Below are 97,195 nucleotides of genomic sequence, written 5' to 3'. Positions count from 1 at the left end.
TGATGTCATGGCGGGTTTACCTCCTATATCCTTTATTTTGGTTGTTTGAGCAACACCAGTATAAAGGAGAGGTGCCCGCCTTTTTCATTATCTCTTTCACTTTACCTAAGTAAACGGAACGAAACTCTGGCCCATCTACATGAAACTTCAACTTCGCACTAGACATCATGCTTTATATGTGGTAGAAATATTGGCGTTGCCGGAGTGGCGGAATGGTAGACGCAGCGGATTCAAAATCCGCCGGGGGCGACCCTGTGGGAGTTCGAGTCTCCCCTCCGGCACCATAATAAGAAAGAGTAAAGGACTTCAACGCTTTTATGTGTTTGAAGTCCTTTTTTAATTATAGCTGGCTACAGAAAAATGGCAGACGCAAAGACACTGATAAAAAGCTTGGACAGATGGATTAGAAGTTGCATACGAATTGTGGCTAAAACAGTAGAAGTTTTTTAAAGGGATAAATGATATACTATGTATATCATTTGCGAGCAAAGGAGGCAAGAACATGTTGTCAGCTTCTACTTATAAGACAAAATTATCAGATCCAGTTGTACGATTGGCGAAATGGGGCAATAGTATCGGCGTAAGGATTCCTAAACATGTCGTGAAGGCACTAGGACTTGCGGCAGGTCATTCTCTAAAAATTAGGATAGAAGGTAATTGTATTGTTTTTTGCCCAATTCGTAAATATTCTTTAGAAGAACTTGTGTCAAAGATAACAGACGAGAATAAGCATGAAGAAATAGATTGGGGAAGTGACGAAGGAGCAGAACGATGGTAGAAGAGAAGCGGCGTTTTCCTGATCGTGGGCATGTTATACTTGTCGATCTCAAACCGGTTAAAGGGCATGAACAAGGGGGACAAAAACGGCCAGTTCTTGTCTTATCGCCATTTGAATACAACATCCGTTCAGGCTTATGTCTTATTGTTCCTTTTACAAAGCAAGAAAAGGGGTATCCTTTTGAAGTAAAGATAGACGAGCTCAAAATGAAAACAGATGGCGTGGTACTTGCAGACGCATTACGTAGTATTGACTGGAGAGCTCGCAATGCCTCATACTGTGAGTGTGCAGATTCGATTTTCGTTGATGAGGTTTTGGCGAAAATTGTTACGTTGCTTGATATGTAGATTATCTTTCCTTTTCTTATATCATCCATATGAAAAAACTAAGGAGAGTTAAAATGACAGATATTAAGTATGAAATCAAAGAAAGTTACGGTGTCCTTGCTGAGTCGTCGAAAGGATGGCAAAAAGAATTAAATCTTGTTAGTTGGAATGATAGAGAACCTAAATACGACCTTAGAGACTGGGATCCAACGCATACAAAAATGAGCAAAGGCATAACACTGACATGCGAAGAAATAAAGAAACTACGTGATATATTGAATACTCTTGAACTTTAGCTGTTTAGCGGGGAATAAATTTCAAAGCAGCTGAGTTTATGCAATATCGCATTCCAGTTGGTTCAGGCCCATCTGGAAAGAGATGCCCTAAGTGAGCGTCACAACGGGCGCAAAGCACTTCTGTTCGTTCCATTCCAAAAAAGAGATATTGCCTTGCTGTTATAGGAGCATCTTTTACGGTTGCCCAGAAGCTTGCACCACAGCAAACGCAAACATAAATACCCTTTTTATAGATGCGGCATACGTACGTGTTGCCATGAAAAATATAATTGATTCAGTGAACAACAAAAGTAACGTGCATTTCATAGTAACACCCTCCTTCTTCATCAACATGCTATATCCTCTTAATTATAGATACCTTATTGACGCAAAATAGCTTAAGTGCTATGGTTTTTTTGACCGTTATAACGCACAAAATAAGCGTTTTAGCGTAGGGGATGATGTCTATGGAAGATATGAAATTAGTTTTAGCTGCTAATCTTCGATGTATTCGAGAAGAAAGAAAGCTTAGTCTCGATAAGGTTTCAGAAATGACAGGTGTCAGTAAAAGCATGTTGGGGCAGATAGAGAGGGACGAATCAAATCCTACCCTCCAGACTGTGTGGAAAATAGCGAATGGGCTTAGGGTTTCTCTCGTCGATCTCACTGAATCTCACCGTTCTGATACGGTAATAATTTCAAAAAAACATATCTCGCCTATTGTCGGAGATAACGGACTTTTTCGCGTCTATCCTGTCTTCCCTTTTGATGGAGAAACCCGATCTGAAATTCTATCTATTGAGTTAGATAAGGGAGCTTATTCTTCTTCTGAGCCTCACAATCCAAGGACTGTTGAATACGTTTTAGTTTTTGAAGGTGAGTTGACTGTAACTTCTGGGACGGAAGAGCACTCGCTGAAAGCAGGTGAATCGATTAAATTTCGTTCTGATCGCCCCCATTCCTACCATAATTCCGGAAATGGCATAACGCGACTTTGCGTTATTATGTTTTACCCAGAATAGTGTGGTTGTAAGGAGTGATAATAATGAGTATTAGCCAAAGGACTGAGAAAATTCGAAAGGAATATATTAATAGCAAACCATCTATTAGTTGTTTACGAGCTGAGATATGGACAAACTCCCATAAGAAAACAGCGGGAGAACCAATAGCAGTGCGAAGGGCAAAAGCTTTTGCTGAAGCGTGTGAAAAACTCCCAGCTCTTATTTTTTCTGAAGAACTCCTTGTAGGAACCCCAGGTGAGTTCCGACGAACAGCTATTTTGACTCCAGAGTTTTCGTGGATGTGGGTTGATAGGGAGATGGATTCCTTTGATAAGCGGCCTCAGGATCCTTATATCATTACAGAAGAGCAGAAAAACTTTTTACGAAAAAATGTATGGCCATATTGGAAGGGAAACTCTCTGGAAGAAACTTTTCTTACGCGGGTTCCAAAAGATACGGCCAAAATTCTTGTTGATACAGGTATTCTCGACAACGACTCAAAATGGCGTCAAGCTGTGGGAGAAGTCACTCCTGATTATCAGGATGTACTTTTCCCTCGGGGATATAGAAAAATACGTGATGATGCAGAAAGAAAGCTGTCGTTGCTTAAAGCCGATTCTTTTTCGAATATAGAAAAAATTGATTTTTATAACTCTGTGATTATTGCCTGTAATGGCATTATGCGCCTGGCGGAACGATATAGTGAGATGGCTAGAACAATGGCTCTTTCAGAAGAAGATGAAATAAGAAAGGTCGAACTTCTTGCCATTTCTGATGTGTGCAAGCGTGTTCCAGCAGAACCACCTCGAACATTTCGCGAGGCTTGTCAGTTCGTATGGTTTGTGCAACTCGGCGGTATTATTTCTGAAAATCCTCTGGCCCTAAATCTAGGGCGTTTTGATCAATACATGTACCCTTTTTATAAATCTGATGTAGAAAAAGGCCAGTTGAATAGAGAAAAAGCACAAGAATTAATTGAATGTCTCTGGCTCAAGCTTTCTGAATGGGTGTGGACAATTTCTTCTAATACGGCTAATTATTTTGCAGGGTACAATCAGTTTCAAAATTTGACAGTAGGAGGACGTAAAAGAGACGGAAGTGACGGAACAAATGATCTCTCTTATATTTGTCTAGAAGCTACAGCCAGTGTAAAAACGCACCAACCAGGTTTGAGTGTAAGAATACATCCAGATTCTCCACATAAGTTTGTAATGGCAGTAGCAAAGCTTGTAAGTAAAGGATTAGGTTTCCCCGCTATTCATAACGACAGAGCAGGAGCCGACATGCTTTTGCAAGCTGGATACGATCCTGAAGATGCACGAGATTGGAGCAATTGTGGCTGTGTCGTTCCTCATTTTAGAAAAACTGGAGAATGGACCTCTGCTGTTAATGTAAATTTCGGAGCGGCTTTAGAATATGCGCTAAATGAGGGAAAGAGTCGTCTCACAGGAGAACCTTTAGGTCTTTCTGAAAAACCTGCCAGAGAGTTTAAAGATTTTCGTGAGGTTAAAGAGGCTTTTATGCGACAACTTTCCTATTTGGTCGACCATTCCGTAATTGGAACAGTTACAGCCCAGAAAATTCATATGGAGATGGTTCCTCGTCCCTTCCTCTCAATTTGTGTAGATGGGTGTCTCGACAAGGGGACAGATCTTAGCAAAGGAGGAGCTAAATATAATATAGGTCCTGTTCTTACGGGAATTGGCCTAGGTGTTGTTGCGAACTCTCTTGCTGCAATAAAAAAGCTGGTTTTTGATGACAAGAAAACTACTATGGAAGAGATCTTTTCTGCTTTAAATAGTAATTGGGAAGGGTACGAAAACTTGCGAGAGAAAGCACTTCACGTTCCTAAATATGGAAACGATGACGACTATGTAGATTCGCTTGTGACAGAGATTTCTGATTTCTATTATCGTGAAACCCGTAGACATAAAGATATATTGGGGTCCCCCTTTAATTCGGCTTTTATGGGTATTTCCAACTATGTCCCCACAGGGAAAATTGTGGGAGCTCTTCCATGTGGCAGAAGAGCGAAAGAACCTCTTACAGAAGGTGTTTCTCCCTTTGCCGGAAGCGATGTAACGACTCCTCTTGCAGTGATGCGTTCAGCAGCGAAGGTGAATCATGATGTTCATGCTGGAGGTACTCTTCTTAACTTGAGATTGAATAAAGAATTGGTTAGTTCCGATAGAGGGCTTCGTAATTTGGGTGCCATGATCCAGGCGTATTTTTCCTTAGGGGCTTTTCATGTTCAATTTAACACAATTTCTACAGAGGAATTAAGAAAGGCTCAGGCAAAACCAGAGCAATATCGCGATCTGCTAGTAAGAGTGGCTGGATATAGCACCCAGTTTGTCAATCTTTCTCGGGAGATGCAAGATGCTATTATAGCTCGAACGGAACATGGATCTTTCTAAGTTAGATATGGCAGATAGAAAAATTTGTGTCTCTCAAATTCAGCATTTTTCTGTCAATGATGGAGAGGGAATCCGTTCAACAGTTTTTTTGAGCGGGTGTCCTCTCCGCTGTCATTGGTGCTGTAATCCTGAAACATGGACGCCATTCCCCAAAGAAGTTATCTTGTCTTCTGGTAAAGGTGAAGTTATGGGCCGTTTTATGTCTGTAGATGAAATTGTTAGGGAACTTGAACGATATTCTCTTTTTTACCGTCACTCTGAAGGGGGAGTCACATGGTCGGGAGGGGAACCCTTTTTTTACCCCAGAAATTTACGGCAACTTGTAAGAGAGTGTTCTTCCTCCGGATTTTCTCAGGCGGTAGAAACGTCGTGTTTTTTCAATTGGCAGGATGTATCAGATATTATTGAAAAACTCGATTTTGTCTTTGCCGATATTAAGCATATGGAGAGTATTCATCATAAGAGGCTGACAGGTGTGGAGAATAAAATAATTCTTGATAATCTTAAGTGTATAGGTGCAACTGGAATAAAGACAGTGATTCGTGTTCCGCTCATAATGCATGTTAATGATAGCGAAGAAAATATTAGAAATACTGCTCGATTTGTTTCGCGCCATATGAGATGGAAGATAATGGAGCTGTTGCCCTATCATAATTTCGGCGCATTCAAATACGGACTTCTTGGCCTTGAAAAGTATTGGCATGACTTTGAAACCCCGTCGAAAGAACATGTAAAAAAGCTTGAAGAGATTATCACTGATGAAGGAGTGGCTGTTGTTCACTATAGATAGGCTAAGAATATAGTATTTTTCATGGTATGCTGTTATGCCGTAACCAAGGAGAAGGGAGAGTGTCTCATGAACAATATCATTTATTTTGTTATGCCAATTATTAAAAATATCATATTAGCTCTTTTGACAGTATTAGTAGGATTAAAAGTTATTCAATGGATTACCAAAGGTGCAGAAAAGTTTGTTGAAAAGTCATCCTTTGACAAAACGTTGAAGCCATTTGTTGTTTCTCTCATCAACGCTTTATTAAAAGTTCTTTTGGTTATATCGGTAATTAGTATTCTGGGAATAGATACAACATCTTTTGTGGCAGTCATAGCGGCAGCAGGTTTTGCCGTTGGATTGGCCTTCAAGGGGTCTCTATCTAATTTTGCAGGTGGAGTTTTACTCCTAGCTTTGAGGCCCTTTAAGGTAGGGGACTACATAGAAGCAAGCGGATTTAGTGGAACTGTTCAGGCTATACAAATTCTCTATACAGAACTTGTTTCCGTTGATAATAAAGTAATATTTATTCCTAACGGGAGTCTTTCAAATTCCAGTATTGTAAATTATTCCATTAAGGATACTCGCCGTGTAGATTTCAAGTTTGGTGTTGGGTATGAATCGGATACCAGTATGGTTAAAGAGGTTTTAAAGGCAGTGGTAGGAAGCCACCCATTAGTATTAAATGACCCAGAGCCCTTTGTCAGAATGTCTGAGCACGGGGATAGTGCCATTGTTTTTGCCGTTCGAGTTTGGGTGAAGGCACAAGATTATTGGACAGTATATTTTGATGTAGTTGAAACAGTGAAAAAGCGTTTTGATGAAGAAGGCATATCGATACCGTATCCTCAGATGGACGTGCATTTGAAGCAACAGTAACTTTTTCTATAAATATGTAATTTATAAGAGCGGGCCGTCTCTCTCACTTGTTATTAGGGGAGGCCCGCCCTTTAATTTTCTTAATTTGCAAAAATAGTATCCTTATGTTATAATTGTATATACAATAAAGTGCATTGTTGTAAATAATCCTCGAAAACTAGATCACGACCAACCCAGTAATCTTGTGAATATGGCCATAGATTTGTTTTCCCTAGAATCAATTACTTCTTATTTGTCATGTTTTTTAAGGCGTTTTCTGACGCCGCTTTTCTTTTTTTGTAAAGGAGGTTTATCGTGCGTATTAGTAGTATTCAAATGAAGACGAAGCTGGCTGATGTTGATCATAACTTTTCTCGTGTGCAAAAGTTGATAAGAAAAACAGTTGAAAATGAAAAGCCAGATGTAATAGTTTTGCCTGAGATGTGGAACATCGGTTTTTTCCCTAAGGAAAATCTAGACGTTCTCTGCGATAATGAAGGTGAACGTACTAAGCGTGAATTAGGCTCATTAGCTAGAGAGTTAAATATCAACATTGTTGCTGGTTCAGTTGGCAACAGACGTGAAAATCAAATTTTCAATACATCGCTTGTCTTTAATAGAGCGGGTATATGCATTGCTGAATATGATAAAGCTCATCTGTTTTCTTCCATAGGCGAAAATGACTATTTTTCTCAAGGAAATCACTCAACTATTTTTAAACTTGATGATGTGACGTGTGGAGTTGTTATTGGATATGATGTGTATTTCCCAGAGCTGACAAGAACTTTGGCACTCCAAGGAGCAGATGTATTATTTGCCGTTGCTCAATGGCCAATGACTGATATTACGCATATAAATGTGCTTGTAGAGGCAAGGGCTATTGAAAATCAGTCTTTCTTCGTTTTTACGAATTCATGTGGCACTGCGGCTAAAGTGAAATATGGAGGGAATTCATCACTAACAGGTCCTCGGGGTGAGATTCTCGGGCGTACTGGATTGGTAGAGAATACACTTACAACTGATATAGATCTTGCCATGATTAGCGATATTAATAACTCAACTAACATGTTTTGTGATCGCCAACCGATGATATATAGAGTGAACTAACAGGTGAGGAGGGGGGAAGATGCGCCATTTAATGCTCTTGGAAACAATGAATTGGATTGCATCTGGCATCTATTTTGATGAACATGGGAAAGAGTATAAAGTTAATGGCCAGAGCAAAGTAAAACGCGACAAAGAACGTTGGTCAATATCTGGTTTTATGGAAGTTTTGCTCGATACCCCCATTAAGTTCTATAACGATTATGAAGTGGAACCAACCGATGATAACTGTATTTTGAAATGGACGTCTTTTAACCCCGGTCTCGGCAAGTTATGTGGCAAATTCTCTTTTATTGATGATGCAATAATTTCTGATTTTGTATCAGAAGACGAAAAATATTCAGGCTTCGAAGTCCTTACACTTCTTAATGAAAAAACCTATAAAGCTATTGGAATTTGCTTTGATGGCGAGAAAAGAATATCCTCATGGTCTGTAATTCTAAAAGCCGATAATGTTTCCTGCAAAGAGTAATCACTTTTATAATGAATAGGGGACAAAACATATGACAAGAGAATATCGTTGTTATCAAATTGATTCCTTTACGAAAGAGAAATTCTCTGGAAATCCGGCAGGAGTGATTACAAACGCTGACAGACTCACAGAAATGGAAATGCAGAAAATTGCCAGAGAACTTAATAATTCGGAGACAGCTTTTATTTTTCCATCTTCGGAAGATGTGTATGACGTAGAAGTCCGTTTTTTTACACCAACAAAAGAAGTTCCAATCTGTGGCCACGCAACAATTGCAGCGCATTACGCACGTGCTGTTGAAAACTCTATGGGAACAGTGAGGATTTACCAAAAAACCGGTGCGGGAATTTTGCCTGTTGATATTATTAAAGAAAAAGATGACTACCGAATAGTAATGACTCAAGGCCAAATTGAGTTTGGGGATACTTTAACTGGCGAAATTTTGGACAAAATACTATCTGCTTTGAATATAAGCTATGGAGATTTGCTTGAAAATTATCCAGTCCAAATTGTTTCTACTGGCCACTCAAAAGTTATGATTGGCATAAAAGATAAAGAAACACTAGACTGTCTTCAGCCTGATCTTTCCTTTTTGGCAGAAATTAGCGGAAAAATTCAATGCAATGGATTTTATGTCTTTACGATAGATCATGAGAGCGATATTTTAGTTCACGGAAGGATGTTTGCACCTGCAATAGGTATTTCCGAAGATCCTGTTACTGGTAATGCCAACGGGCCTTTAGGGGCTTATCTGGTTCATTACAAAAAAGTTGACTGCACAAGCTCACGATTCTTTTTTAGAGCAATGCAAGGAGAAGCAATTCATCGACCTGGAGTTATAGACGTTCAAGTAGATATAAATAATGGAGAACCTGACGAAGTTAAAATTTCGGGGAATGCAGTTATTGTGTTCCAATCAGAAATTTTATTGTGAGGAAATCTGTATAACAAACAGGGGGTGTGCTATAACCATGTCACGATTTGCCGAACGAATGAAGACTATGGAAAAGTCCGCCAAGATTATTCGAAACCTCTTCGGTGCAATGAACGATCCAGATCTTATCTCCTTCGGAGGTGGCGCTCCAGCAAAAGAGGCTCTTCCAATTGATATCGTTCGAGAAATTACCAACGAAGTTATGCGAACTGATAAAAGAGGGGTAGAAGCCCTCCAATACGGCAATGTTATGGGATTGCTCGACCTTAGGGAAGTTGTTGTGAGTGAGCTGTTGGCTCCTAAAGGGGTAAAAGCGAAGGCTGACAATATATTAATCACAAGTGGTGGCTTAGAAGGTATGAACCTTCTCTGTCAGCTTTTTATCGATCCGGGAGACGTGATATTGGTAGAATCCCCCACCTTTGTGCATTGTGTGGAAATATTTGAGATGTTCCAGGCTAAATGTATTGGCGTAGATATGGATAATGATGGAATGATCCCTGAAGATCTTGAAGCCAAAATTATGAAATACAAACCCAAGATGGTTTACGTGATTCCGACTTTTCAGAACCCTTCAGGAAGAACCCTTTCCCTTGAGAGACGAAAGAGAGTGGCGGAGTTGGGAAGCAAATATGACGTTATTATTCTCGAAGACGATCCTTATCGAGATATACGTTATAGTGGCGTTGATTTGAAGCCTATTAAGGCATTCGACGAGACGGGGCATACCGTTCTTGCAAATAGTTTTTCGAAAATATTTTCACCAGGCAGCAGACTTGGATATGTGTTTGCTAGCGACGAAGTGACAACAAAATTATTCGATGCCAAGACGGCTACAAACTCTCATACCTCTATGTTGCCTCAGGTTATTTGTGCGGAGTTTTTTAAACGAGGCTATTATCCAGCTCACCATAAAATGATTTGTGACCTGTATAGAGAGAGAAGAGACACAATGATTGAGTGTATCGATGCATTTTTCCCGAAAGGAACCAAGAGAACTTTCCCTGATGGCGGTCTCTTTACATGGGCGGAGCTGCCGGGAGGAATCAATACAACAGATCTTCTAGTGGAAGCGACATCAAATCCCAATGTAAAAGTGGCTTATGTGGCGGGAGAAGGCTTCTTCGTCGAAGGTGGCGGTAAGGGAAATAATTGCATGAGACTGAGTTTTGGCGCAGTTGCTCCAGAGAAAATTAAAATAGGCGCTAAGAAATTGGGCGACTTGATCTCTTCAAAGTTGAAAGAATAGCGTTGAATTATTGCCCCCTTGCCGGAGGAGCCTATTTCCTAAAAATGCCAGTTATTCCTCCGGCAATGAGGGATGATACATCTGCTAATACTTTAGGTAAAGATAATTTCCCAGGAAAAGCAAGATATCGTGCTTCCCACTGAGGTGTAAATTTATCTTTATACATTCTTAAACCCTGAAAATTATAAAAGTATTCTCCATGGCGGTAGAGAAAATTACCGAATTTATGCCATAAAGGTGCCATTTTGTGCCCTTCTAATCCGGAAAGTGGGGCCATCCCAAGGTTGAAATATGCAAATCCCTGTTCTTTCCCCCATATCATAGTCTTTAAAAAGAGGTAATCCATAACTTCCATTGGAACATCCGATGTATAACGCATAAGGTCTGGAGAAAGTTCTTCCCTCCCATAACTGGTCCAGAGATTGCAAAAGGCTACTATTGAAGAATCAATCTCAACTATACCAATTGGGAATTTGCTCATGTAATCCCTGTCAAAAAATCCCAATGAAAAGCCTTTCTCTCTTGTGTTTTTATCAGCCAGCCAAAGGGTTGAAATTTCTTCGATACGATTCATTACAAGTGCGCTTTCTGATGGCATGAGAACTCTAAAACGCAGGCCTTCCTTTTCTGCCTTTCTCAGAACCCATCTGAATTTTTTCTTTGAGCTTCCTTCTAGATCGAATTCACCAAGAGAGACTCTTCCAACTTCCCCAAGCTTAACAAGCGTTAAGCCCATATCTACATAGTTTGCAATTTGAGACGGTGATACCTGATAAAACACAGTGTTTCCTTCGTATTTATCGGCAAGCTCTCGAAACCCCCAAAGTAAGTCTGAAAATTCTTCTTCAGTGCCAATAGGGTCTCCCATGGAAATCCAACTTTTTCCGTGAATGCCGTACATTATCATAGAGTTTTCAGAAGCGCTGAAGTAAAACTTTTTATCGCCTAACATGGCAAGATAAGACTCGCTTTTGGTGGATAGTGACACAATCTTTTCTACAGCGGGCCAATTGGTTTCTTCTTTAGGTCCTTTTATGTTTGCGTGTTTGAACAGCTGTTTCATGGCGGCGATGCAGAGAAAAATGAGTATTCCTACCTGAGCTCGAAGGAATCTCGGAGCATTACTTTCAAGGGTAAATTGCCACCATAGTTGGGAAGAATAGTTTACATGGCGATAAGAAAAAAAGCCGACCCAAGTTGTTGCAATTAAGACAAGAAGCACACTTATCAACCATTGGGTGCTCATGACATTTCCGAGTAACATCCCTTTTCGGGTAAAGTGTTTTTTTGCAGGAATAAGAGAAATAATCATGGTAACGAGTATTCCCACCTCAATGTACCGAGCACCTCTAAACAGAGAGAAGACAATTCCCGATGCAAGCAATACACATGTAAGGAACCATGCTGTATCTATCTTTCTCAACAATCCTTGAGAGAGAAAAATAAGAGCCATACCAGTGATAGCGCTCAAAAAGTGAGATGCTTCAATAAGGGCAAGAGGAATGTATTTATCCATAAAATGCAAATATCCCATGGGGATGGGAAGAGATCCCGATACAAGAAGAATGGCACCGGCAATAAATGTTCCTAACGAAAAAAGGTAGGGAATTAATATAAGAAGTGTTGACGTTAGTTTTTTCCCTTTGGTGACTAAACGTTTTCCATTTGATACGGTTTCTCGTAAACCAAGGCATACGATTGCCGTGAAAAAGGGAACGATGTAATAAATACCTCTATAAACGAGAAGATTTCCCATAAGAGTATGTTTATCAATAGTTGGTGGCATAAGTAAAATTATGACTGTTTCAAAAACTCCAAGTCCTCCTGGTACTTGGCTGATCACTCCCGATAATTGTGCGAGGAGAAATATTCCGAGAAAGTAAAAGAATGATATGCCCGAAGTATTTCGTATCAGTATAAATAATACTGAAGAGGCAAGAAGCCAGTCAGAAATGGCAATGATGGCTTGAGGCAAAACTATGCGAATATCAAAGGGAGTACGATGCAAAAGGGAAAATCCGAGATAAAGAATACCTGGAATGAGAATAAGCACTCCCAAAAAATGAAGAGAACCGAAAGGAATGTGGAATTGCCCCGGTAAAACAAGAGGATCAAGTAAAAAAGCAGCTCCACCAATAATGCTATAACCTAACCAGAAGGTGCCACTAGTGAACCCGATTATGCGTGCTATTTCAATAGGAGAAAGCCCTAACGATGTGTATATCCTATAACGTATAGACCCACCAGAGACTAAGCTGAATCCGATATTATGGCTGAATGCGAAAGAAATAAACGAAGCTAAACAAGCGCTGCCATAATTTAACGGATGACCTATACTTTTAAGGGCAAGGAAATCATATAATGTAAGAACGAAGTAGTCGCATATCATGAATAAAAAAGCGAAAATAATATATTTAAAGGGAATTTGTGTTAGCTGAAATAGAATATCGTGAATATGGTAATCTTTGAGTTCTTTGTGAAGAACCCACAAGGCAGTGATAAAAAGAGAAAGTCCAATAACGGGTAGTAAATTTTTTATTATCGTTTCGAATGCGTTTAATTTGCTCAACAAACGTTTCATAATATTTCACCTCTTAACGAGGAATTATGTTCGTTTCTGAAATATTATCACACTCACTCTTCTCGCATATAGATGCAGTAAATTCCAGAATTTTCTATAACCATAGTATATTTTCGTTGTTTCATAAACGAGGAAGATATAGGAGGAATGTGAGAATGGAAGAAGTTAAAGAAAGTTGTTCCAGTAGTGATAAACGTTTGCGCTTATTCGAAAGTCCTCATGTTAGCTTAACTGTGTTGAGTGCCCAGGGAAACCGTATCCAGACAGCAGAATACGGAACTTTAGTCGATATGGAATCGGGTTGTTGGGCTGCTGTTTTGGGACATGCTCATCCAGAGATATTGGCGACAATGTCGAGTCAGTCTGTGAAGTCTATGCATTTACATCAGTTTTTTACAACGGAACATTCTGCTTGTCTAACGCAGGAAGTTACAGATGCCGCTGGTCTTCCATGTGATTACGATGGTACCTATCTTTCTTCCGGTAGTGAAGCTGTCTCCATGGCTGTATGGATGGCTGAAAAATTGACGCAGCGAAGAAAAAAATTATGCACAACGTTGTCGTATCTTGGAACCTCTTCAGAATTGCGGATGCCGCGTGATCCTAAAACGTGGGTAGATCTTAATGTAACAGAATGTATAGAGTGTGATAAAAAGCAGGATTGCGAAAGTTGCGGCAAATTCAAGAATGTAGATTTTATGTCTTGTGCTTGTTTTGTATTTGAGGCAGGTAATGCTGGCGGACGTGTGCTTTGCCCTCCAGAAAAGCTAATCTCTTATTTGACAAAACGAATTCGCTCTACTGGAGGCGTTGTTGTTTCAAACGAGGTCACTACTGGATTCGGTCGCACTGGTCGCTGGTTTGGTTTTCAATACTACGATTGTTTGCAAGGAGAGAGTCACTCTCCAGAAATCATTGCGATGGGGAAGGGACTTGGTAATGGCTATCCCATAAGTGGAGTCTTGATTCGTTCGCAACTTGGTAAAAAGATGACGGATCTCAAATTGCGTTATGTTCAATCTCACATTGATGACCCACTTGGATGTGCAGTAGCGAGAAAAGTTATAGAGGTCATGAAGCGGGGTAAACTTGTTGAGCGTGGCAGTAGAATTGGGGAATATCTGCGTCAAAAGCTTCAAAAACTGAAGACATGCGTTGTTGGTGTGAAGGAAATTCGCGGCCGAGGCATGATGAATGTAATTGACTTGGAAGCCGATTATATGGCGGAACAAGTTTTTGAGGCGCTTCTGAATAAGGGATATTTTACAGGGTATTCACCCCTGTTTAATTTTATACATTGTTATGCGCCGCTTACGTTGGGAGAGGAAGAAGTGGATGGCTTCGTTCTCTCATTGAAACAGATTTTAGAAGAGAAAAAATAGAAAAGGTAAAATATGTGGAGCAAAACGACTATCAAGACACAAAAAGGGCCTCAAGAAGCTATTTGCCCTATTTTACTTTCTGCCAGTCGAGCGACTGATATTCCAGCTTTTTATATGCCGTGGTTTATGAGGCGGCTAGAGGAAGGATATGCCCCGCCGAGGAGTTGTTTTTTGGTCAAAAAATCCAGCCCCTCTTTTGTTACATATACGTTTTCGGGGCTATTCAGCCGCAAGATCTTTTAGAGAAAATATACGTAAAGTTCGATCAAACCTCAAGAAAACGGGAATTCATTATCGAAATTTTAGTGAAGACGACATGATTTTCATTGCTCAAAAAATTTCCAAGAACATGATGAGAAAAACGACGCAATTTTGAGCTAATCCACATTAGAGATTATATTCCCCATAGTTTATGTCACTCTGTATAAAAGAATCTATTTTATATAAAAGGATAAATACGCTATGATATTGCAAGAATTCTCCAATAAGTTTTATAAAAATTGGTTAGCTTTTTAATGTGATCTAGTTTTCCCGATGCGCTGTTCTACTTCTGAATTTACTTTTCGATGATCTGGCGTTGCTCATAAGACTGCTTTTTACATGTACTCCGATTTCACCAAATTTGAAAGGAGTTGATGTAGTAATGCCTCTCGCCATTGAAATCAGGTGGCATGGACGAGGAGGCCAGGGAGCCAAATCGGGTTCAGCAATACTTTCTGAGGTATTGTTTGGAGCCGGGAAATTCGTCCAGTCTTTCCCCGAGTACGGTGCAGAACGTCAGGGAGCGCCTATGAAGGCCTACAACAGGGTTTCTGATCAACCAATCCGCAAACGCTGTGGAGTTCAGAATCCCAATGTAGTTGCAGTCATAGACCCCACTTTGCTCGATGCTGCTCGTCCAACCGAGGGATGCGATGACAATACGGTTTATCTTATCAATACTCCCATGTCACCTGCCGATATTAAGGAAAAACTCGGCCTTCCAGATGCAGTCAAGGTTATAACAATTGATGCGACAAAAATCACACTGGAGGAATTTGGCCAGAATCGCCCCAACGCTCCTATGCTCGGAACTTTTGCTCATATTTTTACAGAGGTTCCCATTCAGGCATTTGTTGACCACTTCTCTCATAAGATGGCAAAGCTACCTGAAAAGGTGCTGGCCGCCAATCTCAGGGCCATTAAGAGGGGCTATGAGGAGGTACAAATCGGATGAGTACGTGCAAAAATTGGAAAGAAATGAAAGACATGGGCAAGCCTAAAAGATGGCAGGATGTTCCTATGGGAGGAATTACTTACGGGGCTTCGGCTGAGAATGTTGAAACAGGCCAATGGCGAAGCATTCGTCCGGTATGGAATGGAGAAGAGTGTATTTCTTGCATGCTTTGTTGGGTTCAGTGCCCGGATCGTTCAATTACAACCGATGAGAACGGAAAGGTAACGGGTATCGACTACTTCTATTGTAAAGGCTGTGGAATATGCGCCCAAGTATGCCCCAAAAAGGCGATAGAGATGCGGCCTGAATCAGATTTCGCGTAGAAGGGGGCGGAAAAAGATGCCACGTAAAGAGATTACATCAGGAAATTGGGCTTTTGCTGAAGCGATGCGTCAGATAAATCCAGACGTAGTCGCAGCTTACCCCATAACTCCATCGACAGACATAATTATGAAGTTTGCAGAATTTGTTGCAAACGGTGAGGTCGATACAAATTTCGTTACGGTGGAAAGTGAGCATTCTGCCATAACAGCCTGCGTAACAGCCTCAGCTGCTGGAGCCCGTGTTATGACTGCTTCAAGTGCAAATGGAGTAGCACTTATGCATGAGGTTTTTCCTATCGCAGGCTGTTTCAGAACACCCATTGTTTTTGGTCTAGTAAACAGAAGTGTAGGGGCACCCATAAATATTCACTGTGATCACAGTGATAGTATGGCCCAGCGAGATTATGGCTGGATACATCTATATTGTGAAGATGCCCAGGAAGTCTATGATTCTGCCATTATGGCGATACGGCTCAGCGAGAACAAGGATATTCTCACCCCCGTATTTGTTTGTCAGGACGGCTTTATTACAAGCCATGGTTTTGAACCTGTAGAGTTCCTTGACGATGATGTTGTGAAAAATTTCGTGGGAGAAAAAAATCCTATCAATCCTCTGCTTGATGTCGAAAATCCCGTAACATATGGATCCTTCGCTATGTCTGAGTATTACTTTGAAATTAAACGTCAGCAGATCGAAGCACATAAAAAGGCCCTCGCTCTTTATGACAAGATAGCGAAAGAATTCGAGTCTATATCAGGTCGATATTATCCCATGATCGATTGTTACAAAACTAAAGATGCTGATTTTGTTATTGTTGTTATGTCTTCAGCGTCAGGAGCTGTCAAAGATGTGGTTGATGAGATGAGAAATAAGGGGCATAAGGTCGGTTGTCTTCGCGTTCGTATGTTCCGTCCCTTCCCTGCTGAAGCGATAGCTGCTGTTCTTAAAGGGAAAAAGGCTATTGCTGTTTTAGATAGATGTTTAAGCATTGGCGGAACCGCGCCTCTCGTTGCAGAAGTAAGAAGTGCCCTCTATGCTGCCGGGGACTTGGTTCCTGTCAATAGCTGCATTTATGGTCTTGGGGGAAGAGATTTCTTCCCGCAGTATGCAGAAGGAATCTTCATGGACCTCATCAATGGCAAGATTTCGCATGAAGAGCACTATATCGGCCTTCTAGAATAGGGGGATGGCGAAGATGAGTATAAAAATCAGCGATGTTGTTCATAAAAAAAGCCCTATGACGCAAGGACACCGCATGTGCCCTGGATGTGGCGCCCCGACGGCCGTACATCAGGGACTCATGGGCGTAGATTCCCCTCTTGTCATAATCAATGCAACAGGTTGCCTTGAGGTTTCTACAACTGTATATCCCTTCAGTGCTTGGCGTGTGCCATGGATTCATACGGCCTTTGAAAATGCTGGAGCGGGAGCTTCCGGTGTTGAGGCAGCCTATCAGGCTTTAAGAAAAAGAGGGAAGATAGATAAAAAGATTAAAATTGTTGCCTTCGGAGGCGATGGTGGAACGTACGATATAGGTTTGCAGTCTCTTTCCGGGGCTTTGGAAAGAGGACATGATTTTACCTATATTTGTTATAACAACCAGGGATATATGAATACGGGGGCGCAACGAAGTAGTGCTACTCCTCGTGGAGCTAATGCAACTACTTCTCCTGCTGGCAGCGTTATTCCCGGAAAACTACAGAAACCTAAAGATCTTACAAGTATTGCTGCTGCCCATCATATTCCCTATGTGGCTCAGACAACTCTCTTTAATCACATAGACGTTGCCACTAAGGTCAAAAGAGCCATAGAAACGCCCGGCCCAGCTTTCGTTAATATTCTTGTTCCCTGTGTTCTTTTCTGGAGAATTGATCCGGCGTTGCAGGGAGATATTTGTAAGAAGGCTGCTGAAACCCGTTTTTGGCCTATATATGAAGTTATAGACGGGGAATGGAAACTTTCGTATAAGCCTAAAAAACGTGTGCCTATTGAAGAGTTTTTGAAACCCCAGGGACGTTATTCTCACCTTTTCAAAGGGGAGAAATCCAAGGCTCTTTTAGAGCAAGCTCAGGCAGATATAGAGATAGATTGGAGCTACATACTAGATCGTTGTAAAGAGACTTGGATACCGCAAGAGTAACGAAAAGGCCGACTTTTTAAAGTCGGCTTTTCCTTTTGGCTGGAGGTGATATTTTGAGAGGAAAATTTAAATTCCGAGAAGACTTTGTTTATAAAATGCCGGTACATTTTTGGGGATACCCCTTTTACCCGGTACGGACAGAGTATGGAGATATGAGGTGTATTAGCATTCAGTTTGAAACAGAACAAGAGCCCTTGTTGGAACTCATTCCTGAAGATTTTAATCTTCTTCAGCCCTTAGTAAACGTTCAATATGCAAACTGTCGAGATGTTGATTGGATGTCCGGTGGCGAGTATCGACTCATACAGCTTAGCGCTCCAGTTGAATATGTTGGAAATTCTGATGGATTAGCTGGTGAATATGTATTTGTCATATGGGAGAACAAGGCGTGTCCTATTATTGGGGGACGAGAAGAGGATGGCATGCCCAAACTTTTTGCAGACATTGCGTTTGAAAGACATATTAAAGATCATTGGTACACTGCAGCGAGCTATGAAAGTTGTAATTTCATAAAACTTAATTTTGTAAGAGGAGAAGAAGTTTCCGAAAAGGATGTTGGTAAGGTCAACGAACATTCTAAGGTTAACCTCTTTGGATGGCGTTATTTGCCCAATTTGGGTAAAGGAGGTGCTACGTTAAGCCACGCAACACTTTATCCACAAGAAATGATAGCAAAACAGGTCTGGAAAGGTGAGGGTAAGATTGAATGGACTCGGCTTACCCAAGAGCAACATCCGCTACAGAGCAGAATCATTGATACCCTTTCAGCGTTACCAATAGTGAAATACACAAATTCCTTGATGATAAAAGGGGTATCCAGACTCAATGTAGGCGACTCTAAAATGTTGCCATAAAAAGGGGGGGTTGCTATGAGTGAATATTTTGAAGGTAAGGTTGCAGTTGTAACTGGAGCAGCCGCGGGTATAGGCTTGGGATTAACGGAGCATCTACTTATGCGAGGAGCGACAGCAGTATTTATGGGCGATGTGAACGAAGAAAATCTTGAAAGGGAATCTGAACGTCTAAACACAAATTATGATGGGCAAGTTTTCCCGATGAAGACAGATGTGACTATGCTAGCGGATGTTGAAAAACTTATCAATGCAGCAAGAGCTTTCGATGGGCATCTTGATTTTGTGTTTAATAACGCAGGGAAGGGGATGACTCTTCCTACAGAGAAAATAACTTTTGACATTTGGAAATCAATAATTGAGTTGAATCTAATGGGGATTGTTCATGGAACATATACAGCAATTCCTATAATGCGAGAGCAAGGGTTTGGACATATTATAAACACGGGTTCTATTACAGGACGTATTCCTGTGCCTTATCAAGCTGTATATGCAGCAAGTAAAAGTGCAGTTATTTCAATGACTGAGAGTTTGAAATACGAGCTAGAAGCGGAAGGGCTACAGTTCAGCGTTTTTTGTCCCGGCAATGTCGCTACATCGGCATTTGGAGGTATGGCTCCTCCTCCAGACGCAATAAGTGTTGACGAGGCTGTTGATTATATTCTTGAAGAAATTGAAAAAAAGTCTCTTGTTATTATCTTTCCTCAAGTTATGCGAGATATGGATGCTCTTTATAGGGAAAACAGAGAAGAATTCGACAAAATTGCTAGTGAAATAGCGAATGTACGTCGTAAAAATTATCAAACAAAGGGCGTCTATTATTAGGCAAAGAGAGCAATGTTAGTTAGTAATATTCATTTCTCTTTGCATTTTGTCTATAAGTTTCAGTATATGTAATAGGTACAGAAGAACGAATCCGTTTGCTGCGAGAATTACACCAATTACCCATCCTGAAATCAGATGGGCAATAAGCATTGATGTACCAAAAAGAATAGAGACCAGATTTAGTGTGAGTTGGGCTAATGTAAGTCTAACTAATATTGGAGGGACAGGAGATTGTGATTTTCCTAGTTTTTTAAAAATAGGAGCGCATATTTTCCAGAGCATAATGGCTCCTCCAAGAATGTTGAGTACTCCGACAAGCATAGTAAGAGGAGAAACAAGTATTTCAGGAATGATACAAGAAGTAATTCCAAGTGCTGCGAATAGGAGGCCAAGAAAAATCATGAGCCACGAGCGTGGAAATGGCCCTAGTGGTGTGTTTCCGAAGGCGAGCATCTGAATCGCAAAGATAATCATCAATAATCCCAGTTGCGCGCTTCCAGAAAATGGAAGTAGACCGAAATTGACAGGGAGTAATAAAAACCCGAGTAATACCATGAAGATTCCTGTCAGTAAAATCATTGTCTTATCAGTAGAAAGGTCAATGCTAGTTTCGTTATTTAAATTCCCAGCCTCTGGATAGTTGAGATATATTTTCCGAAGAATTTTTGCAAGGTAGATAATGGCGATTCCGTAAATTAGTATTACTACTGCTGTTTTAGACGTTGTTAGTAAATCCTTTTTTAAGATGAGTATCCCGATTAGCATTGATAGTAAGTAAATAGTTGCGCAGGCGAAGGAGAGTGAACGGAATATCTTTCCATATTTTAACCATGATCGAAGTTTGTCTTTAGAAAATATCATTTGAAGAAGCAGCAAGAAACCGCCAAGGCCGAAGCAGAAAAAAAGTAGCATTCGGGGAATATTGTTGAACATGTCTGGTATAAAACATGTCATAATGCCTATAGCTGCAATGATCAAGCCAACAACAAGTAATGATTTTGTTCTGCGCATATCTCCGAATGGAGTTTTACCGAGAGTGATCATCTGCAAAGCGAAAATGAACAAAAGCAAACCGTATAGGCCGTTTTCATAATAAGGAAGTCTTCCTGTTGATACTGGAAAAAGCAAAATTCCAGTAAGCAACATAACCATCCCGATAATTATCAGAATGACGACATCGAAGGAGATATCTGCCATTGCCAATAGATTATTTTTTTTCATTTTACAAATTCTCCTTATAATTTAAGGTTACGTTACTCGACTCATTCTATGTATAACTTGTTCTTTAGCTTTAAATGGGAGTATTTTTATTTGCATAAGATAATTATTAATATAATATTTACGCTCTACCGATTAATTGTCAAACTATTTTAGTAAAGAGGTATATAACAATGGAGAAAGATTTAAAATCAATGTCGAACGAAGAGTTGTGGGCTTTGTTTCCAATTATTTTAAAAGAACACAACCCCGAGTATGCTCGATGGTATTTGGAAGAGAAATTGAATATCATGCGTATTGTTAAAGAAGAGAACATAGAGAGAATAAACCATATAGGCAGTACGTCAGTTCAAGGTTTAGTGGCAAAACCTACGATTGATATATTGCTTGAAATACGAAAACGATGCGATTCTAACTTTTTAATTCATTTATTAGAGAATAATGAGTATATCTTTGTTCCTCAGCCAGATAATCCACCTCCACATATGATGTTTATGAAGGGATACACATTAAAAGGATTTGCTGAAAGAGTATTTCATCTTCACGTCAGATATTTGGGAGATTGGAACGAATTATATTTTCGTGATTATCTTTTGACACACGCAAATGTAGCAGAAAAGTATGGGAGATTGAAAGAAAGATTAAAGAAGGAATACGAACACGATAGAGATAAATATACTGAAGCTAAAACCGAATTTATTATGCACTACACTAATATTGCTAGTAAATTATATGCAGGTCGGTATGACTTAGAAGGCAAATAGAAAACTATTCCCTCTCAAAACTAACATATTGTATTGACATGTTAAATGAAATGACCTAATATAATGTTTCGTTAATTTATCGTATGGTGAATTAAAAAACATAAAGTTGCTTTGGAGGTGAATTGCCGTAACTAGTGAGCGATTTGCGATAAAAGGTAATTTTATTTTTGAAGGCCAAAAAAAGCCCATGGTTGCAGTTATTGATAGAAATAGAGGTGTATTTGAAAATTTTATTTCTACCAATGAATGGAAAAATCTGAAAATCCCTTCTAGTGCAAAAAAAGACTACGGCTCTTATACTATCTCTTTAGGAGACTTTAACGCCCATTCCCACCCTGAGCAGTCAATTTATGTAGAACTAGTAGATCCTACGTGGGATCTAGCTACGTGGTGTAAAAACACTATATATAAATATAGTTGTCGAATGACTCCTAAATTAGTTTATTTAGCCAGTGCACGGGCCTTTTCCCGAATGGCATCTTATGGCGTTACATCCGTAATGGTTTCTTTTTATTGCCACAACCAGCGTGGAAATGACCTCGATAGAGAGGTCATACGAGCTGCCAGAGATGTTGGGCTCCGCCTTTATTTTGGAAGAATGCACTATGATATCGTGTTAGAAAACGCTTATCCTGAAAAACATCAATCACAACATTCTTACTACGAAACTATTGAACAAGCTACTAAGAATTACCATGCTCTGCAGAAGGAAGTAGAGAAGTTAGAAGACCCTCGAATTGTTATTGCCCCTGCCTTACATAGTTTTCATGCTAACACATTAGAAGCCATTATTCATGGTATCAATCTTGGCTTTGAAAAGGATAGAGTTGTTCAACTACATCTTTCGGAAGATGAGGGAGATGTGCTTTTGAGTCAAAATTTATATGGGAAGCGCCCTGTAGAGGTTCTTGATCAGCTTTATCACAATGGAAAAATTCAATCATTGCGTCATGTTATGCTTTCGGATTGCATTTGGACGAATGATAATGAAAAAGATCTGATAGCTCGACATGGAATGAAAGTTGTCTTGAATTCTAGAATGAATAACAGAGTGAATGCCGGTCAAGCAGATTTAAAAGCCTTTTTAGCACGAGGAATTTTTGTCTACGTAGGAACAGATGGAGAGGCAAGCAATGATGATCTCTCAATACGTAATGAAGTTGCCTATCTTAAAAAGATTAACATAAATATCTCTGTTGAAGAATCTCAAAAATTAGGATCTCTTCCCTTTGATTTTCATACGTACAAAATTGGTGTTATGGAGCCTGGGGCAGCAGCTGATTTTAAAGTTCTAGATGGAGAAAAGCTTGTAGATCTCTACGTCGGAGGAAAGAAAATAATAGAAGAAGGTGTGGTGAAAAATCTCGACGTGCAAGAAGATATAGAAGTTCCTTTGGAATTAGAACGAACCAGAGTATTTGGTTTGTAATTTTCTTCCCAGACGAAAGCTCCCGTAACCCTTTTAGAGAAAAATGTAACTGGAGTAATTATCTTAAGAGGAGGTATTCTCATGACGTGGGAATTTGTTGATAAGATCCTTACTCTTCACCTTGATGGCGTATGGACTACTGCTCTTGCAGCCATTTTGCTTATGTTGGGTTATGGTTTGCGTCATAAAGTTCGTTTTTTTGAAGTTTTTTGTATTCCTGCACCAGTTATAGGTGGCGTTCTTATGTCTTTAATTGCATTAGTTTTGCATCATCAAGGTGGTGGCGCTATTAAGTTTAATACAGCACTTCAGTCACCAATGATGATAGCGTTTTTTACCACAGTAGGAATTGGGGGTAGTTTTGCGCTCCTTAAAAAAGGAGGAAAAGCTCTCATTGTTTATTTAATTTTCTGTTGGTGTCTTGCAGTTTTCCAGAATGGTTTTGGTGCAGGTTTGGCAAAATTGCTTGGAATTCACCCAGCTCTTGGAATTATGGCAGGTGCTGCTTCTCTTGAAGGGGGACACGGAGCTGCTGCGGCTTTTGGGCCAATGGCAGAAGAGTTGGGCGTTGCTGGAGCAAAAGTGGTAGCTATTGCAGCGGCGACTTATGGTCTCATTGCTGGAGGCCTTCTTGGCGGACCTCTGGCGAAATGGCTTATTGATCGACATCATGTTTCTATTGAGGCAAGCCAGGAGGCTCTCTATATTCAAAAAACTGAAAAAGAAAAATTTGACCAATTTTTTTCTAGTTTCGACTTTTTGAAAATGCTTACACTTGTTCTTGTAATCATGGTTTTAGGGAGCTTCTTATCTGGCAAAATTAAGGAATGGTACAATTTCAGTCTCCCTGGTTATGTAGGAGCTATGTTTGTTGCAGTTGTATTCCGTAATTTTAATGACCATTTTTCTTGGGTCAAAATTCATGATAAAGCTATTGAACTTATCTCTGATATCTCTCTTGGATTGTTTCTTACCATGGCTATGATGAGCCTTCGCATCTGGGAACTTTACGATCTTGCCATTCCTTTAATCGTAATTTTGGCTTTACAGACAATAGCCCTTTTGTTAATCGGAGCATTTCTTCTCTTCCCCTTGTTGGGCAAAGATTATGATGCTGCTGTCATGTGTGCCGGATTTATTGGTCATGGATTAGGAGCTACCCCCAATGCAGTGGCCAATATGGGGGCTGTATCTGAACGATATCAAATGATGTCTCATAAAGCTTTTCTTATTGTTCCTCTTTGTGGAGCGGTATTGATTGATCTCGTTGGATTGCCCAATATAGTTTGGTTCATTAACTTTTTGACAAAATAACCAGATAGGACGATGAGAGGGGAGAGTGTGTTTATGACGAAAAAACTCGTAGAATGTGTTCCAAATTTTAGTGAAGGCAGACGAAAAGACGTTATTGAAGCCATAGTCGATGCTGCCAGAAAAGTGTCTGGAATTAAAGTTCTCAATTATTCTTCCGATGCTGATCATAATAGAACGGTACTAACGTTTGTGGGAAATCCAGAATCTGCCAAAGAGGCAGCCTTTTCCTGCTGTGCTAAGGCGGCAGAATTGATTGATATGGAAAAACATCATGGAGAACATCCTCGTATCGGTGCGACCGATGTAATTCCATTTATACCTGTTGCGGATGTAACAATGGAAGAGTGTGTTGATCTCGCACATTCTTTGGGAAAAGAAATAGCGGATAAATTGAATATCCCCGTCTACTTTTATGAAGAGGCTTCAAAACGTTCTGATCTCAGGTCTTTGCCTCAGATTAGAAAAGGACAATATGAGGGGTTGAAAGAGCTTATAAAAACGCCTGAACGTACTCCCGATGCGGGACCACATACTATGCACCCGACTGCAGGAGCGACAGCTGTCGGTGCCCGTCCTTTCCTCATCGCATTCAATATCAATCTCTCTACAGGTGATTTGTCCATTGCTAAGAAGATTGCCCAGACGATTAGAGAGGCTAAGGGCGGATACAAATATTGTCGTGCTATGGGGGTAATGTTAGAGGAGCGAGGAATAGCTCAAGTTTCTATAAATATGACAAATTTTGAAGGAACCCCGCTACATCGAGTTTTTGAGACGGTGAAATCTGAAGCCACTCGATATGGAGTAAATATTGTAGGAAGCGAAATAATCGGTTTAACTCCCATGCAGGCATTGCTTGATGTTGCTGAATTTTATCTCAGACTGGAAGACTTTAGTCGGAAACAAGTTCTTGAAGCAAATCTCGATTAAAAAATAAACAAAGAAATCCCCTCAAATTTACAATAAATTTGAGGGGATTTCTTAATCTATAGGGATAAGTTATTTGCTATTATGGAAAAAGTAGATGTTTACATGTCTAGAGAAATCCAATATCGTTGTGTAATTCTTGTCTCTTCATTTATTTCATTTTCAAGTATTCCGCCATTTTTTATGATCGTTTTAGCTGAAGCGATGTTTTGCTTGTCACATGTAAGTAGTGCTTTTGTAATCCCCAAATTTCGAGTTATAGGAAGTGCCAAGGCTAGCATATGAGTTGCAAAACCATTACCACGAAAAAAAGGACGTATACCGTAACCGATATGCCCTCCTGTACGTAATAATGCTTCGTTCAGATAATGTCTAATGTTGATTGCACCGATTATTACCCCATCAGTATTTATAAGAAAAAAGGTACTGGAAGGAACCAGATGAGGGGGAGGAGTTTTTTCATTTTTTTGAGTTTCCTCTACCCATGATTTATAATCTTTTCCCATCAGCCGAGCTGCCCAGGGAATAATCTCTTCATCATTCTTTTGCCATTCCCTTGCGAAATCTAAATATTCTTTTTTTATATGCAAAGAGGGTTTAATCAGTTGTAGCTGCATTCCCATTCAGTATTCCTCTCTTATAGATACACCAAGCCTTAATTCCTCTGGTCAGTACGGCGTATAAAGATAGTTGATTTTACCACATGATTAAAGATCTGTTTGTTCTCTTTTATATGCCAATAGGGAAGGAGAGTAACAAAATAGAAAAAAGGACCTCAATTTAAATTTTGAGGCCCTTTGATATTTAGTGAAAGAAAGTTTATACAGATGGCATGAAAGGGCGTACGAAAGGTGATGTTTCTCCTCTTCTCATAAAGTGACCTGAAGGACCTTCACCTAGAAATTCAGAGAACCATGATTCATGCTCAATTTCTTCTTGTAAAATGGCTTGAGCTAAAGCATAGGTGCGGTGGTCTTTTCCTGCTGTCATATTACAAATGTGAGTATATCCCCGAACGGCGCAACGTTCGGCTTCCACTAATACTTTTAAAATTGCTTTTACATCTGTTGGGTCTTCCGGTAATCTGGCTGGGGGACATGCCGAAATGTCATGGAATGCTTTCATATCGTCGGGAAGTTTACCTCCAAGTTCATAAATACGAGGAACGAGAGCTTCAAAATGATTTCTGTCTTCAATACGAGCAGTCTCAGCAATCTCTTTTATCCCTTCGCCTTCCAGACCAATAAGGTTCGCCCTCAAAATTGTGTAATAGTAGAATGTAGTGAGTTCCGCAGCTGCATTTGATATTAAAAGCTGAAGAAGTTGGTCGACATTGATCCCTGCTTTTTCTACCATTTCTCTTGCAACTTTTGCCACGTGACTCGCCTCCTTTTACTATTTCTTGATAGAGCTTTTATACTCTTTGGAAGTCGGCACGTTTAAGTTTAAACTTTTTGTTTTATTCTGACAACTATTCGAGGTGAATGATCCTTGAACATATAGCCCTTAAAAGAGCTTTGTCGTGAGAAATGAAAAGAATAGTCACGTTTCTTTTGTATGCATCTTCTGCAATCATGTGTGCGACTTTGGCTTGGACTGAAGGATCAAGACGAGATGTAGGTTCATCAGCTACAAGAAAAAGGGGGGAGAAAAGCATTGCTCTAAGAAGGGCAAATCTTTGAAGTTCTCCACCAGAAAGCTGACATGGATATCTATCGAGAAGTTTTTCTGAAAGTGATGCCTTTTTCATTCCTTCATGTAGAGAATCCCACCAATGTTGTTCCGAAGAAAAGACTGCGTGTTTTCCCCATTTATAAAAGTCTCTAAAAACAGTTTGCATCTTTAGATGAGAGGGAAAAGATGAACCTGGATCTTGGTGAATTTTTTGAAAGAGGGGACGAAGTCTTTTTTTCTCTTTATGAGATAGAGTAGATATGTTTTCACCTTTCCATAATACATTTCCTTCATCGGGGGAGATAATGTCGAGTAACAAATTCCCGAGAGTCGTTTTTCCTTTTCCTGATAACCCCCATAAACCTACAATCTCTCCTCTGTATAAAGAGAGAGATAAATTAGAAAAAAGAGTAACACGAGTGTTGTTTTTCCTTGTAAAAATCTTAGAGAGATGTTGCCCTTCTACTACGGGAATATTCCCCATATTAAAGCCACGTCCTTTCAAGCTTTTCCAGTAATTCTTCTGGAATAGGATGTAGCCCACGTTCGGGAAGGGCATCTAGCAGACCTTGCGTGTATGGATGGGTAGGAGACCCCAAGATATCTTTTGATTTTCCCTCTTCCACAAGTATTCCTCTAAAAAGGATGCCTATATTCCCTTCTATCGCAAGAGGGAGAGAAAGGTCGTGGGTAATGCAAAGAAGCGTTTTCCCGTTATTTAAAATTTCTTTTATGAGAAGGATGGCATCTTTTTTTCGTGACGAATCTAGACCTTTGGTGGGTTCATCCAATAGAATAAATTTTGCTGGAGATGCGAGTGCCATTGCCAAGAGCACTCTTTGGGCCATTCCTCCCGAAAGCTTATGAGGTTTTTCTTTAGAAACTTGATAAGGAATGCCTAATATTGAAAGAATGTCTTTTGTTGATTCATTTGCTTGATTCCTTTTCATTCCTTTCGTATATTCAAATATCTCTCGTACTTGGTGGAAAACAGAGAGTAAGGGGTTAAGAGCAGAAAAAGGTTCTTGTGGCATAAGAAAGAGAGATTTTCCCCAGAGCTTTTGCCTTTCACTGTCTTTTAGCAGGAGAAGATTCTGCTTTTCAAAAAAAATTTTGCCCTTGGCGGTGAGCCTTTTAGGAAGTGTTCCTGCAATAGTTTGGGCGATGAGACTTTTTCCGCTCCCTGTTTCGCCTATCAGAAAAAAGACACTTTTTGAGGAAATGGAAAAAGAGACATTTTGTACGAGAGGTTTCTTTTTCTCATCAAGAATAAAAAGATGCTGTACAGAAAGAGAAGAGATCATATGTGATATCCTCCTGTACAATTACGATTTTTCCCGTCCCCAAGAAGAAGAAAGGCAAAGACAAAAAGAAAAATGACTGTTCCTGGTAAAAAAACAACTTGTGGAGCTGTTCTCATGTACGACATTCCTTCAGATATCATGGCTCCTAATTCTGGTTCTGGTGGTGCCATCCCAATTCCTAAAAAACCTAAAGAAGATATTTCTAGAATAGTCTTTCCCCATGCAAGAGCAGCCATTACACCAATGGTAGGAACAAGTTTTGGAAATACGTATTTCCCTAAAAGAATAGGGGTTGGAAACCCTGCTATTTGAGCGGCTTCAACGTAAGGGCTTCCTAAAATTCCCTTAAGTAGGTTGCGTACCATTCGAAAATATTGAGGCCATCCTGTAAAGATAAGAGCAATGACAACTGCGCAAGGTCCTCCTTGAGTAAGAGCGCTTAATACAATTGCCAAGACAATTCCAGGGAAAGCCATAACAATGTCTGTAAATATTAAAAGCCCCTTTTCAATATTTGATTTTTTGTATGCTGCGAGAGAACCGAGAGATAGCCCTATAAATAAAGACCCCAAGACACATATAGCAGACAAAAGAATAGAATTGAAAGCCCCTTTTGCGATGCGAGCACCAAGGTCTCTTCCCAAATGATCCGTTCCTAAAATATGAGATTTAGACGAAGATTCCAACGTATGTAAAAGATTTTGAGCAAAAGGATTCGAATTTCTTAAAAAGAGAAACACTAAACCCAAAATTAGGACAATGAGAATCAGGATCGCTCCTTTTTGTTTTCTTGTCATAGAATGAACCCCTCTGATAACCAATCTGTTAATGTGTTTACCGTAACATAAATCCAGCCTAACAATAATCCAGCACCTTGAATAACAAGAATATCTCCAGAACGGAGAGCGTCTAAAAGTAAACTTCCTAAACCAGGCCAGGCAAAAAGCGTTTCAATAACCACAACGCCGTCAAGAAGACCTGCCGCTTGTAATCCTACGTAAGTTACGATGGGAACAGAAGCATTGAGAAGACCATGAGGGAAGAAGAGGTTCTTTCCACAAAGTCCTTTGTGTTGTGCGAATTTATAATGCTCAGTTTGGCAGGCTTGCTGAATGGATGACGCTATGACTCGTGATGAAGTTGCTGCAAGGCCGATGGCAAGTGTAATAGCAGGCAATACCATGTGGGAAAAAGAAGAAAAACCGGCGACAGGAAAAAAGTGAAAATTGACAGCCAACAAGAGTATAAGAAAGGCTCCTCTGACAAAAGAAGGGAAGGAAACAAGAACACTCGATGCCAAAGAAGAGAGGATATCAACGTAATGGCCAGGGTGACGTCCACAATAGATTCCGAGAGGAAAGGCAAATAAGAAAGACAAGAGTAACGAAAATCCTGCTAAAAGGGTTGTACGTTTGAAAGAGCGTAACAGCATAGGGAAAATTTCTTCGCCTCCTACAAGAGAATGCCCCCATCTCCCCTGAATGACTGAAAAAAGCCAGGCCTTGTAGCGAATAAAGGGATGTTTCTCTAGTCCTTCGCTAGTACGAACATATTCAACAGCAGAAGCTGTTGCACCGTCTAGACCATAACGAGCCATAGCGACATCAAGAGCTCGGTCTCCGGGAGCGAATTCCACTGCAAGAAAGCACAGAGTACTCACTCCCAGAGCAACTATTACCATACGAAAAAAGTATGTCCGAGCGAAAAATATTATTTTGCCCATTCTACCCCTTCTGGATAAGGCCTTACTTCTGAAGGATCAAGAGAGACTCCTTGAATCCTATGATTAACCGTAACATGGTTGTCATACCACGCTATTGGAATAGCGGGGAGCTCTTCTTGTAGAATGCTTGTCATAGTTTTCCGTAACGAAACTTGTCTTTCAGTTTCGAATGTTTCTATGTACGTTTTAACTGCTTCATCAAATGTTGTTGAATTCCAGTTGATAGCTCCCCATCCACCTCGCCCTTTCTCAGGGCCGAAGTCTGAGGTTAATGTACCTATAGGATCGGCAACAAAACCAAAATTTCTAGCAATGAAAGCAGATTCAAGTGTTCCGTTTTTGTTTCCTTCGGGAACCATTCCCGATTTTTCAACTCTGATTTTTACAATAATTCCCTCATTCCGAAGTGCTTGCTGAATGACCTCTGCAATAACAGGAAGGTCTGGACGGCTTGAATACGTTAATATTTCAAAAACAAACGGTTGTCCATTTTTAGTTAGAATTTTTTGTTTTCCTTCAGGAAGCCAGCCTTCTTCTTTAAGTATCTTACGTCCTTTTTCAGGATCGTAATTTAAGGGCGTCAGTTTGGGATTATGCCAAGCAGAAACAGTTGGAAAAAGTTGAGTTGCACCTGATTTGTTGTTTTTTAATAGTGCTTTTGCGATGCCTTCCCTATCGATGAGATACGAAAGGGCATGGCGCAAACGGCTACTTGAGAAAAAGGGGAGTTTAGCATTCACTGTGAGAAGACGAACGCGAGGTAAGGGGTCACTTATAACTGTAAGATTTTTATTTTCTCGAAGCCGCAAAGCTGCATCAGCAGGAATGTCTACAACAATATCTCCTTCTCCTGATTCCGCAAGGAGAACTCGAGTTTCAGGATTAGGAACGGCGAAATATCGGGCATGAGAGATTGATGCGTTGTCTCCCCAATAATCATTAAAGCTTTCGAAGTCAATAACTTTCCCTTCCTGAAAAGATGTCAAGCGATAAAATCCTGTTCCTACCACTTTTACAACTTTACCTTCTTTGTCGAAAGAGGAAGGAGCGCAAATAGCTGAAGCATAATGAACAAGGTACGCAGGTAGAGCAGAAAAAGGACGTTCTGTTGTTACTATAACGTTCATTCCTTCTCCTGAAAAACTTTGAATAGGCGTTCCTTTAAAGAGGCTGCCTTTGGCGAGAGTCCGATTTAATGAAGCGGCAGCAACTTCTCCTGTAAGCGGAGTTCCATCATGAAAAATAACTCCTTTACGAAGTTCGAAAACCCATATAAGCCCATCTTCAGAAACTTTCCATGTTGTAGCAAGACGAGGTTCAATCCCACCTTTTTTATCAGATGTTACAAGAGTTTCAAGACATCCCATACGGGTAAAAACAAATCCTGAAACAACAGGATCTATTGTAGAAGCTTCCCATGCAGAAACAATAGTAAGTGGTTGCCCTTGAGCGCTTGAAGCCGGAGATCCAGAAAAAAATAACAACATAAAGATAAAACAAAAAATTAAGCAAATATTTCTTCTCATATATATTACCCTCCCTATATTTTGGCTGATAAAACAAAAAATTTGTTTTTATACTCATAAGGATTTTCAGAGAAAAGATGATCATATCTTTTGATTTGGGAAAAACCAGCTTGCTTTAATAGGGAAATGCCATTTTCTACAGAGAGACCAAGAAAAAATGGAAGCTGCTCTCTTATTTCAGAATAAGCTTCTTTGAATTTCATAGTGACGGGCTCTTCCTTTGCAAGATAAAGTCGGGGCTCCCACAAACCATCTGCTATAACAAGTTGTCCATGTGGCTTCAAGAGCTTTTTCCAGGAGGTAAGAGCTTGCAACGGATTTGGAAGGGTCCATAAGAGATTTCGACAAGTTATTCCATCGAATAGATTGGGAAAATAAGGCGGTTCCTCTGCATTCCCAAGAAAGAATTCAACGGAGAGATTCTGTTTTTTAGCTTCATTTTTTGCGAAGCTTACCATCTCTGGAGAGAGATCCATGCCTATAACTTTATGACCTTTTTGGGCAAATCCGATAGCAAGAAATCCTGTTCCAGAACCCATATCAAGAAGATCAAGAGGTTGCTTCCCTTTGAAAGGAGTAAGAAAAATATCATGCCATTGATGATGTTTTGAGCATGCGTTGTCGTATACCTTAGATCGCCAACTCCAGTATGATGCTATTTTTTCAGAAGTTTTTTCTTGAGATTTAAATATATTCATGAGGTCCTCCAAAGATGAGGTAGTTATTGTCTTGTAATGGTAGCACATTTTTTGTTTTTTGTGTTACTATTGTTCTTGTATATACCCAAGCGGGTATTTGTGGTATAGTCGTTTAAAGTAAGGAGGGATTATATGAAACGTCAAAATATACGTAAGACTTTGCTAGTTATTTTTATTCTCTCTCTTCCTATAACAATGTTCTACCTTTCACCTCTACTCACTTTGCAGGGGGCATTGAGGGGTATTGTGACCTCAAGTCTTCTTTTTGTGGTTATTTCAGCTATTATTGCTTTTTTTGCAGGGCGGATTTTTTGTGGATGGATTTGTCCCGGTGGGGCAGTACAAGAAGTTCTTTTTCCTGCAAACGATCGTAGAGTAGTTGGTGGCAAATATGATTTCATTAAATATGGCATAGCTATGATCTGGCTTGCTATTCTTATGTTCTTATTTGTAAAAGCCGGGGGAATAATGGCTATTAAACCATTATATGGTATAGAAGGAGGGTTTTCTCTCAGAACATCTACATCATATCTAATGTTTTATATTGCCATGGGGGCTATCGTTATATTGTCTCTTCTTATAGGGAGAAGACCTTTTTGTCATTATGGCTGTTTACTTGCCCCTTTTATGATTGCTGGAAAGTGGGCAGCCACAAAAACAAAAATGCCTCACTTACATCTTGAGGCAGATTCGTCTAAATGTATTGATTGCAAATTATGCACAAAAAGTTGTCCCATGAGCTTGGATGTCAATGCCATGGTTCGCTCAGAAAACATGTATTCCCATGAGTGTATTTCTTGCGGCGCATGCGTAGACATTTGCCCTAGAAAAGTTATTTCATATTCTTTTTCTAAGGCAGGAAAACAAGCATAAATGCTAATTGCTTTTATGTTTTTTTTCTAGATCTAAAAGAAACGATTTTATTTCCAGACCGCCTCCGTATCCAACTAACTTGCCGTTTGCACCGATAACTCGATGGCAAGGAATAAAGATGGGAATAGGATTCCGATTATTAGCGAGTCCTACAGCTCGTGAAGCTTTTTTATTTCCGATGCTTTCGGCAATTTGTTGATAACTACGTGTTTCTCCATAAGGTATGTGGCAAAGGCTCTCCCATACATTTTTCATAAAGTCTGTACCAGTCGGAGCAAGAGGAATATCAAATTCTTTGAGTTTTCCTAAGAAATAGTTGTGTAATTGTTCTCCTGCTTTTTTAAGTAACTTTGTTTCGTGAAAAGGTGCCCCTTCAGGAATTTCTTTTTCGAAATAGAGGTTTGTAATTGCGCCTTCGTTTTCAGCGATTGCGATTTTTCCAAGTGGGGTATGATAAAAGAATATATTTTTCATATTTCACGTCCTTTCTTTAGCCACATAGCAACTTCTACTGTTCTTTTTGCCTGATGAAAGATGGCATCTTTAACATCTTCAACCATTCCTAATTTTGAGCTTTGAGTAACGGATGTTCCATATGGGTTTCCTCCAGCCTTGAAAATAGAGCTGTCTGTATAGCCAGGTGGAACGATTATAGCTCCCCAGTGCATCATTGATATATACAGATTTTTTATGGTTGCTTCTTGTCCTCCGTGTGGGTTTTGAGCAGAAGACATGGCACTCACAACTTTGTTTGCAAGTTTTCCCTGAGCCCATAATTCTCCCTGGAGATCTATAAATTGTTTCATCTGTGCAGCAACGTTACCAAAGCGAGTAGGAGTGCTGAAAATTATTACATCAGCCCAGTCTACATCTTCTGAAGAGGCTACTTTAACGTCTTTTGTTACCTCTACATGTGCTTTCCATGCGTGATTTTCGGAGATTACCGATTCAGGAGCAAGCTCTTGTACCTTGCGTATGCGAACATCGGCGCCTGCCATTTCTGCAGCTTCGGCTGCCCAGGTAGCCATTTGATAGTTTGTTCCCGTCATACTGTAATAAATGATGGCACATTTTACCTTCTCCATACGTTATACCTCCTTTTTTATAAAACAATTTTCTTTATTTTACCCTAATACTTTCTATAGTGTACTATGATAAAGAGCTCAATGTGAAACAGTATTGGGAGGCGAAAGAATGCGGCTTCAGAAAGAACGAGAAATGATCGTGGAATATTGTCAAAAAATGGTTACGGCTAGGTTAACTACAGGAACTGGCGGGAATATGAGTTTTTATAATAGAGAAACGGGAGAGGTTGCAATTACACCTACTGGTGTTGATTATTTTGAAATGAAAACAGAAGACGTCCTCATTATGGATATAGACGAAAATATTATAGAAGGAACTCGAAAACCATCTAGTGAGACGGCAATGCATATGACTCTTTACAAAAAAAGAAAGGATATTAATGCTATAGTCCATACTCATTCTGTTTTTGCGACAACTATAGCGTGTCTACGTTGGGAGTTGCCAGCAGTACATTATCTAGTAGGATTTTCAGGGAACAAAGTTCCCTTGGCACCGTATGCTACCTATGGAACTTCAGAATTGGCTCGTAATGTAGCTGAAAGTATTGGTCATTATAATGCCGTTCTTATGGAAAATCATGGATTATTAGCTGTTGGTTCTTCCATACCACAGGCTTTTGGAACGGCAGAAGAAATAGAGTTGGTAGCTGAAATCTATTACAGAACTAAATGTATTGGTAATCCTGTGATTCTATCAGATGAAGAAATGGAGAAGATTGTTCTTAAATTCAAAGGCTATGGTCGACAATAGGATAAAGAGAGGGCCCGATGAAAAGGGCCCTCTCTTGTCGTCTTAGAGAATGCGTAAATTAAATTCGTTTACGATATCTTCTAAGACACGTATGCCAGTGACAGAGTTCCCTTTTGAGTCAAGGGGGGGACCTACTACTGCGATTCCTCCGCGATGAGGTACAGTAGCAAGAATGACTCCGCTTACACCGCTTTTAGCAGGTACTCCTACGCGAACGGCAAACTCTCCAGAAGCATTGTACATACCGCATGTAGCCATAAGAGATCTCAAAATTTTACACGTTTTATCAGAAAGAACGTGTTTCTTAGTTTTGGGGTTAATTCCTCCAGAGGCAATTGTAGTTCCCATTATCGCGAGATCTTCAGTGGTAGCTTCTATGCTGCATTCTCTAAAATACACATCTAGAATGTCTTCTATATTGCCTTTTAATGTTCCTACACTTTTCATAAAGAAGGCAAGTGATCTGTTACGATCCCCTGTCGCTTTTTCAGACAGAAATGTCTTCTCATTAATTTTTAAATTGTAGTTTCCTGTCATTTCCCGAGAGAGATTAAGGATAGCTTCAAAACACTCCTTAGCACTTTCATAGGGCAATATTGATACGATTACTATTGCTCCAGCATTGATTAAAGGGTTATGAGGAATATGTGGATAGTCTATTTCAAGACGTACTATAGAGTTAAAAGAATCGGCGATGGGATTCATCCCTACATGAGAAAAAACAGTTTCTTCTCCAAGAAGCTCTAATGCTAAGGCTAAAGAAAGAAGTTTAGAGACAGATTGCATGGAAAAACGAAAGTCTCTATCTCCTGCACTAAATATATCCCCTTCGAGATTTGAAACAGATACGCCGAGTATCTTTGGATCTGCCTTTGCCAGATCTGGAATATATCGAGCGACTTTTCCTTGTGTGTATAATGGTCTGCATTTGTCTATAATTTCGGTTAATCTTTCTCTCATTTCTTATTTCCCCTCCTATCAAACCAAGCGCTATCGCTAAGGGTAGCGGGCAAAAAGCAGAGGAAGATTACTTCGATTCGGGGTTCCTATATACTGGTTCTACATTAGGGTGCAGCTTTAACTGATTTTCGTAATCTTTGAGAACTTTAACAACAATACCGGACAAAAAAAGTATACCGATGAGGTTTAACAAGGCCATCAGCCCATTAAAGAAGTCGGCAAGCTCCCATACGAAAGGAACGGAACTAACAGCTCCAAATATAATCATACCTAATACAGCGATTCTATACACTAAAAGTATGGAGCTTTTTTGCGCATTAGGGAAAAGATACATGAGGTTGCTTTCTCCATAGTAGTAGTTTCCGAGGATGGTTGTCCATGCGAAAAAAGTTAACGCTATAGCTATAAATGTCGGTCCCCACGTACCCAATGTTGTTTTTAAAGAGAGTTGAGTTAATTCAACTCCTGTTTTCCCACTGCCAAGTTGTCCAGAAATGAGAATTAAAGAGGCTGTAACCGTACAAATGATAATAGTATCAGTGAAGACGCCGAACATGGCTATAAATCCCTGTCGGGCTGGATGTTTAACGTCTGCTGTTGCATGAGCGTTAGGAGTGGATCCCATACCAGCTTCGTTAGAAAATAGCCCTCGAGCCATTCCATATCGGAATGCTTTCGCGACGGTATGTCCTAAAACACCTCCTGCTACTTGTTTGGCACCAAAAGCACTCTTGAAAATATTTGCTATGATTGCGGGAAGTTCATGTATATTTAATACAACAACGACAATGGCAATAATAATGTAAATAGCGGCCATGAAGGGAACAGTAATTTCCGCTACGTGAGCTATCCTTTTTAGACCACCGAAAATAACGGAAGCAGTAACAGCTGCAACAATAATCCCAAGGTAAAGTTCTGTATTGCCTCCGCTGGTGTTTGGGAAAAATGCACCTCGTATTCCTGCGACAATAGAGTTGCATTGTACAGCATTAAAGACAAAGGGCATGGCGACAATAATACTTATGGCAAACAATATTCCCATCCATCGTTGTCCAAGGCCTTTTTCGAGATAGTAAGCAGGGCCGCCACGATATGTTCCATCGTCGTTTTTTACCCTGAAAAGCTGGGCAAGAACGGCTTCTCCGAATATTGTTGCCATTCCTAAAAGAGCAGTAACCCACATCCAGAATACGGCACCAGGTCCACCAGATGCGAGAGCTGTTGCTACTCCAGCGATATTTCCTGTTCCTACTTGTGCGGCTAAACCCGTACATAAAGCCTGAAAGGAAGTAATGCCCCCTGTTTCAGACTTACGACTTCCAAAAAGGACTTTGAATGTATGTCCAAAGCGGCGAAATTGAGGTAAGCCAAGTCTGATGCTGTAAAAAATACCTGTACCCAAGAGGAGCCATGTCATGAGTTTCCCCCATAGGATTCCATTAGCAAACTTCACAATATCCATGAGCAATACTAAACACCTCCAAATATATTTGTTGATTAGATTTAAATTACCCTCCTTTGTTTGAAATAAAGCTGCTTAATATAAATAAAATAAAAAATAATGTTTAAATTGCTTTTATTTCTGCATAGTATCATTTTAAAAGTTGTAATACAATAAAAATACTATTTAATAAATAAATTTTAAGAAAAAAGAATGATAAAAATAATGGCGCCTTTTTAGATAATGCAAAAGAGTTTTCATTGACAGTAAGATAAGAATGAAATACTCTTGCTACGCATAACAGAATATTGAGACAATATGGTTGAAGTTGAATAGGAAGGGACGGTTTGTAAAACATAGAAAGGATGTGTTTACTTATGAGAAGAAAGTTATGTGTCATTCTTTCAGTGGCGATCGTTCTTGTTTTAACAGCATCTGTTGCTTTTGCAGCATATCCGACACGTAGTGTCACTGTTGTATGCCCTTGGGGAGCAGGTGGCGGTACTGATCGATTAACGCGATTTATGGCTTCTCAACTGGAGTTGGCATATGGTAAACCTTTTACTGTTGTTAACAAAACAGGGGGGAATGGCGCTGTAGGACACTCTGCTGGAGCCTATGCTAAGCCCGATGGGTACACTATTACTATGGTGACCCTTGAATTGGCGACGATGCATTGGATGGGGCTAACAGAGTTGAACTATGCAGATTTTGATTACGTTATTCAGCTTAATCAAGATCCAGCGGGTGTTACTGTAAAGGCAGATGCCCCTTGGGCTAATCTACAAGATCTTCTTAACGATATAAAGAGTAAGCCCGGTACCTTTAAATTCTCAGGAACTGCAGCTGGCGGAGTTTGGGATCTTGCTCGTATAGGCATGCTTGATAAGGCAGGTCTTGATGTTAAATCCGTAGATTGGATTCCTACAAAAGGAGCGGCGCCTTCCATTATCGAACTCTTAGGGGGCCATGTTGATGTGGTGACGTGCAGCCTTCCAGAGGCAGCTTCTCAAATAGCAGCCAAGGAAGTACGTCCTCTGGCTATTATGGATGATGAAAGAGCAGCTAACTATCCTGATGTTCCTACACTAAAAGAGCAGGGTGTGGATTGGTCTTTAGGCACGTGGAGGGGATTTGCCGTTCCGAAGGGAACTCCCAAGGAAATTATTGATGATCTATATATGGCGCTTAAGAAAATTGTTGAATCAGAAGAATATAAGAGCTTTATGGAGAAAAATGGCTTTGGAGTAAAAGTAAGAGATTCTGCGGCTTTTGCAGAATTTGTTAAACAGCAAGACGCAGACCTCAAACGAGTAATGGAACTCGGAGGCTATCTCAAGTAGCACCTAAATATTTGAGGAGGGGGAGGTTTTTTTATGCAGCGAAAAGTAAAAATATGCTTTGGCATTTTGTTAATTATAGTGGCTATTTTAGTTATTTCTATAAGTTACACCTTCCCCTCTTCTGTTTCAGGCGGAAAAAGGATTCCTGGACCAGGATTTTTCCCTACTCTTTTAGGTGTTATTCTCTTCTTGGGAGGTTTGTATCAATTTGGGGAAGCCAAGAGAATAACAGATTCAAACAAGACTCCCTTCAAATGGAGCTGGGGCAGTCTTAACATTGTTATTATAGTTGCAGCCTTGATCGTTTATGGCTTGTTAATGGGAGTGCTGGGATACGTTATTTCTACATTGCTTTTTTCTATTTTGCTCATGGTGAGAATGAAGGCGAGCTGGATTTCAGGAATTACGGTTTCTGTAGTTGTGACTATTTTTATAGTTTTGATTTTCGGTCAGGTTTTTAGAATTCAATTGCCCATGGGAGTTTTAGGGTTGCCTTGGTAGGAGGCGGGAATAATGAGTACGTTACTATCAGTTTTTAAACCTGGCATTTTGGTTCCGTGGCTTCTTTCTATGGCTTTTGGCGTTTTGGTTGGAGGAACTCCGGGTCTTACTGCAACCATGGCTGTGGCTCTTATTGTTCCTGTAAGTTACTACCTTCCTCCCTTGGCTGGATTAGCTATGATTATTGGAGTTTCCTTCACAGCTATTTTTACCGGCGATATTCCTGCGACTCTTTTGAGAATACCAGGGACTCCTGCATCAGGTGCCGCTGTTTTGGATGGATATGAACTTTCCAAGCAGGGAAGGGGAATGGAAGCTCTTTCTTTAGATCTTGTCTGTTCTTCTTTGGGGGGCACTATTGGTGTTTTGGTTCTTATTCTAGTGGCACCTCCATTGGCTCGTTTTGCTCTTAAATTTACTCATTTTCAATATTTCTGGCTTGGAGTTTTCGGTCTTAGCATGAGTGCTGCTTTAAGTACTGGTAATTCTGTAAATGGTGTTATTTCTGCAGCATTGGGATTGCTTGTTTCTACCGTAGGTATCGATATTACAACAGGGTTTCCCCGCTTTACGTTTGGCAGTATGGAACTCATGGGAGGTATTAGTTTTATTCCGGCTATGGTCGGCCTTTTTGGACTTTCGGAAGTGCTGAAAAATGTTACTAATATTGAACTTCTCAAAAAAAGCAGCATAGGTCGTCCAGAAAAAATATCACTTTTACAGACGATGAAAACAGTGATGAAATATAAAATGGTTCTTTTTAAATCGGCTTTAATTGGGACATTTGTAGGAGCTCTTCCTGGTGCTGGTGCTGATATAGCAGCGTGGGTTGCATATGGAATGGAGAAAAAAACATCAAAGGAACCGGAAAAGTTTGGAAAAGGGGCGATTGGTGGAATTATTGCTCCTACGAGTGCTAATAATGCGGCTCTTGGTGGAACGTGGATTCCCGCGTTAGTCTTTGGTGTTCCAGGAGATTCTATTACTGCGATTGTTCTAGGAGCTATGTTGATGTATGGACTGAGGCCTGGTCCTCTTATTTTTCAGGAGAATTTAGACCTTGTGCATGGAATTTTTTCTATCGCTTTTATTTCGCAATTATTGCTCATTCCTGTAGGTCTTATTGGAATAAAGGTGTATGGTGCTATATTGAGGCTCCCGAGAAATATTGTTATGGTCATAGTTTTAATTTTCTCTGTCATAGGATCTTATGCTATACGAAATAGTTTTTTTGATATTTACATTATGGTTATTTTTGGTGTTACTGGCTTTTTCTTTGAATACATGGATATTCCTCTTGCACCTATGATTTTAGGTATAATTTTAGGACCAATGATTGAAGACAATCTTCGTGTCGGTTTGCTTAAAAGCCATGGAAGCTTACTTCCATTTATAGCTGATCCCATCTGTTTTTCCCTTATAATATTAATTCTTTTCGTCTTTTTTGGACATCGTTTTATAGCACTTCTTAAATCCTTTAAAAAAAGTTAATAGCTCCAGAGGAGACTTCAGCAACGTAAAAACGACAAATTTTTACAATAAGTATCCTGTTTAAAATTGCATTTTGTAAATGAATGTGATTAATTTATTATTGTGAAGTTACTTGTTTAAATAATTAGAAATAAAGTGAACATGTTTTATGTCTTTAGATCGGGAGGTAAAAATGGTTGAGCCTGTTCAGAAACTGAAGTTATTCGAGAGTGTTTTGAAACAACTTATAGAAACAATTAAGCGGGGGGACTATTTACCTGGAGAAAAGTTGCCGCGTGAAGTTGATTTGGCAAAACAGTTAAACGTCAGCCGAAATTGTGTTCGTGAAGCCCTTAAAACTTTAACGTGGTTTGGGGTTATTGAAGCAGTGTCAGGACAAGGAACGTTTGTGTGTGCTAATGCAATTCGTCGTATAGAAAATACGGAACTTTTACGCCAGTTTAATGATGATTCTTCTTTGATGGACTTGTTAGAAGTACGATTGTTATTAGAAGCCCAGACGGCTTTCTTGGCAGCACAAAAGGCAACGCCTGACGATATTGAAGAGCTTAAACAGATTGTAGACAAGGAAAATGCTCTCTTGAAAGATGAAAAAGATTTGTTGGTGCGAGATCTCGATACCCCAACAAAATTTCACTCGACAGTATTGAGGATAGCTCGTAATGAACTTTTAGTTCGCTTGTTAAATTCCATTAGTGGAGAAATTGATACTCAACGGCAAAAGTATTTAAGAATTCCTATTGAACAATGGGCGCAAATGATGAAAAATCACGAGCTAATCTTGAAATATATTATCGAGAAAAATCCGCGTAAAGCTAGTGATGCTATGTTCAGAGATGTTTTAAATGGAATTGTTATCTTAGGAATGGACGAAGAAAATAAACTGGGATTGCGTGAAAGTTACGAAGAACTACTATCTAGTATGGAGGATGCCTAGAAAGCTATTAAAGTATAGTTTGAGTAGAAGAATTTAATATAAATATAAAGAGCTGGACTTCTGAACAGGAGCCCAGCTCTTTATATTTTATACATTATACGTTTATTGAATTAACTTTTTTTATTGACAAATAACCTCTTTAAGTCTATAAGTAGGACATATAGACTTAGGTGGAGGTGGTACTTTTGAAGATAAATAGTATTTTTTCTTTCATGGATTTTTACATTGAAAAAATATTGAAAATGTCTTTGTATCTTCTTTTTTTGGCAACAGCTGTTCTCATCGTTGTCCAAGTTTTACTTCGTTATGTTTTTTGTGCCCCTTTAATGGGAACTGAAGAAATTCTCGTTTTTCCAACCATTTGGCTTTACTTTTTGGGGGCTGTTAACGCTTCAAGAGACGAAAGTCACATTACGGCCAAAGTGTTAGAAGTCTTTATTAAGAAAAAGAGTTCGTTGTATCTGGAAAGAACAATAATGTCGATTTTGTCTTTAGCCGTTGTTTTATGGCTGACATATTGGGCGTGGGATTATTTTCTGTATTCTTTCAAAGCATGGAAGTTAAGTGCCTCTTTATATATCCCCATGTTTTTTGCTGAAAGTGCCTTTTTGGTAGGACTTGTTCTCATGTCTGTTTATACGTTTGTCGAATTACTTAAAAACATAAAGCTATTTCGTTTCAATAGAGAAGAGGAGGCTGTTTCATCATGCTAGATGTTGTTCTTTTAGCAATGATTGTTCTCGTTGTTTTGCTTGTTTTAGGTGTTCCTCTTCCTTACTGTTTTGGTGGAAGCCTGCTGACCATGACTGCTTTAGGCGGAGTTACCATGAAAGGTATGATGATGTGGGGGTTCAATCAGTTGGCAAACCCCGTTTTACTTTGTATTCCTCTGTTTATTCTTGCAGGTAACTTAATGAGTGAAAGTGGAATAGCAAGAAGCCTTTTAGACTTTGTGAATGTTTTTGTAGGAAGAGTTAAAGGTGCTTTGGGAGTAGTTGCTGTCATAACATGTGCGATTATAGGCGCCATATCTGGAAGTGGTTTTACTGGTGTAGCCGCAACTGGTCCCATTCTTATCCCTCGGATGGTCGAAGAAGGATATCCTAGAGGATATGCAACTGCATTAATTACAGTTTCATCTATTCTGGGGCTTCTTATTCCTCCCAGTGTCATAATGATAATTTATGGCTGGGTTACAGAAACGTCCATTTTAGCCTGTTTTTTAGCTACGATAGGTCCAGGACTATTGATAATGTGTCTGTTTTCTATTCTTAACTTGGTTTATGCACATCGCTTGCCCAACCTAACATTAGTTAAGAAGCTCCCTAAAGGTCAGAGACGAAAAGTTGCACTTAGAAAGACTTGGAAAGCTCTTCCTGCATTAATGATGCCTGTCATTATACTCGGTGGAATTTATGGTGGTGTCTTTACTCCAACAGAAGCTGCTGCTGTCTCAGTAATCTACTCTCTTCCCGTGGGGTTTGGTGTCTATAAGGGATTGACTAAAAACAAATTGAAAGAGTCTATTGTTGATTCTGCTACTTCCGTAGGGGCCATTATGTCTATGATTGTTTTTTGTCTGATGTTAAGTCAAACGTTCATCTTCTTGCGGGTTCCACAAGCGATTATAAAAATAATGTTTGGTTTAACTGAAAATAGAGTTGTGCTTCTTATTCTCATTAATTTGTTACTTTTTCTCATTGGCATGATTGTAAACGACGTAACAGGAATGGTGCTTGCTGCTCCTATGCTTTTACCTCTCGTTATAGAGTTAGGAATTTCCCCGATACAGTTTGCTGCCATTATGGGAGTTAATTTGGCTATGGGGGGTGTAACTCCTCCGTATGCAAGTCTTTTATATCTGGGAATGCGCATTGGTAAAGTTGAGTTTCTTGACATCCTGAAACCTGCAATGACTTTCCTTTGCTTGGGATATCTTCCTGTTGTCTTTCTTACGACATTTTGGCCAGATCTTTCTCTTTTCTTGCCTAAGTTAGCTGGGTATATACATTGATTCCCCTGGCTACATACATAGAGATATACAAAAAATGAAGAGGAGGTTTTTTTATGAAAAAAGGATTTTGTACTACTTTAGGAATTTTAGTCGTAATTGCTTTGACAGTAGTTGCTTTTTCTAATCCAGCGTTAGCAAGAGAAAAAAAATACCATTGGAAAATTTCTCATATGCGCCCAGAAGGTGCAACTATTGACGAGGATCTTCATTGGTTTGCAGATCAGATTTACGAAGCTTCTGATGGCAGAATAACAATTGATGTTTACCCTGCAAACCAACTTGGAGATTATACAGTAGTTCAGGAAAGAGTCAGTGTTGGTGCTATAGAGATGGCGTGTCAAAGTCTAAGCACATCAAGAAATCCTAAGCTCCAGATTCAATACATGCCGTATTTGGCGAAAGACTGGGAAGAGGCGAAGGTCGTTTTTGGAGCAGATAGCCCTGTCATAAAATCTATTCAGGATATGCTCCTCAAAGAGGATGTTGTCGGTCTTGTTAATTGGCCTGTCTATTTTGGGGGTATAGCTACTGTAAAAGCTGCTCAAGATCCTGCAACAATTGGGGCAAATAAAATGACAAAGATCAGAGTTCCTTCTATTCGTGTATTTACACTCCTGACGCGCGAATGGGGATACCAAGGAACTCCTATTCCCTGGGCTGATTTATTCACTTCCATGCAGACTGGGATTGTAGATGGGGCTATAGGCGCTGGTGCAGAAGGCTATTATTCTAATTTTAGAGATATTATTAAATACTATTATGCTGTTAATGATCACTTTGAAAACTGGTTCCTCATTATGAACAAAGATCTGTGGGAATCGCTTTCAGAAGATGACAAAAACTTGATTATGAAGTATGCAAAAGAACTGCACAATAAGAGATTTATGGAAGCGGAAAAAGAAGAGGGAAACTATATGAACATGCTTGCTGAAAGGGGCGTAGAAATAGTAAAGTTTTCTTCCGAAGAACTGGGGGCTTTTGCTGAAAATAGCAGAAGTAAAATTTGGCCACAACTCAAAGAAGATATTGGAGCAGAGCTTATAGATGGGTGTTTAAAGTACATAGAGGAGAAATAGCATCAGTTTAAGTAAGAAGGCGTGGGGAGATATGTTTTTCTCTCCACGTTCCGATGAAACGAGTTATAAGAATTAAGATCCTAGTAGAAATGAGAGGGCAAAGCACATGGATAAAGAACTTCTATCTATCTTACATCAAGAAATATCACCAGCTTTGGGATGCACTGGACCCACTTCGGTTTCCTTCGCGGCTGCAGCAGCAAAAGATGTTGTTGGAGGAACACCGCGTCGTGTTCGAATCATTATGGATAAGGACGGTTATAAAAATTCTATCGCAGTTGGCATTCCAGGGACGTCTCTTTTTGGTCTTGAAATAGCTGCTGCTTTAGGGGCTTTGGCAGGAAAATCTTCGTATGGACTTGAAGTTTTGAAAGATATTACACCAAGTGATGAGAAAAAAGCGCGAGATTTTCTTCCCTTTGTTCAAGTTGATATAAAGTGGGATCTTAAAGGCGTTGGTCTTTATAATGAAGCTTTTGTTGAAACAGAGAATGGCGTAGGTCATGTTATAGTTCGAAAAACGCACACAAATATTGTCTTTAAAGAAGTTAATAACAAAGTATTACTTGATTCCGAAAAAGATATTTCTAACCAGATAGATTACAAGAAAGATACGATAAGACAGTATACGGTTAAAGATTTTTTCAATTTTGCTAAAGATGTTTCCGCAGACGAGCTTGTTTTTCTTAAAGAAGCTATTTCGCTTAATAGTGCTTTAGCTAAAGCGGGATTTGATGGAAATATTGGCTCAAATTTTGGGCAGACTTTCAAGTCATTTGGAGAAGATAATATCCTTTTTGAAATCAAAGCTGTAACAGCTGCTGCTTCAGATGCGCGAATGGCAGGATTGAATCTTCCTGCTATGAGTTGTGCTACCAGTGGAAATGTAGGAATTTCTTCTTCGCTTCCTCTTATTGTTTTTGCAAGGAGAAAGAATATTCCAGAGGAAAAATTGCTGCGAGCTCTGGCATTGAGTTTCTTAATGGTTATTTATGTTAAAAGTCATATCGGTCGTTTATCTGCTATATGTGCTTGTTCCATAGCATCAAGTTTAGGAACGACATCAGGGATGACTCTTCTCCTTGACGGGGACTATGAAGAGGCAGAAAGGGCGATTAATAGTGTTGTAGGAAGTATCGGTGGCATCCTTTGTGATGGTGCAAAATATGGATGTGCTTTGAAATTGGCTCATGCTGCAGGAGTTGCTATCGAATCAGCGTTTATGGCAAAAGAAGGCGTTTCAATTCGCCCAGGTGATGGCCTTGTTGGTGATTCTGCAGATGAAACCATACAAGCAGTTGGGAGAATAGCTCAAGAGGGAATGATTGATACAGATGAGGTAATGGCCCGTATCATAATTGAAAGAGAAAAAGAAAGATCTCGATACTCTTAAGTTTTTTACATATATCAACAAAACATAAAAAGACTCCGGTGCTGTTCTGTTCAGCACCGGAGTCTTTTTATAATGCTCGTATTTCTTCTACAGATGCCTTTTCAAGGCCAAGTTCTTTTAAACCTATTCCTGTTTCAAAATAATTTTGCCCATTAACAATGCTTGCCAAATGAATAATACTATTAATTGTAGGCGTAGAGATTCCCAACTTTTGAGCCAGAGATGCAACAGGAACGAGAAGATATGGCACGTCTTCAGAGAGATACCGATATGTCATAGACGTAGGGGCATCTGTTCCATGTCCGCAGTAAACTACATTATTCAAAATAGTCTCTCTTAATGTCTTTCCTTCTAGATTATATAACTTTTTCATATCATCCATAGTGGATAGAAGTTTGATTCCCAGTACGTTCCCAATAAGTATCCGCTCTTTATCCATAGCTTCCATGACGCTGCATACAGCTTCTGTCATTCCATCACCATAGAATCTGAAATTTCCATTTTCAGATTCTATTCTTCCTGCATTCATAATCATAGTAGGGCAGTGGAGAATCATGTTTGTGTTATACAAGCCGATAGCTATAACGTTAGGAGCAGCTTTTAATCGAATAGGGAAAGCATGTTGTATTTGGGATATAAAAGTTTCAGTGTAGTGACCAGGTAACGCAGCTAAAGAAAGATGTTGTTTAATTCCCCATATATTGACTCTTCCAGCTGCCTCTAATCGACATGCGTAAGGCATAGTATCAGCTTCTGCCATCTCTATGGTAGCGATGTTTCCGATTTTTTTAAGGTAATTTTTAAAAACAAGTGAACCGAAATTTCCTGGCATGAGCACGAGTTTTTGGTTGTCTTCTATATAAGGGGCTATTGACTCCAAAATAGGTTTTTGAGCGAAACTCGGAGCTAAAAAATATATAATCTGAGCTCCTCGTATTGCTTCTTCAGCACATGTGGTTACTTTCGCCAGATGGCCTTTTTTATCCATTATTCCTGTTAACGTAATTGTTTTTTCTTTTTTTAAATCGGTTATTTTATCTTCTAGTTGAGGATGTTCAAAAAGCGTTACTTCAAAATTTTGAGAGGCGAGATCTCCTGCGAGAGCTTGTCCTCCATTTCCGGCTCCAAGTACAGTTATTTTAGTCACGGTTACGACCTCCATTCTAAAACTGTAGAATAAACTAAATTACAATTATAGACTATAAAATAAAACCAAGTTATAATAAACTCCTCTTTAGTTTTTTACAAAAAATATACTACCATATATGGAGGTGCTACAAATGTTGAAAATATCTAAAATTTTTATTTTAAGTGTCGCCATATCTTTGATGGTTGCGGCTCCTTCCATAGCAGCGCAATCTGTTATGGATAGCGATGTAATTCGTGTGGGAACAGAAGCAACATATCCTCCCTTTGAGTACAGAAATGAAAAAAATGAAATTACAGGCTATGACATTGACGTTGTTAAGGCTCTTGGAGCTCATTTAGGGAAAAAAGTTGAACTTGTAGATATGGCTTTTGACGGTCTTATTCCTGCCTTACTTACAGGTAAAATAGATATGATAGCTGCTGGAATGACAAACACGGAAGAACGCAGAAAAAAAGTTGATTTTTCAGATGTTTATTATGAAATAGAAAATGCTTTCGTTACAAAGGCCGATGATGCATCTATATCAAAGATAGAAGATTTTGCCGGTAAAGTAGCTACAGTTCAGATAGGAACTGCCCAAGATACATTTATTACAAATACGAAACTTCCCAAAGAAATAAAACGTTTTCAAAAAAATGATGATGCCTTGAGAGAAGTCTTATTAGAGCGTGCTGATTTTTGCGTTGTAAATCTTACCGTTGCCAATGCATATCTTCGAAATAATGAAGTGTTTGGTGGAAAGTTGAAAATTGCCTTCCGTAACTTTATCCATAAACAGGGAGAAGGCATAGCTTTGGCTATTCCCAAAGGAGATGTACATCTTAAGGAAGCTATTAATGAAGCTATGGATGAAATGAAAAAAAGTGGAAAGCTTTTGGAGCTTAAGAAAAAATACCAAATGGACTAAGGAGAAGTGGATAAAATGGCTCGGTTGTTGTGTCAGTCCCAGATTGAAAAAATGATTACAATGCACGATGTGGTAGAAATAATTGACAAAACATACAAAGGAATGGGAGAGGGAACAGTTATCAATCCAACAAAAGGAACATTGGATTTAGGAGAAAGTTCCCCATATCCCCCTTATCATGCAGATATTAACTCTATGCCTGCATATGTGGGATGGGTGGATACGGCTGGCATTAAATGGGCAGGTGGTTGGATGGATAACCCCAAGCAGGGGTTACCTTATGTAAGTGCCATTATAGTTTTAGTTAACCCCAGAAATGGTGTCTTTACTGGAGTTCTTGATGGTACATTAATTACGAACATGAGAACTGGAGCCCAGACAGCTGTTGCTTTGAAATATCTTTATCCTGGACAACGCTCTTTGACAGTAGGGCTTTTTGGAGCAGGTGTCCAAGGGCGTACTCAAATAGCTGCTATTTCAGAAGTTTTTAATATAGACGAATTGAAGATATATGATGTTATGCCTGAAGCGGCTAAATTATTTGCAAAAGAGATGGCTAATAAGGTGGCTGGGAAAATTACAATTTGTACTCAGCCCCAAGAAGCTGCGCAGGGTAATGCTGTCATAACGGTGACTCATGCAAAAGATGGTTTCTTTAAAAAATCATGGTTTGAACCCGGAACGGTGCTTTTCCCCATGGGATCCTATAAAGAGTGTGATGATGAAGCTCTTCTGGCTGCTGATTTTATCGTTGTAGATCATGTGGCGCAATGTTTTCACCGTGGCGCATTAAAAGATTTAGCTGAAGCAGGTAAAGTCTCTCAAGAAAATATTACTGCAACGTTAGGTGAATTGGCGGTAGGAGCGAGACATATTTCTACCTCATCATCTTCGCGTATTCTTTGTGTTCCTATAGGAACGGGGGCTATGGATGTTGCTGTAGCTTCTGTTGTCTTGCAGAAGGCGGAAAAAGAAGGAGTAGGAGAGACATTTGATTTCGCTATATAATTTATTCGATTAGGTTTTTATTATTTTGCTCAGGTGATATAATCCTCTCTATGTTTTCTTGAAAGGAGGTTAGTCACGATGAGCAAAGCACAAGAGATTGTAGATAAAATTGAAGAGACAGGAAAAGATCCCAACGTTTCAAACGCTGTGATTGATGGACTCCTTAATGAAATGGTTACTCTTTTGAACAAAGAGCCGGAAGCATGGGATCTTTGTACTGATAGAGTCCGATTTTTGCTTAATGAACGTTTTTGTTATACGGGCCCTTCTTCTTTTGGGTCATATCGTTAAATTTGATAGCTTTTGACAGCCCTCGAAAGAGGGCTGCTTTTTATACTGAGAAATGAAACTTGGAATATGTTCTGGTCTTAAAGGCTTACTAAACAAGAAACCTTGAATAATGGTTTTCCCTTCGTCTATATGAAGAGCTTCTAGTTGGGCGTTGGATTCGACCCCCTCTATTACAATATAGTTTGCTATACTTCCGGCAAGTTGGATAAGGGAATTTGCGAATTTTTTGTTTCTTGAAGAGTCAGCGATATCCGTAATAATTGAGCGATCAATTTTGATTCCGTCAAAATGAAATTTTCTTAAAAAATCAATAGAAGATCTGCCTTTACCAAAATCATCCAAATAGACCCTCATTCCCATAAATTGAGCTTGCTTTATAAATTTCTCTAAAAAGCCACAATGATCTTGTAAGATTTTTTCAGTAACTTCAAGGTCTACTATGGATGTTGGTATTGATGCGTTTGAAAGTTCACGTTGCAACTTAGTAAAAAAGTAGTAATCGCTGTATATTTGAACAGGAGAAATATTTATAGAGAGTCGAAGATTTATTCCTTTGTTTCTCCACTTTGTAGCTTGTAGACAAACTTCTTTTATAACCCAGTCTCCTAAATTTGTAATATTGCCAGAGCTTTCAGCTAAGGGAATAAACAACATAGGAGCAATAATTTTCCCATCTTCTCTTTTCCACCTGAGAAGAGCTTCAACTCCCACAATATTGTTGTTTTTCATATCAACTTGTGGCTGATATTCCAAAAAAAGTTCTCCTCTATCTGCTGCATAATGAAGGTCTCGTTTTAGTTTAGTGTAATTTTTCTGGTGATCTCTTACAGTGCCCGTGTAAAAAGCAGCATTAACGTGACTCTCAGAAATTCGGGCCCACTGTAGAGCTATATTTGCACTTTCAATTATATCTGACGCTTTAATCCCATCTTTAGGATACGAGCTAATGCCAATGCTAGCGGTTACTTCAAATATTTCGTGATCAATAGTAATGGGATGGGTAAAGAAGTTTTTCATATCCTTAAGAAGTTTATGATATTGTCTTGTTTTTAAAGACGTTGGAGTAATAATTGCAAATTTATTATGGTCAATCGTAAAAAAAGTGTCTTTTTCCGTAAGAAAGCTTTGTATTGCCCAAGAAGCTTCTTTATAAACTTTACCACCAGTAAAGTATCCCCATCCTTCGTTTAAGGTTCGAAACATGTCAAGACTTAATAGGGTGAAGACGACAGATTCATTTTGCGACATTATTCTTTCCAGTGTTTCTTGGAGGATTGATTCATTCGGCATGTATCTTCCCTCTTTGCTAATTTTACATTTTTTACTTTTAGTATTGAATTCCCTGAATAAAAATGTAAAAGTGATGTGCTTTTATGTGTCTTAAGACCTAATATCCTATCTTAAAGACCTTGATAATAAGCAGGTTTTTGACTTTTCCCCTAATCATTATTGATTATTTATAGAGATCAACTTGTATCTTTTAGAGTAAAATGCCCCTTTATATGTGTGTTTTTATTTAATTATCCGATTTTATTAATATTAAACAACAATACGGATAAATACAAGAGGTTAAATTTATATGCTTAAAAAAATATCATAAGAGATAACTCATAGTAACAAAAGAGAGTATTGAGTTATCTATCTCGATGGATACAGTAGATTATGAACAGAGTATGAAAGCTTTGGTCGAAGAGGAGAATGAAATGATTGGTTTTAGACTAAAAGAGCTTCGTCAAAGAGAAAGAATGACACAACAAGAATTAGCAGAACAAATAGGTGTTACAAAACTGACCATTTCACGTTGGGAGAGAGAAGAGCGTTGTCCAAATGCTGAAATGCTTCTTGCCTTGGCAAGAGCTTTAGGAACGACAGCATCCTACCTTTTAGGAAGCGAAGAAAGTTCGAATTTTTCACCAAGATCTTGCGAAGTTTTACGTTCTCTCAGACAGCATTTAGGGCTTAGATTAGACGAAGTAGCGCATTATTTAGGTCTTTCTAAAGAAAAAATGGAATATATAGAGCATAACGAAGCACAGGTTTCTTTAAGTGAAAAAATATCGTTATATAAATATTACGGTCTCTATATGGCCCACATAGAAGGAGATATTGATTTTTTAAAAAGGCAAAAACAGAGTGCCATTGATTTAGAGAATCTTATAAAAATGCTTGCAGCACAAGATCCAGATGTAGTTTTAGTCCTCAGGGAGTTTTTGGAAAATTCGGATAAAATCCTTGATGCAGATAAGGAGTTTTTAGCGCAATTATTGAAGATATCATTACAATCCATTCTAAATCGTATAAATTAGAAGTAGCCATCTAGTAGAAGATGTAAATTATTGCTTTCTACTTAATAATGCTAATAAAGATCCAAAGAGAATAAATGTGCCTCCTATATATTGAGGAATAGCAAGGTATTCTTTGAAAAATAAAAGAGAGAGAATTACCGTTACCAATGGTTCAGCCATACTTAGTACGGCAGCTTTCGCTGGATTTGTCAATTTTACACCTAAGAAAAATGAGAGGAATCCCAAGAGAGAAACAAAAGAAATGATGCAAAATAGAAACCATGTCGATGTTGATCGAGGGAAGAGTAAATTACGAGTTATCGTCCCAATTGTGAAAAAGGATAATGCAGAAAAGAAACAGACGTAGGCAACCACAATTTGATATGGCGTTTTTTTCATGATGGAATTTCCATAGAGTATATACGAAGTATAAGAAATAGCAGCGAGACCCGCTAAGAAAACACCTTTCATATTTATAGTAGCGACAGCTTTCCCTGAAAGAAAGATCAATCCCAAAAAAGATAAAGCGATAGAGAGCAAAAGCATTATTGTAAGAGGTTCTTTATTAACATATGAAGAAGTTATTGCTACTATGGCTGGATATGTATAAAAGATAAGCGGCGCCATTGATGCGGGAATATACTGAAAACTTGAGAAGTAACTGAAACTGGTAAGTGTGAAAAATACTCCTCCAAGTATAAATAGTTGTAAAAGATTTTTCTTTCCTATTCGTATTACTTCGTATCCCATTCGAAAAATAATAAGGCTGAAAAGAGCTATAGAAGCAATTGTGAATCTCATAAAATGGAATGTCATTACGCTGATACCATTTTTGTAGGCAAAAACTGCCAGAATAGGAATAAAACCGAATAAAAATGCAGATAAAAGAGCTGCAAATGCCCCTTTATAGTAGGTATGTGTATTTGCTTGTTTTATTTTTACGGCATTATTCATAGAAACCCCCTCAAATATTTATCGTTATCTAAATATATACAATTTAGATAAAACAAACAAGTTAATTTATGTTGGTTCTTAAAGTGTTAAAATTTTTGCAAGGTGGTGAACAATATGCATATGTTTCTTGAAAGAGAATTGGAGGCTGCTCGTTATTTGTGCCAATTATTGCTAATACTTATGCTAGGTGTCATTTGCAGCTTTTTTGAGATGCGGGAAGCTTTTGCTTCTCATGTGGAGCCTTCCCCTCAGATAGTTATTGAAAAAAGTAAGTTTTTACTTTCTTTTTATGAGGGGAGAACAGCTGTTTTTTCTTTCCCCATCGCCGTCGGGTTATATTCAGGTAATAAAAAAAAAGGCGGAGACATGCGTACTCCTACAGGACATTTTGTAGTAGAGAGCATTCATGACTCTCGCCATTGGGTTCATGATTTCAAAGATGGCAAAGGCCCGATTAAAGGTGCGTACGGCCCATGGTTTATTCGCCTAAAAACAGGATGGTCTGGAATTGGCATACATGGCACTCACGCTCCAGATTCTATAGGTAAAAAAACAACAGAAGGATGTGTTCGATTGCTTAATGAGCACATTGAACTTCTAGTAAAACGCATTCAGCCAGGAGTACTTGTTACTATTAAAGAATAAGTAGCTACTTTACAGTAATAACACTCTTAGCAACAAAGATTTTCTCATTTATGTTGCGTCCAGCCAGCCAAAAATCGGCACGACAGATATGTGCTTTTTCTGCTAATTCTCTAACTCTAAATTTCAGAGACCATCCTTGATCTGTTTTCATAAGGCTACCTTTTATGGGTCTTGCCCAAACTTCAGTACTAAGTCCTCCTTGTCCCATGCGAATAGAGTTCTCAAGAGGTTCCTCCCGAAGAGGTATTTCTATTTCAAGTTCAGAAGAATAGTCATCTTTTCTTATCTCTTTCATATGAGGTTCAGCTACATAAATAGGAAATGAAGAAAGAACCTCTTTCATTTTAGTTTCTGATTCTAGGGCTATTTGGCGAGCCCAAGAGGTAAGGATATTGGAAGCTTCCCCTTTTTTCTCTTCTTTGATGAGTTTTTGGGCCTTATTACGAATTTGTTCTTCTTTTTCTTTAAGTTCTTTTTCCCAAAGGTTAAGTTTTTCTTGTAGTAACGAGTGGATTTCCTCATGATATAGATCGATACATGTCTGGCGCTGCGTAATATTCCACCAATTTTTATCATCAATGTTAAGTAAATCGCTATCTCTTTGGCAATGTTTTTCTAAGGCTGTTTCTGGATTTTCTATAGGGGTGAATTCTTCGGGAAGTGTATTAACCCCTCCATGAATAGGAATAAACAGTTGTGAACAGGGTCGCCCCATGGCAATCCAAAGGCATGTAAGTTCAGCTATTGGATTTAAATCTGCGATGATACCTTCGATAGTTGTTCCAGCACAGATTTTTCGTAAAGAACTGTGATGAGGGGAATTCCCCGCGAAATTCGTTGTTGAGTAATCGGGAGTATTTTCATAATGAGAACGCAAAATAGCTTTTACTTGAGATATGGTTATTTTCTCTTCGGGCTTTATTGCGAAAGGAAGCTCTTCGTCGCAAAGCCATTCTCGTTGCGTAAGAATTTCTAATGCATGACGATGGCGGAAAGTGTTAAATGGATGGCGCCATCGATCAGGATGTTGAAAGGCCTTTGCAAAGTCCAATTCTTTTTCTTGGCATATTTCCGCAGAAACCCAGCCTTTCCTTTTTACATAGTTAAGTAGGTCTTTGGAACAATAGAAGGGTCTGTTCTCTAAAACTCCAGCTCGTATAGTGAAATGGTTAGGAATAAAGGCCGCTTCATTGTCATCTATTCGAACAGCGCAATAGTGTTGTCCATGAGGTATTTGAACCATCCATGCATCATTGGCATCGGCGATAATGTAGCAACGGCCAGAATCTCGATATCCATATTTCTCGATAAGTTCTATGGCAATTTCTACTCCATGATTGGCACTTGTAGCTCGTTCTGCAATGATGCGGCGAAGTGAGTAGCCAATTCCACCATATGCGATATCAGGTTCGTGATCAGCTCTAATTTGTCTACAACTGTCACTAAAGATTCCTACACCATGGTCGTTATAAAAAAAGTCAGCATTTGAAAGTCCTCTTTCATTTCGTACCTCTGTCCAAAATAGTCCGAAGGTGGAAGGGGTTTGTGGAATGCGGGCAGATTCTTCTTCGGCAATAATAATACTGTCAGAAGTATGCTGTCGTGATGGGATAAGCCCATGCCGAACAAGAAGTCTATTACTGTCATCTTCATTATGAGCCGCAAGAACTCTACCTGTTGGAGAAATATTTTTCCCTAAAACTAGACCGCTGCACCCATAAGCTTTTTCTGAAGAAAAAAAAGAAATCAATAGAATAGAGGCGCATAGTACTATCAGAAATACCATAGATAAAAACTCCTTTCGATGTAGGAACTTTTTCTTCAATATATAATCTATTTAATCGTTATGTTACACTATTTATGAGGATTAAATCAGGGGGGGATGTGTATGATTACATTAACAGACTCATTCCGGAGAAGGTTTCCTCAATCTTATGTTGGCTTTTTGATTCTTAAGGGAGTAACAAATGCCTCATGCCATGATTGTCTTGACAAGATACGAGTGGACCTCGAAGAAAACTTACGAAAAAAATACGGTAATATGTCTCGGTTAGAACTGCGAAACCAGCCTATTCTCGATGTTTACGACGCATATTTTAAGTCATTCGGTCAAAATTATCCGGTGCTCTATCAAATTGAGTCGATTGCTTCAAAAGGAAAAAACATTCCTATTGTTAATTGTCTTGTTACAGCTATGTTTATGGCAGAACTAAAAAATATGTTGCTCACTGCAGGTCATGATCTTGATAAAATTGACTTCCCAATAAACGTTGATATTGGAAATGGAGACATTTGCTATACATTGATGAATGAAAAAGAGAAAGTTGCCTGTGATAATGATATGCTCATGTGTGACGATACAGGCGTTATTTCTAGCGTTATTTATGGACCAGATAAGCGCACTTCTATTTCTACAGAAACGAAAAATGTTCTCTTTACAGTTTATGCACCCAAAGGTATAGATAAGGAAAACACCTTAGTCCATCTCAACGACATAAAAAATAATGTTCTTCTCTTTTCTCCTCGCTCTATTGTCGAATTGTTAACTATATATCCTTAAAAAGGGATGGCAGGTATTTGCGTACCATCCCCAACAAGAACCCTTTATACTATGCTAAATCTTTTAGAAGTTGAATCAAGAGTGTAAATCTGTCATTAAGACTTTTTACGTCCATGTATTCATCTACGCTATGAGTTCTGCCTCCGACGGGGCCCATTCCATCTATAGTTGGAATCCCCATAGCTGCTGTGAAGTTACCGTCTGAGCCCCCGCCTGTGGATTGCCACTGGAATGAGATGTCAAGAGTAGCTGCTATTTCTTCTACTTTCTGACATAGCTCAAGAGTCAAAAGACTTGGGTTCATAGGAGGTCTTGTCATGCCTCCCGTAACTTCGATCTTTATTCCGTCGGAGAAGGGGTTTCTTTGAAGGTACTCAAATTTTTCTGCGACTTTAGTTGCTTCTTCAGCGGATTTTACTCGCATATCGAATACGACCTGTGCCTTTTCCGGTACAACATTAGCAGCGGTACCTCCAGTGACGCAACCAGCGTTAAGATTTGTTCCTTTTTTAGGATCTGAAAGTTTATGTATTTCTAAAATCCAGTGGGCTAATTCCTGAGTGGCGCTAATACCTTTTTCCGGTTCAACTCCTGCATGGGCGGCTTTACCAAGGATATCAACAGTATAACGACCAATTCCCTTTCGCTGATTAACTAAATTACCATTAGCCCTCGCCGGTTCAAGAACGATAACATTTTTGCTTTTTGCGGCGGTGTCCTCAATCCACTTGCGGGCAAATTTAGAACCAACTTCTTCGTGACTATTGAAAGCGACACAAATAGAAGGGACCTTATCACATTTTTGAAATACTTTTGCTGCATACAGGGCAAAAAGACACCCAGATTTCATGTCAACGACTCCAGGTCCAAAAGCTTTGCCGTCTTCTATTTTGAAAGGACGTTCACTTGCAGTTCCTTCTGGAAATACCGTATCCATATGTCCTAAAAGCATAACATCGTAGTTAGAAGATGTTGTATTGCTTATTTCAAGGCATGGACCGACTGACGGATCAAAGTTATGGGCGCGTACATTCCATCCCAACTTTTCAAACTCGTTTTTAAAAAAGGTTGCGACGCGCTCGACACCAGAAACATAAGCGGTTCCGCTATCTATATTGACCAGATTTTCCAGATCTTTAAGGAACTGTTGTTCATCAAAAAGTTGCATTATATTGAACACCCCTTTGAACTGATTTTTGATTTCATCAATATAGCATGAGTATAAATGGGAATCAAACACTACAAAAATAGTAGGATTTATGCTAGCATAATTTAAACGTACTGGTTTTAGCCTATTTAGTGAAGGAGTGACAAGATGAGTCAGAGAACGTTTGAAAAGGGAAAAAAGTTTGAAGCAGAAAAAATGGTTGAAGTTCAAGATGGAGCTATTGTGAGCCGAACTCTTGTAGATCACCCTACTGGTACGGTAACACTCTTTGCCTTTGATAAAGGTCAGGCTCTCAGTGAACATACAGCTCCTTACGATGCTTTAGTAGAAATTATTTCGGGGAAAGTAGAGATAAGCCTTAATGGAGTATCACAAATTCTTGAACAAGGTGAATGGCTTATTATGCCGGCAGAGATCCCTCATGGTTTAAGGGCTGTTGAGAGCTTTAAAATGGCTCTTGTAATGATTCGTTCATAAATATCTCTTCTATAACTTTGGAGCCTGAGAGGTTGTGCTGATTATTTTGGCCAACCTCTTTTTTGATTAATCGGCAAATTCACTTATTGTATTTCAGATATCTTATTGTATAAAAGGGGTGTGGCTTCCAGTCTGGTACACTAATAATTTTTCTTGGAGGAATCTCGTGTGAAAAGGTATTTTTGCTTGATCTTAACGGCGTTTTTATGTGTATATAATCCTTCCGTTTTGCTTGGAGGGAGTATCTCTTCTTTTCCCTCATCTCTAGACCTTGAACAATGTCTTTCTATAGCTAAAACTCACCATCCTGATATTAAAAAAGCCCTTGCAGAGATTAACGTTGCTGATAGTCAGGTTGAACAGGTTCTTTCACAAGAAAGGCCAGGTCTTGATTTCTCCAGTAGCTATAGTCGGCAAGATGCTTCAGGAACTCAGAGAGATCATGCTTATTCCTCAAATTTAAATCTTTCACAATTAATATCTGATTCTGGAAAGACCGCGTTGAAGAAAAAGGTTGCACAAATAGGTCGGGAGGGCAGTGAGCAGAAAGCTAGAACGACGGAAGAACAAGTTGTATATGACGTGAAAAATGCATACTTTGATGCTTTGGAAGCTCAGAAAAAGTTGGATGTAGCAGAAGAGACTTTGAGGCTATATACCTTGCTGCGTGAACAAGCGCAAGCTTTTTATGATGTAGGATCTGTATCAAAATATGATGTAACGACTGCTGAGGTTGAGGAAAGTAAAGCTGAACTTGAAGTTGCTAAAGCTCAGACGGTAATTAAAACTGCAATAACAACTCTTAACAATGCTATGGGACTTTCAAATGCTCCTACTTATACTCTTGAGGATATAGAAGAAGAGGCTTCACTTGCTCTCTCTCTTAATGATGTTCAGACTATGGCTTTGAAAAGACGGCCAGACCTTTTGGCGAGTGACAGTAGTCTTCTCGCTGCGCAGAAAAATCTGAAGTTAACGGCAAAAGAAAATTCCCCAGAGATAAAAGCGTCAGGTAAATATTCGTTTGGTGGTGAACGTTTTAGTGGGGAAGAGGATTGGTCTGTTGGAGTTTCTCTTCAGTTTCCAATTTTGGATGGTGGTCTTGAAGCGGCTAAAATAGAGCAAGCAAAATCGGAAATAGTTATAAGTGAAGCAGAAAATGAGGCTATTCGCTTAGAAATTTATAAGGAAGTAGAACAAGCTTACTTGGAATTTACAGATTCGCACCATGTTTTGGCAGTAGCTCTACAAACTGTAAAACAGGCTGAGGAAAATCTAGACATAGCACAAAATAGGTATAAAGTCGGAGTAGGTTCACCTATTGAGGTAGCAGATGCTACTGAAAAATATAAAGAAGCGAAGTTAGGGTATTGGTCTGCTCTCTATTCTCATCGTAGAGCGTTGGCGGCTCTTGAAAAAGCTGTAGGAGGAAGTTGGGAATGAAAAAATGGTTATCTCTTTTTGTATTAATTGTATTGATTTCAGGGGCTTTTTTCTTCTTTAGAAAAGATTCTTCTAAAGCAACTACAGTAGAAACTGTTCCCATAATTCGCGGCAATCTTTTAAAGACGGTATCTGCTACAGGAAGCCTTCAGGCAGTAAATACTGTCAATGTAGGAAGCCAAGTTTCTGGAACCATCAAAGCGATTTATGTAGATTTCAATACTATCGTTAAAAAAGGAGAACTCATAGCTGAAATAGATCCGGCTCTCCTTGAAGCTGCTGTGGAAACTGCGAAGGCTGATGTCCTTGCAGCTCGGGCAAATATTGCAAAGGCTGAAGCTACTGTAAAAAATGCACGAAAGACAAGAGATAGAAACAAAGAATTATTTACGCGAAATCTTATAGCAGAAAGTGAACTTGATACGGCACAAACAGAGTTAGATACTGCTCTTGCCTCGTTAAATGCCGCATACGCAAGTTTAGCTCAATCTCGAGCAAATTTAAAAAATAAAGAGATTAACTTAGGGCATACAAAAATAAATTCACCTATTAATGGCGTTATCATCGACAAGGCTGTAGAAGTTGGTCAAACTGTCAATGCAAGCCAATCTGCTCCTACACTCTTTACGATTGCGGAAGACTTGACACAAATGAAGGTAGAGGCAGACATAGATGAAGCAGACATTGGCTATATAAAAGCTGGCCAAAACGTTGAATTTACAGTTGATGCGTATTCAGATCTTTCTTTTGAAGGAAAAATAAAGGAAATCAGGCTTGCTCCAAATACTGATGGAAACATCGTGACATATACTGTTATCGTAATGGTAGAAAATCCTCTACTGAAGCTTATGCCAGGAATGACAGCTAATGTTTCTGTTATTGTTGAAAAGAAAATGGGTGTTTTGAAGGTTTCAAATGCGGCGCTCCGATTTAAACCAAGTTCTGATGTTCTTGTCTCAAATGGAAAAAATGGAAATGGAACGTCTCAAAGGACACTCTGGGTTTATGAGAGAGATATTTTTAAACCACTTAATGTAACAATTGGTATCTCTGACGGGTTATACACTGAAATTTCAGGAGAGGTTCAAGAAGGGATGAATGTTGTTACGAGTGTAATGGCTGGAAAGAGTAACGGAGGAGGGTCTCCCTTTGTGCCTGGTCCGCGTCGATAATATTAGTAAGAAGTATGTTTTAGGAGAAGTAGAAGTAACAGCACTTAAAGAGGTATCTTTTTCTGTAGAGAAAGGGGAATTCCTTTCCATTATGGGAGCCTCTGGGTCTGGAAAGTCAACACTCATGAACATTCTCGGGTGTCTCGATGTTCCTTCTCAAGGTCATTATTATCTTAATGGAGAGGACGTAGCAACACTTGATGAGAACCAATTGGCAGATATACGCAAGTACACTATAGGTTTTGTTTTTCAAGGATTTAATTTACTTGCTCGAATGTCTGCTCTTGAAAATGTGGAGCTTCCTATGCTCTATAACGGGATTCCTACAAAAGAACGTCATGAACGTGCTCATCATGCTCTCAGCATAGTTGGTCTGGAAGACAGGGCAGATCATCAACCACAGCAGCTTTCTGGTGGACAACAACAAAGAGTAGCTATAGCAAGAGCCTTGGCAAATGATGCTCCTCTTATACTTGCAGACGAGCCAACAGGAAATCTCGATAGTAAAACGGGAATAGATGTTATGAATCTTTTTGTTCGTCTCAATAGAGAGTCAGGAAAAACTATTATCCAAGTAACCCACGAGCGCGATATGGCCCAATTTGGTTCAAGAATAATTACTCTCAAAGATGGAATCCTTATAAAAGACGAAAGAGTGGAATCGTTATGTTAAGCGTATTTGAAACAGCAAAAATTTCCTTTCGTTCTCTTCGAGCTAATAAGACCAGATCTGCATTAACAATGCTGGGTATTGTTATTGGCGTTATGGCCGTGATAATTATGTTTGCTGTAGGGAGTGGGGCCAACAAGGAGATAGCGGCTCGTTTTTCAAGTTTGGGAAGCAATATGATAATTGTTCGTCCTGAAACAAGTGCAGTAGGAGGGTCTCGAAGTTACACTGCATATACTTTAACGATAGGTGATGCAGATGCAATTCGAACTGAATGTAGTGCTGTTTCATATGTTGCTCCATACTACGGCGGAAGTTTTCAGTCGGTTTATGGCAATGAAAATTATCCAGCGAGGATTATAGGTACAACGTCGGATTACCTCTTCGTTAGGGATTGGACTCTCGCTTCTGGAAGAACTTTTACAGAGCAAGATGTACGGAGTGCAACGAAAGTATGTATTATCGGGCAGACAATTGTCGATAATCTTTTTATTACAGAAGATCCCATCGGGAAAATCATTCGTTTGAAAGGGGTTCCCATGGTTGTTATTGGTGTTATAGATAAAATAGGTGAAAGTGCAATGGGACGAGACGAAGATGATGTTGTTCTTGTTCCCATAACAACGGTACAAAGAAGATTGGTGAGTCCACCTAAAATGGGGATGACATCATCTATTTCTGTGAAAGCTCTATCTAGTCAACACTTAGAGGTTGCACAAGAGCAGATAGAAGCTCTTTTAGCTCAGCGACATCGTATAAGACCAGGAGAGGAAAATGATTTCACAGTTCGAAATTTGGCGCAAATGGTTGAAAATGCAAAGAGTGCAACACGAGTAATGAGCTTACTTCTGACTGCGGTGGCAGGTGTTTCTCTTTTAGTTGGTGGTATTGGAATAATGAACATAATGCTGGTATCTGTAACCGAACGAACTCGCGAAATAGGAATCCGTATGGCGATAGGTGCAAAAAGAACAGATATCAGATTGCAATTTCTCGTTGAAGCACTGACTCTTTCCCTTTTAGGAGGTGTTTCAGGAATTATTCTTGGCATTGCTGGCGCACAAGCTCTTTCAAAAATATTAGGGTGGACTGTCGATATTTCGATTCTTTCTATAGTCCTTTCTTTTGGGTTTTCCGGATGCGTAGGTATATTTTTTGGCTTTTATCCGGCATATAAAGCTTCCTTACTTAACCCTATAGAAGCGCTGAGATATGAATAAATAGTAAAAGTAAGGCGTGTGATGAAATGTCTGGTTCTTCCAATTACGTATATCGAATAGAGGAAACAGTTGCATATATTGAGCAACATCTTTCCGAAGAACTGAAGTTGCAGGATATTTCTCAAATAGCGTGTTTTTCTCCATATCATTTTCACAGAATTTTTACGTCTATTGTGGGAGAAACTCCCTATGAATATATAACTCGTTTACGACTAGAAAAAGCTGCAAATATGCTTACAAAAATGAATAATTTATCTATAACTCAAATTGCTTTCTCATGTGGTTTTTCGTCGCCTGCAACTTTTGCAAGAGCATTTAAAAAATATTATGGTGTTTCCGGATCAAAATATAGAGATTCTGGTGGAGAAGTACAAGGGAAACAGCATGTTTTTGCCTTTGATGCGGAAGCTATAGAGAAAAAGATACACCTTCAAGTTAGTATAGAGAATCTTCCCGGATACACTGTTGCCTATGTTGCTAATTTGAAAGGATATTCCCTCTCTTCCATTTGTAAGGCATGGAATAAATTGATGTCTTGGGGAAGGGAACGTTGTTTGCTAGACAGTACAACTATGATCGGTGTATCTTTTGATGATCCTACAATTACGCAAGAAGAAAAATGTCGCTACCATGCATGTGTTGTTGTTCCTGATAATGTAGCTATTACTGAGAGCGATAGGGGAGTAGGAAAAGAGTATATTCCTTCTGGCGAATATGCTGTTGGTCGTGCAGTTTGCCATGCAGAAGAGATACGTCTTGCTTATAGATATCTTTACGGAAAGTGGTTTCCAGAAAATGGGTATCAGCCAGCAGATACTTTTTCGTATGAACTTTATCGGGCTCTTCCGAGTGAAGAAAATGGTTATACTTATACCATAGAGGTATGTATTCCACTTAAACCTATTTAAAGGAAAAAGTTTAGCAAGAAAGGCAAAATTAATAGCAAAAATCGTAAAGCAATAGAAACGTCTTTCTTCTACCATGTGTATTGTTAAAAATGATTGAAGGAGGCGTTATATGTGCAACCAAGAGTAAGGCGCACAGAATTTAGGCATGTTATTTTAGAAGGATCCCATTATGAAATAGGCCGGCAAAAAGCAGATTTAATACGACATAACAAGGAATTAGTACGTTGCATGTCTTCAGGTCGTCTTAAGATGACGGAAGAAGAATTTAAAGAATCACACAAACTAATAGAATGTAGTTGTCCAGGGTTGAATGAGGAAATTATGGGAATGGCAGATGAACTTCATATATCTCCTCGTGATGTAACATTCTATAATGCCTCATATTTAAAAAGATGTCATTGTAGTCAGCTATATGTTTCCCCCTCTCAGACTTTAAATAATCACGTTCTTGTCGGTCGCAACTATGATTTTACAGATAAATGTGATGATTTGATGCTTTGCACCGTAAAATCAGCTGGTTGCTACGCTTTTATAGGTTTCTCTGTAATGTTATTCGGTTATCAAGAAGGCATAAATGAGCATGGTCTTACTATTACTATGACAGCTGGAGGTATTCCTGTTGGAGCAGGTGTTCCTCCTCGCCCGCCACTTCAAACAGGAGTTCAATTTTGGGTTCTTATACGAACATTACTTGAGCGATGTGCAACAGTGGAAGAGGCAATTGAGCTTTCTCAGGATATTTCTCTTTGTGGAAATACTATTTTTTTAATTGCCGACGAAGAAGGAAATGCTGCAATAATTGAATATTATGGAGCTCAAAAGCATGTTACACACGTTGTTAAAGGTGGTGCATCTCCATTTCTCGGGTTGTTCTCGACAAATCACTATATTTCGTCTGAAATGGCAAAGTGCGATGATAAAATTATGGAGAATTCTTTGGTACGATTTAATATCATAAAGAATTTCTTCGAGAGAAGAAAAGAAGGAATAGGGTACTCGGATATCGAGAACTTATTATCCACACCTTATCCAGAGGGACTTTGCCTTCATTTCTATGACGAGTACCTAGGAACATTGAGATCTGTGATTTATGATGCAACGGAAAAGGGATTATTCGTTTCTTTTGGTTCCCCTGTAAAAAACCCAAGATATCATATTAATTTTAATTCTTTGCCGCGATTATATGAGGTCTCCATCCCTCTTGAAAAAGCAGATTCAGACTTTTGGAAGTTTATATAAAAGTTCTATGGGAGGCCGTTTAGGAACGGCCTCCTTTATTTATATAGTAAATTGCTAGAGACGATGTACTCCTGCTGCAATAAATGAGAAACCAGCCTTGGTCAATGCTTCTGCAGTGCTGTTTACTGCTTTATGTTTTAAAAGATAGTTTAAAGAAAGGGCATTCCAATCTCCAGAAGCTTCAATTTCCTTTTTATCTCTGAAATAATCCAGAATGTCTGATGGATGAGTAAGCTGTTCTTCGTCTTCTGGGTTTCCACCCTCATGTTTGGCAGAGATATTAGGTATAGTTTCCACGAGTTTAAGTAAATCCTCTCTTCTGTTATAAGGTTGTAGGACGATACTTTTCCACGTTTCAGTAATGTGGTGTTCTATCCGAACTTGCTCTTCAAGTTTAAGCTCTTTGCGGATAGCAGCTGCTTTAGCAAGATGTTCAACATCGATAGAGTTAGAAAGATTAAAGCCAGCGAGTGGCGTTGATCCATCTTCTCTCGCGAAAAGTCGAGCTGCTAATAATGTCCACAAAACTGCATAGGGATTATCATTTCCCATAAAAACGGAAATTTTAAATCGAATGTTTACTCCCAATTTATAGAGGAGATATCCGAGAAAAACCGTTCCGGGATTGATGTTCAGAACTTCATCTACTCCGTAATTTACGTAATAATAAAGAACTTCATCTATCCATTTAAGAGGATGCCCATTAGGCTGTCCGATACCACCAAAATATCCCGTAATAGTAGCTGGTCCTCCTAAGTGAATGTTAGAACCGTCTGTTCCTTTTGTATCTAATGTTTCTACGCAACTTGCCCCCAATATTTTTATGGCTGCTCTGACAGCTGGCAAATCTCCATTATCTGCTTCTTGTTCTTTCATTTTTCGAACGCGAATAAATCGACCTGGAAGAATCTCTCCTTTTTCTATCGCTTGTTTTGCTTCTGCTATGAGCCATGGAAAATATTGAAGGGCACTAATCTCTAATGTCGGGGCTTTTGTTTCGTCATAACTCCAAACTGGACGATCAGGAGCTATACGAGAACGATACTCCGAAAGAGAAATAAAGCGCCCTTCCTCTTTGATGCCTGCAAGCCACTCCAAATCTTTGACATAAGAACATTGAATTCGTTCCAGTTTTTTAACAAGGGTATCGATTTTTCCAGCTTCGCATGCTTTTTCGTTGATCTCAGCTACTGTTCCATATTTGGAAACGACTCTGCGTAGATCAGATAAAGAAGCATTGTGTGGATCAGTGAGAAAGTTATTAATATCCTCAAGAATAGCAGGGGTGATACTGAATTCTTGGTGGGTCATATCTAAACTCCTCCTCACATATGAAATGACATTCCCTATGAAGCCAGACTATTCAGAAAAATTATTAATAGCTTAATTTTAACAAGTAATAGTAGATATTACAAAAATCCTTAGTGAGTAACAATCGAAATAATGTCAGAAAGAAGAGCTTGTCCTGTCTCTTCTCTCCCCGCCCCAGGCCCTATTATTGTTACATCCTTAAGATTATCAGTTGTCAGTGTTATTGCGTTTGTTGCACCATTAACTCCCGATAGCGGATGGGAAAAGGGAAGGGAGACAGGAGCGACGGAGGCAAAAATCTGCCCCGAATTTTGTACTATTTTCGCTACAAGCTTTATACGTTCGTTTTGGGAAAGAGCTTTTTCTATATCTTTTCGTTTCAAGCCAGAAATCCCCACTCGGGATATATCTTTTAGGGAGATATATTTTCCCATGAAGACACTCGCAATAATTTGAACTTTTACGGCAGCATCCCAGCCATCAACATCGCCCTCAGGATTTGCTTCTGCATATCCGAGAGCTTGAGCTTCTTTAAGAGCATCGTCATATTCCAGCCCTTCTTCCATGCGTGTGAGAATGTAGTTTGTTGTTCCGTTAACGATACCTTGCACCTCAGTAATATGACATCCAGCCATGGATTCTCTCGCTAAATTGATTGCGGGTGTGCCACTTAAAACTGTTCCTTCAAAGCGATACTTGCTTTTATGTTCAGAAGCAATTTTTAAAAGGTCTTTCAAAGCTAAAGATGCCGGACCTTTATTACTTGTAACGACGTGACTTCCTCTTTGTAACGCTTTTTTTGTAATAGACAGTCCTGGTTCACCGTTTTTTAAATTAGTCGGAGTTACGTCTATTACAATATCTACTTCTGGTAGGCAAATAGCTTCTTCAGGGGTAATAGTACAAGGTCCGAGAGTTTGATCATGGTTTATTTCATCAAGAAGTTTGGATAGTGACAACCCATTAGGATCAACACGGCTTCCCTTACTTTTTGTAACTACTGCTATTGTCTTGAAACGGAATCCAAAGTGGCTAAAAAGGTTTTCTTCTTCTCGTACTAAAATACGTGCAAGTCCTTGACCTACATTGCCAAAACCAATAAAACATAGTCCCCAAACCTTCATAATTTCATTCCTCTTTTCATCGTAAAATAAAAAAGCCGGGGATCTCCATATAAAGCGGAGACCCCCGGCTGAAGTTTCGAAGCAGAGCGAACTAATCGCCCGCCACTCCAGGAGGGTCTCCGCATGTCGTCATAGTAGTTATTGTTACGTTGTTATTGTTATGTAACTGAAACACGAATACTCCTCCTTTCAGACGTTAAAAATTTTAAAGAAGGTAACATAATGTTTGGTTCATGTCAATTGGAATGCCGTTGATTTATTGATGGCAAGGGGAGGTAATGTGACCAGGTGATATATGTATTTGTAAAAGATGAAATTGGGATATTTTATTGATTGAAAAAAAATTTCTTGACAAATATACAGAAAACCTGTATGCTTACCAAGCTGCGGGAAAGTTGCAGTAAAAACATTTTAGGAGGCAACATTTTGACACAAGGAACAGTAAAATGGTTTAACGGCACAAAGGGTTATGGTTTTGTAACAGGTGAGGACGGAAAAGATTATTTCGTTCATTTTAGCGCGATCCAGGTTGATGGTTTTAAGACTCTTGACGAGGGACAGCAGGTTTCTTTTGATATTGAGACCGGCAAGAAAGGTCCTCAGGCTGCCAACGTTAAACCTCTGTAAGATTTTACATTGTTTTTAGGCAGAAGATAGTTAAAGGCGCCCTTTAAGGGCGCCTTTTTTTATATTTTTTGAGATTTTCTCTGGTGTTTGATGTCATTTTCAGTGATAATAATTAAAAAATAGAGTTTGTAAAAAAAGGAGGCATTCATGTCCCTTTATGTCACCGGCGATAAGCACGGAGTCATAGAAATGGATGAGTTGTTGCCTTTTTATCATGCAATAGGTAAAAATCTAAATGCGCAAGATTATTTGCTCATTGCAGGTGATTTTGGCCTTCTTTTTGCTCCAGAACCGACAGAAAAAGAAATACAATGGATGGATTGGCTTTCGTCCGCGCCATGGACGACTCTTTTTATAGATGGAAACCACGAGAATTTTACAAGACTTGACGCCCTTCCCACGGAGATCCGTTTTGGAAACCCTGTTGGAGTAGTAAAAGACAAAAAAATATTTCATCTGAGGCGAGGTTATATATATACCATCGCTGGTTGCTCGTGTTTTGCGTTTGGAGGAGCACTGAGTTTAGACAGATGTTTTCGAAGGCCTGGCCTTTCATGGTGGGAGAGAGAAATACCTTCTGAGGAGGAAATTGTACGAGGATGGCAGTCTTTAGAAGCCGTACACTGGAATGTCGATTATGTATTTACTCATATGGCACCTTTATCTGTTTTAATAGAGTTGTTACGAACAAAGTATATTGGGGTTCAGATCAATCCGTGTCACGTTCCTCGAGATCCAGTAGCCATTTATTTTGATACGTTAATTCCTCGTCTTCATTTTCAAAAATGGTATTTTGGTCATCTTCATGTTCAAACTCCTCCTTTCGTTCTTCAAACAAAAAAACAAGGAGCTTTTCAGGGGGTATACCGCCATGTTTTACCTATTGAAGTAGAAAATAAAGAGCAATCTACGGAACTAGCAGTTAAAGAAACATGCACGTATAGCCTTTCTCAAATTCTTCTCAAAAGTAAATCTCTCATAAAATTAATAGAGCAGCATGGAGAAGTGCTCAATATGTGGTTAAAATTTAGGAAACCTCCTCAGGCTCACGATATTATGGCTTTTCAATCTATTGTCCGCCGATCTACATGTAACGAAATTGAAGAGTCTATACATATATCTCAAAATAAAGGCTATTATCATCTTTTACTTATACTTAAGGTTGAATATAAAGAAAAGCAACATTGAAGTTCTTCGGTTTTTCCTTTCAAATCTATCTATTTTTTATTTAAAAACTACTTATTTATATATAAAAAGTTTTTATCATAAATTTCCCTTAAAATTCTATAAAAATAAAATAAAAAAATCTAGCCTGACTTTTCTTTATGATACTATTAAATTAAATTGACTTGGAGGTGGTGCTTATGAACGGTACAACGAAAGAGATGGGAGAAAAAAAAGCTCTGGACAAGAAAGGAACATTAAGTGTTTTGTTGGGAGCTGCTTTTCTCATGGCTACTTCAGCAATAGGACCAGGGTTTCTAACACAATCTGCGGTTTTTACGCAGAATTTAAAAGCCGCCTTTTCGTTTGGAATAATTCTTTCTCTTATCTTAAGTTTTATTGTGCAGATCAACATTTGGAGAATCCTTGCCGTATCAGGCATGCGTGCGCAAGATGTTGCTAATAAGGTGCTACCTGGACTCGGTTACTTTTTGGCCTTTGCTGTAGCATTGGGGGGACTTGTTTTCAATATAGGGAATATTGCAGGTGCTGCCATGGGTCTGAATGTAGTAGCAGGCGTTCCGTTAAAAATAGGAGCTGTCGTTAGTGCTGCTATCGCTGTTCTCCTTTTCTTGCGTAAAGAGCTTGGCAAAGCTATGGATACTTTTACCAAGATCCTTGGCTTTATGATGATTGCGTTAGTGTTGTATATGGTTTTCAACACAAAACCACCAGTTGCCCTTGCTGTAAAAGAAGCAATCCTTCCTTCTAAAATTGATTGGATGATTATTTTAACTCTAATAGGTGGAACGGTAGGAGGATACATTACTTTTGCCGGGGCACATCGTATTATAGACGCAGGTATTGTAGGGCAAGAAAATTTGGGAGCGATTACACGAGGGGCTTCTAATGCTATAGGTATTACAGGTATTATGCGTATTTTGCTTTTCCTTGCTGTATTAGGTGTTGTCGCTACTGGGCAAACACTTGACCCTGCTAATCCACCTGCATCAGCTTTTCGTCTTGGAGCGGGCGAGTTAGGTTATAAAGTTTTTGGTGTAGTTATATGGGCAGCTGGAATTACTTCGGTAATTGGCGCTTCATACACGTCAATATCTTTTCTTAAAACGCTCTTTAGTACAGTAGAAACACATCTTAGATGGTGGATGATTGGGTTTATAGTAGTTTCAACAACTATTTTTTCTACAATTGGACAGCCAGTCACCCTTCTTATTTTTGCAGGTTCAATTAACGGGCTTATTCTTCCTCTGTCTCTTGTATCAGTACTTCTTGCTGCTTATAAGAAAGAGGTAGTGGGTTCTTATCATCATCCAATATGGATGACAGTTTTAGGATATGTAGTGGCAGCTTTTACTCTTTGGATGGGTATAAAATCATTTACAAAAATCTTTACTCTTTTCTCTTAAAACTATTCTGATCTGTTGGAGGTGAATGTAATTTGGAAGACCAACAGTGGCCGAAAGTTCTTCTTGCTGGTGATAGTTGCATAATTGTGGAATACGGCAATTCCATTGGATTGGAAATCAATGCTAGAGTTCAGGCTTTGCGGCGTATTTTGGAAAAAAGAAAAATTTCCGGAGTGCATGAGTTCGTTCCTACATATCGCTCTCTTGCAATTTACTTTGATCCTGTAAAGGTAGAACAACCAATGCATTTTCTTTCTCTTTTAAAGCGTTTGGCAATTGCTGCAGAGTCAGAGTCAGGTGTTGAAAAAGGGGTTGGTATCATTATCCCTGTCTGTTACGGTCGTGATTTTGGACCGGACCTTGATAATGTTGTTCATCATACAGGACTAACGGAAGAAGAAATTATAAATCGGCATTCTTCTCCAGATTATTACTGTTATATGCTTGGTTTTACTCCTGGTTTCTCATATCTTGGTGGAATGGATGAAACAATTGCGACACCTCGTTTGAAGGAACCTCGAGAAAAAATTCCTGCTGGAAGTGTGGGAATAGCCGGTAAGCAGACAGGAATTTATCCGATTGATAGCCCTGGTGGATGGCAGCTTATAGGACGAACACCTTTGCGTATGTTTGATGCAGGCCATGAGCCTCCCACATTAGTTGATGCCGGGTTGTGGATACGTTTTCAGCCCATTTCGGAGGAAGAGTATAAAAATATCGAAATACAGGTTGCTCATGGAACATATACTCCCGAAATGTTCAATAAAGGAGAGGTTCCGGCATGAAGATAAAAATTATACAGCCGGGAATGCTTACGACTGTTCAAGATGTGGGAAGATGGGGATTTCAAGGCAAAGGAATGCCAGTTGCTGGTGCTATGGATCTTTTTGCTTTGAAAATTGGCAATGTTATGGTGGGAAACAATAAAGATGCTGCATGTCTTGAAGTGACGGTATTAGGCCCTACCTTATCGGTGTTAGAAGGGGAGGGGGCTGTAGTTGTTACAGGTGCTGATCTTGGTTTCTCTATCAATGGAATAGCTTCGTGTTGTAACACGGTTTATAAAGTTAAAGAAGGCGATATCCTTTCTTTTAGCGGCATGAAAGGTAATGGATGTCGTGCATATGTCGTTTTTTCAGGCGGAATAAATGTTCCTATTATTATGGGGAGCCGCTCAACGTACCTTAGAGCTCATATAGGTGGCTTTGATGGACGCGCACTTGTAAAGGGTGACGTTCTTAATACTGGTGAACCTCATATTTTGTGGCAGCGGTTTATAGATTTCAAATGTCCTTTCGATGTTTTGCCTGAGCGGAGAGAAGGTCAACCCCTTCGTGTAGTTCTAGGTCCTCAGGATGAAGCATTTTCCCCTAAGGGAGTAGAAACATTTCTGTCTGAATCATATAAAATTACTGATTCTGCAGATAGAATGGGATACCGTTTGGAAGGACCTGTTGTTGAGCACCTAGAGGGAGCAGACATTATTTCTGATGCTATTCCACTTGGCTCTATTCAAGTTCCTGGACATGGACAGCCAATTGTGATGCTTGCTGATCGTCAGACGACAGGGGGATATACGAAAATAGCTGTTCTATGTTCTCCCGATATTTCGGCGATTGCACAACGTTTGCCAGGAGAAAAGGTTTCTTTTAAACAAGTATCCTTTGAAGAGGCTGTTTTGATTACCCAAAAAGAGGCTGGTCAAGTTTCCAAACTAAAGCAAAATGTAGCAACCTGGATTACAAGAATCCCAACTTCCACAATTGGGCATAAATCGGAAATGCCAGTTTCGTCTGGTACGTGGAAGCTTACTGTGGACGGACATTCTTATATGGTTGACTGGGAACGCATTGAAAATTGATTTTTACGAGAAGAAGGGATGATTCCATGTTCTCTGTAGATTTAAATAGCGACTTGGGTGAAAGTTTTGGAACATATGTTTTAGGGCACGATAGAGATGTTATGAAAAGCATCAGTTCTGCTAATATCGCCTGCGGGTTCCATGCTGGAGACCCTCAAGTTATGTTAAAAACAGTAGAAGAAGCCGTTAATAGTAACGTTGCGGTAGGAGCTCATCCGGGATATCCAGATCTTATGGGATTTGGGCGAAGAAATATGGCGTGTTCTGCAGATGAGGTGTATGCCTATTGCCTATATCAGGTAGGAGCTATTCAGGCTGCCTGCAAAGCACGCAGGGCTTCCTTGCAACACGTAAAACCTCATGGAGCTATGTATAATCAGGCTGCTAAGGATTTGTCTTTAGCTGAAGCGATTGCTCAGGCAGTAAAAGATGCAGGCGATGATCTTATTCTGCTGGGGTTGGCAAACTCATCCTTTGAAAAGGCTGCTAACAAACTAGATGTACCCTTTGCAATTGAAGCTTTTGCTGACAGAGCATATCAGGCGGATGGTTCACTAGTTCCTCGCAAACAACCGGGAGCTGTTATTCATGATATAGAGATAGCTGCGAAACGTGTTATTAAGATGGTAACAGAAGGTGCTATAGAAGCTATAGATGGAACAACTATTCACCTGAGGCCTCATTCTATATGCCTTCATGGTGATACACCAAGTGCTGTTGCAATGGCCGCATCTATAAGGGAAACTCTTCTTAAAGAGGGGATTGCTATTCGAAGTATTAGGGAGGTGTTGAGAGCATGAAAGGATCGGCGTTTTCAGAATACTCTCCGCAGCAAGTTCGAGAAATAATACGAAAAGGCGATTATGACCTTCCTACCCCTGGAATGGCAAAAGGTCATGTACAAGCTAATCTTGTAGTATTGCCTAAAGATTGGGCATACGATTTTTTGGTTTTTGCCCAGCGAAATCCCAAACCTTGTCCTGTGTTAGACGTGACGGAGCCTGGAGATCCAGAACCTAAAATAGTTGCTCCAGGTGCAGATATAAGAACAGATATTCCCAAATATCGAGTCTGGATAGATGGTCAATGTGTTGATGAACCTAAAGATATTCTTAAATATTGGCGAGATGATTTTGTCGCCTTTCTTCTAGGTTGTTCTTTTACCTTTGAAAGCGCTTTGCTTGACGCCAAAATTCCAGTGCGACATATAGAAAAAGGTTCTAATGTCCCCATGTATATTACAAATATTCAGTGCAAGCCTGCTGGACGTTTATCTGGACCTATGGTAGTCAGTATGCGTCCCATTCCTTACAATCAGGTGTCCACCGCTGTCCTGTCGACAGGCCGATTCCCGGCAGTACATGGAGCGCCTATTCATATTGGCAATCCAGAAGCTATTGGAATTAAAAATGTCAATTCTCCGGACTTTGGAGATGCTGTTCCGATTTACGATAATGAAGTGCCTGTATTTTGGGCTTGTGGTGTTACTCCTCAAGCAGCACTTATGGCGAGTAAACCTCCTTTGGCTATTACCCATGCTCCTGGGCATATGTTTGTGGCAGATCCAAAGGATTCATCATATGCGGTGTTTTAAAGAAAGATTATAGGAGAAAAGTGAGCGGAGCTGCGTTGTAGCGATGCAACTCCGCTTTTTGGTTTTACATTTTCTGGGCTATATCGGTCAGATCAAGTTCCTTAAGTTTTTCTTTTGTTGGAATACCTTGCTTGTCCCATCCTTTTACAGTGTAGATAAGATCAAGAAGGCGTTCTTGATCAACAACTTGTCCTTTGCCTGGTCCTTCTTCCGCTGATTCTTGGCTAAAGCGTTCAGGAAGGTAGTCATCTTTTCGTGTAAATCCTTCTCGGATGTTAAAGAGCCTTTCTAAATTAATAACGCGTTCACTGACTTTGAACAGATCAGCGTAGGTATAGCTTAATCCAGTGGCATTGCTAAAAAGTTCTGCCCACCGTTTCCCCTTTATAGCGAGGGTTATGCTTGCAAAAAGGCAAACTCCTAGAAGATTTGTGGACATAGATAATTCTTCTAATGGCTTAACCCAATCTTTGTTTTCTTCGCTGAGAGGATTCACTTGTTCTTTAACTCCTAACTCTTCTTCTACATATCCAAACGCGTCTATCGTAGCTCCATAAGGTCTAAGGTGATCTGCACCACGAGGAGAAATCATGTGAGAGAGAGCTTCTGCCTTGCTTGCTCTTACGCCGTCGGCGGCCATTTCTTGTCCTTTTACGTGCATTACATATTTTATGGCCTCTCCTCCGAGGGTCTGAGCTGCGCGCAATGAGCCTTCTCCTAACAAGGTTGCAAAATCACCCTGTCGATACGCTATTCGTTCTACGAGTTTGACTATAGATTCACTATTCCCCCATGTTAAATCAAGACCGTCTGTGGCTTCCTTATTGATAATTCCCTTTTCATACCATTCCATGGCAGTAGCTATGACTTGACCTGCAGATATAACGTCAAGACCAAGATTATTCGAAATATAATTTGCAGCTGTAATAGAGTGTAAGTCAGTATTGCCGAGTTTTTGTCCGTAAGCTGCTACTGTTTCGTATTCGGGGCCACTTCCCGAGAGCCCCTTATATTTCCCCTCTGGAATAGTTGTTTTACGAACGCAGCCAATGGGGCAGTTATAGCAACGATCTTGTTGGACGTCTAGCTTTTCATGATACGCTTGATGTCCTAGATATTGATTGAAATCTGTTGTTGTATGTTGCCAGTTATAGGCAGGAACAAGTCCAAGATCGTTCATGGCATCAAAGAAGGAAGGAGTACCAAATTTCATCATTTCTTCTCTTACAAAAGCTTCATTATGTAAATCCTGTATTGCTTCTTTTACATTTTCATTAAATCTTTCTGGGTTATGAGGGGTGAGGAGAAGAGAAGAACCATATACGGCTATGGCCTTAAGATTTTTACTCCCCATTACAGCTCCGCCCCCACCTCGTCCAGCTGCATGGTCACGTCCCATCATAACCGTTGCATAGCGAACCTTTTTTTCTCCAGCAATTCCGATACTTGTCACTTCTGCTTTTGAGTTATCGATCTCTTCTCGTATCAAACGCTCTGTCTCATGTGTGTCTCGTCCCCATAATTTTTCAGCAGAATAAAGATGAATTTCTTCGTCATTAATAAATATATATGTGGGTTTTTGAGCACAACCATGAATAACGAGCATGTCATAACCAGCTCTTTTAAGTTGAGGCGCCCAGGCCCCACCTGCATTTGATGCACTAATTGTTCCTGTCAGAGGAGATTTAAACATGACAACAGTACGCCCCGAACAGGGGGCTTTTGTGTCTGTGAGAGGACCACAAATAAAGAGTAATTTATTGTCTTTTGAAAGGGGGTCGATTCGTGATTTTAGGTTTTCCGCGAGATAAAGTGTTCCGAAACCTTCTCCGCCAATATAATTTTTGATCCAGTTTTCAGGAAGATCGTCAATCCAGTGTTTGCTATTGGTCAGGTCAATGTTCAAAATTTTACCCGTGTAAACATTAAACACTTTACATCCCTCCCTGGATAGGTTTTCCTTTCCAAGAATGGGAGGCATGGCCGTTTCCAGCTATACCCTGACGGTTGGTGGCCATCTCAATAAAGAGGAAGGTCATACAACTCGGAAAACGTTATTTAATATTTTAAATTTTCTTACATTACCATAATATCAGCAGAGAAGAATAATTTAAAGGGTTGCCTAATAGGCAGCCCTTTAAAAATAAGATGAAGGAGTTTAGGTTTGAATTTTATTTATGAAAAACTTTACGAGTATCTTCTTTAAGAAATTTTTGTATTTCAAATTCATAACCGCCTGGTCCTTTGAAAAAGAAGCATTCAACAGGGAAATCTTTAGGGCGTTGAATAGCGGTTTCTAATTGTATGTTGTAATTTTTTAATCGTTCATACCATACTTGCAAGTTGTCTGTAACGAGAGTTATGAGCACTGCATTTTTATTTAGAGCTTTACAGTGACCAGTTTTTTCATCTACGATTCCTATAAAAGCCCCTGTAGAAAGTCGGTATAAACGGGCTGTTCCTTGATCATCTACAAGCTCAAGGTTCAAAGCCTCTTCAAAAAAAGGGATAGCTTCATTCAAATTTTTAAAATATAAGAAGGTTATTTGGGAATCAAATTTTTTTTTATTTTCCATGACGGAGAACCTTTCCAGGTCGATTTCCTGTAAACCCTTGTTTATTTACAACTAGGGTTCCATTTATAAAAACTGCATCAATACCTGTGGGGTAAGCTGTTGGGTTCTCGTACGTAGAGCAATCACTTATTGTTTTGGGATCAAAAATAACGAGATCTGCCCAATAACCTTCTTTTATGGTTCCTCTATCATGAATTCCAAGAATAGAGGCTGGATAGGAAGTAACCTTGCGTATAGCTTCTTGAAGCGTAAGCCGTTTTTCCTCGAGAGCGAAAGATTTCAGATATCGAGGATATGTCCCGTAGAGCCTTGGATGGGGTTTCCCTCCGAATATTCCATCTGTTCCAACTGTCCCGTGTGGGTGAGTAATAACTTTTTCTAGGACGTTTTCAGAACCATAGAAACTTATCATAGTTACAGCAAGCTTTTCTTCTGCGAGAAGGTCCATAACCATATCGATGGGATCTTTTTTAAGAGTGTCTGCTATTTCTTGGCAGCTTTTGCCTTCCATCCATTTGTTGTCAGGAATTTGTACTGCTGTAACAATAATATTTTCCCAACCTACTGAGATTTGTCTATTGTGCCAAACATCTAATCCCTTGGTAAAATCTTGATGAATTTTTTCTCGAAAATCTTGCTTTTTAAGGTTGCGAACCAAAGCTTCGGTTCCTTCATTAAAAGTCCAATTTGGAAGGACGGCTGTTAAAACTGTGCAACCTGCTAAGTAAGGATATCTATCCCAAGATATGCGCAAACCTCTATCTATAAGGTGATCTGCTTTTTCTAAAACCTCATCTATGATTGGCCAATTTACCTTTCCATAAGCTTGTAAGTGTGAAACTTGGAGTGCGACTCCCGATTCCTGTGTTATGCGTGTTACCTCATCAAAGGAACGTGAGAGATAAAAACCTTCGTCTCTTTGATGTACTACATATATTCCGTCGAAAGCGGCAACTTCTTTGTTCAGTTCTATAAGTTCCTCCGTATCTGCAAAGGGACAAGGCGGGTAAATAAGGCCAGACGATAAGCCAAAAGCGCCTTCTTCCATACTTTCGCGAACAATAGATTTCATGCTGCTAAGTTCGGATGCTGTTGGTTGACGTTCATCCATTCCCATAGCTGCAATTCGTACTGGTCCTTGGCATAAAAGTACGGCCATATTGTTATATGGAGCTGCTTTTTCTATGGCATTTAGATAGCTTCCAAAACTGTTCCATGTCCATTTTGATTCAGATAGGATTCCGTCAAGACCTGCAAGAAGTTCTCTGATAGTGGAAATACTTGTGTCATTTATTGGGGCAGGACCAAGACCATCTTGTCCTAAAACTTCAGTCGTAATTCCTTGGCGTATTTTAGCGTCCGATGGAGAATCAGAAAAAATCTGTAAATCAGAATGACTGTGCATGTCGATAAAACCAGGGCATACAATGTGACCATTAGCATCTATAATTTCTTTGGCTTCCGAGGGCAGTTTAGAAAGATATTCTTCTTTTATAAGAACAATTTTCCCATTCAATATTCCGACCTCACCTTTGTACGGTTTTTTGCCTGTGCCATCAACTATTAATGCATTTCGTATAATGGTATCTAACAACGATGTCACCTCCACGTAGAAGGACCAAAAAGACCTTTTTTGCTTGTTTTAGAATGTGTTTTTACATGAGTTTCTGCTAAGCGTATCGCATAGGGAATTCCGTCTATAACAGGTACACCTATGCGTTGAGAAAGTTCTGTATCTAATCCAGAAAGAGCAGCGCATCCGAGAGTTATTACCTCTGCGCCATCTTCTTCTATGGCTTTAAGAGCAGCAGGTGCTATTTTGTCTGCCAAGCTTCCTTTAATCGAATCGTCCATAACACGAACAGATGCACAACGATATCCAAAACCAAGATTGTGAATCATCCGCTGTTTCATTGGTAGAGACCGTTGCGACATTTGAATAACGGAAAATTTATGGCCCAATGTCATAGCTGCCAACATTGAGGCTTCTCCAATGCCTACAACAGGTTTTGTCGTGCATTCTCTGAGAATATGAATGTTTACGTCACAAGTACAACAAAGAACGATAGCGTCAATTTGCGATTCGTTTTCTTTTACGATTTTTAATAATCCAGGACCGCACATAATTTCATCAATGAAATCTTCTATTAAGGGCGGGGCATCAAAAACTGCTTTACATATTATTTCTGTGCCCAAAGAGGCTATTTTTATTGCTGATTGATAAATCAATTGGGTAAATTTTTCATCAGAATTAGGATTGATCGCTAATATCCTCATTTCTATTTCATGCCTCCTGACTATTTTGCTGCAATATCCATTTTGTAATAATGCCCATAGCCTGGCTTTACCTGTATTTTGCCGTCTATAAACACTGTTTTACCTCGTATGATAGTGCGTTTTATTTGTCCTTTGAATTTTTTGTTTTTATAAGGACTCCACTTATTGAGGTAGAAAAGCTTACTATCATCTTGCACCCATTCTTTAAGAGGGTCAAAAAGAATAAGGTCTGCATCGTATCCTATCTGGATATCACCTTTTGCATAACCTAATCCAAATCGTCTAGCTGGCTGTGTGGCGCAAAGTTTAACTAGTTGAGTCCAAGAGAGTCCTCTTTTTCGTCCCTCTGTAGCAACGACAGGTAAGAGTGTCTGGACACCTGTACATCCTTCTGATACGGTCCAGAAATTATTATTTTGAGGAGTTTTTTTCTCAAAAGAATGTGGAGAATGGTCTGAAACAATCATGTCAATAGTGCCATTTAAAACCATTTCCCAAAGTCGTTCTACATTTTCACGAGACCTGACGGGAGGATCACATTTTAATAAAGCACCATCTCGAATGAGATCTTCTTCATCTAGAGCGAGATATTGAGGACAAGTTTCGGCTGTTATATTGGTTATGCCGTGTCCTCGAGCTTCTCTTAGTGCTTCGGCTCCACTTGCAATACTGAGATGGCATATATGTGTTTTGCAATTAGGAACAAGGGAAGAGAGGAAGATAAATCTCTTTACTGCTTCTAACTCTGAATATTCAGGGTGAGACTCTAAATAAGCTTGTGCGTCATCACGGCCAGATAGCAGAAAATCATCAACTAACTCTTGTATAAGAGTGTCGTTCTCTGCATGTGCACAAACCATTCCACCTAACTGGCCTATTTTTTTCATTCCTTTGAGAAGTAAGCCATCGTAAGTCATAGGGTAGTTTGAACATCTACAGGTGAAAATCTTATAACATTGAGCTCCAGCTTCAAAAGTGGCCTCTATATCGTTCATATGATGGGGAATAATTCCACTATACAAAGAGAAATCAACAACAACTTGAGGAAAAGCAGATTTTTTCTTTTCTTCAAGAGCATCAACTGTTACAGTACTAGGTTCAGAGAGAGGCATATCAACTATAGTCGTTATTCCTCCTGCTGCTGCGGCTTTAGTTACACATTCAAAATTTTCTCTTTCAGGCGTTCCATGACCGCAATGAACATGTGTATCAACAAGACCAGGCATAACGAGGTGATCTTGGGCATCGATATATTCAGATGCTGAAATGGTAGATTCGCTTGAGAGAATAGCTGCTATTTTCCCGTCTTTGACAGCTATCTTGCCTTTATATTCGCCTTGTGATGTTACTAGTGTTCCATTTTCTATAACGAGATCGTACATTCCACGAACACCTCCAAGTTATTTACCCATGAGAAGATTCGGAAGCCATAGTGAAATTTGAGGGAAAGCTATCAACAGAATCAGTACTACGATGTCACACAGACAGAAAGGCCAAATTCCCTTAAAAATTTGTTCTAGTGTTACTCCTTTTCCGGCAACTGCTTTTGCCATATAAACATTAAGCCCTACGGGTGGGGTTATTGCTGCTATTTCACTGAGCTTAAGGACGATAACGCCAAACCATATGGGATCATATCCGAGAGAGATTATGATGGGCATAAGTATTGGAAGGGTTAGAGCATAGATGCCTATTTCAACCATAATCATTCCAAGGAAGAAATAAATAAGTAAAATTCCGAGTAAGATAACAAATCTAGGAACATCCCAATTTTGAACAAATAGCGCCATGTTTTGAGGAATATCCGTAAGAGCAAATATTCTTGAAAACAGGAGCGCCCCTACATTTATGATAAACATCATAGCTGTAGTATTGGCAGAATCTCTCAAAGGATCTCTCAAATCTTTTATATGAGTAATACTTTTTTTAAGAACTCCCGTAACAAGTGTTACTAAACAACCTGCTGCTGCAGCTTCTGTCGGGCTGAAAACTCCTGAGTACATTCCTATGAAAACTACTCCTACAACAAGGAGAATTGGCAAGAGATTTTTGAATGCATCGCTTTTTTCTTTCATGGTAAGTTTCGCTTTGTTTATTTCGAGGGGGGCCAGTTCAGGATGTTTTTTGACGCGATAAATAATTGATACAGAGTAAACGAAGGCAGTAAGTATACCTGGAATTACGCCTGCAGCAAATAACCTTGCTATAGATTGTTCAGTAAAAAGAGCGAAAATAATAAAATTAATACTTGGAGGGATCATATTAGCAAAAGTACCAGCAGAAGCTACACATGCAATCGAAAAACTTCTATCATATTTGTATCGATCCATTTCTGGCAGAACAAGTTTTCCGAAAATAGCAGTATTAGCTAATGAAGAACCGGATATTGCTCCAAATATAGCAGAGCCAAAACACGTAGCAATTGCTAACGCTCCTGGCCATCGGCGAGTAAGTTTATATACACCATCGTAAATATAAGTTCCGAATCCTGCGATAGTTGCAAAGGCTCCCATCAGAATAAAAAGGGGAATGGAGCACCAGCTTGGGGCAGCAATACAGTGGTACATAGTTTGTCCCAGAATAGAAAGGGCAGAGCCTAAACCCCCTAACAAAAACATTGATGTAATAAAACTTACTAAAATAAAAGCAAGTCCAATGGATAAACCAAATCCCATGGCCGTTAGTAGAAAAACTATAGAAAACAATCCTAAAGTAGTAGGCTCCATATTTTAGTCACCTCAATTTACAAATTAAGCATTCGTATGGTCTAGTTCGTGAGGAGTATCAACAATAAAATCTGTGCTTTTAATTTTCTTATAATCTTCGATAACACAGGTTGCTAATTGAAGCCAATATATGATTAAACCTATTACCATAATCCATTTTACTGGCCAAAGGGGCATGGGAACTATTCCTGTAACGGATGCTTTTTTTATAAAAGCCCGAAGGGCGTCTCTATATACAGCTAAGAGACAAATGTTTATGATAATCCACTCTATACAGTGAGTGACAAAACGCATTTTGTTTTTTATTCTTGGTGATACTCTGTCTGTGATAACTTCTAGTCGAACGTGTTGGTCGTTTTCCTCTGTATGAGCTAGCCCGAGGTATATTAGAATGACCATGGCGAAAACAGCAAGTTGCAATAACCCTTGTATAGGTTTATTAATTTCTCGTGTAATTATATTAATGAGGAAAAGTAACATCATGATGGTCATAAGTAGTCCACCTAATTCAGCAAGCATTGCATTAAGTTGTTTTAAAAAATTCTTCATTTTTAAGAAACTCCCTTTCTTTCCCCCATAAACTATTGAAGAAGGGGAAGAAACAAAAAACTTCCCCTTCCTTTTTTATTTTTCTTTTGCGATTCCTTCTTCAATAATGGATTTTAGCTGTTCCAACATTTCAGAAGAATTATCTACGCCGTCTGTTGACAATTCTTTTGTGAAAACTTTTCGTAATTCGATGAGGCATGTTTCATCTGCCCAGTTATCCACATCTTCCGTGGAATAGAAATTTACAGTACAGCCAGCTTCTTTTTCTGCTTCTACAATGCGGTTGAATTCTGCTTCATACATTTCTGCAAACGCTCTTTCGGTATTCTCACTTGCTCTGAGAATTCCTTCCTGAATATCTTTAGGTAAAGAATCCCATTTTTTCTTATTTACACAGTAAAACATTGGTTGCGACCAACCGATTGCTTTTCCTGTGAGTATATTTTTAGCTGGTTCATCAAATTTCTGCCGATGCATTCCATCATAATTAGAAACGATTCCATCAACAGTTCCTGTTTCCAATGCCATGTAGCAATCTCCCCACGGAATAGAAACAGCAATAGCTTTTTGATTTTCTAGCAGTTTTAAATTCCAGCGATCTCCTGCTCTCCATTTTTTACCTGAAATGTCTTTAAGAGAGGTTATTGGATAGCGAGCCATATAGGCCATAGGAAGGCCATTTTCCATTAGGAGTATTTTGATTCCAGCTTCTTCTAATTCTCTTTTGAATTCTGGAATTCTTTCTATACTTTCTTTATATATCCAACGAATGTTTTCCCATTGTTCCGGCCCTTTGGGAAAAAGCCAAAATGCTCCAAAAAGAGGAAGTTGTTTAGGATAAAAATCAGGATAAATTGCAGCTATGTCAACAATACCCTCTGAAAGAGCATTCAATTCTTCCTCAGCATTAAAGAGGACACCACCCCAGTAAGCCTTTATTTTTGCCTTGCTATTGGTTTCTTTTTCTATTTGATCAAACCAGTATTCCCCAATCTTTCCTTTAAGGCCACCGCAAACGTCATGGTCAGATAGCTTTAATTCAATTGCAGCTTGTGCTGAATTAATAAATGGTGCGGAAAAGAATATAACAGCGACTAAAGTTACGAGAAAAACTTTCAGGATCTTTTTCATTGTGTGCCCTCCCTTTTATTTTCTCTCATCAGCTATGCTTTTCACGCTTTACATTGAACTCTAATTCTTATTGTTTCCACTATTCACCACCTTTTCTATTATTTTTTATGACAATGAAAATGTAACAGCTGCCTGTGAATGAAGATAAGTACTATCAAAAAGAGGAATCAGGGTATCTTTTTGCTTAAGAAGCAATGGAATTTCTGTACATCCTAAAATAATTCCTTCCGCTCCTTGTTGAACCAATTTGTTTATAATCTTCAAAAATTCTTCTCTTGATTTAGGATTTATCTTTCCTACACCAAGTTCATTTTCAATAGTGTCCATAATGAATTTTCTTTCTTCTGAGGTAGGGATAATAGAATGGATGCCATATTTCTGAAGATGTTCTTTATAGAAAGGGAGTTCCATAGTAAAAGTGGAACCGAGAAGTCCAACAGTATTAACATGTTTGTCTATAATTTCTTTAGCTACAACATCAATAATATTTATAAGATGAGCTTTAGTTAGCGCCTTTGAGACGTCTTGTGCTACCTTGTGGAGTGTATTGCAACAAATAAGGATGCAGTCAGCGCCACTGTTTTCTAGTTTTAATGCCATATTTGTCATTTCGTTAGTTATTTCTTCCCATTGTCCTTTTCCCATAAATTGGTTAATAGGATCAAAATCGAAACTCCCAATCAACATAGACGCGGAGTGTCTTCTTCCCATTTTTTCATGTGTCATTCCGTTAATAATTTTGTAATACTCACTAGTTGATTCCCATGTTAATCCCCCAAGAAGCCCAATTGTTTTCACGGTAGATCACCTCATTAAATATATGTCGAACTCTAAAAAGGCGAGCAAGGTTTTATATTTTTTATGATCTGAATTGCATAATAATATTATTTGTTATTGACATTATATATCACGTGTTATTGTTAATGTCAAAAATATTTTGCATTTTACATATTTTCAATATTAAAAAAATATGGGAGAAGAAATCTTCTCCCATATCCACATAATCTAAGTTAAAAAGTTATTCTTCAGTATCTTTCTTTGTTTGAAAAACTAGGGAATTCATTGTTCGTTTTTCTGCATTTTGAAGGTGAGATTTGACTCTTTGTTCTACAAGGTCTGGATTATGCGTTTTTAATGCATCTACGATTGAGAGATGTTCGTAAGTTACAGGAACAATAATTTCTTCAGGGAATGGACCTTCTTCAGCAAAGTAGCGAATCCTTCTTGCATTTATGCTCAGGTTGTTAAGAGAGTTGATAATGAGGTAGTTAGCCGTATATTTTGATAAAAGGGCATGAATAGCTAAGTCCGACTTTTTATACAATTCAAAGTCGCTTGGATGTTCGAGTACTATTTTTAAAGTGTTTTCTATAGAGTCTAGTTCAGCATCAGAGCAATGGCTTGCAGTGTCTCTTGATGTATGAGCTTCAAGAAGTCTGCGAAATTCCCATGTATATTGGGCCAAATTTTTGCTTATTTGTGTAACAATAGCACCTTTGTTTCTTTCGATGGATACAAGCCCAACACCCTCTAAACGAAGTAGCGCTTCCCGAACAGGAGTGGTACTTACTCCAAATTCACTTGCTAATTTGTCAATCTGCATGAGTTCGCCTGGTTTATACTCGTTGCTAACGATTTTTTCTTTAAGAGTTTCAAAAACTTGGTCTCCAAGTGATTGAAAGACTTTTACGCCCATGCTCTTCATCCTTCCTATTTAATTTCACTACGTGAACTATCCAATACTTTCGTCTTTTTTAGCGGCAATGTCAAGTGCAAAGAAATAAAGAATGCAAAGTGTTTTAAATATTATCTGTAAAGTATGTAATATATTTGACATTAAGCATTTTACATGATATGAATATTCCGGAAATTAAAAGCTTAAAAATAGGTATAGCGGTAAAAACAAGGTGAAAGGAGCTTTGTCTATGGGAACTTTTGATAAAAACAAGGAAGGCAGAGTTTTATCCGGTGTTCACTTCATGTTAGGCAATTACGCCTGCGTAGAAGGAGCCTTGGCTGCAGGATGTAATTTCTTTGCCGGATACCCAATTACTCCGGCCAATGAAATTTCAGAGAGAATGTCACGACGTTTGCCTGTTTTAGGGGGACATTTTCTTCAAGGAGAAGATGAGTTGTGTTCTATTTACGCTATATCAGGAGCGTCGCTGGCAGGTGCCAAAGCTATGACAGCAACGGCAAGTGCCGGTTACAATTATATGCAAGAAGGAATTGGCTATGCTATTGCTGTTGAAGCTCCTATTGTTATTGTTGATGTTCAACGTTGTCGAGGAGAGAATTTTGCGACGCAAGCTGACGTTATGCAAATGAGATGGGGAGTTAGCGGCGATCACGAAATGATTGTTTTAGCCCCTTCTTCTGTACAAGAGCTTTTTGATTATACTGTTCGAGCTTTTAATTTAGCTGAGGAGTATCGTACTCCTGTAGTGGTTATGTCTGAAACAACTATTGCTTTGATGAGAGAACGGCTTTCTATTCCTGCTCTATCAGAGATTCCCATAGTACATCGGAAAAAAACAACCTCTTCCCCTGAAGAATTCATGCCTTTTAAAGCCGACCCTTTTGGTGTTCCTGATTTTGCTGAACTTGGAGAAGGGTATCATACGATCTACTCTCTGAATCCCCATGATGAAAGTGGAAGCATAGATTGGGATCCCGATGTTTTTGAAAAACTATATAAAAGAATAACGGGGAAAATTTGGGAAAACAGACATGTCATATCTACGACGCAAGAATTTGGCATGGGTGATGCAGACATAGCTCTTATAGCTTATGGAAGTGAAGTAAGGCCGTGTCTTGATGCAATGGACCTTGCACGTGATAAGGGAATAAAAGTAGGAGTTCTTAAACTTGATGCAGTTTGGCCTGTTCCAGAGGAAGCAATACGGGAAGTTGCCAAAAACGTAGGTGTTGTTATTTCTGTTGAGATGAATATGGGCAAGTATGCAAGAGAAATAGAGCGAGTATGTGGAGGGCTCTGTAAGACAATAAGAGCTACTCGTAATAGGGGACTTATTCATTCTCCGCAAGAAATATTGGCAGCCATAGAGGAGGTCAGGGCATAATGCGAAAAAATCCTTTGCGAAAATACGTTCGAGAAGAGAAATTACCTCATATGTTCTGCCCAGGTTGTGGATGTGGTCAGATATTAAATACTTTTTTACAAGTAGTTGACGAGCTTGAAATTGATTTAGATTCCATGGTTGCCATAGGCGGAGTAGGATGCACTGCTCGTATTCCAGTCTATATTAAATCAGATGTATTGCATGGTGTACATGGAAGGACTCTAGCATGGGCTACTGGGATAAAACTTCATAAACCTCAGACAAGGATTGTTATATTTGCAGGAGATGGTGACGCTGCGGCAATAGGTGGTAATCATTTCCTTCAGGCAGCACGGCGAAATCTTGACGTTACGATGATTGTTGTCAATAACTTTAATTTTGCTATGACAGGCGGGCAAGTTGCACCTATGACCCCTCCTGCGGCTATCACAATGACAACTCCTTATGGGAGTGGGGAACCTCCTTTCGATTTATGTAAAGTAGCAGAAGCTGCTGGAGCAAGTTATGTTGCTCGAGCAGCGACCCCTTTCCAGCCTCTTATGAATAAATTAATGAAAGTGGCTCTTCTACATGAAGGTTTTTCGGTTCTTGAAATTTTGTCACAATGTCCAACTCACTTTGGACGTTATGCCTTGAATACAGGACAACCCCAAAAAGTTTTTGATTGGGTTCGATCTATATGTGTTACTTCTAAACAAACAGAAAGTATGAGTTCAGAAGAACTGAAAGGTAAAACTATCTTGGGAGAATTCGTTAATAAAAAACGTCCCATTTTTGAAGGGAGTTCTGTATATCGAGAGGGGGGGCAGGCATGAAGCCTTTAAGCATTCGTCTATGTGGCTATGGTGGCCAGGGGATTATTCTTTCGGCCATTATTCTTGGTGAAGCTGCTGTTACCAAGCGAGGACTCTATGCAGTGCAAACACAATCCTATGGATCAGAAGCACGAGGAGGGCAGTGCCAGTCTGAATTGATTATCTCTGATAGTCCGATTCGGACTCCCATTCAAGAAAAAAATGATGTTCTGGTTGCGCTTTTTCAAACAGCTTTTCAAACATATATCACAGGGCTCAAAACTGATGGTTTGCTTATTGTCGATAGTGAGCTTGTTCCAGATCTTTCTAAAGTTAGTTCACAAATCACTGTTTATAAGATTCCGGCAACGGAGATTGCGATTGGTTTAGGCAATAAGATGGCAGCCAATATGGTGGTACTCGGATATCTTCAGACGAAAACAAATCTGTTTACGAAAGAGCAACTGCTAGAAGTAGTACAAGATAACATAAAACCTCGTTTTTGGGATTTGAATAAAAAAGCTGTAGAAGCTGGCGTTCAATTTGCTCTAAATTCGGAGGAATAGAATAATGAAGCTCTATGAATTTCAGGGAAAAGAACTTTTTGTACGCTGTGGTATCCCTGTTCCACAAAGAATCCTTGTCCGTTCTATCGAGGAGATAGAATCTCTGAATGCTCCCTTAGTTTTAAAATCTCAGATTCTTTCTGGTGGACGTGGAAAAGCTGGGGGCGTAGTCGTATGTAATGATAATGTTTCATTACAACAAGAAGGTCGAAGATTATTGGGTGCTGATCTTAAGGGAGAAAAGGTAACGGCTCTTCTAGCGGAAGAGAAGATTGATATTTTGCAAGAATTTTATCTTTCTTTTGTCGTCGATGGAGAGTTAAAGCGGCCTCTTATTGTTGCAAGTGCAGCAGGAGGGATGGAAATAGAAAAAATTGCTGAGGAAGCTCCCCAGAAAATTATTAAGTTGCCATTTGATCCCCTGGTTGGCCCTTCTGATTATCATTTCCGTAAGGTTGCTTCTTTCCTGAAGCTTGATGATGGAATCAAGACATTGCGTAAAGTTTTACAGGCGATGTATGCCTTGTTTAAGGAATATGATGCAAGTCTGATAGAAATCAATCCTCTTGTTAAAACTCCTTCCGGTCTCGTTGCTCTCGATTCAAAAATCAATCTTGATGATGACGCAAAATATAGGCAAAAAGGGACTTTTCAAGAACTTCTCGAACAACAAAAAATGCTAGCAGATGACAAAAATACAAAAAAGGATGAGGGAACGATTACATATGTTTCTCTCGATGGCAATATCGGACTTATTTCAGATGGAGCTGGAACAGGAATGCTTTCTCTAGACCTTATTCGTGATTTTGGTGGAGACGCTGCAGATTTTTGTGAGATGGGAGGAATAACGAGTCCTGAAGTTATGTACAAAGCTATGGAGACTGTTTTTACACGATCAGAAACAGAAATTAAAAGTTTGTTAGTAGTGCTCATTGGTGGTTTTAACAGAATGGATGAAATGGCAGAAGGAATTATTCAATATCTAAAGGATCATACTGTTTCTATTCCGTTTTTTGTTAGATTATGCGGAACAATGGAAGAAGAAGGCAGAAAAATGATGAGAGACTCGGGCCTTCCTGTTTTTGATGACCTTGAGCAAGCAGTTGTTTGTGCAGTCAAGGCAGCGGAGGAAATATGACATGTCTATTCTTGTTAATGCCGAGACAAGGGTTCTTATTCAAGGAATTACTGGTCGTTCTGGAGCGCTTCAGACTCAAACACTTATTGACTACGGTACCCGTGTGGTAGCAGGAGTTACTCCTGGTAAAGGTGGTTTGACTGTTTACGATGTGCCTGTCTTTGATTTTGTGGAAGAGGCTGTTTTGACATGTGGTGTGGATGCAGCTATTAGTTTTGTTCCTCCTGCTTTTGCTAAAGATGCAGCTTTTGAAATTATAGATAGTACAATTCCACTGCTTGTTCTCACAATGGAGGGAATTCCTCAAAAGGATGTTCTTGAAATTTTAAGTTATGCTTCTGCCCACAACACTAAAGTGATAGGTCCTGGAGCTGCTGGCTTAATAGCTCCAGGGAAGTGCAAATTGGGGGCACATCCAGCTCGCATGTTTAAAGAAGGATATGTGGGGGTAGTTTCCAAGAGCGGCGCTCTTTCTTACGAAATGGGTAAAACATTGACTGAGGCTGGTATTGGGCAATCTACTGTTGTGGCTTTAGGCGGAGGACCTATTTGGGGAATGAATCAAAAAGATATAGTTGAGCTTTTTCAAGAAGATCCAGAAACAGAAATAATACTGCTCTTGGGAGAGATTGGCGGAACAACTGAGATAAAAGCAGCAGAATTTATTGCAAAACATGTAACAAAACCTGTGGTTTCTCTTATTGTGGGGCGGTCAGCTCCTGTCGGTAAATCTTTGGGTCACGTTGGCGCAATTATAAGAGGAAACAAAGGTACAGCTGCTTCTAAAATAGAATCTCTCGAAAAATCCGGAGTGCATATTGCTCGAAGTCCCAGAGAAGTTGTTGAGATTATACGTACATTGAGGTGAAATTTATGACCATACATATTGATAAAGATTTATGTAAAGGATGTGGACTTTGTGCCAATGCTTGTCCCGTTAACGTTTATGAAATTACGGGAGAAACAAATCGTAAAGGTTTTGCTGTTGTAACAGCCCTTCATGCAGAAAGGTGCGTCGGATGCAAAGTATGCGAAAAAACGTGTCCTGATTTAGCTTTATTTATTGAAGTATAGATGGAGGGTAAACTTATGGCACGCAAAGTTTTATCAAATCTTGTCTCTGGAATTAAACCATCACCTACGGAAGAGACGTCTTTTTTGGCCAATAGTCTTAAACGTAAGGGTATAGATATTATTAGTTTTGCTCAAGGTGAACCAGATTTTGATACTCCAGATTATATAAAAAAAGCTGCAATCAAAGCTATTGATGAAGGTTTCACAAAATATACAGATGTTCCAGGAATTTGGGAACTTCGTGAAGCCGTGGTAGAAAAACTAAAACGTCGAAATAATCTTGACTACGACGTGAACGAAATTCTTGTTGGAAATGGTGGTAAACAACTTCTTTATGAAGCTTTTGCGACGTTATGTGATCCAGGAGATGAAGTGATAATTCCCACCCCTTGTTACGTAAGTTATGTAGATCAAATACGGCTTACTGGTGCTCGTCCTGTCTTTATGCCGACACGGGAAGAAAACAAATTTCGACCTTGTCTGGAAGAGGTAAAAAAAGTTTGGAACCCCAAAGTTAAAGTTTTTGTGCTTAATTCTCCGTGTAATCCTACAGGAGCTGTCTTTGAAGAAAAAGAGATGAGGAAAATAATGGATTTTCTCATTGCAAGAGGAACATTTGTTGTCACAGACGAAGTTTACGAATATTTGTTATATAACGGGACTGAACATACAAGCCCTGCTTCTTTGGATAAGAAGTATCGACCTTGGTGTGTTCTCGTTAATAGCGTTTCAAAAACATATGCAATGACTGGTTGGCGAGTAGGATACGCAGCTGGTCCAAAAGAGATTATAAAGGGAATGAACTCTCTTCAGGGACATCTTACTGGAAATGTTAATTCTATAGCTCAAAAAGCTGTTGTGGAAGCGCTTTCTGGCCCGCAAAACGACATTGATTTTATGGTTGAGAAATATGCAGAACGTAAGGATTATATTGTAAGCAGAATAAACTCTATCGAAGGGTTATCATGTGTTAATCCTGATGGAGCTTTTTATATCTTTGCCAATGTAAAAAAAATGTTTGGAAAATGTTTTCAGGGTGAAAAAATAGAAAACGATCGAGATGTGGCTAAATTTTTCCTCAATGCGGCACATGTTGCAGTTGTTCCTGGTGTAGCCTTTGGCTATGAAGGGTATGTACGTTTTGTTTTTGCTAAATCTCTAGAAACAATACGAGAAGGCCTCGATAGAATAGAAGAAGCCATGTTTCACCTTGAGTAGCTGACGAACCACTCAAAAACATCAGGACGGGGCAATCATTTCGTCCTGATGTTTTTAATGTGCAAATTGATATCCTTTATGGATATTTATAATATCTCGAAGAATAGATGCAGCTGCAGGAATAGTTCCAGAGGCACCACCTATGAGTGTTAAATCACCAAGACTATCAGTCTTGTAACAAACAGCTTTATTTGTTCCATTTACGTTATAGAGGGGATGGTCAGAATTCAGAGCCTCAACTTTTACACTCAGTGAAAGATCTGAACATCCTCCTAGTGTTTTGCCTATAAGTTTGAGGCGCTTTCCTTCTTGGCGTGCATTATCTATATCTTTAAATGAAACCTTCGTTATTCCTTCTACACTAACATCTTTTAATTTGTACTCCTTACACATAAGAATATTTGTAAGAATAACAAGCTTTGTAGCCGTGTCCCAGCCCTCTACATCAAGAGATGGATCTGTTTCTGCTATACCCATTTCTTGGGCATGAGCAAGAGCCTCGTCATAGGTGCAGTTTCTTTCTTGCATTTCACTTAAAATATAATTACTAGTGCCATTCAAAATTCCTTCTATAGATAAAATCTTTGCTCCGGCAAGGTCGATACACCCAGCGTAAATAGTGGGCAAAGCCCCTCCTGTGGTGCATCCTACTCCAAATTGAACGTAATTTTGTGCAGCTAGAGCATTTAATTCTTTATAAGCGAGCAAGACTGGTCCTTTATTTGCTGTTACAACATGAATGCTTCTCTGAAGAGCTCTTTTTATGTGAGTTAGCCCAGGTTCTCCAGTAAGATTGTTGGTTGGGGTTACTTCTATGAGCAGGTCTACATCGCGTCTGGCAATAAGGCTTTCAAAAGTTTCTTCTTTTGTCCCTTCTGCAGGAAAATCTTCGAGTGCACTTCCGTTATTTACATGTTCAAGAAGACACTCGAGGTTTATTCCAGAAGGATTGTAAATACCTTCTTTACTTTTTATTACTGACTTAAGAGTAAGCGTCAATCCAATGCTGTTTAAGAAATTTTTCTTTTTAATTAAAAGTTCAACAAAAGCTTTTCCGACGCCTCCAAAGCCCACGAGAGCTGCACGCATGATAAACCTCCGAAACTTTTAATTTACCTTTTTAAGATTAACATAAAAAGATGAAATTTTCTTTATGCCATTTTAAAATAATGATTGAACAATTTTTTATTTTTAAACTATAATGTATTAATGCAATGAGGACAGAGAAAGGAGGAAAAGTAATGCGGCAAAGAATAAGACCAATGAACCCGTATATAGCAGGTAGTTTAGCAGGCGTTTTGTCTGTTGTTTCTACGTGGTTGACTGGGAAGTATTTCGGAGCCTCTACTTCTTTCGTTCGTTCTACAGGGTTTGTAGAAAAAGTATTTGCCTCTGAGCATTTTCTGAAAGTTGCGTATCTTGTGAAGTATGCTCCCAAGATAGATTGGCAACTTATGTTTATTGTAGGTATTTTTTTAGGGGCTCTTATGAGTTCTTTTATTTCTGGAACGTTCAGAATTCAGTTGACACCTGATTCTTGGGAAGATCGTTTTGGCGTACGCATTTTTCCTCGGGCAGTAACGGCTTTTATAGGTGGAGTAATTGCCATGTTTGGGGCACGACTTGCCGATGGCTGACCGAGTGGACACGGACTGAGCGGTTCGCTTCAGTTAGCAGTAAGTGGTTTGATAGCTCTTGTTTGTTTCTTTGGGGCAGGCATGATTGTTGCTCGTATTCTTTACGGGAAGGGGGAGTAGTGGATGAAACCCGATCTTATTTTCGGACTTGTAACAGGAATTATCTTCGGTATTTTGCTTCAAAAGTCTGAAGTAATTCGTTACGATAAACAGCTTGGGGCTCTTCGACTGCTCGACTTCACCATTCTTAAATTTATGCTCTCTACAATTGTTGTGGCAATGATTGGCACATACTTCCTTTTAGATCTCAATATGGTGAAACTATCGATAAAACCTACTATTCTTGGAGGGGTTATTCCAGGAGGTATTTTCTTCGGCATTGGTTGGGGATTGTTGGGATATTGCCCGGGAACTGCTATGGGAGCATTAGGAGAAGGGCGTCTTGATGCATTTTGGGGCATCTTAGGAATGTTGGTAGGAGCAGCTTTATATGCAGAAACATTTCCTTTTATGGAGCGTACTCTTTTGACGTGGGGCAATTTGGGAAAGATTACCCTTCCTCAAATACTTGGAGTGAATCACTGGGTTGTTATTACTATATTTGTTTTAAGTGCACTTTTATTTTTCCATTGGAGTGAAAGACGAGGATTATAAAGGGTAAAATGAAGTGTTATGAATTAAAAAAAGGAGGAAATATTCTTGATTGGAGCTGTAGCTGGAGACATTATAGGATCAATTTATGAGTGGAGTCCTACAAAAAATTATAACTTTGAACTTTTTAATAGAAAATCTTGTTTTACAGACGATACAGTTCTAACGATCGCTACGGCCGAGGCTCTTTTAGAAAAAGGTACAGAAGCAAATAGGAAAGATTTTTCGAGAGCATATATGAAATGGGGAAGAAAATATCCACATGCAGGTTATGGGGGACGTTTCAGGGAATGGCTGCGATATGGTGATCCTTCTATTGTTATTGATAGTTTTGGTAATGGCTCAGCTATGCGTGTTAGTCCCGTAGCCTGGGTTTCTGACGATATTGATATCGTTTTAAAACTAGCTCAAGAGAGTGCCGCTATAACCCATAGTCATCCAGAAGGCATTAAAGGGGCTCAGGCTGTTGCTGCAGCCATTTATATGGCACGGTATGGTGAAAATAAAGAATCTATTCGTTTAAACCTAGAGCGCATGTTTGGTTACGATCTAAGTCGAAAAATTATAGATATAAAAGCTACATACACATTTAATGTAACATGCCAGGGCTCTGTTCCAGAAGCCATAATTGCATTTTTGGAAGCAAATAGTTATGAAGATGCTGTTCGTTTAGCAGTTTCTTTAGGTGGGGATACCGATACACAGGCCTGTATGGCAGGATCAATGGCAGAAGCTGTGTGGCCTGTTCCTCAGGAAATAAAAGAAAGGAGTCAACGAATCTTGACGCAAGAGTTGTATCAAATTATTAATGAATTTGAAAAAAAGCATTGACATAAGTGCCTGTACCCTGTATGGTATTAAGTATAGTGTTTATGTAGAGTATAAGAGGTGATTTTTATGTCTATGCTGCTCGTTCTGACAAGTTTTTTAGTTATGATTTTGCTGAGTATGATGGTAGGGCAAGCTCAAAAGTTATAAGAGAGATTTTTGAACCGGGTCAATAAAGACCCGGTTTTTATATATTAAGGTGGACAAATCCCATTTTTATAATTGTAAGTGAAAGTATAGAAATAGTAACCCACAAAGTTACAGCTTTTAATAAAGCCCCTTTGCCAATTTTATGCAATTCTTCCCTTGTTAAGCCTGCACCTACAAAAAAAAGTGTTCCTACCATAAGTTTTTTCCCACATATAGCAAGGATATTCCAACTTTCTTCCATATGAGGAAGAAGCGACCGTACGAGTGCTGCCAGAAGAAAACCAAAGAGAAACCAAGGAATGGTTGCCTTGTTTTTGCTTCTATTAAGTTTCGTGGCAATGAATGAAAGGGGAAGAATCCAAAGAGCACGAGTTAGTTTAATTGTTGTTCCAATAGCTAAGGCTTGAGCTCCATAAATAGCAGAAGCTCCTACAACACTACTTGTGTCATGAATAGCAAGTGCTGCCCAAATACCGAAATCTGTTTGGGATAAATTCATAAGATGTCCAGCATACGGAAAGACTAAAAGAGCGACACCATTAAGAAGAAACACAACAGCCATCGCAACTGCTGTTTGACCTTGGGACGCTCCAATGGCAGAAGACATCGCGGCTATGGCGCTGCCTCCGCAAATAGCAGTTCCACTGCTTATGAGAAAAGAAGTATCCCTTTCGACTTTGTAAAGCTTTCCGAATAGCCATCCCAAGAGCATTGTTGTTGTAATGCTAAGGAACGTAATGCCAAGAGATGTATAACCTACCTTAAGAATAACACGAAGATGTAAGCCAAAGCCGAAAAGAATCACCGCAAATTGTAATAAGTATTTCGCAAGTTTTCCTGTGAGTTGTTTCAATGGATTTCCACAGGTCAGAGCAATAATGCTTCCGACACACAGAGCAAGAGCAGGAGAATGCGAGACTAGTGAGAGAAATATTCCCAAGATAATCCAAAAGAATGGTGATTGAAGAATTAACATAATAACGATAGCTCCTTTATATTTCAAATTGATGTCTCAACACTATAGTTTGAATTGATTATTGATTCCAGCTTATAATTATGATATTTTCTATCAATAAAATTGATAGATAGGGGAGTTTCTTATGGATTCTGTGACTCTCAGGCAACTTGAAATTTTTGTTTCAGTAGCAAAAAGTGAAAGTATGACGAAGGCAGCAAAAAATCTATATATTAGTCAGTCAGCAGCGAGCATGGCTCTGAGAGAGTTTGAAGAAATTTTAGGTGGTTCTGTTTTTTATAGAGTAGGGAGAGGGTTATCTTTAAATGATAGAGGACGGTTTCTGCTTCCCAAGGCAGAATATATTCTGGCCCTGATGAAAGATTTTATGGATGTTGCCAACAACGATAAAGAAAATCTGATGGGGGAACTTAAAATTGGCTGTAGTACGACTATTGGTAATTATTTTTTCCCCACTCGTTTAAAACAGTTTTGTGATGAACATCCGTTGGTAAAAATTAGTTTGAATGTAGGAAACACGCGAGAGATAGCCGATCTTCTTTCCGAGGGCGTTTTGGATATCGGGCTGGTAGAAGGACTTGTGGCACAAAGAGATATAGAAGAGGAAGAGTGGGTAAAAGATGAATTGGTGATTATAGCTTCTCCTGAACATCCTTTTGCTTGCAGAAAATTTGTTCCTATGCAAGAAATGCAGGAAGAACCATGGGTGTTACGAGAAAGGGGTTCTGGAACACTGAGTACGTTTGAAGCGGTTCTTTCACGTAAAAATTTAAGTTTTCACCATGTGCAGGAGATAGGTCATACTGAAGCGATTAAGAGAGTTGTAGAAGCAGGAATGGGCATGAGTTGTCTCTCAAAACTAGCTGTTGAGAAAGAGTTACTTGAGGGACATCTCGCAGAAATACATACTGATGAATGTATCTCTCGTTGGTTTAGAATAATTACTTTGCCAGAACAGTATAGAAGCAGATTATTTCTCTATATGTTGCGTTGGTTACGTTCATTAGCTTCTTCTATAAACTAATAAAGAGGGAAGCGACGTACTCTTACTGTATGTCGCTTCCCTCACTTTCACTCGATGAGAGGAAGTATAGTATCCATATCTTTATCACCTCTGCCTGAGAGGTTAACGAGCACAGTTTGATCTTTTGAAAGAGTAGGAAGTAATTTAAAAGCATATGCGAGAGCATGTGAACTTTCAAGAGCAGGAATAATCCCTTCTTTTCTAGAGAGAAGTTTAAAGGCATTTATTGCTTCCTGATCTGTTACTGATGTATAAGATACACGACCGCTATCTTTTAAATATGCATGCTCTGGCCCTACTCCGGGATAGTCCAATCCTGCGGAGATAGAGTAAACTTCTGCGGGTTCTCCCTGATCATCCGAAAGAACATAGCTTTTAAAGCCATGAATGACACTGGGGTGTCCAGCTGAGAGTGTGGCTGCATGTTCTCCTGTAGCCAAGCCTTTCCCTGCAGGTTCTACTCCTACGATTTTTACTTCCCGATCGTTTAGGAAACCAGCGAAAAGGCCAATGGCGTTACTTCCTCCACCTACACAAGCTACAGCGTAATCGGGCAGATTTTGTTCACGTTCAATAAATTGAGAGCGAGCTTCTTTGCCAATAATACTCTGAAAATCGCGAACGATAGTTGGATAGGGATGGGGGCCGACAGCGGACCCTAAAAGGTAAAAGGTTTCCGGATTTTCAGCAAAGGCTTTTAGTGCTGCATCGACAGCTTCTTTTAATGCTTTTTGTCCGTCTTCAACAGCAATTACTTCTGTTCCCAGAACTTTCATTCGAGCTACATTAGGTGCCTGTCTTGCAACGTCAAGAGCACCCATGTAGACGGTGCATTTCATACCCATTAATGCTGCTACGGTGGCACTTGCTGTTCCATGCATGCCTGCACCTGTTTCAGCTATGAGTTCCGTTTTGCCCATTCTTTTTGCGAGGAGTGCTTGTCCTATGGCGTTATTAATTTTATGAGCACCGGTATGGTTTAAGTCTTCGCGCTTAAGGAAGAGACGTCCGCCACCAAAATAGTGAGAAATATTCTTACATTCTGTAAGAGCAGAAGGCCTGCCAACGTATTCTTTGAGAAGGCTCATAAATTCCTCTTTAAAAGAGGGGTCGCTTTTTGCTTCATCGTAAGCCTTTTCCAGTTCATCAAGGCGGATCTGTAGTGCTTGAGGTACAAAACTTCCTCCGTATTCTCCAAAATATCCTTTTTTCCCCTTTGTAGTCATGAGTATTTCCTCCTTGTATTTTTTAGTTTGAATAAAAAAAGGGTTTCCCTCGCTTATGGAGAGAAACCCTTTTTCTTTACGTTGAATTAAAATTAAAGAAAAAGGGCTGCGGTTTGGCCCCGCAGCCCTAAAAATACAGGTAAAATCTGCGGCGGCGCTATCTGCGCCACCACCAGAACATTGTTATTGTATTTGTACATGTGAGATAATCAGCGTAATTTTTCATATAGTTACTCTAGCAATAGAAGCAGTATTCTGTCAAGATGCATAACTAACCTATTTGTAGATGGGCCAGAGTTTCGTTCCGTTTACTTAGGTAAAGTGAAAGAGATAATGAAAAAGGCGGGCACCTCTCCTTTATACTGGTGTTGCTCAAACAACCAAAATAAAGGATATAGGAGGTAAACCCGCCATGACAT

99 protein-coding genes, 1 tRNA gene, 1 pseudogene and 1 riboswitch are annotated in these 97,195 nt (G+C 39.3%); of the genes and pseudogenes, 65 read left to right on the top strand and 36 right to left on the bottom strand.

Features of this window, described 5'->3' with window-relative positions:
- The first annotated feature begins 198 nt into the window (after positions 1–198).
- The 4 genes from VB083_RS07505 (at position 199) to VB083_RS07490 (ending at position 1,400) form a co-directional block, all read left to right on the top strand.
- A tRNA-Leu gene (locus VB083_RS07505) sits at positions 199–284 on the top strand.
- A gap of 218 nt (positions 285–502) precedes the next feature.
- Positions 503–778 (top strand): AbrB/MazE/SpoVT family DNA-binding domain-containing protein, encoded by a 276-nt coding sequence (locus VB083_RS07500; RefSeq protein WP_213690253.1) that lies wholly within the window; start codon positions 503–505, stop codon positions 776–778.
- Positions 772–1,125: a type II toxin-antitoxin system PemK/MazF family toxin gene (locus VB083_RS07495; protein ID WP_213690254.1), complete on the top strand. Its 354-nt coding sequence runs from the start codon at positions 772–774 to the stop codon at positions 1,123–1,125. Before VB083_RS07500 ends, VB083_RS07495 begins: the two co-directional genes overlap by 7 nt.
- A 53-nt stretch (positions 1,126–1,178) precedes the next feature.
- Entirely contained in the window at positions 1,179–1,400 is a 222-nt protein-coding gene (locus VB083_RS07490; RefSeq protein ID WP_213690255.1) for a YdbC family protein, read from the top strand.
- Positions 1,401–1,404: 4 nt separating this feature from the next.
- On the opposite strand, the pseudogene VB083_RS07485 reads toward VB083_RS07490, so the two are convergent.
- Together VB083_RS07485 and VB083_RS07480 are read right to left on the bottom strand one after the other, a co-directional pair.
- Positions 1,405–1,536: pseudogene (locus VB083_RS07485) on the bottom strand (peptide-methionine (R)-S-oxide reductase); the annotation flags it as partial.
- Positions 1,537–1,574: 38 nt separating this feature from the next.
- A complete protein-coding gene (locus VB083_RS07480; RefSeq protein WP_323401924.1) occupies positions 1,575–1,706 on the bottom strand; it encodes a hypothetical protein in 132 nt (43 codons plus the stop codon).
- Positions 1,707–1,846: 140 nt separating this feature from the next.
- Between VB083_RS07480 and VB083_RS07475 the strand changes: the two genes are divergently transcribed.
- The 8 genes from VB083_RS07475 to VB083_RS07440 all read left to right on the top strand — a co-directional run bounded on the left by VB083_RS07475 (position 1,847) and on the right by VB083_RS07440 (position 10,186).
- Positions 1,847–2,401 carry an XRE family transcriptional regulator gene (locus tag VB083_RS07475; protein ID WP_323401923.1) on the top strand — a complete coding sequence of 185 codons (555 nt, stop codon included), beginning with the start codon at positions 1,847–1,849 and terminating at the stop codon, positions 2,399–2,401.
- A 23-nt stretch (positions 2,402–2,424) separates the two neighbouring features.
- A complete protein-coding gene (locus VB083_RS07470) occupies positions 2,425–4,797 on the top strand; it encodes a formate C-acetyltransferase/glycerol dehydratase family glycyl radical enzyme (protein WP_323401922.1) in 2,373 nt (790 codons plus the stop codon).
- Positions 4,784–5,587: a glycyl-radical enzyme activating protein gene (locus VB083_RS07465; RefSeq protein WP_213695552.1), complete on the top strand. Its 804-nt coding sequence runs from the start codon at positions 4,784–4,786 to the stop codon at positions 5,585–5,587. The genes VB083_RS07470 and VB083_RS07465 overlap by 14 nt, the downstream gene beginning before the upstream one ends.
- A 66-nt stretch (positions 5,588–5,653) precedes the next feature.
- Complete coding sequence (locus VB083_RS07460) at positions 5,654–6,448, top strand: mechanosensitive ion channel family protein (protein WP_323401921.1); 795 nt, start codon at positions 5,654–5,656, stop codon at positions 6,446–6,448.
- A gap of 294 nt (positions 6,449–6,742) precedes the next feature.
- On the top strand, positions 6,743–7,534 hold the full coding sequence (locus tag VB083_RS07455) for a nitrilase-related carbon-nitrogen hydrolase (RefSeq protein ID WP_213690391.1): 792 nt from the start codon (positions 6,743–6,745) through the stop codon (positions 7,532–7,534).
- Positions 7,535–7,553: 19 nt separating this feature from the next.
- Positions 7,554–8,003 (top strand): hypothetical protein, encoded by a 450-nt coding sequence (locus VB083_RS07450; RefSeq protein WP_323401920.1) that lies wholly within the window; start codon positions 7,554–7,556, stop codon positions 8,001–8,003.
- A gap of 31 nt (positions 8,004–8,034) precedes the next feature.
- Positions 8,035–8,937 (top strand): PhzF family isomerase, encoded by a 903-nt coding sequence (locus tag VB083_RS07445; protein ID WP_323401919.1) that lies wholly within the window; start codon positions 8,035–8,037, stop codon positions 8,935–8,937.
- Positions 8,938–8,974: 37 nt separating this feature from the next.
- Positions 8,975–10,186 (top strand): PLP-dependent aminotransferase family protein, encoded by a 1,212-nt coding sequence (locus VB083_RS07440; protein WP_323401918.1) that lies wholly within the window; start codon positions 8,975–8,977, stop codon positions 10,184–10,186.
- A 31-nt stretch (positions 10,187–10,217) separates the two neighbouring features.
- Here the strand turns inward: VB083_RS07440 and mprF are convergent, their stop codons facing one another.
- Positions 10,218–12,767 carry a bifunctional lysylphosphatidylglycerol flippase/synthetase MprF gene (gene mprF, locus VB083_RS07435; RefSeq protein ID WP_323401917.1) on the bottom strand — a complete coding sequence of 850 codons (2,550 nt, stop codon included), beginning with the start codon at positions 12,765–12,767 and terminating at the stop codon, positions 10,218–10,220.
- A gap of 155 nt (positions 12,768–12,922) precedes the next feature.
- Here mprF and VB083_RS07430 point away from each other — a divergent pair, with 155 nt between their 5' ends.
- The 8 genes from VB083_RS07430 (at position 12,923) to VB083_RS07400 (ending at position 19,505) form a co-directional block, all read left to right on the top strand.
- Positions 12,923–14,149 (top strand): aminotransferase class III-fold pyridoxal phosphate-dependent enzyme, encoded by a 1,227-nt coding sequence (locus tag VB083_RS07430; RefSeq protein WP_213690386.1) that lies wholly within the window; start codon positions 12,923–12,925, stop codon positions 14,147–14,149.
- A 12-nt stretch (positions 14,150–14,161) separates the two neighbouring features.
- Positions 14,162–14,392, top strand: coding sequence for a DUF1848 family protein (locus VB083_RS11760; RefSeq protein WP_213690385.1), 231 nt, complete (start codon positions 14,162–14,164; stop codon positions 14,390–14,392).
- A gap of 400 nt (positions 14,393–14,792) precedes the next feature.
- On the top strand, positions 14,793–15,365 hold the full coding sequence (locus VB083_RS07425; protein ID WP_213690383.1) for a 2-oxoacid:acceptor oxidoreductase family protein: 573 nt from the start codon (positions 14,793–14,795) through the stop codon (positions 15,363–15,365).
- The gene (locus tag VB083_RS07420; RefSeq protein ID WP_213690382.1) at positions 15,362–15,688 is read left to right on the top strand and encodes a 4Fe-4S dicluster domain-containing protein; all 327 of its coding nucleotides are present in this window, start codon (positions 15,362–15,364) and stop codon (positions 15,686–15,688) included. Before VB083_RS07425 ends, VB083_RS07420 begins: the two co-directional genes overlap by 4 nt.
- 16 nt (positions 15,689–15,704) lie before the next feature.
- Positions 15,705–16,871 (top strand): pyruvate ferredoxin oxidoreductase, encoded by a 1,167-nt coding sequence (porA, locus tag VB083_RS07415; RefSeq protein WP_323401916.1) that lies wholly within the window; start codon positions 15,705–15,707, stop codon positions 16,869–16,871.
- Between the two features lie 13 nt (positions 16,872–16,884).
- The gene (locus VB083_RS07410) at positions 16,885–17,829 is read left to right on the top strand and encodes a thiamine pyrophosphate-dependent enzyme (protein ID WP_213690380.1); all 945 of its coding nucleotides are present in this window, start codon (positions 16,885–16,887) and stop codon (positions 17,827–17,829) included.
- A gap of 53 nt (positions 17,830–17,882) precedes the next feature.
- Positions 17,883–18,683 carry an acetoacetate decarboxylase family protein gene (locus tag VB083_RS07405; protein ID WP_213690379.1) on the top strand — a complete coding sequence of 267 codons (801 nt, stop codon included), beginning with the start codon at positions 17,883–17,885 and terminating at the stop codon, positions 18,681–18,683.
- 15 nt (positions 18,684–18,698) lie between these two features.
- Positions 18,699–19,505, top strand: coding sequence for an SDR family NAD(P)-dependent oxidoreductase (locus VB083_RS07400; protein ID WP_213690378.1), 807 nt, complete (start codon positions 18,699–18,701; stop codon positions 19,503–19,505).
- A gap of 15 nt (positions 19,506–19,520) precedes the next feature.
- Here VB083_RS07400 and VB083_RS07395 read toward each other — a convergent pair whose 3' ends face one another.
- Complete coding sequence (locus VB083_RS07395) at positions 19,521–20,726, bottom strand: hypothetical protein (protein WP_213690377.1); 1,206 nt, start codon at positions 20,724–20,726, stop codon at positions 19,521–19,523.
- Between the two features lie 170 nt (positions 20,727–20,896).
- Between VB083_RS07395 and VB083_RS07390 the strand changes: the two genes are divergently transcribed.
- From VB083_RS07390 to ftcD, 4 genes are all read left to right on the top strand, one after another.
- On the top strand, positions 20,897–21,487 hold the full coding sequence (locus VB083_RS07390) for a GrpB family protein (protein ID WP_213690376.1): 591 nt from the start codon (positions 20,897–20,899) through the stop codon (positions 21,485–21,487).
- Between the two features lie 187 nt (positions 21,488–21,674).
- Positions 21,675–22,916 (top strand): amidohydrolase family protein, encoded by a 1,242-nt coding sequence (locus tag VB083_RS07385; RefSeq protein ID WP_307879531.1) that lies wholly within the window; start codon positions 21,675–21,677, stop codon positions 22,914–22,916.
- An 81-nt stretch (positions 22,917–22,997) separates the two neighbouring features.
- Complete coding sequence (gene gltS, locus VB083_RS07380) at positions 22,998–24,230, top strand: sodium/glutamate symporter (RefSeq protein ID WP_213691208.1); 1,233 nt, start codon at positions 22,998–23,000, stop codon at positions 24,228–24,230.
- Positions 24,231–24,263: 33 nt separating this feature from the next.
- Entirely contained in the window at positions 24,264–25,160 is an 897-nt protein-coding gene (gene ftcD / locus VB083_RS07375; RefSeq protein ID WP_323401915.1) for a glutamate formimidoyltransferase, read from the top strand.
- Positions 25,161–25,258: 98 nt separating this feature from the next.
- On the opposite strand, the gene VB083_RS07370 is transcribed toward ftcD, so the two are convergent.
- The 8 genes from VB083_RS07370 to VB083_RS07335 all read right to left on the bottom strand — a co-directional run bounded on the left by VB083_RS07370 (position 25,259) and on the right by VB083_RS07335 (position 32,082).
- Positions 25,259–25,780, bottom strand: coding sequence for a GNAT family N-acetyltransferase (locus tag VB083_RS07370; protein ID WP_213695559.1), 522 nt, complete (start codon positions 25,778–25,780; stop codon positions 25,259–25,261).
- Between the two features lie 196 nt (positions 25,781–25,976).
- Complete coding sequence (gene dps / locus VB083_RS07365) at positions 25,977–26,534, bottom strand: DNA protection during starvation protein (protein ID WP_213691211.1); 558 nt, start codon at positions 26,532–26,534, stop codon at positions 25,977–25,979.
- A gap of 94 nt (positions 26,535–26,628) precedes the next feature.
- A complete protein-coding gene (locus VB083_RS07360) occupies positions 26,629–27,315 on the bottom strand; it encodes an ATP-binding cassette domain-containing protein (RefSeq protein WP_213691212.1) in 687 nt (228 codons plus the stop codon).
- Between the two features lies 1 nt (position 27,316).
- Complete coding sequence (locus VB083_RS07355; protein ID WP_213699832.1) at positions 27,317–28,135, bottom strand: ATP-binding cassette domain-containing protein; 819 nt, start codon at positions 28,133–28,135, stop codon at positions 27,317–27,319.
- On the bottom strand, positions 28,132–28,932 hold the full coding sequence (locus VB083_RS07350) for an ABC transporter permease (protein WP_213695562.1): 801 nt from the start codon (positions 28,930–28,932) through the stop codon (positions 28,132–28,134). Before VB083_RS07350 ends, VB083_RS07355 begins: the two co-directional genes overlap by 4 nt.
- On the bottom strand, positions 28,929–29,858 hold the full coding sequence (locus tag VB083_RS07345; RefSeq protein ID WP_213691215.1) for an ABC transporter permease: 930 nt from the start codon (positions 29,856–29,858) through the stop codon (positions 28,929–28,931). The genes VB083_RS07350 and VB083_RS07345 overlap by 4 nt, the downstream gene beginning before the upstream one ends.
- Positions 29,846–31,384 carry an ABC transporter substrate-binding protein gene (locus tag VB083_RS07340; RefSeq protein WP_213691216.1) on the bottom strand — a complete coding sequence of 513 codons (1,539 nt, stop codon included), beginning with the start codon at positions 31,382–31,384 and terminating at the stop codon, positions 29,846–29,848. The genes VB083_RS07345 and VB083_RS07340 overlap by 13 nt, the downstream gene beginning before the upstream one ends.
- 14 nt (positions 31,385–31,398) lie before the next feature.
- The gene (locus VB083_RS07335; RefSeq protein WP_213699833.1) at positions 31,399–32,082 is read right to left on the bottom strand and encodes a class I SAM-dependent methyltransferase; all 684 of its coding nucleotides are present in this window, start codon (positions 32,080–32,082) and stop codon (positions 31,399–31,401) included.
- A gap of 132 nt (positions 32,083–32,214) precedes the next feature.
- Here VB083_RS07335 and VB083_RS07330 point away from each other — a divergent pair, with 132 nt between their 5' ends.
- Positions 32,215–32,955: a 4Fe-4S binding protein gene (locus VB083_RS07330; RefSeq protein WP_213691218.1), complete on the top strand. Its 741-nt coding sequence runs from the start codon at positions 32,215–32,217 to the stop codon at positions 32,953–32,955.
- A 3-nt stretch (positions 32,956–32,958) separates the two neighbouring features.
- On the opposite strand, the gene VB083_RS07325 is transcribed toward VB083_RS07330, so the two are convergent.
- Together VB083_RS07325 and wrbA are read right to left on the bottom strand one after the other, a co-directional pair.
- Positions 32,959–33,429 (bottom strand): methylated-DNA--[protein]-cysteine S-methyltransferase, encoded by a 471-nt coding sequence (locus VB083_RS07325; RefSeq protein ID WP_213691219.1) that lies wholly within the window; start codon positions 33,427–33,429, stop codon positions 32,959–32,961.
- Complete coding sequence (wrbA, locus tag VB083_RS07320) at positions 33,426–34,040, bottom strand: NAD(P)H:quinone oxidoreductase (protein WP_213691220.1); 615 nt, start codon at positions 34,038–34,040, stop codon at positions 33,426–33,428. The genes VB083_RS07325 and wrbA overlap by 4 nt, the downstream gene beginning before the upstream one ends.
- Positions 34,041–34,149: 109 nt before the next feature.
- Here wrbA and VB083_RS07315 point away from each other — a divergent pair, with 109 nt between their 5' ends.
- Positions 34,150–34,791, top strand: a complete 642-nt coding sequence (locus tag VB083_RS07315; protein WP_323401914.1) for an L-fuculose-phosphate aldolase — start codon at positions 34,150–34,152, stop codon at positions 34,789–34,791.
- 42 nt (positions 34,792–34,833) lie between these two features.
- On the opposite strand, the gene glsA is transcribed toward VB083_RS07315, so the two are convergent.
- Together glsA and VB083_RS07305 are read right to left on the bottom strand one after the other, a co-directional pair.
- Complete coding sequence (glsA, locus tag VB083_RS07310; RefSeq protein ID WP_323401913.1) at positions 34,834–35,751, bottom strand: glutaminase A; 918 nt, start codon at positions 35,749–35,751, stop codon at positions 34,834–34,836.
- A 67-nt stretch (positions 35,752–35,818) separates the two neighbouring features.
- The gene (locus VB083_RS07305) at positions 35,819–37,213 is read right to left on the bottom strand and encodes an alanine/glycine:cation symporter family protein (protein WP_323401925.1); all 1,395 of its coding nucleotides are present in this window, start codon (positions 37,211–37,213) and stop codon (positions 35,819–35,821) included.
- A 356-nt stretch (positions 37,214–37,569) separates the two neighbouring features.
- Here VB083_RS07305 and VB083_RS07300 point away from each other — a divergent pair, with 356 nt between their 5' ends.
- The 8 genes from VB083_RS07300 (at position 37,570) to VB083_RS07265 (ending at position 45,947) form a co-directional block, all read left to right on the top strand.
- Positions 37,570–38,535 (top strand): tripartite tricarboxylate transporter substrate binding protein, encoded by a 966-nt coding sequence (locus VB083_RS07300; RefSeq protein ID WP_213691223.1) that lies wholly within the window; start codon positions 37,570–37,572, stop codon positions 38,533–38,535.
- 33 nt (positions 38,536–38,568) lie between these two features.
- On the top strand, positions 38,569–39,036 hold the full coding sequence (locus VB083_RS07295; RefSeq protein WP_213691224.1) for a tripartite tricarboxylate transporter TctB family protein: 468 nt from the start codon (positions 38,569–38,571) through the stop codon (positions 39,034–39,036).
- 12 nt (positions 39,037–39,048) lie between these two features.
- Positions 39,049–40,527, top strand: a complete 1,479-nt coding sequence (locus VB083_RS07290; protein ID WP_213701337.1) for a tripartite tricarboxylate transporter permease — start codon at positions 39,049–39,051, stop codon at positions 40,525–40,527.
- Between the two features lie 172 nt (positions 40,528–40,699).
- Positions 40,700–41,464 carry a FadR/GntR family transcriptional regulator gene (locus VB083_RS07285; RefSeq protein ID WP_213699836.1) on the top strand — a complete coding sequence of 255 codons (765 nt, stop codon included), beginning with the start codon at positions 40,700–40,702 and terminating at the stop codon, positions 41,462–41,464.
- Between the two features lie 185 nt (positions 41,465–41,649).
- Positions 41,650–42,177 carry a TRAP transporter small permease gene (locus VB083_RS07280; RefSeq protein ID WP_323401912.1) on the top strand — a complete coding sequence of 176 codons (528 nt, stop codon included), beginning with the start codon at positions 41,650–41,652 and terminating at the stop codon, positions 42,175–42,177.
- On the top strand, positions 42,171–43,478 hold the full coding sequence (locus VB083_RS07275) for a TRAP transporter large permease (protein ID WP_213695566.1): 1,308 nt from the start codon (positions 42,171–42,173) through the stop codon (positions 43,476–43,478). The genes VB083_RS07280 and VB083_RS07275 overlap by 7 nt, the downstream gene beginning before the upstream one ends.
- 53 nt (positions 43,479–43,531) lie before the next feature.
- The gene (gene dctP, locus VB083_RS07270; protein WP_213699837.1) at positions 43,532–44,554 is read left to right on the top strand and encodes a TRAP transporter substrate-binding protein DctP; all 1,023 of its coding nucleotides are present in this window, start codon (positions 43,532–43,534) and stop codon (positions 44,552–44,554) included.
- A 106-nt stretch (positions 44,555–44,660) separates the two neighbouring features.
- Positions 44,661–45,947, top strand: a complete 1,287-nt coding sequence (locus tag VB083_RS07265; RefSeq protein WP_213691229.1) for a serine dehydratase subunit alpha family protein — start codon at positions 44,661–44,663, stop codon at positions 45,945–45,947.
- 67 nt (positions 45,948–46,014) lie between these two features.
- Here VB083_RS07265 and VB083_RS07260 read toward each other — a convergent pair whose 3' ends face one another.
- Positions 46,015–47,094, bottom strand: a complete 1,080-nt coding sequence (locus tag VB083_RS07260) for an NAD/NADP-dependent octopine/nopaline dehydrogenase family protein (protein ID WP_213691230.1) — start codon at positions 47,092–47,094, stop codon at positions 46,015–46,017.
- 133 nt (positions 47,095–47,227) lie between these two features.
- On the opposite strand from VB083_RS07260, the gene VB083_RS07255 reads away from it, so the two are divergent.
- The 3 genes from VB083_RS07255 to VB083_RS07245 all read left to right on the top strand — a co-directional run bounded on the left by VB083_RS07255 (position 47,228) and on the right by VB083_RS07245 (position 49,303).
- Positions 47,228–48,004, top strand: coding sequence for a transporter substrate-binding domain-containing protein (locus VB083_RS07255; RefSeq protein ID WP_213699838.1), 777 nt, complete (start codon positions 47,228–47,230; stop codon positions 48,002–48,004).
- Between the two features lie 15 nt (positions 48,005–48,019).
- Entirely contained in the window at positions 48,020–49,012 is a 993-nt protein-coding gene (locus tag VB083_RS07250; RefSeq protein ID WP_213691232.1) for an ornithine cyclodeaminase family protein, read from the top strand.
- 78 nt (positions 49,013–49,090) lie between these two features.
- Positions 49,091–49,303, top strand: a complete 213-nt coding sequence (locus VB083_RS07245; RefSeq protein ID WP_213691233.1) for a hypothetical protein — start codon at positions 49,091–49,093, stop codon at positions 49,301–49,303.
- On the opposite strand, the gene VB083_RS07240 is transcribed toward VB083_RS07245, so the two are convergent.
- On the bottom strand, positions 49,292–50,593 hold the full coding sequence (locus VB083_RS07240) for an EAL domain-containing protein (protein WP_213699839.1): 1,302 nt from the start codon (positions 50,591–50,593) through the stop codon (positions 49,292–49,294). The genes VB083_RS07245 and VB083_RS07240 overlap by 12 nt on opposite strands.
- A 356-nt stretch (positions 50,594–50,949) precedes the next feature.
- On the opposite strand from VB083_RS07240, the gene VB083_RS07235 reads away from it, so the two are divergent.
- A complete protein-coding gene (locus VB083_RS07235) occupies positions 50,950–51,609 on the top strand; it encodes a helix-turn-helix transcriptional regulator (RefSeq protein ID WP_213691235.1) in 660 nt (219 codons plus the stop codon).
- Positions 51,610–51,636: 27 nt separating this feature from the next.
- Here the strand turns inward: VB083_RS07235 and VB083_RS07230 are convergent, their stop codons facing one another.
- Complete coding sequence (locus VB083_RS07230) at positions 51,637–52,542, bottom strand: DMT family transporter (protein ID WP_213691236.1); 906 nt, start codon at positions 52,540–52,542, stop codon at positions 51,637–51,639.
- Between the two features lie 114 nt (positions 52,543–52,656).
- Between VB083_RS07230 and VB083_RS07225 the strand changes: the two genes are divergently transcribed.
- On the top strand, positions 52,657–53,187 hold the full coding sequence (locus VB083_RS07225; RefSeq protein ID WP_307879523.1) for a L,D-transpeptidase: 531 nt from the start codon (positions 52,657–52,659) through the stop codon (positions 53,185–53,187).
- 4 nt (positions 53,188–53,191) lie between these two features.
- Here the strand turns inward: VB083_RS07225 and VB083_RS07220 are convergent, their stop codons facing one another.
- A complete protein-coding gene (locus VB083_RS07220) occupies positions 53,192–54,973 on the bottom strand; it encodes a C69 family dipeptidase (protein WP_213699840.1) in 1,782 nt (593 codons plus the stop codon).
- 102 nt (positions 54,974–55,075) lie between these two features.
- Between VB083_RS07220 and VB083_RS07215 the strand changes: the two genes are divergently transcribed.
- Positions 55,076–55,747 (top strand): phenylalanine--tRNA ligase beta subunit-related protein, encoded by a 672-nt coding sequence (locus tag VB083_RS07215; RefSeq protein ID WP_323401911.1) that lies wholly within the window; start codon positions 55,076–55,078, stop codon positions 55,745–55,747.
- A gap of 49 nt (positions 55,748–55,796) precedes the next feature.
- Here the strand turns inward: VB083_RS07215 and VB083_RS07210 are convergent, their stop codons facing one another.
- Entirely contained in the window at positions 55,797–56,915 is a 1,119-nt protein-coding gene (locus VB083_RS07210; protein WP_213695570.1) for a M20 family metallopeptidase, read from the bottom strand.
- A gap of 147 nt (positions 56,916–57,062) precedes the next feature.
- Between VB083_RS07210 and VB083_RS07205 the strand changes: the two genes are divergently transcribed.
- From VB083_RS07205 to VB083_RS07175, 7 genes are all read left to right on the top strand, one after another.
- A complete protein-coding gene (locus tag VB083_RS07205; protein ID WP_213691240.1) occupies positions 57,063–57,392 on the top strand; it encodes a cupin domain-containing protein in 330 nt (109 codons plus the stop codon).
- A 168-nt stretch (positions 57,393–57,560) separates the two neighbouring features.
- Positions 57,561–58,835, top strand: a complete 1,275-nt coding sequence (locus VB083_RS07200) for a TolC family protein (RefSeq protein WP_323401910.1) — start codon at positions 57,561–57,563, stop codon at positions 58,833–58,835.
- Complete coding sequence (locus VB083_RS07195) at positions 58,832–60,007, top strand: efflux RND transporter periplasmic adaptor subunit (protein ID WP_323401909.1); 1,176 nt, start codon at positions 58,832–58,834, stop codon at positions 60,005–60,007. The genes VB083_RS07200 and VB083_RS07195 overlap by 4 nt, the downstream gene beginning before the upstream one ends.
- On the top strand, positions 59,985–60,680 hold the full coding sequence (locus tag VB083_RS07190) for an ABC transporter ATP-binding protein (protein WP_213691243.1): 696 nt from the start codon (positions 59,985–59,987) through the stop codon (positions 60,678–60,680). Before VB083_RS07195 ends, VB083_RS07190 begins: the two co-directional genes overlap by 23 nt.
- Positions 60,674–61,897, top strand: a complete 1,224-nt coding sequence (locus VB083_RS07185; RefSeq protein ID WP_213691244.1) for an ABC transporter permease — start codon at positions 60,674–60,676, stop codon at positions 61,895–61,897. The genes VB083_RS07190 and VB083_RS07185 overlap by 7 nt, the downstream gene beginning before the upstream one ends.
- Positions 61,898–61,923: 26 nt before the next feature.
- A complete protein-coding gene (locus VB083_RS07180) occupies positions 61,924–62,805 on the top strand; it encodes an AraC family transcriptional regulator (protein ID WP_323401908.1) in 882 nt (293 codons plus the stop codon).
- Between the two features lie 111 nt (positions 62,806–62,916).
- Positions 62,917–64,044 carry a C45 family peptidase gene (locus VB083_RS07175; protein WP_323401907.1) on the top strand — a complete coding sequence of 376 codons (1,128 nt, stop codon included), beginning with the start codon at positions 62,917–62,919 and terminating at the stop codon, positions 64,042–64,044.
- A gap of 54 nt (positions 64,045–64,098) precedes the next feature.
- Here the strand turns inward: VB083_RS07175 and VB083_RS07170 are convergent, their stop codons facing one another.
- Both VB083_RS07170 and VB083_RS07165 read right to left on the bottom strand, forming a co-directional pair.
- Positions 64,099–65,355 (bottom strand): hypothetical protein, encoded by a 1,257-nt coding sequence (locus VB083_RS07170; protein WP_213691247.1) that lies wholly within the window; start codon positions 65,353–65,355, stop codon positions 64,099–64,101.
- Positions 65,356–65,465: 110 nt separating this feature from the next.
- Positions 65,466–66,479 (bottom strand): homoserine dehydrogenase, encoded by a 1,014-nt coding sequence (locus VB083_RS07165; protein ID WP_213691248.1) that lies wholly within the window; start codon positions 66,477–66,479, stop codon positions 65,466–65,468.
- A gap of 426 nt (positions 66,480–66,905) precedes the next feature.
- On the opposite strand from VB083_RS07165, the gene VB083_RS07160 reads away from it, so the two are divergent.
- The 7 genes from VB083_RS07160 (at position 66,906) to VB083_RS07130 (ending at position 73,152) form a co-directional block, all read left to right on the top strand.
- Positions 66,906–67,106, top strand: a complete 201-nt coding sequence (locus tag VB083_RS07160; RefSeq protein WP_213691249.1) for a cold-shock protein — start codon at positions 66,906–66,908, stop codon at positions 67,104–67,106.
- Between the two features lie 147 nt (positions 67,107–67,253).
- Entirely contained in the window at positions 67,254–68,294 is a 1,041-nt protein-coding gene (locus VB083_RS07155) for a metallophosphoesterase (RefSeq protein ID WP_213696021.1), read from the top strand.
- Between the two features lie 176 nt (positions 68,295–68,470).
- Positions 68,471–69,697: an NRAMP family divalent metal transporter gene (locus tag VB083_RS07150; protein ID WP_213691251.1), complete on the top strand. Its 1,227-nt coding sequence runs from the start codon at positions 68,471–68,473 to the stop codon at positions 69,695–69,697.
- A 32-nt stretch (positions 69,698–69,729) separates the two neighbouring features.
- Positions 69,730–70,482, top strand: a complete 753-nt coding sequence (gene pxpB / locus VB083_RS07145; RefSeq protein ID WP_213691252.1) for a 5-oxoprolinase subunit PxpB — start codon at positions 69,730–69,732, stop codon at positions 70,480–70,482.
- Complete coding sequence (locus VB083_RS07140; protein WP_323401906.1) at positions 70,479–71,558, top strand: biotin-dependent carboxyltransferase family protein; 1,080 nt, start codon at positions 70,479–70,481, stop codon at positions 71,556–71,558. The genes pxpB and VB083_RS07140 overlap by 4 nt, the downstream gene beginning before the upstream one ends.
- A gap of 26 nt (positions 71,559–71,584) precedes the next feature.
- Positions 71,585–72,358: a 5-oxoprolinase subunit PxpA gene (locus tag VB083_RS07135; RefSeq protein ID WP_323401905.1), complete on the top strand. Its 774-nt coding sequence runs from the start codon at positions 71,585–71,587 to the stop codon at positions 72,356–72,358.
- Positions 72,355–73,152, top strand: coding sequence for a putative hydro-lyase (locus tag VB083_RS07130; RefSeq protein WP_213699847.1), 798 nt, complete (start codon positions 72,355–72,357; stop codon positions 73,150–73,152). Before VB083_RS07135 ends, VB083_RS07130 begins: the two co-directional genes overlap by 4 nt.
- Before the next feature lie 64 nt (positions 73,153–73,216).
- Here the strand turns inward: VB083_RS07130 and VB083_RS07125 are convergent, their stop codons facing one another.
- From VB083_RS07125 to VB083_RS07080, 10 genes are all read right to left on the bottom strand, one after another.
- A complete protein-coding gene (locus VB083_RS07125) occupies positions 73,217–75,085 on the bottom strand; it encodes an aldehyde ferredoxin oxidoreductase family protein (protein WP_213699694.1) in 1,869 nt (622 codons plus the stop codon).
- An 8-nt stretch (positions 75,086–75,093) separates the two neighbouring features.
- Positions 75,094–75,214, bottom strand: a riboswitch (molybdenum cofactor riboswitch).
- Positions 75,215–75,323: 109 nt separating this feature from the next.
- Complete coding sequence (locus tag VB083_RS07120; RefSeq protein ID WP_213701150.1) at positions 75,324–75,728, bottom strand: VOC family protein; 405 nt, start codon at positions 75,726–75,728, stop codon at positions 75,324–75,326.
- On the bottom strand, positions 75,718–77,322 hold the full coding sequence (locus VB083_RS07115) for an N-acyl-D-amino-acid deacylase family protein (RefSeq protein ID WP_213691180.1): 1,605 nt from the start codon (positions 77,320–77,322) through the stop codon (positions 75,718–75,720). Before VB083_RS07115 ends, VB083_RS07120 begins: the two co-directional genes overlap by 11 nt.
- A gap of 5 nt (positions 77,323–77,327) precedes the next feature.
- Positions 77,328–78,005, bottom strand: coding sequence for an aspartate/glutamate racemase family protein (locus VB083_RS07110; RefSeq protein ID WP_213691179.1), 678 nt, complete (start codon positions 78,003–78,005; stop codon positions 77,328–77,330).
- A 20-nt stretch (positions 78,006–78,025) separates the two neighbouring features.
- The gene (gene allB / locus VB083_RS07105) at positions 78,026–79,387 is read right to left on the bottom strand and encodes an allantoinase AllB (RefSeq protein WP_213691178.1); all 1,362 of its coding nucleotides are present in this window, start codon (positions 79,385–79,387) and stop codon (positions 78,026–78,028) included.
- Between the two features lie 18 nt (positions 79,388–79,405).
- A complete protein-coding gene (locus VB083_RS07100) occupies positions 79,406–80,731 on the bottom strand; it encodes a TRAP transporter large permease (RefSeq protein ID WP_213691177.1) in 1,326 nt (441 codons plus the stop codon).
- A gap of 24 nt (positions 80,732–80,755) precedes the next feature.
- Positions 80,756–81,280, bottom strand: a complete 525-nt coding sequence (locus VB083_RS07095; protein ID WP_213691176.1) for a TRAP transporter small permease subunit — start codon at positions 81,278–81,280, stop codon at positions 80,756–80,758.
- A gap of 75 nt (positions 81,281–81,355) precedes the next feature.
- A complete protein-coding gene (locus VB083_RS07090) occupies positions 81,356–82,411 on the bottom strand; it encodes a TRAP transporter substrate-binding protein (RefSeq protein ID WP_213691175.1) in 1,056 nt (351 codons plus the stop codon).
- Positions 82,412–82,516: 105 nt separating this feature from the next.
- Positions 82,517–83,209 (bottom strand): aspartate/glutamate racemase family protein, encoded by a 693-nt coding sequence (locus VB083_RS07085; RefSeq protein ID WP_213691174.1) that lies wholly within the window; start codon positions 83,207–83,209, stop codon positions 82,517–82,519.
- A gap of 220 nt (positions 83,210–83,429) precedes the next feature.
- A complete protein-coding gene (locus VB083_RS07080) occupies positions 83,430–84,107 on the bottom strand; it encodes a GntR family transcriptional regulator (protein ID WP_213691173.1) in 678 nt (225 codons plus the stop codon).
- 229 nt (positions 84,108–84,336) lie between these two features.
- Between VB083_RS07080 and VB083_RS07075 the strand changes: the two genes are divergently transcribed.
- From VB083_RS07075 to VB083_RS07045, 7 genes are read left to right on the top strand one after another with little or no spacing between them, the layout of a single operon-like run.
- Positions 84,337–85,494, top strand: coding sequence for a 2-oxoacid:acceptor oxidoreductase subunit alpha (locus tag VB083_RS07075; RefSeq protein ID WP_213691172.1), 1,158 nt, complete (start codon positions 84,337–84,339; stop codon positions 85,492–85,494).
- Positions 85,494–86,309 carry a thiamine pyrophosphate-dependent enzyme gene (locus tag VB083_RS07070; RefSeq protein WP_213691171.1) on the top strand — a complete coding sequence of 272 codons (816 nt, stop codon included), beginning with the start codon at positions 85,494–85,496 and terminating at the stop codon, positions 86,307–86,309. Before VB083_RS07075 ends, VB083_RS07070 begins: the two co-directional genes overlap by 1 nt.
- Complete coding sequence (locus tag VB083_RS07065; protein ID WP_213691170.1) at positions 86,306–86,854, top strand: 2-oxoacid:acceptor oxidoreductase family protein; 549 nt, start codon at positions 86,306–86,308, stop codon at positions 86,852–86,854. The genes VB083_RS07070 and VB083_RS07065 overlap by 4 nt, the downstream gene beginning before the upstream one ends.
- A 4-nt stretch (positions 86,855–86,858) precedes the next feature.
- Positions 86,859–87,992 (top strand): succinate--CoA ligase subunit beta, encoded by a 1,134-nt coding sequence (locus VB083_RS07060; protein ID WP_213691169.1) that lies wholly within the window; start codon positions 86,859–86,861, stop codon positions 87,990–87,992.
- Position 87,993: 1 nt separating this feature from the next.
- A complete protein-coding gene (sucD, locus tag VB083_RS07055) occupies positions 87,994–88,860 on the top strand; it encodes a succinate--CoA ligase subunit alpha (RefSeq protein ID WP_323401904.1) in 867 nt (288 codons plus the stop codon).
- A gap of 5 nt (positions 88,861–88,865) precedes the next feature.
- Positions 88,866–89,066, top strand: a complete 201-nt coding sequence (locus VB083_RS07050) for a 4Fe-4S dicluster domain-containing protein (protein ID WP_213691167.1) — start codon at positions 88,866–88,868, stop codon at positions 89,064–89,066.
- Positions 89,067–89,081: 15 nt separating this feature from the next.
- Positions 89,082–90,284, top strand: a complete 1,203-nt coding sequence (locus VB083_RS07045) for a pyridoxal phosphate-dependent aminotransferase (protein WP_213691166.1) — start codon at positions 89,082–89,084, stop codon at positions 90,282–90,284.
- Positions 90,285–90,338: 54 nt separating this feature from the next.
- Here the strand turns inward: VB083_RS07045 and VB083_RS07040 are convergent, their stop codons facing one another.
- The gene (locus tag VB083_RS07040) at positions 90,339–91,373 is read right to left on the bottom strand and encodes a homoserine dehydrogenase (protein WP_213691165.1); all 1,035 of its coding nucleotides are present in this window, start codon (positions 91,371–91,373) and stop codon (positions 90,339–90,341) included.
- A 152-nt stretch (positions 91,374–91,525) separates the two neighbouring features.
- Here VB083_RS07040 and VB083_RS07035 point away from each other — a divergent pair, with 152 nt between their 5' ends.
- From VB083_RS07035 to VB083_RS07025, 3 genes are read left to right on the top strand one after another with little or no spacing between them, the layout of a single operon-like run.
- Positions 91,526–92,041 carry a YeeE/YedE thiosulfate transporter family protein gene (locus tag VB083_RS07035; protein WP_213691164.1) on the top strand — a complete coding sequence of 172 codons (516 nt, stop codon included), beginning with the start codon at positions 91,526–91,528 and terminating at the stop codon, positions 92,039–92,041.
- Between the two features lie 3 nt (positions 92,042–92,044).
- On the top strand, positions 92,045–92,575 hold the full coding sequence (locus VB083_RS07030) for a DUF6691 family protein (RefSeq protein WP_213695324.1): 531 nt from the start codon (positions 92,045–92,047) through the stop codon (positions 92,573–92,575).
- A gap of 45 nt (positions 92,576–92,620) precedes the next feature.
- Complete coding sequence (locus VB083_RS07025) at positions 92,621–93,403, top strand: ADP-ribosylglycohydrolase family protein (RefSeq protein WP_213691162.1); 783 nt, start codon at positions 92,621–92,623, stop codon at positions 93,401–93,403.
- Positions 93,404–93,587: 184 nt separating this feature from the next.
- On the opposite strand, the gene VB083_RS07020 is transcribed toward VB083_RS07025, so the two are convergent.
- Positions 93,588–94,526: a YeiH family protein gene (locus VB083_RS07020; protein WP_323401903.1), complete on the bottom strand. Its 939-nt coding sequence runs from the start codon at positions 94,524–94,526 to the stop codon at positions 93,588–93,590.
- Between the two features lie 124 nt (positions 94,527–94,650).
- Between VB083_RS07020 and VB083_RS07015 the strand changes: the two genes are divergently transcribed.
- Positions 94,651–95,550, top strand: a complete 900-nt coding sequence (locus VB083_RS07015; protein WP_213699692.1) for a LysR family transcriptional regulator — start codon at positions 94,651–94,653, stop codon at positions 95,548–95,550.
- A gap of 47 nt (positions 95,551–95,597) precedes the next feature.
- Here VB083_RS07015 and trpB read toward each other — a convergent pair whose 3' ends face one another.
- Complete coding sequence (trpB, locus tag VB083_RS07010; RefSeq protein WP_213695321.1) at positions 95,598–96,776, bottom strand: tryptophan synthase subunit beta; 1,179 nt, start codon at positions 96,774–96,776, stop codon at positions 95,598–95,600.
- Positions 96,777–97,195 lie beyond the last annotated feature (419 nt).

Origin of the sequence: Aminobacterium sp. (genome assembly GCF_034926885.1) — a bacterium.
In the GTDB taxonomy this organism is placed as follows: Bacteria; Synergistota; Synergistia; order Synergistales; family Aminobacteriaceae; genus Aminobacterium.
The sequence above is the reverse complement of the archived record's forward strand: the minus strand, read 5'-3'. Positions and strand labels throughout refer to the sequence as shown.

Excerpts from the sequence above, each read along its gene's own strand:
- VB083_RS07250 (WP_213691232.1), top strand. The coding sequence starts at position 48,020 with ATGGCTCGGTTGTTGTGTCAGTCCCAGATTGAAAAAATGATTACAATG.
- VB083_RS07335 (WP_213699833.1), bottom strand. The coding sequence starts at position 32,082 with ATGAATATATTTAAATCTCAAGAAAAAACTTCTGAAAAAATAGCATCA.
- VB083_RS07265 (WP_213691229.1), top strand. The coding sequence starts at position 44,661 with ATGGATAAAGAACTTCTATCTATCTTACATCAAGAAATATCACCAGCT.
- VB083_RS07445 (WP_323401919.1), top strand. The coding sequence starts at position 8,035 with ATGACAAGAGAATATCGTTGTTATCAAATTGATTCCTTTACGAAAGAG.
- wrbA (WP_213691220.1), bottom strand. The coding sequence starts at position 34,040 with ATGGAGAAGGTAAAATGTGCCATCATTTATTACAGTATGACGGGAACA.
- VB083_RS07420 (WP_213690382.1), top strand. The coding sequence starts at position 15,362 with ATGAGTACGTGCAAAAATTGGAAAGAAATGAAAGACATGGGCAAGCCT.
- VB083_RS07355 (WP_213699832.1), bottom strand. The coding sequence starts at position 28,135 with ATGATCTCTTCTCTTTCTGTACAGCATCTTTTTATTCTTGATGAGAAA.
- gltS (WP_213691208.1), top strand. The coding sequence starts at position 22,998 with ATGACGTGGGAATTTGTTGATAAGATCCTTACTCTTCACCTTGATGGC.
- VB083_RS07075 (WP_213691172.1), top strand. The coding sequence starts at position 84,337 with ATGGGAACTTTTGATAAAAACAAGGAAGGCAGAGTTTTATCCGGTGTT.
- VB083_RS07395 (WP_213690377.1), bottom strand. The coding sequence starts at position 20,726 with ATGAAAAAAAATAATCTATTGGCAATGGCAGATATCTCCTTCGATGTC.
- VB083_RS07140 (WP_323401906.1), top strand. The coding sequence starts at position 70,479 with ATGAAGATAAAAATTATACAGCCGGGAATGCTTACGACTGTTCAAGAT.
- VB083_RS11760 (WP_213690385.1), top strand. The coding sequence starts at position 14,162 with ATGTGGAGCAAAACGACTATCAAGACACAAAAAGGGCCTCAAGAAGCT.
- VB083_RS07325 (WP_213691219.1), bottom strand. The coding sequence starts at position 33,429 with ATGAAAAATATATTCTTTTATCATACCCCACTTGGAAAAATCGCAATC.
- VB083_RS07285 (WP_213699836.1), top strand. The coding sequence starts at position 40,700 with ATGGTTGAGCCTGTTCAGAAACTGAAGTTATTCGAGAGTGTTTTGAAA.
- VB083_RS07230 (WP_213691236.1), bottom strand. The coding sequence starts at position 52,542 with ATGAATAATGCCGTAAAAATAAAACAAGCAAATACACATACCTACTAT.
- VB083_RS07440 (WP_323401918.1), top strand. The coding sequence starts at position 8,975 with ATGTCACGATTTGCCGAACGAATGAAGACTATGGAAAAGTCCGCCAAG.
- VB083_RS07490 (WP_213690255.1), top strand. The coding sequence starts at position 1,179 with ATGACAGATATTAAGTATGAAATCAAAGAAAGTTACGGTGTCCTTGCT.
- VB083_RS07300 (WP_213691223.1), top strand. The coding sequence starts at position 37,570 with ATGAGAAGAAAGTTATGTGTCATTCTTTCAGTGGCGATCGTTCTTGTT.
- VB083_RS07180 (WP_323401908.1), top strand. The coding sequence starts at position 61,924 with ATGTCTGGTTCTTCCAATTACGTATATCGAATAGAGGAAACAGTTGCA.
- VB083_RS07065 (WP_213691170.1), top strand. The coding sequence starts at position 86,306 with ATGAAGCCTTTAAGCATTCGTCTATGTGGCTATGGTGGCCAGGGGATT.
- VB083_RS07185 (WP_213691244.1), top strand. The coding sequence starts at position 60,674 with ATGTTAAGCGTATTTGAAACAGCAAAAATTTCCTTTCGTTCTCTTCGA.
- VB083_RS07205 (WP_213691240.1), top strand. The coding sequence starts at position 57,063 with ATGAGTCAGAGAACGTTTGAAAAGGGAAAAAAGTTTGAAGCAGAAAAA.
- VB083_RS07015 (WP_213699692.1), top strand. The coding sequence starts at position 94,651 with ATGGATTCTGTGACTCTCAGGCAACTTGAAATTTTTGTTTCAGTAGCA.
- VB083_RS07330 (WP_213691218.1), top strand. The coding sequence starts at position 32,215 with ATGAAACGTCAAAATATACGTAAGACTTTGCTAGTTATTTTTATTCTC.
- VB083_RS07225 (WP_307879523.1), top strand. The coding sequence starts at position 52,657 with ATGCATATGTTTCTTGAAAGAGAATTGGAGGCTGCTCGTTATTTGTGC.
- VB083_RS07100 (WP_213691177.1), bottom strand. The coding sequence starts at position 80,731 with ATGGAGCCTACTACTTTAGGATTGTTTTCTATAGTTTTTCTACTAACG.
- VB083_RS07475 (WP_323401923.1), top strand. The coding sequence starts at position 1,847 with ATGGAAGATATGAAATTAGTTTTAGCTGCTAATCTTCGATGTATTCGA.
- VB083_RS07430 (WP_213690386.1), top strand. The coding sequence starts at position 12,923 with ATGGAAGAAGTTAAAGAAAGTTGTTCCAGTAGTGATAAACGTTTGCGC.
- VB083_RS07315 (WP_323401914.1), top strand. The coding sequence starts at position 34,150 with ATGCGGCTTCAGAAAGAACGAGAAATGATCGTGGAATATTGTCAAAAA.
- VB083_RS07425 (WP_213690383.1), top strand. The coding sequence starts at position 14,793 with ATGCCTCTCGCCATTGAAATCAGGTGGCATGGACGAGGAGGCCAGGGA.
- glsA (WP_323401913.1), bottom strand. The coding sequence starts at position 35,751 with ATGAGAGAAAGATTAACCGAAATTATAGACAAATGCAGACCATTATAC.
- VB083_RS07410 (WP_213690380.1), top strand. The coding sequence starts at position 16,885 with ATGAGTATAAAAATCAGCGATGTTGTTCATAAAAAAAGCCCTATGACG.
- mprF (WP_323401917.1), bottom strand. The coding sequence starts at position 12,767 with ATGAAACGTTTGTTGAGCAAATTAAACGCATTCGAAACGATAATAAAA.
- VB083_RS07450 (WP_323401920.1), top strand. The coding sequence starts at position 7,554 with ATGCGCCATTTAATGCTCTTGGAAACAATGAATTGGATTGCATCTGGC.
- allB (WP_213691178.1), bottom strand. The coding sequence starts at position 79,387 with ATGTACGATCTCGTTATAGAAAATGGAACACTAGTAACATCACAAGGC.
- VB083_RS07060 (WP_213691169.1), top strand. The coding sequence starts at position 86,859 with ATGAAGCTCTATGAATTTCAGGGAAAAGAACTTTTTGTACGCTGTGGT.
- VB083_RS07090 (WP_213691175.1), bottom strand. The coding sequence starts at position 82,411 with ATGAAAAAGATCCTGAAAGTTTTTCTCGTAACTTTAGTCGCTGTTATA.
- VB083_RS07340 (WP_213691216.1), bottom strand. The coding sequence starts at position 31,384 with ATGAGAAGAAATATTTGCTTAATTTTTTGTTTTATCTTTATGTTGTTA.
- VB083_RS07245 (WP_213691233.1), top strand. The coding sequence starts at position 49,091 with ATGAGCAAAGCACAAGAGATTGTAGATAAAATTGAAGAGACAGGAAAA.
- VB083_RS07155 (WP_213696021.1), top strand. The coding sequence starts at position 67,254 with ATGTCCCTTTATGTCACCGGCGATAAGCACGGAGTCATAGAAATGGAT.
- VB083_RS07385 (WP_307879531.1), top strand. The coding sequence starts at position 21,675 with ATGGTTGCAGTTATTGATAGAAATAGAGGTGTATTTGAAAATTTTATT.
- VB083_RS07040 (WP_213691165.1), bottom strand. The coding sequence starts at position 91,373 with ATGCGTGCAGCTCTCGTGGGCTTTGGAGGCGTCGGAAAAGCTTTTGTT.
- VB083_RS07070 (WP_213691171.1), top strand. The coding sequence starts at position 85,494 with ATGCGAAAAAATCCTTTGCGAAAATACGTTCGAGAAGAGAAATTACCT.
- VB083_RS07470 (WP_323401922.1), top strand. The coding sequence starts at position 2,425 with ATGAGTATTAGCCAAAGGACTGAGAAAATTCGAAAGGAATATATTAAT.
- VB083_RS07220 (WP_213699840.1), bottom strand. The coding sequence starts at position 54,973 with ATGGTATTTCTGATAGTACTATGCGCCTCTATTCTATTGATTTCTTTT.
- VB083_RS07345 (WP_213691215.1), bottom strand. The coding sequence starts at position 29,858 with ATGGGCAAAATAATATTTTTCGCTCGGACATACTTTTTTCGTATGGTA.
- VB083_RS07045 (WP_213691166.1), top strand. The coding sequence starts at position 89,082 with ATGGCACGCAAAGTTTTATCAAATCTTGTCTCTGGAATTAAACCATCA.
- VB083_RS07095 (WP_213691176.1), bottom strand. The coding sequence starts at position 81,280 with ATGAAGAATTTTTTAAAACAACTTAATGCAATGCTTGCTGAATTAGGT.
- sucD (WP_323401904.1), top strand. The coding sequence starts at position 87,994 with ATGTCTATTCTTGTTAATGCCGAGACAAGGGTTCTTATTCAAGGAATT.
- VB083_RS07295 (WP_213691224.1), top strand. The coding sequence starts at position 38,569 with ATGCAGCGAAAAGTAAAAATATGCTTTGGCATTTTGTTAATTATAGTG.
- VB083_RS07465 (WP_213695552.1), top strand. The coding sequence starts at position 4,784 with ATGGATCTTTCTAAGTTAGATATGGCAGATAGAAAAATTTGTGTCTCT.
- VB083_RS07130 (WP_213699847.1), top strand. The coding sequence starts at position 72,355 with ATGAAAGGATCGGCGTTTTCAGAATACTCTCCGCAGCAAGTTCGAGAA.
- VB083_RS07290 (WP_213701337.1), top strand. The coding sequence starts at position 39,049 with ATGAGTACGTTACTATCAGTTTTTAAACCTGGCATTTTGGTTCCGTGG.
- VB083_RS07215 (WP_323401911.1), top strand. The coding sequence starts at position 55,076 with ATGATTACATTAACAGACTCATTCCGGAGAAGGTTTCCTCAATCTTAT.
- VB083_RS07020 (WP_323401903.1), bottom strand. The coding sequence starts at position 94,526 with ATGTTAATTCTTCAATCACCATTCTTTTGGATTATCTTGGGAATATTT.
- VB083_RS07235 (WP_213691235.1), top strand. The coding sequence starts at position 50,950 with ATGGATACAGTAGATTATGAACAGAGTATGAAAGCTTTGGTCGAAGAG.
- VB083_RS07110 (WP_213691179.1), bottom strand. The coding sequence starts at position 78,005 with ATGAGGATATTAGCGATCAATCCTAATTCTGATGAAAAATTTACCCAA.
- VB083_RS07050 (WP_213691167.1), top strand. The coding sequence starts at position 88,866 with ATGACCATACATATTGATAAAGATTTATGTAAAGGATGTGGACTTTGT.
- VB083_RS07390 (WP_213690376.1), top strand. The coding sequence starts at position 20,897 with ATGGAGAAAGATTTAAAATCAATGTCGAACGAAGAGTTGTGGGCTTTG.
- VB083_RS07480 (WP_323401924.1), bottom strand. The coding sequence starts at position 1,706 with ATGAAATGCACGTTACTTTTGTTGTTCACTGAATCAATTATATTTTTC.
- VB083_RS07150 (WP_213691251.1), top strand. The coding sequence starts at position 68,471 with ATGAACGGTACAACGAAAGAGATGGGAGAAAAAAAAGCTCTGGACAAG.
- dctP (WP_213699837.1), top strand. The coding sequence starts at position 43,532 with ATGAAAAAAGGATTTTGTACTACTTTAGGAATTTTAGTCGTAATTGCT.
- VB083_RS07275 (WP_213695566.1), top strand. The coding sequence starts at position 42,171 with ATGCTAGATGTTGTTCTTTTAGCAATGATTGTTCTCGTTGTTTTGCTT.
- VB083_RS07170 (WP_213691247.1), bottom strand. The coding sequence starts at position 65,355 with ATGACCCACCAAGAATTCAGTATCACCCCTGCTATTCTTGAGGATATT.
- VB083_RS07305 (WP_323401925.1), bottom strand. The coding sequence starts at position 37,213 with ATGGATATTGTGAAGTTTGCTAATGGAATCCTATGGGGGAAACTCATG.
- VB083_RS07210 (WP_213695570.1), bottom strand. The coding sequence starts at position 56,915 with ATGCAACTTTTTGATGAACAACAGTTCCTTAAAGATCTGGAAAATCTG.
- porA (WP_323401916.1), top strand. The coding sequence starts at position 15,705 with ATGCCACGTAAAGAGATTACATCAGGAAATTGGGCTTTTGCTGAAGCG.
- VB083_RS07080 (WP_213691173.1), bottom strand. The coding sequence starts at position 84,107 with ATGGGCGTAAAAGTCTTTCAATCACTTGGAGACCAAGTTTTTGAAACT.
- VB083_RS07500 (WP_213690253.1), top strand. The coding sequence starts at position 503 with ATGTTGTCAGCTTCTACTTATAAGACAAAATTATCAGATCCAGTTGTA.
- VB083_RS07165 (WP_213691248.1), bottom strand. The coding sequence starts at position 66,479 with ATGAAGGTTTGGGGACTATGTTTTATTGGTTTTGGCAATGTAGGTCAA.
- VB083_RS07400 (WP_213690378.1), top strand. The coding sequence starts at position 18,699 with ATGAGTGAATATTTTGAAGGTAAGGTTGCAGTTGTAACTGGAGCAGCC.
- ftcD (WP_323401915.1), top strand. The coding sequence starts at position 24,264 with ATGACGAAAAAACTCGTAGAATGTGTTCCAAATTTTAGTGAAGGCAGA.
- VB083_RS07195 (WP_323401909.1), top strand. The coding sequence starts at position 58,832 with ATGAAAAAATGGTTATCTCTTTTTGTATTAATTGTATTGATTTCAGGG.
- VB083_RS07370 (WP_213695559.1), bottom strand. The coding sequence starts at position 25,780 with ATGGGAATGCAGCTACAACTGATTAAACCCTCTTTGCATATAAAAAAA.
- VB083_RS07240 (WP_213699839.1), bottom strand. The coding sequence starts at position 50,593 with ATGCCGAATGAATCAATCCTCCAAGAAACACTGGAAAGAATAATGTCG.
- VB083_RS07030 (WP_213695324.1), top strand. The coding sequence starts at position 92,045 with ATGAAACCCGATCTTATTTTCGGACTTGTAACAGGAATTATCTTCGGT.
- VB083_RS07255 (WP_213699838.1), top strand. The coding sequence starts at position 47,228 with ATGTTGAAAATATCTAAAATTTTTATTTTAAGTGTCGCCATATCTTTG.
- VB083_RS07460 (WP_323401921.1), top strand. The coding sequence starts at position 5,654 with ATGAACAATATCATTTATTTTGTTATGCCAATTATTAAAAATATCATA.
- VB083_RS07135 (WP_323401905.1), top strand. The coding sequence starts at position 71,585 with ATGTTCTCTGTAGATTTAAATAGCGACTTGGGTGAAAGTTTTGGAACA.
- trpB (WP_213695321.1), bottom strand. The coding sequence starts at position 96,776 with ATGACTACAAAGGGGAAAAAAGGATATTTTGGAGAATACGGAGGAAGT.
- VB083_RS07350 (WP_213695562.1), bottom strand. The coding sequence starts at position 28,932 with ATGACAAGAAAACAAAAAGGAGCGATCCTGATTCTCATTGTCCTAATT.
- VB083_RS07360 (WP_213691212.1), bottom strand. The coding sequence starts at position 27,315 with ATGGGGAATATTCCCGTAGTAGAAGGGCAACATCTCTCTAAGATTTTT.
- VB083_RS07120 (WP_213701150.1), bottom strand. The coding sequence starts at position 75,728 with ATGGAAAATAAAAAAAAATTTGATTCCCAAATAACCTTCTTATATTTT.
- VB083_RS07495 (WP_213690254.1), top strand. The coding sequence starts at position 772 with ATGGTAGAAGAGAAGCGGCGTTTTCCTGATCGTGGGCATGTTATACTT.